Origin of the sequence: Anaerosporobacter faecicola (assembly GCF_012070565.1) — a bacterium.
GTDB classification, from domain to species: domain Bacteria; phylum Bacillota; class Clostridia; order Lachnospirales; family Lachnospiraceae; genus Anaerosporobacter; species Anaerosporobacter faecicola.
On the sequence record NZ_JAAQRO010000008.1, the window covers coordinates 1 to 115343 of the forward strand.

Genomic DNA, 115343 nt, shown 5'->3' on the forward strand with positions numbered 1-115343 from the left:
TTTCGTATTTTGTTTGTTGTGGTGACTACATTATACTTCAAAAAGGGAGGTCATTGCTCTTTTTATTGCAAACTCCCATAAAATCGAGGTTTATACAATAAAAAAGGTAGTAAAATTTGACACTACCTGTACTTATGAGGAGGATTCAAAATGTTAGAACGTCTTTTTAAACTCAAACAGAATCAAACCACTGTTAAGACGGAAGTACTTGCAGGTATTACCACTTTCGTTACGATGGCATACATTCTCGCTGTCAATCCACTATACTTATCACAAGCCGGTATGAATGCAAATGCTGTATTAATGGCTACTGCATTAGCTTCATTTATCGGTACAATGTTAATGGCTTTATTAGCAAATTATCCATTTGCACTAGCCCCAGGTATGGGACTTAATACGTATTTTGCTTTCACTGTATGTGGAGTAATGGGATTCTCTTGGCAAGTAGCTCTTCTTGCTGTCTTAGTAGAAGGTGTGATCTTCATCGTATTATCCTTAACCAATGTTCGTGAAGCTATCTTTAACGCAATTCCTACTACATTAAAGCATGCCGTAAGTGCAGGTATCGGTTTATTTATTGCTTTTATCGGTTTACAAGGTTCCAAATTAGTTGTGTCCAATGGAGGTACTCTTGTAACATATCAAAATTTCAAAGAAAAATTTACTGTAGACGGAATCTGTGCTGTTCTTGCACTAATTGGTGTTATTATTACTGCTATTCTCCTCGTTAAAAAAGTTCGTGGGGCAATCCTAATTGGTATTCTAGCAACCTGGATCTTAGGTATGATCTGTCAAGCAATCGGTCTTTATGAAGGTATGTCTCTATACCCTGACTTTTCAAATGGGTTACATTTAGATGCACTTGGTAAAACATTCGGCCAAGCTTTCCATTTTGATCGTGATTCCATCAAGATTATTGATTTTATCGTCGTTGTATTTGCATTTTTATTCGTAGATCTATTCGATACACTCGGAACTTTAATTGGAGTAGCATCCAAATCGAATATGTTAGACAAAGAAGGAAAATTACCTAGAATCAAAGGCGCATTACTTGCTGACTCCTTAGCAACTTGCGCAGGTGCTATCTTAGGTACATCAACTACAACAACTTACGTAGAAAGTTCTTCAGGGGTATCCGAAGGTGGACGTACTGGATTAACAGCATTTACGACTGCTATTTTATTCTTATTGTCCATGTTCTTATCTCCAATCTTCGTTGCTATTCCATCTTTTGCAACCGCTCCTGCTTTAATCATCGTTGGATTCTATATGATCAGTGCGGTTACTAAGATCAACTTTGATGATATGACAGAAGCTATTCCTGCTTTCCTATGTATTATTGCTATGCCATTTATGTATAGTATCGCAGAAGGAATTGCTTTAGGCGTTATCTCTTATACGTTAATCAATGTAATCTCTGGAAAAGCAAAAGAAAAGAAGATCAGCTTATTAATGTATGTATTGACCGTATTATTCATCGCTAAATATGTCGTTATGGCTGTTCTATAGTCGCAACCTGACAAACGTACTTGACAACAACTTATTGTATCTCTATTGCCTTTCGATAATTAGGTTCAAAAGCGCACAAAATGTATTATGTTTGCTTTTTGATGTGCAATCTTAATTATTTTTGAATGTATCTTGATTTTATCACGGTAAACTATTACAATATTACTGTTGTTAATCTTTAAAACACATCACACACTTATTATTTGCAATTTGCAAAAAGAAAAGAGCTACATACAGAACGTATGTAGCTCTTTTCTTTACAAGACGTGCAATTTGACTTACGTCAAAATTAGGGTGAATAAATTTGGTTAGTAACCAATATCTATAGGGCGTCTGCACAATCTTACTTTCTTAACTTCTTTAATTCTTTTGGTTCTACAGGTTGATAGCAACCAAACCATGACCATTTGCTGCTAGCATTCTTTGCAGATTTTAAACCTGCTTTTGCTACTGTGTTAAGAACTTTCTTCATTACGATTTCCCTCCTCTCCTTTACATAAATGCTGTATCACTATAAGCACTGCTACAACAAACAGTGTAATAGCCACATTAAAGGCAAGGTTAAAATTAACGAAATAGAAGATTGCTATTAATATTGTCCATATTGCAGACAAGAATAAAACTTTCTCCCTAAATTTCATCCTCTCCGCTTTCGTAAGCTGCTTCCTGGAATCTGGTACGGGTGCAAATTTCAGTATAACAGTTAAATAGAATAGAACAAATATTAACATCTCATAGCTAGCATTTGTACACTCTTGTGCCTGATTTAGTACAACCGTCAGTACATAAATCCCTCCCAATACAAGATTGCACTTCAAATAAGACTGTGCATGGTAGCCGCCACTATAAATACGTGTCAAAGCAAATACCACAAAAAACACAACTGAATGCCATCCTTGGTGAAAAATCAATCCTAATGTCATAATGACAATGAAATTCACCACCGAAGCAAATAATGCTTCATAACCATATGTATAGATTGGTATATCCTCCCTAGATACAATCCCTCTATTAACTAAAAAAATGGTTAATCTACTGGCTATTTTGGTAATCATTTGACTTCCTCCCATAGACATATATTAACCATTTTCCCCATTCTTTTCAATAGGATAAGCACGATTGGTAAGTTATTAAACATAGTTGGTAAACATTTCACTTAAATTCGTCTTTTTAGTATTAAATAAAACTCTATCATATCATTTTCCTCGGTTATTTCCATATTTCCCTCATATTTGTTAACAATATCTTTCATACTAATGATACCAAAACCATGATTAGCCCGATCTTGTTTTGTTGTACACAGCTTAGGATTGTTATTTAAAACGGATTCCTTGATTCGATTTTTTAGTGAAATTATGAGATAATTCCTTTTCCCAGATATATGGAATTCAATTCGTTTTCTTTCTTGAACTTTCTTGTTGGCTTCAATCGCATTGTCCCACATATTACCTAATAGAATACAAATATCCAACTCTTCGAATCCTTGAAAATCGGTCAGAATCTTATAATCAATATCGATTTCTTCTTTCTTACAGATGTGTACCTTATTATTCAAAACTGCGTTAATCAAAGAGCTATTGGTAACAATTGTATAATTGATCGGCTTGATTTCCTCTTTATAGATATGATCGATGTAATCCTGTGCTTTTCCATATTCGCCAGACTGCATCAAAGCAAGACAACCTTCAAGATAGTTTCTCATATCATGGCGAATTTTGCGAATCTCCATTGTCTTTTGATTCATCTCCTCATAAGATTGTTTCTGTTGTTCTACCTGCATTCGCAATAACTCATACTTGATATGTGCTTTGTTCTCCTTTTCAATCTTTAGATAGGATACATAAGTTAGAATATTAATTATAATCAATCCCAAAACAGCTAATATAAAAAATATGTCTGTATCCTTATCCAAGTAAGAAATTGAATAGGTCTGTTTTACAAAGATAAATGAAGATACTAACAAGCTAGATAGGAAGATTAATAATATTGCTACAATTTCACTTTTCTTAAATGCAAAATCACTTCGAGGACTTAATTTCGCAATCAACGATATTCCTAGGATAAATCCACCTTTGGTTATGCCTAATATCAGCATACGTATTACATCGTGTTGTTGAACCAAATTATTCATAGAAGTACTCGATAACTTTGAAAAAATATACAATGTGAGTGAATTAATAACTGCAATCAAAATAAATGGAATCAAAGACATAAATATTATATTGAGTAATGACCCTTGCAAGAACAATATTCCATATAAGAAACATACTAGAATTGCCATTGCCAAAAATATAATTTCATAGGTTGGATACCTTACCCCTAAAAAGCTTAAAGCACATAACAGAGCAGTTGTAACACCCCATATCACAATTTGCATATATCGAGGAATATTTTTCTTAAATCTCAAACAAAATGACATAAAAAATAAAATCACAAAATTCTCTAAGACGCTTGGCAATATATCCATTGCAAGCACACTAAGCATTCATATCACTCCTTATGTATTTTTGAAATTCTGTCTTCACTTGTTCCATACGATGTCTACTCATTGGGATGGATCTTTGACCGACTAAAACAACTTCTGTTTTTTCAACAGAATAGATATATTTCATATTAATCAAATATCCAATATGAACACGTATAAAACCGTACTCTCTCAAGTTTTCTTCTAATTCACCGATTTTTGCTTTCGTAATAATTTCTTTCTTCTTCGTATAAACTGTAACTTTGTGTCGATTACTTTCAATATAAAGAATATCTTTGATATTAAGTGCCACCAAATCCCCATTAATGCATGTAAAAACCTGTGTTTTATTCCGACTAAAGTATGCATCTAAAAATGAAACGATTGCTTCGCTTAGTTCTGCTACAAAATACGCCTTCCGAATAAAGCGAAACGGACTATACCTTAATGAGCGGTAAACCAATTGCTCTTCGTTAGTCACAAAAATGATAACCGTGTCTTCCTGGATTTCTTTGATTTTCTCCGCAACTTCGAATCCAGTCATCTCGGGCATATCAATATCCAAAAAAACCAAATCAAATTCTATTTCCTTAGAATCTGCAATGAGTTTGCTTCCTTTTGTATAATCATATAATGTTACTTCTACATGTTTATTCATAAATAATGCTCTGATCCGTTCTCGATACGAATGCAATATTGCTTGTTCATCATCGCATATAGCTACTCTTAACATCTCTATCACCTTCCCACCTTTATGAAGCACCCACCGTAAATAAGATTATACAATAATTTGAATTTGTTGGAAAGCAATTGTTTGTGTCCTTTTTCCTATTGTTAAAAAACTCCTTTGAGCAATGACCAGATAATTCAGTCATTGCTCAAAGGAGTCATTAGACATTCTTTATTCACTTTATAGAGAATTTTCTATCTTTTACAGTTGGATGACATCACTCATATCGTACCATCCTGCTGGTTTTCCTGCTAAGAATTTTGCTGCAGTAACCGCTCCTTTGGCAAAAACAGATTTGGAATATGCACTGTGATGGAATTCAATAACCTCATCCAATCCAGCAAATATAATATCATGATCACCTACGATGCTACCACCACGTACTGCACTAAACCCAATTTCTTTTTTGCTGCGCTTCTTACGTTCCTTCGAACGATCATAAACATATTCATACTCATTATTCAAGACTTCATTAATCTTATCACCAAAAGCTAATGCCGTACCAGAAGGTGCATCAACTTTTTGATTATGATGTCGTTCTACGATCTCAATATCATAATCCTTAGCCAACATCTTTGTTGCCTCTTGTACTAATTTTAACAACAGATTAACACCAACTGACATATTCGCTGATTTTAAGATAGCAACTTCTTTACTTGTCTCTTCTACATCTTTTAATTGTTCTGGGGATAGTCCCGTCGTGCAAAGAACCACTGGTATCTTTCTCTGTCTTGCATATGCTAGCAAAGAATCTACTGCTGGTGCAGCAGCAAAATCGATGACCACGTCTGCAAGAATATCACACTTGTTAATATCATCAAATACGGGATAATCATTTTCTCTCATTGTATATGGGTCAATTCCTGCTACAATCTTTGTTTCATCATCATTTCTAACGATTTCTGAAATGACCTGACCCATTTTACCATTGCAGCCGTGCATTATAATCTTTACCATTTTGTTTGCCTCCACGTTCTATCCTATGTAACTTATTATATCAATAAATCTATTTCTTACAACTTATTTTCTGACTGCTTTTAGAGGATTCCTACTGCTTTCATTTCTTTTTCAAGATGTTGTGCATTCTCAGGTTCCATCTCTGTTAATGGTTTTCTCATTGTACCTGACATAAATCCTGCTAATTCTACTGCTTTCTTCACTGGAATTGGATTAACTTCACAGAAAAGTTCTTTGATCAAAGGTAAATATTTTAATTGTAATTCCAAGCTACCTTTTTGATCTCCTGCCATGTATTTTGCAACAATATCATGTGTATCCTTTGGTGCAATATTGGATAGTACTGAAATTACACCTTTTCCGCCTAATGAAAGGAGCGGTAGGATTTGATCATCGTTACCAGAATATAGGTCAATCTTTCCTTCTGTAAGTAACATAATTTCTGCAATCTGTGACATGTTGCCACTTGCTTCCTTGATTCCCACGATATTTTCAACTTGATTTACTAAAGTTGCTGTTGTTTTTGCTGCGAGATTACAACCCGTTCTGCCTGGAACATTATACAATAAGATCGGTGCATCAACAGAATGTGCCACATCAGAAAAATGTTCTACCAGGCCTTTCTGTGTTGCTTTATTGTAATATGGAGTAACAAGTAACAAACCATCTACTCCAGCTTTACATGCTTCTTTTGATAGATATTTTGCTGTTTCTGTACAGTTTGAACCAGTACCTGCAATAACGGGAATTCGTTTATTTACTCTGTTTACTGCAACTCTAATACACTCAAGATGTTCCTCATGTGTCAGCGTTGAAGCCTCCCCTGTTGTCCCACAGATAATAATACTATCGGTTCCATTCTCTACTTGATAATCAATAAATTGTTCTAACTTGTTGTAATCAACCTCCAAATTATCTTTGAATGGTGTTACGATTGCAACTCCTGCTCCTGTAAATATAGCCATAATAAAGCCCTCCTAATATAAAATATGATTTACACGGCATAGAAAACAGCTTATACATGATGTCATGTTCCATAATCCGAAACTTATTATAGAATTAGTATATGATACCAACTTCAAAAGGTTATGCGTTTCATAAACGGTTATTAGCGTTTTCTAAATGATTAGCCGCATCCAGTTGTTCACACAACTAGAATGATGAATACAACTTGTGTATCCATTAAATCGGAGAGTTTTATTTATTAGGATTGTTCATAGAACGTTCTAATAAATAAAAAAAGCCGACAACGTGGTCGACTCCTAAAGAATACTGCATATGTATATCTTCTTTGATATGCGATTAAATTCTTTAGTAGCACTCCATCAAAAATTGATGACAGTCATATAGTTCTTCACTATATGCCCAGCTCTTAGTTATCAGGTTCTAAGAACTTCGGCATCTTTTCCTTTCAACTGCTCTCTTCTATGCCTGACATATCAAACAGTCTACTAATAAAACATGCACCTCTACCAAATATATTGAACTGCATTTAGCATATCACCCTACTTTAGTATTGTCAAGAGTTAAATATGAAAAGAAAAAGTCCCAACGTAGAAGGATCCATTCCTTGCGATCCATTCTTCGTTGGGACTTTTTCTTATCTCATACTAGAACCCTTTAATCTGTTCTATCTTTGATATCATATCAACATGATCCATTAATACTTCTGGCATATTCTGTCCAGTGAGTACTAACTTACAATAGTCATCTCTTAAATGAATTAACTTAATAATGTCATCAATGGTTATCAACCCAAGATCAACTAAGCCAAGGATCTCATCTAACACTAGGACGTCACATTCTCCAGTCTCAATAACTTTTCTAGCAAAATTTACACCATTTAATATGTTCTTCTTCTCTTCAAGCTGTTCATCCTCTGAGAGGTCAATGTAAGATTCTTTTGCTTTTTCAAATCGGAAAAGTTTGATATCTGGTTCCAATCTACTTAAGAAAGAAAACTCTTCAGCATCTCTTCCTTTTAAAAATTGTATAATTATAACTTCATAGCCTAGACTTGCTGCTCGTATACACTGGCCGACTGCTGCAGTTGTCTTACCTTTGCCGTTGCCATAATATACTTGAACAATCTTCTTATCCATCTTGCCCATGTCCTTTCTGAGTACTTACAAAACACATTGTTTTTTGATATACCATCATACAACATTATTTTTCAAATGTAAAGAGTCAATGGTTTAATTTTCTTCTATACATTCAAGTTTACTAACAGAGACTTCATATGCAACACGCTTTTCAAATTCTTCTTCTCCAACTTTCTTTTGGTATTCCCTGCTTTGGATTCGACCGAATACTTGAATATGTCCACCTACTGTGAATGACTCTGCAAAACGCGCATTTCTTCCCCAACAAATACATGGAATGTAATCTGATTTACCATATGGACGATTTACTGCTAATAAAATATCCGCAATTTCTCTTCCCAATGGTGTTTTTCTGTAGATTGGCTGTTTGCACACATAACCATCTAAAACGATATAATTTGGTTTTGGACTCTCATAACCTTCCTCACAAATCTTCACTTCTCTTACAAATACAGAAAGAACTAAACGATTGCGATTTTCTTCATGTCGATTATACGAACGAAACTGACCTAAGATTTCAATATATTTGCCGACATAACTCTTTTTTACGTCCATGAGACGTTCTGAAATCATTAGTGGGATTACATCATATGAATTGCTTAGTCTGCCAACGGAAACGTCTACGGTATAAAAACCTTCACCAAATACGTCATGGCTATACTCGAATTCACTGATTACCTCTCCTGCAATACTTACTTGATTATTATCAAATACTTTATCTGTCATATGGTACGACTCCTCTCTTAATCCTGCTCTAAAAATAGCAACATTGTATATTAATTGCTTCACTAATATATCTATGCTTGCTTTTTTATTTTTAGAAGTAAAATATTGTAATTCATTGAAGTATTTCCAATTTTAGTACATTTTAATCCAAATGTAAATATTAGTTTTCATTTTTTTAAAAAATTAACAATTTGTACATATATTTTGGTACCATTTGTATGTTTTACCATGTTTTCCCTTGTTTCTTCCTATTATAATACTGTAGCAATTATAACCACATTTTTCTTTCCCTTCTGACTTTGAGTAAAAATAACTTGTCTTTACATAATATTACTTAAGAAAACCTACATTTTTCCCAAAAATACTCTCATTTATTATATCTGCTTGTAAAATGTTAAATTTGTGATAAAATATATTAGTTGTACGTCGACATAATATAGTAGAAATAGGTGTGAAATTAATCTTTCACATAGTTTTTTATAGGTACAGAAGCAGATTTATTTCTAGTACAGATTGGAGAAATGATGAAAACAAAGAGAGAAGACATTAGAAATATAGCAATCATAGCACATGTTGACCACGGAAAAACTACTTTAGTTGATGAATTATTAAAACAAAGCGGTGTATTTCGTTCGAATCAAACCGTGCAGGAAAGAGTTATGGATTCGAATGATATTGAAAGAGAACGTGGTATTACCATCTTATCAAAGAACACTGCTGTGTTTTACAAAGATATAAAGATAAATATTATTGATACACCAGGGCATGCTGATTTCGGTGGTGAAGTTGAACGTGTTCTTAAAATGGTTAATGGTGTTGTCCTAGTTGTTGATGCATATGAAGGAGCAATGCCACAGACGAAATTCGTTTTGAAGAAAGCATTGGAACTTAACTTACCAGTTATTGTATGTATTAATAAAATTGATCGTCCAGAAGCTCGTCCAACAGAAGTAATCGATGAAGTTTTAGACTTATTCATTGAATTAGATGCATCTGAAGAACAATTAGATTGTCCTTTCGTATATGCTTCTGCAAAAGATGGTGTTGCAATTCTTGAATTAGATGATTCACCAGAGAACATGAAACCTTTATTTGAAACGATCATTAACTACATTCCAGCTCCAGAAGGTGATCCAGATGCTGATACACAAGTTTTGATCAGTACCATTGACTACAATGAATATGTAGGCCGTATTGGTGTAGGTAAAGTGGATAATGGTTCCCTTCGTCTTAACCAAGAAGTCATGTTAGTAAATGCTCATGATAAAGATAAATGTAAAAAAGTTAAGATTGGTAAATTATATGAATTTGAAGGTCTTAAGAAAGTAGAAGTTGAAAAAGCTGATATTGGTGCCATTGTTGCTATTTCTGGTATTCCAGACATTCACATTGGTGATACGCTATGTTCTTTAGAAAATCCCGTTCCAATTCCATTCCAGAAGATTTCAGAGCCAACAATTGCAATGCATTTTATCGTTAATGATAGTCCATTTGCTGGACAAGAAGGTAAATTCGTCACTTCTCGTCACTTAAGAGAGCGTTTATTCCGCGAATTAAATACGGATGTTAGTTTACGCGTTGAGGAAACTGAAACAACGGAAAGTTACAAAGTATCTGGTCGTGGTGAACTTCATCTTTCTGTATTGATTGAGAATATGCGTCGTGAAGGTTATGAATTTGCAGTTAGTAAAGCAGAAGTTCTTTATCACAAAGATGAAAATGGAAAATTACTTGAACCAATGGAAACAGCGATCATTGATGTTCCTGAAGAATTCACAGGTACTGTTATTGATAAATTAAGTCAACGTAAAGGTGAATTACAAGGTATGTCAACTGCTAACGGCGGATATACTCGTTTAGAGTTCTCGATCCCAGCACGTGGATTAATTGGCTACCGTGGTGAGTTCATGACAGATACTCGTGGTAATGGTATCATTAATACAGTATTTGATGATTACGGTCCTTACAAAGGCGATATTCAATATAGAAAACAAGGTTCTCTTATCGCATTTGAAACTGGTGAATCAATTACTTACGGCTTATTCAATGCACAGGAACGTGGTACTTTATTCATTGGACCTGGTGAAAAAGTATATGCTGGTATGATCATTGGACAAAATGGAAAATCCGATGATATCGAAGTTAACGTATGCAAGAAGAAACAGTTAACCAATACTCGTTCTTCCGGTGCAGATGATGCCCTTAAGTTAACGCCTCCTCGTATCCTTAGCTTAGAACAAGCCTTGGAATTCATTGATACAGATGAATTACTTGAGGTTACCCCTAAAAATCTTCGTATTCGTAAGAAGATCCTCGATCCTACACAAAGAATGCGTTCAAAGAGAAATAATAACTAATTCTCAACATTGTATTTAAAGATTGATAGTAGAAAATGATCTTATCGATTAACGATAGACAAAAAGACAGGCGATGAATAATATCGCCTGTCTTTTTATTCTACAATTTTATTATTTCTTTTCTTTTACTTTTTGATTTATTTCAGATATGATTGTTTACATAATATACCTATCAAAATAATACAAAAAGATGGTTTTATATTTTCGTTTATGTATTCTTATGACTAACTTTTATGTTTCGTTCTTTTATGTTTCGTTCTTTTATATTTCATTTTATAGTTTATCTTATGCCTATATTATGGTTGTCTTATCCAACGTACATCATATCTCTTCTCAATTCGGATAATGTGATATCTGGATATCTTCCAATCTCCGTAATCTTGCTGATATTGTATTGGATTAATGCTTCTTTATAATAATTTTTCAACACATCTTTGGCTATGTATTTGCTACTATGGTTTTCTAGAGAATCGCTTAATACTTTGCTTTCTCTTTCTAATAAAGCAAATAAAGCTTTTGTTCCATACCAGGTAAATCCATCAATTACTGCATGAATCAGATCTTTTTCTTCCTCTGATAATACAGCATCGTCAATCTCTAAATGTACCATTCCAAACTTCTTCATATTCTCATATACATTTGGATATGGTGACGAATTACCGATTGCATAACATTCTTCTTCAAACATCTCTTTTCCATGAAATGCAAGTGAAAATGCTTGGATGTAGAATAACAATACTTGAATATAGCCTGCACTCACTTCAGAATCTTTTAAATTAATGATATATTGTGCAACTACATCAATCTTTGATTGCATCAAGCGTTCCAAAACGGCTTTTTTGCTTTTACGAAAAGCTACATTTGTAAGATTGTCCTTATTTCTTAACAAAATGCTATAATAATACGTTGGATTCCCCAAAATCGCACGTAACTTATCAGAGTATTCTGTCGTAGGTGCATCACCTTCTAGATACCGTATAATAGTTGTTTCCCCCCAACCAAGCAATCTAGCTAACGGTTTCTTTCCAATCTTATAATTTGTTATAATTTGTTGAATTTCGTCGACTGTTACAGTAGTATTCACTTCTTGTAAAAGTTCATTCTCCATATTTTCTTTCCTTTCCCTTCCCGGCTTAAAGTGGCGTTTTTTGATAATACTTCTTTATCAATTATATAATATATAAATTTTTCCATTTGGTCAAGTTCCAATTAAATGTATATTTATGCATTTGGTTTTTTTACACAAATTAGCAATTTTATTGTTTTATATTTTCCTATAAATGCTAAATATATGCTAGAAAAAAAATAAGATTATCCAGTATGAAATTTTACATATGAAAATCACACAATTAAATATTATTGTTTTTGTTTAAAATTAATTATATTATTTATCAATACTAAAAAAAGACCGCATAGGACTAAAGTCCCATGTGGTCTTTTTTTATGATTTTTCCCCCAAATATGCACAGTTTTGTATTTTATTACATAATAAAACATAATATGTTATACTAATCTTTCTTATTTGGCACATCCTTCTTCTTTCGTATCATTACAATATCGTTAACAATATATCGAACATCCTCAATTATACCGTTAAATGCTCCTGTTTTATACAAGTTCACAATAATCATGCCAATTGGAATTCCGATAATAATACCAAGTAAACCTTTTATCTTGTAACCAATATACATAAAGATCAACGTTTCCATTGGGCTAATACCGATGCTATCACCTACTAGCTTTGGTTGTAAGATTTGGCGTACTATCTGACAAATCAAATAGATAATCATAATGCCAATTGCACGAAGATAATTCCCCGTTACCAATTCTACCGCTGCCCAAGGCCACAAAACGGCACCTGTACCGAAAAACGGTAGGAAATCAAGAAAAGCTATACCGATAGCTAATAATATGGAATATCCCACATGAATGACTTCGAATCCAACAAAGAGGATTAAGGTAATTATCAACATAATCTTAAGTTGTGCCTTAATATAGCCACCAAAAGCTAGTTTAAAATTATCTCCCACAAATTTAATCTTCTCATTCCAAGAAGCAGGAAAGATTTGTTTTAACGTATTTGTCATCTTATCTCTCTCCGCAACAAAGAAATAAGCAGACATAATGGTAATGATCAACATAAATATAAACTCAGCAGCATTTTTAACGAATAAACTTGCATCACTAATGGTTGGTAGTTCAATCTTCTGAATAAAGGTGCTTAGATAGGTTCCAATATTATTACCGAAATTATCAATAAACCGTTGTAAGCTATCAGGAACTGCTTTGTATAAACCTTGTAGATTCGACTGGGCTTCCTTGATCTGTAGATTTAACGTGTCATACAGATTTGGTAAATCCGTTAAGAAAGAAAATATTTCTTTACATAACACACTGATGATTAAATAGATTGCTCCAATCACAAGTGCTAGAACAACAATGATAACGATTGCAGATCCATGTTTACGTACAATCTTTAGCCTCTTCTCCAAAAAGCGTACCATTGGATTTGCGATTAATGCAATTATATACCCTATTACAAATGGTAGAAAAAATGCGATTAATTTTGGTGCAACAAAGATCAATAGGAAAACAACGACTAACGTCAATACTAGATCGATTGCTATCTTTTTATACACATTTGCATTCTTCATTTTCTCACTCCCTAGCCCTATAATTCTTATGCGTCTTCTCCGCCTAAGAAATAGGTTACTACGATACCTACTGCACAAACGATAATTCCAATGATAATATTAGAAGCTTTCGGACTGCCAATATCATTTCCCATTAATACAGCAAAAGGAGATGCAGTAACCAAACCAATAATGCCATAAAACGTTATTGTTTCAAATCGTTCAAACAAAAAGGTGATCAGTTTTGCGATTAATACAATACCAAGTAATACACCAATAATAAATGGTAATAAGATTAATCCATTCTTTAGAATTATACCCAAATTAAAATCTTTTAGTGCAGTTACACATGCACTTACTCGATCGATCACTGGTTGATAAAATCCAAGGAGCATAAGGATCATAGATCCACTAACACCTGGAATAACCATGGTTGCTGATGCCAACATTCCAACAAAGAATAATAGGATTACCATCTTAGGTGATGTACTTAAGGTAACACTCGTTCCCGTTTTTCCTTGTAATAACTGTAATCCAATGATCAAAGAAAAGAAAAACAGAAAAGATAGAATATAACTTACTTTTATCTTTTTGCTCTTCACTTTTTTCACTAGAATAGGTATTCCACCAACAATTAAACCAATGAAGCATAAGGACGTTTCCAATGGATGATTCGTAAACAAATACTTAATCACCACACTCAAAGCGGCAATGCCGATAACAGCGCCTACTATATATGGAAACAACGTAGCTATGCTTTTCTTAAACTGTTTTCTAATATTATTGATGGCATAAATCATCTTATCATAGATTCCCATGGATACTGCCATCGTTCCACCACTTACTCCTGGAATAATATTGGCAATACCAATTAAGATTCCTTTAATGATTTCTATCAAATACTTCATTAAAAACCGCCTTCCTAACAGCTATTCTATTGTTGCAAATACTCTCTAATTGCAGCAAATAAGGTATCCATCTGTTCTCTCGTACCAATGGTGATGCGAAGATAATTGGCGATTCGAGGATTACTTCCAAAATTACGTACAAAGATATGTTTTTCTCGTAACATGGCTAGTAACTCTTTCGCTGGTACATCCTTATGTGTAGCAAATACAAAGTTTGTCTTGGAATCCGTACAAGTAAATCCTAACTTTGTTAACTCATCTATTGTACGTGTTCTTTCTTCCATGATCTTTGCAAGATTCGTTCGAAAATATTCTTCATTCTTTACAGCTTCAACGCCCAAATACAAGGAAGTTTGATTCATCGTATAGGAATTATATGAATATTTTACATCTGTAATTACCTTGATCAATTTTTCATTTCCAATACAGAATCCAATACGCAATCCCGCCATGGATCTTGATTTTGAAAATGTTTGCACAACTAATAAATTCTCGTATTTATCTACAAGGGAAAGTGCAGATCTTGTTCCGAAATCCACATATGCTTCATCTACAATTACTACACTATCCTGATTATGTTTTACAATGTCTTCAATGAAGTCAAGATCCTCTGCGATCCCCGTTGGTGCATTGGGATTGGCAATCACAACTCCACCATTCGGTTTATAATAATCTTCTTTATGAATACGAAATGCCTCATCAAGTGGCTGTGTTTCAAAAGGAATCTTATACAGATTCGCCCATACTTCATAGAAAGAATACGTAATATCTGGGAATAAGATTGGCTTTTCCGAATTAAAGAAACTTAAGAATGCCATACCTAAAACATCGTCAGATCCAACGCCTACAAATACTTGTTCCTTTTTTACATGATAATATTCCGCTAGGGCTTGGACTAAATTATCGGATTTATCATCTGGATAAAGACGTAACTTATCTACGTCAAAATGTTCCATAGCCTCAACCACACCAGGTGCTGGTGGATATGGGTTCTCATTTGTATTTAATTTAATCATGTCCTTCAGTTTTGGTTGCTCCCCTGGAACATAAGGTTCTATCTTCCTAAAGTTCTTTTCCCATTCACGCATTCGTATTTTCCCCCTTATTGATATTCTTTTGCTAATTTTTCAAAGCCAGGTAACGCGTTGATTACTTTCTCGTAATCCACACAATAAGCAATTCGACAATATCCTGGGCAGCCAAAGGATCTACCTGGCACAATCAGAATATTATATTTCTTCGCTGCATTCGCAAATGCAAGATCATCTCCACCCATTGCTTCTATAAATAAATAAAAAGTACCTTGTGGTTTAATACAATGGTAACCATACTCCATGAGTTTTTTGTATAGTACTTCTCTATTTCTATTATAGATTTCCACATCTACTTTCGCATCTACACACTTTGCAATTACACGTTGCATCAAAGAAGGTGCATTGACATAGCCAAGAATACGATTGGCAACATTTACTGCTGCTGCAACATTAGCAAAGTCATCCATTTCGTTTGGTAATACAAGATAACCAATTCTTTCACCTGGTAAAGATAACGATTTACTATAGGAATACCCAACAACAGTATTCTTATAATATTTTGTTAAATATGGCACCTCAATTCCATCATATACCAATTCACGGTACGGTTCATCCGAAATCAAATAAATACTCGTCCCATACTCCTGCTGCTTTTCTTCTAGTATCTCTGCCATCTTACAAATCGTTTCTTCGCTATAGACAACTCCCGTCGGGTTATTAGGCGTATTAACAAGAACCGCTTTTGTCTTTGGTGTAATCTTGTCCCTGAATTCCTCCAGATTTGGTTGAAAATCTTTTACATTGGGCGATATCTCAACCAATTTTCCATCATAATTACTTACATAACTTCTATATTCACCAAAGTAAGGAGCAAATACGATTACTTCCTCTTCTTTGTTCAACAAAGCCTTAAAGATTACATTCAATCCACCAGCTGCCCCTACTGTCATTACAATATTCTGTTCTGTAAAATGTGTTCCATGTAGACCATTGATATGGTTTGCGATAATCGCTCTAACATCTTCATAACCAGAATTGTTCATATAACCATGTACCAAATTAGGGCTTTCATTCGTAATAATATCAATAATTGCCTCTTTTACTTCCTTTGGTGGCTCAACACTTGGATTTCCTATGCTAAAATCGAAGACATTCTCTTCTCCATACTTTTCAGCCAATTGCTTTCCTTCTTCGAACATCGCACGGATTATAGAACTATTCTGTACTAGGTTTACCATCTTCTCTGAAATCATTGTTCTCCTCTTTTCTATGTTCTTACGAATGCAACATAATTATTTAAGCTTTAGTATAGCACAGTAACCATGCAATAATCAATATAACGATTGCTATTCCTATTCTTCTTCAAAAAGTCTTAATAATTAAATCCATTCTATTCGTGCCATTTTTAATCTCCCTATTACACAGCCTAAGTGAAGCACATTGCATATATAGGGAATTGTGGCGCAGATTTCTGGATACGAAAAGAAAGGAGCTCTTACAACGAACCTCCATAACATAATCAAACGGTTCGTGTAACAGCTCAATAATCTACTGCTCTCCCATGTCATGAATCTCTCCACCACATTTGTCACAGAAATCCAATCCTTCTAATGTGTACCCACCACAATCAGGACAAATAATCTTCTCTGGATAAATAACGCGTTCCACCACTTCATACTCTTGCGGCTCCGTCTCATCACCATATAACTTGTCCTCTTTCACCTCGATCGTTGTTACAATGTTTGGTTCAAGGGTACTTCCTGCCAATGATAATCTCTTGTTCTCTCTTTTTTTCCAAAGATATCTCATACTTGCCCCCATTTGTTCACTAAAAGATTCTCTCTTCTTCACGATAACGTGTCATCATGGACTTAAAGATTTCTCCACTACTTGGAGGTGTAAATGTAATCGCATTCGCTCCTGCATCTATCGTCCTAAGAATACTTTCTTCTGTCGGTCCACCTGTTGCAATAATAGGTACATTTGGAAAATTCCTACGAATATCCGATACAATCTTTGCTGTATTCGCAGCTCCGGATACATTCAGGATTGATGCACCACTTTCTAGTCTTTTCTCAATATCAGTTTTTTCAGAAACTACGGTAATAACAATTGGAATATCGATTTTTTGATGCAAATACTGTAGTGTTTCGTTGGGCGTTGGTGCATTCACTACCACACCCATTGCTCCTTGAAATTCTGCATCTTCTGCTAAATTTGTAACTCGCTTTCCAGTTGTTGTCCCCCCGCCAACTCCACAAAACACAGGGACATCGGAACAATTAATGATAGAATGCGTAATTATTGGCTGTGGAGTGAACGGATATACTGCAATAACAGCATTCGCATTGCAATTTCGTATGATTGCTACATCCGTTGTAAATACCAGCGATTTAATCAATTTACCAAAAATTCGTATTCCACTTACCTGTTCAATGACCTGAGGCACTCGAACCATATGTTTCCGAAGGTTCCCATCGATTTCAGGAATAAAATATTTCTCCATGTTCACTTTCCTTCCTTCGCCCAAGCCTGTACCTTTATTATATTCTATTTTTCCGTTACTTTCAATTCTATTCATTCGAAATTAACACAGTTTTCTGCATAATAATTTCTGACAATTTCTCTCCCAAAATGCTTAGCAAAATAACTATACGCTGCTATACCAGCACAATGTGCTTGAAACTGTGAATTCGTGTACTGACACGATTCATTTCTGACGAATACGCAGAACATCATGTGCCAGTACACAAGTATAGTAAATAGATCAGACCGTCGTTCGAAGAGACTCGAATACGTTATAGATATCAAGCTCACCATACCCCCACTCGGGATTTGGATAGGTCATGTTTCCTCTTCTTGCTCCACGAATCAGGAAACCATCTACTTTAAATCCAGACATGGTGATATCATTATTCTGTGTAATCCCCCAATCAAACAGTAATGCTGCACAGCCAACGGTCATCGCTGCCGAAACACTAGTTCCTGAAAAATTTCCGTATCCTTGCCCCAGTGTCGGTCCATAAACTTCTACTCCTGGTGCCACAATATCTGGCTTTATTACACCAGTTACTGAAAATCCTCTTCCAGAATTAATATATAAACTTCCTGTCACGTGGTTAAAAGCACCAACTGTTGTTGCACGCCTTACATATCCGGGAGAAGTAATGGTTTGAAACGGATTCGATCGTAGGAAGAAAGTGCTTTCTTGAATAAATTGCTGAATTGGGAGCCACATATGGTATTTTACATCAAGATCGGTTCCTCTATACACACGTATTTTCCAAATTCCAGGAGTTGGTGCCTGAAACCGAAAGAAAATTAACTCATTGCCACTTTGTCGTTCGGATAGTTCATAATATACATAAATCAATGTAGGTTCTAGTAAAAAGGAAATCCGTTGTCTCTGATTGAGTCGTGCTGGAATTCGTTCACTAAATTCTCCTCCTGGTGAGATCAACCCAACCGAAAAAGTATTTAGTACTTCCCCCCATAATTCAACAATAAATCCAGATTCACCTTCCTCTACATTGATTTCCACATCTTCATACGCATCTGCCGTATCCAGATTTCCAAGAAAATGGTGTGCACGGTTACCTTCATTTCCACCTGCAATTGCAAAGCTTACTCCAATGGTTGCAGCATAAGCGTTAATAAAATCCTCCAGATAAGAATCTCCATTATGATTTCCCATGTTCGTACCAATGCCAATACAGATTACAATTGGTTTGAGTAATCGCCTTGCTAATCGAAGCAAATAGATAATTCCTAACATTATGTCATTCTCCTGATAGGCTGGAATCTCTTCTGGTATAAGATAGAATTCTTTTAAATATTGTTTTGCATCTTTTAATTTCACCATTGCAATCAATGAATCTGGTGCAACACCTGAGAAATCATTTGCAATATCTTCATTCCCTGCTGCAATTCCAGCCATATACGTCCCATGACCAATGGTATCTACTGTTGGTACCACAGAAAGAGGATCCTCACTTGCTAATGCACGATTCAAATCCTCCTGGCTGTAGATCGTTCCATAGCCTAACTGATTGGTAGGATCTGTTCCTGGTATACTTTGATCCCAGATTTCGATAATTCGTGAGGTATTATCCGCATTACGAAAAACTGGATGCTGATAGTCAATTCCCGTATCCACAAAGCCAACAATCACATCTTTTCCTCTTAAGTTCAAAAACGGTTGTCTTCGTAACCGATTAACTCCTATAGATTCCAATGCAGATTGGTCCATTAATCCATAGATTTTCGGAAATGAACGATAGCCATTTTTTTCAAAATTAAAGAATAGGTCTCCCATCCTTTCTACATAAATCACCTGGTAATTATAGTTGATCCGTACAATACAATCATACTCATATCGGAAGATTTCTCCTATTTCTCTAGCAGGTTCATCATTCGGGTTCACCGCCTGAATAATGTAATCGGCATAATCATTACTATAGATGATATCCTGACAATTCTGAAATTCTTGTTCATCTGTTTCCATCCTTCCCTCCACATCTACTTTCTCTTATTACCATTTTATTCTTCACAACCGTACCGGTTACTTATATACAGAACAAAGTGTACTTCATTCGCGCATTAATAATTGCTTCAAAGTACACTTTGTTCTCCGTGCCGAGCACAGTCAGCTTCAGCTGACATCTACCTTATGTGCGAGTGCGCATCCCCCGGAGGGTTATATAATAGGAAAGTCGGAAGACTTTTCTATTATATAAAAAAGCAATCTTCATGAAATCCAGTTAACGTCTGATGTTATACAGCCGATTCTTTCTTTCATGAAGATTGCTTATTATAGTGTCTCTTCTACTATCAATTATTCTTGCTTTTGTAACATTGGCGTTGCAATTCCTCGCATTTCAATAACAGGTCCGCCTTTTTTTTCAATGTAATCTCTTGTTATGGTTACTCGTCCAATGTTATCATCCTTCGGAATTTCATACATGATATCTAACATGAATTCTTCGATAATTGCACGAAGAGCTCTAGCTCCTGTCTTCTTCTCCAGTGCTTTCTCTGCAATCGCTTCCAGAGCGCCATCATCAAATTGAAGATCTACTTCGTCCAAAGCAAGTAACTTTTTGTACTGCTTTAAAATTGCATTCTTTGGCTCTTTCAAAACATCAACTAACATCTGTTTTGTCAATCCCTCAAGGGAATAGATAACAGGAAGACGTCCGATGAATTCCGGTATCATACCAAACTCTCTTAAATCTTCCACGGTAACCTTTTGTAAAATATTCGAATCAGAATCGTATTTATCCTTCAGTTCAGCACCAAAACCAATGGAAGACTTCTTGTTCAATCTCGCCTTAATAATCTTCTCTAAATCTGGGAAAGCACCACCACAGATAAACAGGATATTCTTCGTATTAACCGTTGTCATAGGTACCATGGCATTCTTATTCGTTGCACCAACTGGAACCTCTACTTCAGCACCTTCTAGAAGTTTCAACATACCTTGCTGTACACTTTCCCCACTAACATCACGGTTTGTTGTACTCTTCTTCTTTGCGATCTTATCAATCTCATCGATGAATACGATTCCTCGTTCTGCTTTTTCTACGTCATTATCTGCTGCCGCTAATAATTTGGAGATTACACTTTCCACGTCATCCCCAATATATCCCGCTTCTGTTAATGCAGTGGCATCTGTAATCGCTAATGGAACATTGAGTAAACGTGCCAATGTCTTAACCAGATAGGTCTTACCACAACCAGTTGGCCCAATCATCAACATGTTTGACTTCTCAATTTCGATCTCGTCCATTGCATTGGCAGCCACACGTTTATAATGATTGTAAACAGCAACAGAAATTACCTTTTTCGCATGTTCCTGACCAATGACATATTCATCTAATTGTTTCTTAATTATATGTGGTGCAGGAATATTTTTCAGATCAATTTCTTTCTTTTCTTTTTTCGTATCTTCTTGCTTTTTCTTAAGCTTCTGCGATTTTGGAATCTCATTCTGTGGCATATTGAAGTTCATCATTGGTCCAAAATTCATCATATCCATATAAGGAACATTGCCTGTATTAATGGTATCGAATGTCTTTTGCATACAATCCGAACAGATACAGATGTTATTAGGGATATGAATCATCTTCCCAACTTTGCTTTCCGGTCTACGACAAATATAGCAGATATCTTCATAATCGTCCCGATATTCTTTCTCTTTATCTGATTTCTCTTGTTTCTTATCTTCTGTCGATGGTGAATCCTTATGTTCCTTAGAATCCGACTCGACTAGATTATTTTCTTTGTCCATTTCATCTGACATAATACTATCTCCTCTATAACGGTTACGAAAGCTCCAAACCCGCGCTTTTGTAACAAAATCACTTGCATCTTCTATGTACATGTTATTATAACGTACCGATTCTCATAGCACAAGAATATATTTCTTAAATTTTGTTAAAATAATACCTTAAATCTGAACTTTTCGACAATTCAAACAAACGACATCCTATGTGACAAAATGTGAGAATTATGCTACACTATATCCATAAGTTGTCTTAAGTATATACCTGGAGGATAGTATGATAACAGGAAGCAAAGAATTAATCCGCGATATTAATAGTAATCTTGTGTTAACACAGATTGTCAATCACAGCCCAATTTCTCGTTCTGCAATTGCAAAGAAATTAGGTTTGACCAAAGCAACCATATCTGCAATTGTATCGGATCTACTTGCAAAAAAACTAGTTGTTGAGATTGGTAGTGATGATACCAGCCTTGGCAGAAAGCCGATTTTATTAAGCTTTAATCGAAAAGCAGGTTATGCCGTATCCGTTGATATTGGTGAACAGATGATTTCTGCCCTAATCACGGATCTACAAGGAGATGAACGCCAACTAAAACAGATTGCCACGCCATCGGATGCCCGTACCCTTTGCTCCATTCTGATTGATCTGCTCCATTCCATGATCGATGTAATACCAGAACGACCATATGGTGTTGTTGGTATCACACTTGGTATACATGGAGTAACTTCTGATCATATCATTCAATTCACTCCTTATTATGATTTTTCACACTGTGATTTAGCGAAAGAATTGGAAGATGCATTCCATACCACAATTTTATTAGAAAATGAAGCCAATCTTTCCGTCATTGGCGAAAAGACTTTTGAGTACAATTATCCGAATATAGCAAATATCAGTGTTCATTCTGGTGTTGGTTTGGGTATCCTCGTGAATAATACCCTCTACTCTGGTAGCAAAGGCTATGCTGGTGAAATAGGTCATACCATTGTGGATATAGATGGTAAACCTTGTCCTTGCGGCAACCATGGTTGCTTAGAACAATATGTATCAGAACGTGCGCTTCTTCAGGATTTAGCACTAAAAAAAGCTTGCAAGACCATGGATTTTTCAACATTCGCTGCACTCTATCATAAGAAAGATACCGACGCATTGGAAATCATGGAGCAGTTTGTCCGCTATATGTCCATATGTGTAAACAACGTTCTAAATATGTTTAACCCAGATTTGATCATTATCAATAGCCATTTTACTACCCTTAATCCAGAACTAATTGATCGTATTAATAAGAAATTAACAAGCAGAATTAATAATTACCAGAAGATTGCTCCTTCTGTGCTACAAGATTCCTCTGTACTACTTGGTGGAATCAGTGTTACCGTTCGTAGTTTCTTAGGGGTTGATATCTCCATGATCCACTAAAATTCTACATAGCATAGGAAATTCTGAGTACTTTCCTATTAGAAAAAGAGACTGTCCACTCTACAAATCCTGTAGAGGACAGTCTCTTTCGATAAAACAAACCGTTCGTTCGTTACAATAACTTTTCTACCTTCGTTGCTGCATCTTCTAACCAATCAGCTTCTACTTCTTCTATCTTACCTGTGTCAACTTTACTTGCGATTTTTGGATCGATTGGTATCTTTGCTAATACTTCTAAACCATATTTCTCTGCAGTTTCTTCTACATGACTTTCTCCAAAGATTGATAGCTTCGTTCCACAATGATCACATGCAAAATAGCTGTAATTTTCTACAATACCAAGGATCGGTACATTCATGGTCTTCGCCATATTCACTGCTTTTCCTACAATCATGGAAACCAATTCCTGTGGTGAGGTTACTATAATAATTCCATCAAGAGGAATGGATTGGAATACGGTTAATGGAACATCTCCTGTTCCTGGTGGCATATCTACGAACATAAAGTCTACTTCACCCCAATTTACCTGGTTCCAGAATTGCTTTACAGTACCTGAAATTACAGGTCCTCTCCAGACAACTGGTGTTTCTTCACTATCTAATAATAGATTGACAGACATTAATTTTGTTCCCATATTCGTTACAGCAGGAATGATTCCATGCTCATCTGCTTTTGCCTGCTCATGAATTCCAAATGCTTTTGGTATGGACGGTCCTGTTACATCTGCGTCAAGTATTGCTGTATCGTATCCACGGCGTCTCATTAAAACGGAAAGACTGGATGTAATAAACGACTTACCAACTCCACCTTTTCCACTTACGACACCGATTACTTTCTTTACATTGCTATATTCATTGGTTGCTTCAAACATGTCTTCCCTGGATGTTTTTCTGGAAGCACAATCACTGGAAGAACATGTGGAACAATTGCTTGTACAATTTTCACTCATCTTCTTGTCTCCTATCTAATTTTGATATACTTATATATAATGATGCAAGTCAAAAATAAATTCATTTGCATCATCATGATTCGAGCAACAAATGCTATGCACTAGGTGCTCCACAATACTATAGCATTTTAGCTAAAGATTGAATCCAAAATCAATTATACTACAGCATTTAGTAAATTGCCATAGTTGTGATCGGAGTTCTTCGCTATATTGACCACATTTTTGCACAAAGATGTAGTTTTTGTGAATTTCTTGTAGCTTTCTCGTATTATCTGTGCTACAATGCTATTTGGTGATAATTTCGCCCATTTGTGGGATTATGTATATAAATGTTCGCTTACAAACAAGAAAGGACAGATACTAATAATGAGTGATTTAGTTAACAGTTTCGAAGAGAAACTAAAAGAATTGGTTTCCCTTGGCAAAAAAAATAAAGGTATTCTTGAAGTTGAAAAAGTAAATGATTTCTTCAAAGAATTAAATCTTGATGTAAACCAAATAGATAAAATCTATGAGTATCTTGAAAATCATAATATTGCTGTTATTACCCTAGCAGACGATAGCGATGATGAGCCAGACGATGATGTGCTCCTTGAATTAGAGAATGACGAAGAACTTGCAATGGTGGAAGACCTTTCCAATGCTGCAAGTGTCATGAGCGATGACCCAGTTAAGTTATATCTAAAAGAGATTGGTAGCTACCCTCTTCTATCCATAGCGGAAGAAATCGAATTAGCTAAGAAGATTGAACAAGGGGATGAGATGGCAAAGAAAACACTTGCTGAATCCAATCTAAGACTTGTTGTAAGTATTGCAAAACGTTATGTTGGTAGAGGTCTCTCTTTCCTTGATCTTATTCAAGAAGGAAACCTTGGTTTGATAAAAGCAGTTGATAAATTCGATTACACAAAAGGATATAAGTTCAGTACTTATGCAACTTGGTGGATTCGTCAAGCAATTACACGTTCTATTGCTGATCAATCCCGTACCATTCGTATTCCAGTACACATGTCAGAGGTCATTAACAAAACATATCGTGTTTCTCGTAGTTTATTACAAGAACTTGGACGTGAACCAACGGAACAAGAACTTGCTGATGCAATGAATATGCCACTTGAAAAAGTTCGTGAGATATTGAAAGTTTCTGCTGATCCAATTTCTCTTGATACACCAATCGGTGAGGAAGATGACAGTCATCTTGGAGACTTTATCCGTGATGAAACAATCGTAGGACCAGAAGATGCCGCTGCATACTCTGTTTTACAAGATCAAATCTCCAAATTACTTGATACATTAACAGAAAGAGAACAACGGGTATTGATTTTACGTTTTGGTTTAAAAGATGGTCGTACTAGAACATTGGAGGAAGTAGGTAAAGAATTCAACGTAACAAGAGAACGTATTCGTCAGATTGAAGCCAAAGCACTTCGTAAATTAAGACATCCTAGCCGTGCTAGAATGTTGAAAGGATATGAAATTATCTAGTTGTTATACGCTAATCGATAACATGATCTATATAAAAGAAAAGCTCAGTACTTAAAAAGTATTGAGCTTTTCTTTTGTAGATCCTATATAAAACACCTTAATGTTTTTATATACTCTCAACCGCTTGCTCGCACCTGTGTAACAACAATGACATGTGCACCAGTATACTATCCACGTACAAGTTTCCCTTGATACATCTTTTTGGCTACGATATTAATACCAAATCTCTTTTGATATTTCTTGATCAGTGGTAACTCCTCTTTTGTAACAATCAATACACTTCTACCTGGTTGTCCATTACGCCCAGTACGTCCTGAACGGTGAAGATATTCCATTTCGTCTTCAGGTATGGATATATGGAAAACCGTATCAATCCCATCAAAATGTAATCCTCTAGCAGCAATGTCTGTTGCAATCAGATATTGAATCTTCCCATTTCGGAATTGCTCCACGACTCGCTTTCGATCCGTCTTCACATTCGAACCGTGAAGGCATTCTGCCTTTAACCCTTCATAGACTAATTTATAGGTTGCTTCTTCAATTTCACTGACTTTATTAATAAAGATCATGGCTCTCTTCGCCTTCATAATACGGGTTAATTTCCGTAATGTCTCCAACTTGTCTCTTCTCTCCACAACTAAACAGATATGTTCAATGGTATCTGGTATGGTTTGGGCTTTCTGGGTTTTGATTACACTTGGATCTTTCATCAGTTCTTTCGCAACTTGTAAAGTTTTATTGGTGATACTAGCAGAGAAAACAAGTAACTGGCGATCTCGCATGGTGCATTTGATTACTTCCTGAACCCCTTGTACATTATCTGCATTCAATAATTTATCGCCTTCGTCAATAACGATGGTTTTCACCGTATGTGCTGCTATCTTTTTCTTCTTAATTAATTCATGAATTCTGCCTGCCGTTCCAATAATGATCTGTGGCTTTTCTTTTAGTTTTTCAATTTGTCTGGTAATATTAACATTTCCAATAATAACTGCTGATTGAAGCCCCAAACCAGAATTCTTAGACAAACGTTCCACCTGGTTGTGAACCTGCATGGCTAGTTCATGGGTAGGAACCAAGATGATTACCTGATTTGTCCTTTGAATCTCTTTATATTTCTCAAAAATTGGTACAAGATATGCAAGTGTTTTACCTGAGCCTGTCTCTGACTCCGCAATAACATCTTTTCCTTCCGTAATAATAGGATATACTAATTCCTGGACTTTTGTTGGTTCTACGATTTTTTCGATTTCAAGAGCCTTAACCAGTTTATTCTCTTTCACTAATTCTTTAAAATTCATTCTCATACTCCAATCTATCGTAATAGGTTACATTCTGTCTACAAGATTCTATTTTATCATTATTCTACACACTTGTCTAAAGTTTTATGAACTGGTACCATCTCCTCTTCGTAATTTCCCTTTAAGATTTTATGAAGCTCTCTTCTTTCCTTTTCTACAAAACATACTTGTGATATAATTAGATATATCCTATGACATATTGACCTGTGAAACCTTCGCAATGCGCGAATTGTGAAGGGCAGGCATTTGTCGGGTACCCCATTATAAAAATTATGAAACCAGTTCATAGAAAGAAAGAGAGAGCGTAACATGAGAAGAATCGTTTTAATGGCGTTAAGAAATTTTTTCATATTTCCTTTTTGGTTCTATCGTATTTGCAAATATGGTAATCACCCAGAAAAATACGATGCTAATACAAGATATTCCTATCTGAGTAAAATCACCAAACGAATTAACAAAACTGGTCGTGTCAAAATTGAATGCACGGGTCTTGAGAATTTACCAAAAGAAACAGGATATATCCTATTTCCCAATCATCAAGGTTTATTCGATGCTTTAGCATTTCTTGAAACACACGAACGACCATTTGCTACTATTTCAAAAAAAGAAGTGCAGAATGTCTTTTTAGTAAAGCAGGTTTTTCGATTGTTGCATTGTATTATGATTGACCGAGAAGATGTCAAACAAGCAATGATGGTCATTCGCGAAGTTGCCAAAGAAGCAGAAAATGGACGTAATTTTATCTTATTTGCAGAAGGAACAAGAAGTAAGAACGGGAATCACATTGGTGAATTCAAAGCAGGAAGCTTCAAAAGTGCTTACTATGCCAAATGTCCAATCGTTCCTGTTGCCTTATTAGATTCTTATAAAGTATTCGATACCCATTCTCTTAAGAAGGTAACGGTACAGATCCACTACTTAGAACCACTTTACTACGAAGATTATAAAGATCTGAAAACACATGACATCGCTAAGATTGTAGAAAAACGTATTACCGAAGCCATTAGCAAAGCTGAAGCTGCCCGTGGGAATGAATACACCTCTTAGATTGATGGATCATTCGGCTCTTAATTCCATATTGACCAGTTGCACTGCAACTGGTCAATACGGATTCAGGGGCTATTTTTTAGCCGTCAAAAAGAACGGGTGACGATCCTTCCTAATCGTCACCCGTTCTTTTTCTTCAGGGCCAACTACCCTTCTGTTCTATTTTGTTTCGATTTGTTTTGTTTCTTTTAGTTCATTTCAATGATGAATTTAACGCTACTCTTGAATTCGCTGTTTGTATCTGTGAATGTCGTATATTTGTTTGCGGCATCCTGTAGGTCATCAAACTTATCAACTATATTACCTAATTTTCCATCAACTGTATCGATTAACTTAGAAACTCCTTCACGGTCGAATTTCTCCATATTTTCTGCTAATGTTTTACCGCCATCTGCAACTTTTCCAACACCCGCAACTAATTTGGAACTAGCATTGTTTAATTTCGGTGTTGCTTGTGAAAGTTTACTACTTGCTGAATCAACTTTCTTACTTGCATCATTTAACTTACTGATACCAGAACTTAATGTAGTGGTAGCACTGTTTAATTTGCTAGTACCATCTGCTAATGTCTTACTTCCTGCTTTTAATTGTTTCATTGCAGACTGTAATGACTTTGCTCCATCTTTCATCTTTGTTGTTCCACCTGACAATGTCTTAGCACCATCTGCTAAAGATGTTGCTCCTGCTGCAGCTTGTGATAAACCAGCTTCAATCTGTGCTCCACTCGCTGTAAGTCCTTGGGCAATTTGTTTTTGACCAGCTGTATTCTTTTCTAACATTGCTACGATGGTTTCATCTACTCCTGCTGCTTTCAATGCAGCTACAATCTTTTCATTATTTTCAACTGTTGCAGATAAGGTTGCATAAGCTTCATTTTCTGCTTTTTTACCAGCTTCCAATTGTTTTAATGCAGCATTTAATGATGTTGCACCACTATTGATCGTATTAGCACCTTTCACTAAGGAATCAAAGTTCGTTACTAATGAATCTACACCACTCTTCGCTTGTTTTAAACCAGAATTTAATTTTTGTGCACCATCATTTAATGTAGATACTCCTGAAACAAGACTTCCCGCTTTTCCATAAAGGGTTTGAATACCATCTGTAACTTTACTAACACCTGCGATGTATTGGTCGATACTGCTTGTTAATGTACCAACCGCATCTGTATAATCTCCAGTACTTCCTTCTAATTTATTAAGCCCATCTGATAATGTATTAGAACCATCAACTAATTTTTTTGAAGCTTCTGCTAAATCGTCCATAGAATCTGCAAGCTCACTTAGTTGATCCTCATCATCTAATTCGATTTCATTTAATAGATCTGCTGTTACAACATTTAATACCGTAATTGGTTCATAATTATTGATATCTGCTGTTATGGTAATAGAGCCTGGTACTTTTGTATCTTCTCCAAGATCTAAGCTATCCTTTAATCCAGGCATTGCAACACCAACAACAACATATTTGTCACCATCTGAGATAACTTTTGCATTCTCTGCTTTTACATTTGCGAATTGATCAGTCTTCAACATGGCTGCTGCAACAACCGTAAATGGTGTGTACAATCCAGTTGATGAATCTTTGCTATTATTCACATAATTGTATTCAATTGTTAATTGTCCACTCTTTCCTTCTAATTCAGATGGTTGAATCTCAACGCCATCTAATTTGTAAGTTGCTTCAATACTTACTGGTAACTCTGCATCTGTTGTACCTTGGTAGTAGATATCATTTCCATCTGCCTGCCAAACGATTTCTCCATTTTCACCTTGTGTAAATGTTTCATTTCCTTTTACATTGACGATATCATTTAATGTTGTCTTATCTGTGATCGTTGCATCTCCACTATAGTTCTTTAACCAGTCACTAACGATGACTTGGTTAACGGTACCTGTAGCATCCGCTTTTACATATACCGTTTCTTCTTTTTCAATTCCTTCATTCGTTGTAGTAACCGTTGTATCTGTTGTAGCTACTTCATTTACGATTTCATTGTATGCTTCATTTGTTAATACATTTTTATAATTACTAGCGTTAGCTGGTAGTGCAGTTGCACCAAAGATTGTTGTTACACCTAAGGCCCCAATGATAACACTAGCTGCGATTTTCTTATTCATATTCATAACGCTACCTCCTTAATTTTCTTTCACACCGAACTTCATTGACGTTTTACAGATTACTTTATCAAAGATCATGAACATGGATGGTAAGATAAATATTACGATTACCATACTGATCAATGCACCTCTTGACATAAGCGAACACAAGGAGCTGATCATATCAATATCCGAACATAAACCTACACCAATTGTTGCTGCGAAGAAACACAATGCACTTACGATTACTGATTTAATTGAAACTTGATGTGCAATTGTAATTGATTCCTTCTTACTCTTACCTTTATTACGTTCTTTCTTATATCTTGTTGTCATTAATATTGCATAATCCACGGTTGCACCTAACTGAATGGTTCCAATAACAACGGATGCAATGAATGGGATCGTCGTATTCGTATAATAAGGAATACCCATATTAACAAAGATCGCAAACTCAATTACTGCAACCAAGATGATTGGTAATGAGATGGAACGGAATAAAATCATTATGATAATAAAAATTACACCAATGGAAACAATACTAACATTTTTAAAGTCAACTGCTGTAATATCAATCAAGTCTTTTGTTAATGGTGCTTCACCAACTACTAAGGAATCTTCGCTATAGGATTTCACAATATCCGTGATCTTTGTGATTTGGTCATTGACTTCATCACTAGCCACTTTATATTCCGAGCTAATTAGTTCAAGCTGATACAGATCGGACTTAACTGCATTTGTGAGGCTTTCTGGTAACATACTTACCGGTACGGCTGGACCTACGAACGTATCAAGTCCGATTACTGCGGATACACCATCAAGATCTCGAATCTTATTCATCATCTCATAATAATCTTTGCTACTTACATCATTTTTGATCAGAAGCATATGCGTTGTATTCATATTAAATTCTTCTTGTAGCTTCTTGTTTGCTTTAATACTATCGATGGTTCCTGGTAAGGAATCGGTTAAGTCATAATATACTTTCGTATGATTATTACCGTAGATTGCAGGTACTAATAAGATTAAGAAGATCACTGCAAAGATAATATAATGTTTTGTAACAAATCTTGATACGCCATCTAAATTTGGTACAAGTTCTCTGTGTTTTGTCTTCTCGATTGCTTTATCAAAAAGTAATACCAAGGATGGTAATAAGGTAACACATACCACAACACCAAGTACAACACCTTTTGCCATAACAAGACCAAGGTCTTTACCAAGTGTGAAACTCATAAAGCAAAGTGCTAAGAAACCAGCTACTGTTGTGATGGAACTACCAACAACAGAGGAGATCGTATTGGAGATTGCATGCGACATGGCACGATTGTTATCACCAGGGAATCTCTCTTTATTCTCTTCGTAACTATGCAACAAGAAAATGGAATAATCCATTGTAACACCTAATTGTAAAACAGCACTCAATGCTTTTGTTATATATGAAATCTCCCCAAACATGATGTTACTTCCTAGATTATATACAACAGCAAATCCGATACTTGCCATAAAGATAAATGGTACTATAAATGAATTCATTGTAAGTGCAAGTACGATCATTGACAAAATAACGGCAATGACTACATAAAGAGGTGTTTCTTTCTCTGTCAGTAATTTTGTATCTTCATTGATCGCTGACATACCACTAATAAATACTTGTTTATCTGCTACCTTTCTCATCTGAGCGATTGCATCTAATGTATCATCAGAAGCTGTTGAGCCTTCAAACATAACAGCCATTAATGTACAATCCCCAGAAGTAAATGCATCAAGAACCTTTTCTGGAAGCATTGTTTTTGGAACGGATAAATCCAAGATGGAATCATACCAGATTACTTTGCTTACTCCATCGATCTCTTCGAATTTTGCCTTTAGTGCTGATACATCTTTATCCTTCATCCCCTCTATAACAACCATCGAGAATGCACCAGATTTAAAGTCATCTACAAGGATCTGCTGTCCTTCTACTGTTTCTATATCTTCTGGTAAGTAAGATAAGATATCGTAATTAACTCTTGTATGTATATATCCAAAAAATGCAGGAATTAATAACAAAACTGAGATTAATACGATTAAATTCTTATGCTTTGTAATAAATTTTCCAAACCCTATCATATTGTTCACTCCTTTTCTATATTTCCTTTTCTACCAAATGATTTTACAATCACCTCAAAAAATGACCACCAGTCATAATTGTCATATATGTTATAACATAAAAATGACCATCGGTCAATATCCTTTATAATTTTTTTATATTTTAAATTTTCACGAAAAATTAGCAGTTAAGAAGTTGGTTTTTATTTTTGTTTTATTTTTTATATATTGGAAGATCACAAATACGTAGCAATATGAGTTATCACATATTTGCTGAATTTTGGCTTGTTTACAATTCGAAACGATTGTGCTACTATGAATTTAATCTTCAAAATATTTTTTAGGAAGTGATTTAAATGGGGAAACTAGACGAAAAAAAGAAACAAAAAAAAGACACCTTATTCACTACTGCCTTTGATTTGTTTACTTCACAAGGCTTTAATAAGACGTCCATATCTGATATTGTTCAGAAAGCAGGTGTTGCCAAAGGAACTTTTTATCTATACTTTAAAGATAAGTATGATGTTAAAAACAAATTGATTGCGTACAAAGCAAGTACACTATTTAGCAAAGCCGTTCGCGATCTTGATGAAACAACACTAACGGATTTCAGTGATATCATCATTTTCTTAGTTGATCACATTATCAACCAGTTAATAACCAACCCAAGTCTTTTACGTTTTATTGCAAAAGACTTAAGCTGGGGTATTTTTAAATCCGCTTTGCTTAGCAATGACGAGCATATCGAAACCGATTTCTATGATCGATATCTTACACTCGCCAAAGAATGCAATATTACGATTAGCAATCCAGAAATTTTACTCTTTATGATTATCGAGCTAGTTGGTTCTAGTTGCTATAATTGTATTCTCTACAATACTCCGCTTACGATCAAAGAGTATAAACCATACCTGTTCCAAAGTATACGGAGCATGATCGCAGCACAAGTAAAACCTACTTTACCAGTTTAACCAAATTCTTATCTGACATGACGGTACTGTCGTTGTACAGTAAAAGAAGATCCGTAATCTCGTATTGCTCTACCAAATCTTCCAACTTCATGTTTAGATAACGTAAATCTACCAAAACCACCTCTTCAAAATGATGAGCCAACAACGGAACTAGCGTATGGGCATACGAGTCTTTTACCACAAGAAGCCTTTTTCCATTCGTCTGGCTAGATGTAATTTCTACAAAAGCATTATTGCCACCTAGAAAAACCGAATATGGATCATCACCAGTCAATTGTCCATAATCAAACAGAGAATCCATAACTTTTTCACCCATATTGATCGTAACCTGATACGTTTCCTTATCATCAAATAGTGTAATCTTGTCTTTTATTTCTGCGACACCTACTTTGTTATAAAATGTCCCATAAAAATCACTGGTCCCCACTATTTGTTCATATTCTGATTGTTCTTTTGGCTGAAGTCCCACTGATTTGGCCCATTGCACATAAGCATAATAGGCTCCTAGGCTTGTCCAATGATGATCTGTTCGGTAATAGATATATTCGCCGCTTTTGTCTCGTAACGTTTGGTTTACATCTACTAAAAGTGACTTCGCCGTTTCTTCTGATACTTTCTCTGACAAATCCTTTTCAATTGTTTGATTGATCATCTCTTGGTTATAAGCAGAAGCAAATGGTGGTAACTTGTCCTGCAAAACATAATTGGATGTAGGCGCTAACAACGCTCTTACATGATCTTCTCCTAAAATCGATTCATATTTTCCTAAGAATTGTACAATCCATTGTTTGTTCTTTTCCCATTGCTCCGGATCAATATCCTTTTCCTCGATCTTCTCAATCAGGTACCCATCTTTTCCAAAATAAATTCCATTGTTGTCTTGTCTTCCTACCATTCTCTCTAAAGAAGTTTTCAACATGATAAAGGTATCTCTCCCTACAAATTGATCTGTTAGGTATTCTTCATATTTCACTGCAAACTCGCCACTATACAAGGATTCTTTTGTTAATTCTGGTCTCATCTGCAGGTATCTTCTCTCCCGTTCAGAATATTGTCTGGGCTTGCTTAATAACGTAAGCATCGTTCCGCCAAAGATTACAAGAAGAAATACAACACAGGTTATCACTTGTCCTCTTCCGATCATTTTCTTGTCTTTCATCTTGCCACCTCCTAAAATCGAAAATACAGGAATGGATTATAACTAGCATCAACCAAATAGGCGATGGATAAGAATAGAAGCAACACATAGAATCCATTCTTCACCAATACAAATCCAAGTTTTTCTTCATTCCATCGCTTATTAATCCACGTAGAGATACACCCTGTAGAAGCAAGTATTGCAATTATTAGAAGGAAACCATGATTATAAAGCAGATATATCGTTTCCTTATTCCACAAGCGTGTTCCCATTCTTCCGAATAAAACCTGAAGGTACGTTTTGCCTTCCACGAACTGTTCAAACGCAAAGATTACCCAACCAATTAATATGAAGAACATGGCATAGACATGATTAAACCAGCCCGGTAGTTTCTTTAAAGCATTAAGTAACCATACCTTCTCTACCGTAAGTAAAAGGGCGAAATACAAACCCCAGAATAAGAAATTAAGACTTGCACCATGCCAGATTCCCGTTAACAACCACACAATTAGGATATTACGAATCTGTTTTCCTAGACCTTGTCTGCTTCCTCCAAGAGGAATATATACATAATCACGAAACCAACTACTTAATGAGATATGCCATCTTCGCCAGAATTCGGTTATACTCTTGGAGCGATAGGGGTAATTAAAGTTCTCTAAGAAATGGAATCCAAACATATGACCAAGCCCGATAGCCATATCCGAATAGCCTGAAAAATCAAAATAAATCTGAAATGCAAACATAAGTATGCCAAGCCAGCCCGTTAAAATCGGCATTTGTTCCATATTCATTCCTTTAATCTGTTCCCAAACTGCACCTGTCGTATTTGCTAACAAGACTTTCTTCCCAAGACCAATCACAAAACGATGGATTCCATAGGAAAACTGTTGAAATGTTTCTTTACGACTTGTTAACTGGTCACTGATCTGCTTGTACTGGACAATTGGACCCGCAATCAATTGTGGAAATAAGCTAACGTACGTTCCAAATGCGATAATATTTTTCTGCGCCTTTGCCTCTCCTCGATAGATATCAATGGTATACGACATTGTTTGGAATGTATAAAAGGATATTCCAATGGGTAGTGCAAGGGATAATGGGGTAACATTGCCTTGCATTGTCTTATTCCAGATATCAATTACTAAATTGGTATATTTAAAGAAACCAAGTAAACCTAAGTTGATCACAACGGATAGGATTACGAAGATTTTAGCAATCTGTTTTTTCCCTTTTGTAAGATAATAATCCACAAATCCTCCATTGACATAATCTACAATGGTGGAAAATAGCATAAGCAGAATATATACCGGCTCGCCCCATGCATAAAATGCAAGGCTCATAATAAATAACAAAAAATTCCGGTATGCTCTTGGTACAATATAATAGGCAAGCAACACCAAGGGCAGAAAGCGGAATAAAAATAATATACTACTAAAAACCATATGTTCTTTTCTCCTACATCTAATATAATGCTTTGTTATCTTTCATCTATTTTCTCCAGAGGATAAATTGCAATGGATTCTCTTTTTGTATCAAAATCTAAAATTTCAGTAAACTGTTGTTTTAACCAGGTATTCTGTTCTTCATCCAGCGTCATTAGCTGATTCACATAGGTATACAATACCTTTGTTTGTGTGGAATATTTATCAGATTCTTTTTCTTGATTTCCATACCAATATAAAATCTTATATTCATCCTTTAGGTCTGTATGTTCCTGTTTTACAAGATAGTAGGTTTCTGTTTCAGATTGCACAGTTCCACATAAGACACCTGCTTCCTCCACATAATCCACTTGGATACTTCTCTGATTTATAGTGTCTAAGGACGTTTGTTGTGGGATATGCTGTTGTTGTAACTCCATCTGTTCCATTGAATGCTTTGCTTCTGTTCCTGGTAACAGAACTAAAATCACAATGACAGCAACCATTGCTATGAATTCCATTGGATGTCTTTTTATCAATCGAATTTTTCCAAAAATATTTTGTTTGCAATTTTTTCTTTTAATCTCTGTTGTTGTATTCTTTTCCTCTCGCACTTCACTAGGCATCTGCTGCAATAATCGTGCTTTTATATATATTCCTTCTAAAAATTCCTGATCACTCTTCATAGACAAATCCCTCCTTTTCTAATATTTTTCTTAAGGATTTTCTTGCCCGATGAACCAAAACTTTAATCTGCCCCAACGATTTATGCATGATCTGTGCGGCTTCTATATACGTAAATTGTTCAAAATCAATAAGAAGAAGGACGGTTACATATTCTTCCTTCATTTGTTCAAAAGCAGCTTGTACCTGTTCTTTTCTCTCTTTTTGCATCAGATGGTTCCATAGTTTATCTTCTTCTGATGCTTGTTCCACTCGGTCCTCCAATGATACATAGCCCTGCAATGGATGCTTTTTCCTAAGGAGGTCAATCGCCTTGTTCCGTCCTATGGTGAATAGATACGTCTTAAATCCTAGCTTTTGATCATATCGCTCTTTATATACATAGATATCCACGAACACATCTTGTGCCAAATCTTCTGCAAGGTGAAGATCCTTTACATATCGATGGATAAATAGGATCAAGGGATTTTTATACTCTAAAACCAGCTCTTCAAATCCACTAATATCACCCTTCATAAAGCGATGATATCGTTCTTGATCATTTTTCTTATTATTTTCATCTTTGTTCATCATAAGGAATACCCTCCAAGGTTACAATTGTTACTATTATACCATGTTAGATATAAAAGAAACAGCAGGTACTATTTTCTTGTTCCTGCTGTTTCTAATACTTACTTATTTGAACAATTCATCTATCGTGTTCACAGCGATTGCAACTTGCTCTTTTGCTGTAGCTAAGATTGCATCTTCACCTTGTTCCTCAACCTCCATAGGAATCTCACCTAACAGAATGAAAAATACGTAATTTCCCACTTTTTTTACTTCAGAAGCTTGTACTTTTACTTTATTGGTTGGATATTGCATAGAATCATTGATCAAATAATCTCTGTAGGATTGCAATGCGTCAACAACATTTTGTACATTACCCTCATTTGCTTTAATTGCAAGGAAAGTATCTACGCTTGCACTCATCATTGGTCCCTGCGCAATGAATTCTTCACACCATTCAGCTTTTACACCAAAGATATTCTCTAATGTTTCAGCGTCATAATCCATATTCGGATAATAACTATCACCATATGCTTCTGAAACAGCAGAATGGATCGTACTTAACTCCACATCTTTAACTGCTTCTTCTTTATTCTCATTCTTTTTTCCACATGCAACCAAAGATAATGCCATCACGCCTACAAGGATCATACTGATCATTTTCTTTGTGTTTTTCATAAAATTACCTTTTGTTTTGTTACTCATTTCTCTTTCCTCCAATGCTTGTTTACGGTTTCTATATTATTATTCGCAAATGAGGAAAAAAAGTTACACATATTTTTAAGAAGTTACAATATTATTTAACCATATTCCTTTTCGTAACAATATATAGCCAATAATACATTTAATACTGTCCAAGCTTTGACAGATTAAAAAGATCCATAAGATTGGTAAGCCTGTCAAATGTGTTAGACTATTTGCAGCTGGAATACTAACAACCCACACAAAACAACTATCAAATAAGAAGGTAATGATTGTCTTCCCACCAGATCGTAAGGTAAAGTATGACGCATTTAAAAATGCCTGAAGTGGCATCATGAATGCCGTTATTCGTATAAACCAGAGTGCCAAGTGTTTTACTTCCCTATCCGTATTATAGATGTTAACAAACAGATGGGCAATCGTTCCCATAAGGATACCAACAACCAAACTTACTATAACTGAGAAGAAGATCATCTTTCCTGCAGTATCCTTTGCTTCTTCCATCTTTCCTGCTCCCAACAATTGTCCAATTACAATAGAGATTGCACTTCCCATTGCAATGAAAACAATATTAAACATGTTTGATATGGTGGAAGATATATTGTAACCAGCAACCACAGCAATTCCACGATTTGAATAGCATTGCATAAGAGTTGCCATACCAGCTGACCATAATGTTTCATTTACAAGCAAAGGCATTCCCTTTATCGTGATCATTAGGAATAACTCCTTTGGTATACGCATGGTCCGATATGCCCCAACAATAAACTCGTTCTTTTGATGATGAATATGTGTCCATAAAATTACAACTGCAGCTTCAATAAAACGTGCGATAACGGTGGCAATAGCAGCACCTTCCACACCTAACTTTGGCGCACCAAACTTACCAAAGATTAGTATATAATTCAAGGTACAATTAATGATTACAGAAAGAATCCCTGCAAGCATTGGAAGTAAGGTTTGTCCTGTTTCTCTCAATGTTCCTGCATAGACTTGAATCAAGGAGAATGGAATTAATCCAATCAGCATGATCTTCATATAGTCTTCTCCATACTGCAATGCCAGTGTAATATCCCCAACTTCACTTCCTTCATGAAGATACATGGAGATCAAATTCTCACCAAAGAACAAAAAGATCATAATACTTACTGCTAGAATGATTCCACAGATGATTAACTTATAGCGGAAGGCATTACGTACTCCCTCCTGATTTCCTTGTCCATAAAATTGCGCTCCAAAGATTCCTGCACCAGAAACACCACCAAACACGCATAGATTGAATACGAATAATAACTGATTTACGATTGCAACACCTGACATCTGTTCCGTACCAACCTTACCCACCATGATATTGTCTAATAACCCCACAAAATTTGTAATACCATTCTGAATCATAATAGGAACAGCAATGGCAAGTACCATTGCATAAAATTTCTTATTACCAATAAACTTTTTCATAACATGATCCCTTCAACTTCTATTCTAAATAATAATCATTGCTCTCTCTAGCAACATAATAGATTTATTATATCCTATTTTGTCGAAAAAATAAATCTACGAATAAAAAAAGAGGTATTCGTTCACAAAATGTTCCGAGAATCTTAATAAACATAAGGTTGTATCGTTATTCCCCCTATGGTATAATATTGCTGTATCACAAATTTAGGAAATTATTATGTAATGAAACACATAAGGAGGATATATGGCTAACATAACGACAGATATAAGATGTCCATACTGCAAGATCGGATTTGAAGTTAATGTAGATTTAGAAGAAGCTGATGAAGCAGAATTAGAAGGCGAGACTAGCTTTGATGTAGATTTCGATGAAATGGAATGCCCAAACTGTGAAAATTATTTCGCTATGCATGGAAAAGTTGAAAAAGTTGGTGACGAATACAAATTAACGATTGAAGAGATCGATTAATTCAATTCCATAAAAATGATTGGAATACCTTTATTGGTTTTCTCTCATAAAAAGACTCCACAAGATCATGTGATATGATTTTGTGGAGTCTTTTTATGATTCTTTTTATGATTCTTTTTATGAGTCTTTTTTTGAATCTTTTTATGAATCTAATATAATTCTTTTGTAGATTCCTTATTTACCCAGTTTAAGTTTTTCTTATTCTTTCCTTATATAATACTTAGTTTCCATATCCCGGAATTTGAAAACTACCGTCATCTCCAAAGAATTCACTGAAAGGATCTGTAATTGTGCTATCCTCGCTGTTTGGATCCTGTGTATTTCCATCTTCCTGTTGGTCTGATTCACCTGCTTGACCATTCGTATCCTTGCTATCTGTATTGCTTTGATCCTTACTAGTTGTATCTTCTTTCATGACATCTGTTTTCTTTTTTAATGTTACCATGAATTCTTTTTCAACAAATTCACCATTCTCCAAACGCTTTAACGTGATCTTAACTTCTGTTCCTGCACGATAACTAAATATTCTTTCCTGCATCGCTTCAATACTTGCTACGCCCATGTCATTGATCTTCGTTATGATATCTCTTGCTAAAACGCCGCCTTCTGCTGCTGGTCCACCTTCCATAACAGAATCAATATAGACACCTTCCGGCCAGCCATACCCTTGTACCATATCAGATGATACCGTTCCTCCTGAGATTCCAAGGAAGCCCTCTTCCCCTTCTTCAATCTTTTCACGATTCATCAATTCATTAATGATTGGTGTTGCACGAGTGATTGGTATTGCGAATCCCATACCTTCTACCGAACTATCTGCATATTTCACAGAATTGATTCCAATTACTTCTCCCGCGATATTCAACAATGCGCCACCGCTATTACCTGGGTTAATTGCTGCATCTGTTTGCAGTAAAGTCATTGTATTATTATCAACTGTAACTTCTCTTTCTTTGGCACTAATATAACCAACGGTTGTTGATTGTCCATATCCTAGCGCATTACCAATAGCTATTGCCATCTGGCCAACCTTGATATCATCAGAATTTCCTAACTTCGCGATTTTGATTTTACCCATAGTATCATCGCTGATATCTGATAATTTCACTGCAATAACTGCTAGATCCGCTGTACTGTCAGTTCCTTTAATTTCTGCTTGGTATATCTCTTCATCTATAAATTGAACTGCAATAGCCTTCGCTCCTGCTACTACGTGATTGTTGGTTACGATTAGTAATTCTGTATCATTCTTACCAACGATAAAACCTGAACCACTTCCTTCTACGTCTTTTTCATAATTTTGTCCGAACCAATCATTATAGGATTGCGTCATCGTACTAGTGATTGCGACGATTGATGGCATTGTTTCATCAACTACATCTGACACATCAGAATTGTATACCACACCTGCATTTGAGATATTTGTAGTCGCAATGGAATCTCCACCATTACTGCTGTCTTGGGTTGTTACAGATGGTGTATTCTTTGAACTGTCAACTTGCGTTTTTTTGGCATCTGGATTAAAGGAATAGTATACCGTATTCGTACCTAAGAATGTAACGCTTGCAATAAGCCCAAATGCTGCTGCCTTAGCAATAAATCCTGCAACCTTCTTCCCTTTCCCTGGTCTTTTCTCCTCATTGGTAATCTGAAATACATGTTCTTCTGCATATCCTTGCTCACCTTGTTGTGGCTGGAAATCCTGAGGGATTTCTTCTTTGGTATAACTATACGTTGTATTCTGATACTGGTAAGGTTCTGCATTTTGCGCACTATATGCGGTAAATGCATCATTTTGCTGCGTATAATTTATCTGATTTTCAAAACCTTGGTTTTCCATATTCTGATTCATATAGGAATACTCTTGATTTTGTCCATTCTGGTTTCCACTAAATTGCCCTTGTCCGTTTTGGTTTTCATAACCCTGATTTTCGTTATCCATATCTGTTCTCCCTTTCTGCCAAATCCCCTAGAGGCTCTTTGCATGTTCTATTATATAATGTAATAAATGATTTTGCATCCTATATTATGATAATTAAAAAGTATGTTTATCATAGTATCTGTCTGTTATAATAGCATGAAAATGTGTAAAGAATGTGAATAATAAGAAATTATTAAGAATTTTTTTGTTGTAGAATAAAATCCGTTAATGTATTATAATAAGGACGTTATGGTAATAACAAATTTCCAATGTATGGTTATTGTAAACCCTGTTCAACAATGCATTGAACAGTCCACTAACACATTATGAAAATATAGAGGTGAAATCAAATCCATGATTAAAGATAATCAAAAAACATTTAATAGGTTTCATGGGATCTTGGACTTAATTGCATTATTCATTGCTTATTCTTTAAGCTATGTACTTCGTTTCATTATCTTCAAACCAGACAAGGGCTTCTTACCATGGTCCACCATGCTTCATTATTTTATCTACCTTGTCCCAGCATATTCATTGATCTACTACTGTTGTAATCTATATGCACCAAAACGAAGTAAGGGGCATAAAACTGAATTTTTTAATATCGTCAAATCGAATATTGTAGGAACGATTTATTTTATCATGCTTTTATATTTCTTTAAAAGAGAAATTAATGTTTCCCGTTCCTTTATCAGTATTTTCTTTGGAATGAATGTTTTCACAATGTATCTATATAGAAGAATTCTTATGAGAATCTTACATTCCATTCGAAAACATGGTTTTAACTTAAAACATATACTAATCGTAGGTTACAGCCGTACTGCTGAAGGATATATTGATCGTATCCGTGCCAATCCACAATGGGGTTATCATGTACTTGGTATCCTAGACGATAATAAAAAAGAAGGAGATATGTATAAAAAGATAAAGATCTTAGGCGGTACAGATAAATTAGCTGAACTACTTGATAAGAATGATATCGATGAGATTGCTATTACATTAAGCATTAGTGAGTACTCCAAATTAGAACATCTGGTTGCTGCTTGCGAGAAATCTGGTGTTCATACCTTATTCATCCCTGATTATAATAATATTATTCCTACAAGACCATATATTGAAGACCTCAATGGACTACCAATCATCAATATTCGACGTGTTCCTTTGAGTAATACCTTTAATAAAACAATAAAACGATGCATAGACATATTTGGTGCTTTGGTTGCTTTGCTTATCTTCTCTATACCAATGCTACTTGTTTCCATCGCCATCAAAGCCACCTCTAAAGGTCCTTTGATTTACTCGCAAGTCCGTATTGGACTTCATAATAAAGAGTTTAAGATGTACAAGTTCCGTTCCATGGAGATACAGAATGAAACAACGGAAAAGAAAGCTTGGACAACTTTAAATGACCCTCGAGTTACCCCGATTGGGAAGCTGATACGTAAAACAAGCATCGATGAATTACCACAATTATTCAATGTTTTAAGAGGTGAAATGAGTTTGATCGGTCCTCGTCCAGAACGACCATACTTTGTTGACAAATTCAAAGAAGAGATTCCTAGATATATGATCAAACATCAAGTCCGTCCCGGTCTTACCGGTTGGGCACAGGTAAATGGATTCCGTGGAGACACCTCCATTCGTAAGAGAATTGACCATGATCTATATTATATCGAGAATTGGACACTTGGTCTTGATATAAAGATTCTTTTCTTAACGTTCTTTAAAGGCTTTGTAAACAAAAATGCATATTAATCTATAATGTGGTCGGGATGCACATGGAATTCCATGAAATGCATCTCGACCTTATAACTAGGAGGCATCTTATGCAGTATAATAATCAAAATAATTACGAAAATGAAAGACCAATGGTTCATAAAATAAAAAAGAAAAAGAAGAAAAAATTACGCCGATTAATAATCATTGAATTACTTGTCATCATAATACTAATCCCTGTTGCTTATATCTATTTCCAATTAGGTCGAATTCCAAGACAATCCTTAGACCTCGATAATATACAGGTAAATGATATCGACTTAGATGCACTGAAAGGATACCGCAATATTGCCGTATTCGGTGTTGATTCCCGTGCAAATGATCTAAAAAAGAATACAAGAAGTGATTCCATTATGATCGTAAGTATTAATAAGAAAACAAAGGACATTAAAGTATGTTCCATCTACCGTGATACCTATGTACACATTAAGGATCATGGTTACACAAAGATCAATCATGCTTATGCATATGGTGGTCCAGAATTAGCCATTAACACCATTAATGAGAACTTTGATCTAGATATCACCGATTTTGTTACCGTGAATTTTAGTGCTGTTACAAATGTTGTTGATCTATTAGGTGGAATCACACTAGATATTCAAAAAGACGAACTAAAGCATGTTAATAACTATACAAGAGACGTTGCAAGGATCAATGGTACCGATTATACATATCTAAAGAAAGCGGGGAAACAAACCGTTGACGGTACACAAGCAACTGCTTACTGTCGAGTTCGATATACAGCCGGTGGTGATTTTACAAGAGCCGAGAGACAACGTACTGTAATGACGCAGATCTTTAATAAAGCTAAGAAATCCAGTATACCAACTATGATTAAACTTGCAAATAAGATGATTCCACAAATCTATACCAGTTTATCCAATACAGAGATGTTAAGCCTTGGAAAAGATATCTTCTTCTATGATATGAAAGACCAAAATGGTTTCCCATTTGATAAAAAAACAAAGAAGATCAATGGTGTATCTTATGTTCTAGCCGATAGCTTATCATCAAATGTTAGTAAATTACATGAATTCTTATTCAAACAGGAAAACTATGAACCATCTAAAACAGTTCAAAATTATAGTGCAGAGATTGCCAATCGATAATATTCGCATATCATAGATTACATCAACAGCACGTATCTGCACATCAAAATACTATGGTAAGCTTTCTGTTTACTTAAAAGTAAAGAGCTACGAAAATCATAATATATAGGATTCTCGTAGCTCTTATACTATTCGTATATTCAATTATTTATCTTACTTTTATTTTTATTCTTTTATTAATATTTCTTTTATTGATATTCTTTTATCGATATTTGCTTTATCTCCATTTGAATACTTGGTTACTTTTTCTACTCTTTCTCCGTTACAAGACGAATTACCCTTTCTGTGGACCTTCCATCAAAATAATGATAGTAACGTTCTCTAAACCATTCAATGCGCTCACGGTCGTATTTGTCCTCATAGACATTCCATTGGATTGCTTCAATCACTTCTTCCATGTTCTTAACAACCATTCCTGGCACAAAGGATTCATATGGTTCATAGAATCCTCTTCCTTGTTGTTCAAAATGTTCCAAATCATAGGCAAAGAAGATCATCGGCTTATCTTGTAAGCAGTATTCATAAATAATAGAGGAATAATCCGTAATTAATGCATCTGCAACAAATAGCAATGTATTGATATCTGGAAATTCTGAAAGATTAAATACACGCCCTTTATATCGTTCTTGTTGCTCTTTTGTCCAACTATATTGTTTTGCTACAAATGGGTGTAATTTGATAATACAAACGCAATCTACTGGTAATCTGTTAATAAAAACATCTAGATCCAAAGCAACTTTGGGATTGCTTACTTCATCATCTCGAAACGTAGGCGCATATAATATAATCCGCTTCTCTTTAAGTTCAGGATACTGTTCATAAAAACCAGCCATATCCTGTTTTTTCTTTTCTTCATCAAACAAGCAGTCTGTCCGTGGTAATCCCGTTGCATAGACATGCTCTGGCTCGATTCCAAAGGCACCAGCATATTGGCTGCGTATTCCATCTGCATTCACAATCAGATGGGTTACCGTCTGATTTGCATGCTTTTCCAATCGTTTCAAATTTCCTTCATTGGCGTCTTGTCCGAATTTTTTTATGGTTCCTGTTCCATGCCAAAGTTGTACAACTTTTGTATACTTAGAAAAATGAAGATAAGCCATAGGTAGAAAGATATTATCTAAAAAAAGATATCCTGCTGTCGCCATATGATATGGTTTAATAAGGAAAAAGGTAAGACAACTTCTTATCCTTCCTCCACTCTTTACTTCGGCTGTTTCTTCTTTTTTGATATAATGGAATTCATATGCAGAACTCTGTTTCTTCATTTCTTGTACGATCATACCAACATTACTATCCATACTACTATCATGTGTCATAATGCAAAAAACTTTATCTTTGTTCACTCTTGTAAAGATCCGATATACGTAGAAGAAAAATGCAAATACCATATATCCCATCTTCTTCACTGTCTGTTTCATACTCTGTGTCTCCATTTCCTATGATTCATTTCCACAATGGTTACTATAGTGATTTCAACCAAGTTTCTCTTTAATGATGGCTACTACTTCTTCGGAAGCATGTCCATGATCTAAATGATTATATGTTTCACAGAACTTTTTGTATTTCTCTTCATACTGTTTCTTGTCATAATGTAGAATATCATCGATCAAATCTTCCGTTTTAAGGGAGATCGGTCCTGGTACCTCTGCAACAAAATCAAAATAAAAACCACGTAAGGTATCTTTGTATTTATCTAGGTCATACGCATAGAAAAACATTGGACGTTTTAGTATGCTGTAATCAAACATAACCGATGAATAGTCGGTTATAAGCAAATCCGATACCAAGTATAGATTGGTAATATCATAGGATTTATCATAATTATAGATAAATCCCTTGTATGCGGACCAATCAATCGCGTCTTCAATCAAATAATGATATTTTACGATACATACATAGTCCTCTTTTAATCGCTCCATAAACATATGGAAGGCAAGGCTTGGATTAAACTTATAACTTCCTTGACAATAGAATTCATCATCCCTCCAGGTTGGTGCATATAGAATCACTTTCTTGTCCAATGGAAGCCCCATTTCCTGCTTTAATCGTTCAATCGTTTCCTTTGTATTCCCTTTGATCAGATAGTCATTTCTTGGATAGCCGACTTCCACCATTGTTTTATAAAATGCAAAAGCACGGCGAAAGATTGCTGTGGAATAGGAGTTCTGGGAAAGAAGATAATCCCAGGTCTGGGCGTTGTCGTAAAAGTCTTTTTTGTACTCCTCTGTATCCTTTCCTTCTGCCATTGTAACTTCCTTCATATCCAATGCTAGTTTTTTCAACGGAGTACCATGCCAGGTTTGAATATAGGTAACGCCTTTTCGCTTCACTAAGAATTTGGGTTGTCTACAGTCAAATACCCATACTTTTGCAACAGCCATATAGTATAGATATTGCAGACGTCCATATTTTATGACCTTTGCCTGTCCAGGAATCTTTGTATTCTCTTTTTCAAAGAACCAGACGATCCGATACATTTGATCGTACCCTTGTTCCACCATATTCTCATAGATTGCTTTGGGATTCCCCGAATAATTTCGCCCAAGATTACTACCAAATACGATTACATCTTTCCGCAATGGCAGAACCACTGTTAGAATCCGATATAGTAAGATTACGCACTGCTTGACCAGGCTTCGTATTCTTCCTAATACATTCTTCATTGTATCTATCCTACCCTTTCTTTTACACGGGTTACCCCTTACGAATGATATTCTCTACAACACGCTGTGCAGCATGTCCATCCTCTATACTACAAAACCGCTCATAAAATCTATTATAACGCTCTTTATACTGTTCTTCAATCTCATCGATCTCTGCTATTGCTTTGATTAATTCCTCGTTCGTTTGTAACAAAGGTCCTGGTACCTCTGTTTCCATATCAATATAAAAGCCATGCAACTCTTCTCTGTATTTTTCCAGATCATACGTGAAGAACAAAATTGGCCTTCTTAAGTTTGCATAATCAAAGAAAACAGAGGAATAATCTGTTATGCATAGATCGGAAGCAAGATAAAGTTCACTCACATCCTGATACCGACTCCCATTATAGACAAATCCGTCCCCGCAGATAGAATCCACTTGATCAACAACAAAATAATGGGTTCGAAGTAAAAGTACATATTCATCGGAAAATGCTTCTTTCAATTTCTCGATATCCAACGCAAGGGAAAACTTATACTTTCCATTGGAGTAAAACTCGTCATCTCTCCAGGTAGGCGCGTACAAAATCACTTTCTTATCCAATGGAATTCCTAACTTTTGCTTTACTTTCTTCCCAATTTCAGTTCCATTTTTTGCATATAATACATCATTTCTTGGATAACCATATTCCAAGATTTTCTCTTGATCGAATAAAAATGCATGTTCAAATACCTCTGTAGAGAACCGATTATCCGATAACAGATAGTCCCATTTTCTTGAGACTTTATAAAAATCTTCCTTATGGGTACTACTAGCAGAATGTACATCTTCCATGTCAAAAACAAGTTTTTTCAGAGGCGTTCCATGCCAGGTTTCAATAAACACACTTCCTTTGCGTTTCGTATACCAGATTGGCTGTCTGCTATTAAAAACCAGAAATTTCGCTCGGGACAAATAATACAAATAGCGGTAAGTATTCGGCTGGATAACCGTTGGATTCCCTGGAATCACTACTTGTTTATCTCTCATTACCCATACATACTTATATGCATCTCCATATGTTTCAAGCAAATACTCATAGATGTACTTACAGTTATCTGAATAACTCTTCCCCCCGAAACTTTCAAATAAAATCAGATTTTTCTTAATTGAAAGTCTTCGGAATAAAAGTCGATCCAAGGCTCTCGCTCGCTGAATGGTATTCCCAAAGAGGCCTTTCTTTTTCTTTTTCATTATAAAACGGTTTGCTTTTTTTACTGCTTTCTTCCACTCTCTGTTCTGAATAGCCTCTAAAATTCCTCGCTCGGTTACCGTGAAATTAAGAAGTATGTGTTTATCCATGTCTTGTAAGAACATTGCTACCGCTTCTACCGTAGTCTCTGATAATACCGAATCCTTTTTTCCATGATAGTTTCCCATATACAATTGTAGATAAAAACGACAGGCATACTTATACAGCACTTCTAATACTTGCTTTTTACATTGCGCTACTTTCGTATCTCCCTCTGTCTCAGGTATTTGCAGGACAATCTGTTTTGCTCTTACTACTGCTGCTAGAAATTGTCCTCCCCGATCGTCTACCTTAATTTGCGAAAGGGAAGGCTGTAAAACAGGATCATTATGCTCGCGTTTCCCATAGGCAGGAACCGAACTCCATACCCATCTATCTTCTTTCGTACTAGCTGCTAGTAACTGCATCACAAAAGGAAGATCACTATACCACAGATTCTCCCCATCAAATTGAATCTTATGTTCCTTAATCCATTCTCGCTTAATCAGTAGATTTAATACACTGACTTCTTTTTCAAAGAGCATAGCTGCTGCATCATGAATCTCATATACGATATGTTGTCGCTTATTCGCCCGTTCTTTTTCTTGTTTCTTTGCATTTCTACTATCCGATTCTAGCAAATCTAATTCTTCCTGTTGGTATATCTTTTCCTGTTGTTCTGCATTTACCTGTTGATGCGTATTTTCTTGTTGCTCTGTATTTTCTAGTTGTTTTCCTTCTTTTAAATACGTAAATCGTTTGTATCTCGTCTGGATTTTCTCGCTATATACAACGGTTGCCTCTTCTTCTTCTGCAAGCCTGCTCATCTGCTCCAACCCTTCCGGTAAGAGATAATCATCGCTATCCAAGAAATACACATACTCCTTCGTTGCCTTTTCTAATCCAGCATTGCGAATTGCCCCAATACCTGCCTCTTCTGACCAAACAAAATCCATAATAGGTAACTGTTTTTGATAAGTCTGAAGTATACGGTCAAACCCATCCTCTTGCAATCCTTCTATTACTTTCTTAGGTAACGATGGATTATTCCAAATGAGATCTTCATACATTTTTCTTTGATCATGAATTAAAATTACTTCATAATCCTGTAGTTTTAAATCACAGATACTATCTAGACAATCCCGTAGATATTGCTCTCCTCTATGATAGGATATAATGATACTAACACCCACCGTAAAATCCTCCTATACATAAAATGAGGTGCCACACAAATCTCTTCCATTCTTGAAATATTTTGTGCGGCAACCCCATCTAGTCTTTTAATACATTGTATATGTCTTTAATGGTCTCGCAATAATATGTTGGTGGATACGCGGTTGTTTCCAGATCTTCATATTTTGCTTCTCCGGTAAACACCACAACTGTGTCCACCTCTGCATTGATTCCACAAGCGATATCTGTGTACAGACGATCTCCTATGACTACTGTTTCTTCCGGTCCATAACCGTTGGCATTACAAGCCATATCGACCATAAGACGATTAGGTTTCCCCAGATAAATTGGCTCTCTTTTCACTGCTTCTTTTAGCAGATTACAGATTGCACCACAATCTGGTACATATCCATAGGATACAGGACAAGCCAAATCCGGATTCGTTGCCAGATAATCAATTTGGGTTGTTTCTAATAACTCACATATGGTTTCAATTTTTCCATAGGTCAATTCATTATCAAATCCCACAATAGCTGCAACAATCTGTTGCTTATTGGATTCCACTACTTCTTCTGTAATATTTAATCCAAATTTTCGTAGTTCTTGAATAAATGATTTGGTTCCTAACACATACAATAGTTTCGTTCCATAGTGTTCTTTTAGATAATGGGCAGTGGCAAACGATGATGTTAAAAAACTTGTCTCATCCACCAGGATCCCCATTTTCTCAAATTTGATCATGTAATCTTCTATACTTTTGGTAGAATTATTCGTAATAAATACATACTTTCCACCTTGTGTTCGAACTTCTTCAAGAAAATCCATAGTCCCATCGATTGGTGTTGCATCAAATGAAATTGTCCCATCGATATCAAGAAGAAATAATTTTTTCTTTTTTATATCACTTGTGATTGCTTTCATTGGAATTCCTTATTTATTGTCTGGATGATTGGTTACGCCAAGATTCAGATCATGTTTGATTTTTGTTGTTGAGATTCCTTCTGTACGAGGAAGATATACAACTTCACAGTAATCTTTTAAGAAGTCAAATTGTCCTTCCCAGTCATGTCCCATTACAAAGAGGTCTACATTATTATCTTGAACATCTTTGATTTTTTGTTCCCAAGTATATTCAGGAAGTACTTCATCAACATATTTGATTGCTTCTAGGATTGTTTTTCTATCTTCATAAGAGTGATATGCAGTCTTATGCTTTAACTCATTGAATTCATCTGTAGACAATACAACGATCAGATAATCTCCCATAGCCTTCGCTCTTCTAAGCAAATTAATGTGTCCAACATGTAATAAATCATAAGTCCCGTAAGTAATAACTTTCTTCATTTCGAAAATCTCCTTTTCTTAATACACAACCTTCCCATACAAAACCGCATTTGACGCGTTACAAACGAAGATCGTATTATTTTTCTAATTTTTCTTCATATATCGCACTAACTTCATCAACTGCACCATTGGCTATGATGTGACCATGCTCAAGGATGATTGCACGATCGCAAAGTCGTTTTACCTGTTCAAGAGAATGGGATACAAACAATACCGTTACCCCTTTATCAAACATACTTTTGATTCTCTTTTCGCTTTTCTTACGGAACTTTGCATCACCAACGGATAATACTTCATCTAGGATCAGAATCTCTGGTTCAACGATGGTGGCAATGGAGAAACCTAATCTGGCACGCATACCAGAGGAATAATTTTTCACTGGAACATTAATAAAGTCGCCTAGTTCAGAGAATTCCAGAATCTCCTCATACTTTTGGTTAATGAACTCTTTGGAGTATCCCAACATCGCTCCATACAGGAAGATGTTTTCCTTTCCTGTATATTGTTTATCAAAACCCGCTCCTAGTTCAAGAAGGGGAACAATCTTACCTTTTGTCGTTACAGACCCTTCTGTTGCTTTTAATACCCCTGCGATTACTTTCAGCAAGGTACTTTTTCCAGCACCATTAAATCCTAAGATGCCCAGACGCTCTCCTCTTTTTAGTTCAAAGCTAACATCTCTTAATGCCCAGAATTCTTTATAGGTAATCTGTTTCTTTAATTTTTTTATTATATACTCTTTTAAGTCATCCACTTTTTCTGCGCTTAGATTGAATTGCATTCCAACGTGATCAACTTTTAATATGACATCATTCATGATTACACCCCTAACTATATATTCAAGATAAATTTATCCTGTTTCTTATAGAAGAACCAAACACCTATAATTAAGGATCCAAAGCTAAAGATCGTTGAATATATCAATGCTTGCATATCCATTCCACAACCATAGATAATTGCATTTCTAAAGTTTGTAATTACTGCATATAAAGGATTAATTTTAAATACCCATTCATATCCATTTTTTATTACACTGTCAGGTCCATAGAAGATTGCACTACAATACATAATCAGCATTAATGCAACAGACCACAAGTATTCAATATCACGGAAGAATACTGCCATCGCAGACAAGATCATACCAACACCAAGCGACATGATAAAAAGTAGCGTAATTGGAATTATTGCTTCCACAACATGCCATGTTAGTGGTACTCTTAATACGATTGCTACCAAAACTAATACAACAAGTGATAGAAGGAAAATTACAAAATTGGAAATTACATTTGATAATGGGTATATATACTTTGGTATATATACTTTTTTTATCATTCCACTATTGGTTCGAATTGCCTTCATTGCAGATTTTGTAGCATTCGCAAAGAAAGAATATAGTAATCTACCTGTCAGAATATAAACAGGGAAAAACTCATCTCCTTTATTCCGTAACTTCGAGAATACAACCGTCAATACGATCATCGTTAGTAATGGTTCAAGTAATGTCCAAAACAATCCCAAAATAGAACGGCGATATTTTAATTTAATATCCTTCTTAACTAACTCTGACAGTAAGAAGTTATACTTAAAAAAATTCTGAATACGTTTTTTCATAGTTGGCAAACATCCTTTAACTATTATTGTGGTTTTTAATCTCAAGTCTTTGCTACATTTCAAGTGATCTGTGAAAATTGGATATTCTTGTTATGAAGCCTCCGTTTTCCACAGTCTCACCTGTTATGATCTTAGGCTATCCACTAAGCTTGACTAAGCCAAATTCTTTGGATTAAAAACAGTTTCCGCAACATTTTCTGAAGCATGTCCATCGTCCAGGCTACAGAATTTCTCATAGAATACGTTGTAACGTTCGCTATATTCTTCTTTGATATGATCAATATCTTTGATTGCATTCAACACCTCATCAGAAGTGTACAGAAGAGGACCTGGAATTTCTTCAAGCATATCAATATAGAATCCGCGAAGTACATCACGATATTTTTCTAAATCATACGTAAAGAATAACATTGGTCTCTGTAGGTTTGCATAATCAAAGAATACAGAAGAATAATCCGTAATCAGTAAATCCGAAATCAGATAGATTTCAGCGATATCGTCATATTTACTTAAGTTAAATGCAAAATCTTCCACACCTGTTGTATCTAAGGAATCCGCGATATAGTAATGTGTTCTTAGCAATACCACATACTCCTCTCCTAATTCCTGTTTCATCTTACGTAAATCTAATTTTAACTCAAACTTATATTGACCACTTCCATAGAACTCATCATCTCTCCATGTTGGTGCATATAAGATTGTCTTCTTATCCAATGGAATTCCTAATTTTTTCTTTAATGCAATAGATTTTTCTTCTTTATCTGGCGCATAAAGAATATCGTTACGAGGATATCCAAATTCCAACATTTCCTTATCATACATAAAAGCACTACGGAATACTTTTGAAGAAAAATAGTTGGCTGATACAAGATAATCCCACTTTCTTGAATCCTTGTAGAATTGAATCTTATGTTGTGGAGATGCTCCACATACTTCATCTTGGTCAAAAACCAATCTCTTAAGTGGTGTACCATGCCATGTTTCTAAGAACACATTTCCTTCTCTTTTTCTAACCCAGCGAGGTTGGCGAACATTGAATACACAGTATTTACATCTTGCCAAATAATAGGCATAACGGATACTGAATCGCTTAACCTTTGTGTGTGGGTATGGAATCTCTGACTTCTTATTGTTAATAACCCAGATAAACTTATACTTTCCTGGATATGTCTTTGCCAGATATTCATAAATGTATTTCGGGCTATCGGAGTAACTCTTTCCAAAGAAACTCTCACAGATTACCCAATTGTCCATCATTGGTTTCTTTAAGAAACTATGAATATATAAGAACTTCGCTAATGCTCTACGATTCGTAAGAATTTTCCTTAACTTCTTCTTACCTAAGTTCACATTGACAAGACGTTGGGATTTTTTTAAGTTTCCTTTCATCAAGGCTTTTACCAAACGTTTTCGATACCCTTTTTGCATCTTAATGACTTCTGGATTCATGTTATTCACAATCGTTCCAAGTAATTCAAATCGCTCATTTCTCCATGCATCATTCACACTACGACGTAGTTTTGGTGCAAATGTTTTCACATAGTAATTGATAATCTTTCGATCCACACGATTTCTTAATGTACTGTCTTTTGGAATCAAAGAAATCGTATAGTAGTATGCTTCAATATATTCTTCAAATTTTCCTGGTTCACGAATCTGTGATAAGGCAGGAAGGTTAATGGAATCATTGTGCTTTCTCTTAATATATACGGCACGCATCTTCTTTTCATATAGCGTTGCATATTCTAATACCTGTACTAAAAAGGACAAATCCGAGTAAAACTTAAACTTTTCATTGAATCGTATGTTATGCTCTTCGATCACACTACGTTTCATAAGGATATTCAAAACTGATACATTTCGAATTCCTTTTCTTGTTGTAATCATTGTGCGATGTGCTCGTTCTCTTTTTCTACGGATCCGTCTTTCTTCTGCAGCAAGAAGTTCTTCTTCTGATAATTCCTCATCATTTTCATCTTCGGAAGATTCGTCTCCTTCTTCTCCATTCTCCTCTTCGATGGAGCTTTTGGATTCGCTCTCGTTTCCATTCTCCGCATTTAACTGTGCTTCTTCTAACGCAGTGTTTTCTTCATCACCTTCTGCGTTTTCTTCATCTTCATTCTGTATGCAGGTACTCATATATACACTGCGTTTGAACCAAGAAGTTTTTTTCTTTCCATAAACAATGTCAGCATCCGTATCGATCGTTGATTCTATTAAATATGCTAACGTATCTATATATAAATAATCATCACTATCTAAGAAATATACATATTCTCCCTGTGCCTTATCAAGTCCTAGATTTCTTGCAGCTGCAACACCGGTCTTCTCATCTAAATGATATACTGATAGATTTAAATCTTGTTGATATTCTGCAACCAATGGATTGATATCTTCCTCAATATGATCACATACTAGAATTGTCTCCAGATCATGATAATTTTGTTCTCTTAAACTAGTAAGGCAATCCTCTAAAAATGCTATTCCACGATGAAATGGAATAATTATACTTACCTTCATTTTTCTTTTTTTCCCTCCAAATTCATATCCCTATTTTTCGCCGGGGATATGGTTTCGTACTTTTGGCATATGCCATTTTTCAAACCATCCAAAAAATTATAGCATTTTTGTAGATTCAAGTCAATGCACGGGTATTTTACACCAATAACATTAACAAAAAAATAATCTATACACTATACACAACCCATTTCCTATTATTTTACATTTATAGAATCGAATTGTATATAATGTATAGACTCTACTATTCTAGTATTATCCTTTTTTACCTATTTTAATAAATATTTCTTCTAATCAGGTAACGAGAAAACAGATTCAGCCATTTTCTTAAGATTTCTTTAACTACTTAGTTTCAAGCAATATTTACGAATACAATAAAAAGAATGTCTGTACTCGTGAATATGTTTTACATTAGAATGTCACTTTGGATATATTGGATGCTTTAATCACTAATATTTCAAACGGTTAATCGCACTAAAGATTGCACGTATAGACGCTCTCGTTATGTTAGAACTTACACCAACACCAAATGTTGCTTGGTTTGTTTCCTGATCAAGCATGTGGATATAGGCAGCTGCCTGTGCATTGGAGCCTTCTCGTAATGCATGTTCCGAATAATCCAATACTTTAACCTTGATACCTAAAGAATCCTGCATAGCTCTCTGAACAGCATCGATTGGTCCATTTCCGAAGTCTTCAATGGATTTTTCTTCCCCATTATACGTATACTCTAATACAACTTTCGTATCAAAATCGTTTTCTCCATCTGAGATATCTTCCACTTTACAACGTTTAAAATGAAGTGGTTCTTTTTTATCCAAATAGTGCTGTTTGAATTCATCCATGATCTGATCTGGGGCAACTTCACCTTGCTTCTCCGAAATTTTCTGAATCACATCTGCAAATTCTTTGTGCATTCCTTTTGGCAATTTGAATCCAAAATACGTATCCATAACAAATGCTACGCCACCTTTTCCAGATTGGCTATTAATACGTACAATTGGTTCATATTCTCTTCCAATATCACTTGGATCAATTGGTAGATATGGCACTTGCCAGATTGTACTATTCCTCTCCTTCATTGCCTTTACGCCCTTATTAATAGCATCTTGATGCGAACCTGAGAAAGCAGTAAATACCAACTTGCCTGCATAAGGGTGTCTTGCATGGATTGGTAACTTACAACATCTTTCATATACTTCGATTATATCATTGATATGTTCTAATTCTAATTCAGGATTAATACCTTGGGAGAACATATTATATGCAATATTAACGATATCAACATTACCCGTTCTCTCTCCATTACCAAATAAGGTTCCCTCAACTCGATCTGCTCCGGCTAACAATGCAAGTTCTGCACATGCTACTCCGGTACCACGATCATTATGTGGGTGAACACTAAGGATTATATTCTCTCTATCTTTAAAATGGCGGCTCATCCATTCAATTTGATCTGCATACACATTTGGTGTATTCATCTCTACGGTAGAAGGCAAATTGAATATGATCTTATTATCTTTTGTTGGCTGCCATACATCTTGTACTGCTGTACAGATATCTAACGCGAAATCTAATTCTGTACCCGTGAAACTCTCTGGTGAATACTCTAAAATGATCTTTCCCGGAAAATCCTTTACATACTCTTTTACAAGTTTTGTTCCATCAATAGCAATTTGTTTGATCTCTTCTTTTGATTTTCCAAAAACAACATCTCGTTGTAAGGTAGACGTTGAATTGTAGATATGTACGATTGCTGTTTTAATCCCTTCCAACGCTTCAAATGTACGTTTAATCAAATGTTCTCTACACTGAACAAGTACTTGTACGGACACGTCATCTGGAATCAATTTTCGTTCCACCAATTGTCTTAAGAAGTCAAATTCAATCTGTGAAGCAGATGGAAAACCCACTTCAATCTCTTTAAAGCCCAAATTAACAAGCATTGTAAAAAACTCAATCTTCTCTTCTACGACCATAGGCTCAATTAATGCCTGATTTCCATCACGAAGATCGACACTACACCAGATTGGTGCTTTTTGAATTTCCTTATTTGGCCATTCTCTTTCTGGGTAATTCACTACAGGTACTCTTTGATATTTCTTATAATTCAACATAATAAAATCCTCCTAATTTAGAATCTATGATTTACCTTCACTAATTTGTTTCCAATAAACGTTCATAATTTTCTAAACCTTGGAGTCGATAAATCACGCTATAGCGTTTTACAATAAACAACTTTGCACTATCTACTCTAGCCCCATCCTTATCATTCCTTTTCTATGTATGTAATATGATTGATCTGAATGCTCCATACCACTTGACCATTCAGAAGTAACGAGCTATGACAAGGATCGATGTAATATGACCTCTTTGTCATAACGTTGTCTTACATTATAGCATTAGCACTTTACTTTATCAATATATATTTTCTATTCTACGTATTCATCACTGGTTTCATGCGTTTTCTTCGTGTGTTTATTCCCCCAAATGCAATACAACAAAAAGACAATCATACTACTTTATTATTTGAATTTCGATCTTATATCAAGAAATCTGATTGATCCTATCTCCTATAATAAATTTATGATTGTCTTTCTGTGAATCAACTTTCTTTCTGTTTAGTAACTGTTTTTCTAACAGTTTTTCAACTGTATTTTCAACAGTTTTCTCAGCTGTTTTTCCTATTTCTTTCCCATTTTTTATATGATTGCAATTCTACTATCTATGTGAATTGCTATGTTCATATGTTTCTTTTATTAACGAACTTATACTAACCTTCTACCCATTAATACACCCATTACAGATGCCATCATAAGTCCTCTTGTCCAGCCACTGGAATCTCCTAAGCAATGAAGTCCTTGAATATTGGTTGTGAATTCATCATCCATTTTAATTCGATTGCTATAGAATTTGATTTCTGGTGAATACAGCAATGTTTCATTACTTGCAAAGCCAGGTACTACAGTATCAACTGCTTTAATGAAATTAATTATGTTGACCATAGTACGATATGGCATTGCTGATGTAATATCACCTGCGATCGCATCTGGCATCGTTGGTTTAACATTAGATTGATTTAATTCATCCTGCCATGTTCTCTTACCTTCTAATATGTCACCAAATCGTTGTACTAAGATTTGGCCATTCCCTAACATGTTCACAAGTTCTCCAACCTTTTTTGCATATTCAATTGGTTGGTTAAATGGTTCACTAAAATTATGGGAACATAGAATCGCAAGATTCGTATTCTCTGATTTTAATTTTTTATAGGAATGTCCGTTAACAATTGCTAAATTGTTATCATAATTTTCCTGACTTACGAATCCTCCAGGATTTTGGCAGAACGTACGTACTTTATTCTTAAATGGAAGTGGATATCCGATTAATTTCGACTCATAGAGCACGTTATTCACATCTTCCATGATCTCATTACGAACTTCTACACGTACACCAATATCAACCGTTCCTGGTTGATGCGCTACATCATGACGTTCGCATACTTTTTCCAACCAATCAGCACCTTTTCTTCCTGTAGCAATAACAACATCATCTGCTTCTAATGTTTCTTCTTCCTCTTGCTTCTTGGCATTAGCAAGAATAACCCCTTTACATGTGCCATCTTCCACAATAATATCTTTGCACACCGTATCAAATCGAATCTCTACACCTTGTTCCAACAAATAATTTTCAATCTTAAGATAGATTTCTTGTGCTGCTTCTGTACCAAGATGTCTGATTGGACAATCTACTAATTTAAGTCCTGATTTTATTGCATTTTTTCTAATTTCTTTTACTTTATCGCCAACATTTAGTCCTTCAACCTTCGGATCTGCACCGAATTCCAGATAAATGCTATCTGCATATTTAATTGTTTCTTCTGCCTTATCAACTCCAATAAGAGATGGAAGATCTCCTCCTACTTCTGAGCTAAGTGAAAGTTTTCCATCAGAAAAAGCACCTGCACCTGAAAAGCCTGTAGTGATATGACAATATGGTTTACAATTTACACATTTCTTAGTTGTTGCTTTCGGACAACGTCTTTTACTAATGGAGCAACCCTTTTCAACAATAACAATCTTTTTTGAAGACTGCTTCTTAATCATCTCTAATGCAGTAAAGATTCCCGCTGGTCCTGCACCAATTATAATAACATCGTATTTCATCCTACGCACCTACCTTTTTTACTAATGAATATCGCTCGCCCTTTCGGACGAGCGATAAGTATATCTGATTTCTTTCAACTTGTCAAGTTTTCATATTCTTTTGTTAATTCGTTTTCGTTGTTTTATGATAAGTTCTTATGTTCCATCTCACATTCTTCATCAAAAACTTTATCTAACAAGGAAAGAATCGATTGAAGGGCTTCTTCTTCCTGCTCTCCATCACACTGGATTTCAATTATCATATTATACTTCACACAGGCACCAAGTACTCCCAATACACTTTTCGCATTCACTTGTTTTGTATCCGTCAACAGCATAATATGACAAGAATACTTTAATGCCTCCTGACATAGTAAGCTTGCTGGTCGAAGATGCAATCCATAAGAACTTCGAACTCGTATCTTTCCACTTACCATAGTGCCTCCTTATTGTTACTCCATTGTAACGTTATTCATTATTCTGTACCATCTGAGCCAGTATCTGGTTCTTCGGTCGGTTCTTCAGACGGTTCTTCCTCTTCTTGATCTTCCTGATCTTCCGGCAGATCCGGCAAGACTTCTCCACTATTTTCCTGATCTTCCTCGCCTGTATTCTCTTCTGCTTCTGCTACTGTTAATTCTATCGAAACCGTAGGTTTACTTACAATTTCAATTCCTTCTACTGATGAAAATTGAATCTCAATCGTATAACTTCCTTCTTTGTTTTTTCCTTTAAGATCAATATATGGTGCTAGGTCAGAAATTGTCAGATTCTTAAGATCATCTTCTGTTCCCATTATCTTCACAACCAAATTATCCATATTCATGGAATTTGAAAAATTAAACTTGAATTTGTTATTCAGATTCTTAAATTGAATCTCAGCCATGTCCAAGGTAAAATCTTTGATCTGTAGTTTCTCAATCATTACATTTACCATTACAGTTAAACTTTCTTCTGCCAAGATTACTCCGTCTGGAATATATTTTTCAAGATTAATCTCTGTCTCTATATCAGCATATTGCTCGCTTATATCCACAGGGATTACAATCTTAACTACTTTAGATAGAGAATCCATATCTCCTGCAATCGTTACTGTCTTCGGCTCATATTCTACACCCATATATCGATAACCATGAAGAGGCTCCCCTTCAATTTCTATTTCTACTGGAATCGACTTCGTATTCAGTAATGTACCTACAACTTTTACTTCTGTTGAGCTGAAGATCATCTTAGAAGAATTAATCTCTTTTCCTTCTGCATCATAAACTTTTGGTACACCACTCGTGGTAAAATTCTCCGTAGCATTGGAAACATCAATTTCTACTCGTACTTCGTCAATCTTACTGACTTGTGATTTCGCACCTGTTACCTGAATGATATTTGGTTTTGCCTTCAGGTCTCCAATACAATAGCCTTCTTCCACAGTCCCCTTCTTTACGACATTTACCTTAAACTGTTTCGTCTCTGTATCTTCCAATGAAACAATCAATGTATCCACGGATCCAAGCGTAATACTCGGGGTATCGGATTCTGTCAGATATTTTGTTAACTCTACCTTAATAGGTACAGCATTCCATCTTGATAATTTCGAGAGGTCCGCATAGGCACAGAAATCCGATGTCGATAGATTTTCAACTACGCTCCTCTTACCTTTTACTGTAATCGTTACCGCATCGCCCTCTAATACTTCATAACACATTCCCTGATCTGCAATGACATCTTCATTTCTCTTCTCTACAGATAAACGGAATGTTCGCGTTATAGCTGGATCATCGACGTTGACAATAAAAAACCAGATAAGTGCGGCAAGACCCAAAGATAAGATTTTCAGTCCTAAATTTTTAGTCCACTTTCTTTTCATTCTTCAGTCTTCCCCTCCATAGTTTTATTTTCTTTGTTTCAGGAGATTTTTTCTGGAATGATTGTAGTTTATTCTTTAGATAATCTCCATCTACATTACGGATCAATACACCACCAATAGCTATTGAAACCTTACCTGTTTCTTCTGAAACCGTTATTGTCAAACTATCTGATACTTCACTAATTCCTACACCAGCACGATGTCTTGTACCAAGATCTTTACTCAACTCCATGTTATCTGACAATGGGAGATAACAGGTTGCAGCAACAATTCGATTGCCTCGAATTAATACAGCACCATCATGCAAAGGTGTATTGTGTTCAAATATATTAATTAACAACTGACTACTTATTGCCGAGTCAATAATAATTCCTGTTCTTTCATATTCACTTAATAAAATATTCTGTTCGATTACCATCAATGCACCAGTCTTTGTTTTTGCTAACTCGAAAGTAGCACGAACAATTTCAGTTATGGTCTTATCAGAGAATCGTTCATTCTTTTCCTTTTGGTCATCGAAAGGGATAAAGGATGATACGATGTTCTTTCTACCTAACTGTTCCAAAGCCTTACGTAATTCCGGTTGAAATACAATAATGACAGCGATTATTCCGACATTAATTGTTTTCGATATGATCCAAAGGATAACATTAAAATTCATAATGGAGGCAATAAGACTGAATATACATAGTACGATTATACCTTTTACTAACATCCAGGCTCTTGTGTTCTTTATCCAGTTTACAATATGGTAGATTAAGAAAGCCAATATTAGTATTTCTAAAATATCGGTTAGCGTCAAATCTGGGAATGATAACCACACTAAATAATCATTTACAAAACTCTTAATTTTCTCCATTTGCATTCGCACCCTTACTTATAGTTTACATTACTTTATCTTTTCTTATCCTCATCAGGATAATCATCGAACTCATCAAACTTGTCTTCAAACTCATCATCATACAACTCATTCTTTACAGCTTCCTTGACATTCATTCGATTTGATGACACTTTTTTCTCATTAATCTTCGTCACATTTTTCTGTGGTACGGTAATCTTCATCTTTGGTACAGCTTTTACATAGTAATAATAGTCATCATCTTGAAATTGTACATATTCGACCGCTGTATAATCTAACGTCAATCGGAAGAATTGAACAACATAAACAATTATACCAGAGACTATGGAACCTACTACTAAAGCAAGAATCTTATCTTGAATATCTAAGCGCAAATCACCAATTAAAAATACAAAGATATTCACAACTACTCCTGTAACAATGGCAATATCAAAGGCATGATCCATTTTTCTTGTACGAATAAAGTATGTCAGTAAAAGAACGATAGCAAAAACAGCAATCGTTAGAATCATCTCTTTATTAGCTTTTAAACTGTCAATAACAAAGGTATAGAGCTGTAAAGTATCTTCAACAGTCATACTCACTGTAATCTGTGCAGCTTGTTTTATTATTACGATGAAAAAATATAGGAACACACCACAACTTACTGGTATGATTGCCATTGGTGTACCGATAATTCCTAATAGAATTGGTATCACATATGGAATCTTAAGTAGAAAACAAATTGGCATTAATATTAAAACGTATCCTTGTTTTGGGGTAAAACGGATAAACAAAAGATAGATAACTAAAAAAACGGCTATTACTAGAATAGACAAAATCTTTGATACAAAATAAAAATGTATAAATGATAACAATGCTGCAATAATGATCATAATTGGCGTTGGTAGAAATGCACAAAAAGCTGCTAACAAAAGTACAATTGGCAAACTATTAAACCGTAGATCATATCCATACGAATTATTTAAAACCATAAATACAAGCATTGAAATAAAGAATCGAACCACTGGTTTTGCATACACTTCTATCTTTTGGTATATGGTTATTAGTCTTTCTTTCAAAACGAGTAAACTCATCATATATTATACTCTCCCTATTTCAGTTCATTCTCTTCGTCTATATAATATTGGCGAAGCTGTTTTAAGTTCTTTCGATATTGAAACAACCTTTTTCTAGATGAATCAAATTTTAATGAATATCCTACAATTGAACTAAAGACATATATCGTCAATAGAATAATGTATATACCAAGCACTTTTGCACCAATTGCTTTATAATCAAGCTTTACCGCTTCCTGTATAAGATATTCTGATTTATAAAATGCTATTATAATCAACAGAATCAAATAAGACACTGTCACACTGACAACAGATTTTATTATCTGATACCGTAAATAATCCATCTTAAAATACTTGCTAAGTTTGATGTCTTCCCCTTCATCTTTTTCATAAATGGCCAATTTGGTCATTAAGGAAATTTTATTATTGTCAAGCATTGATTCACCTCCCAATAAATATACAAAAACATTATACCACAAAGGGTGTCTGATTTCGAGAACTATTTTCCCAAATATACGGGTCCCCTCCTATCATTCTTCCCATTCTGTACTTCCTTAATCCAATTCCTCTTTTCCCTTTATTTTAAAAGTAGTTCTCACTATTTCATACGCAAAAAACAGGTATTACAAAAGTATGTATATTTTCCAATCATACTTTTGCAATACCTGTATGCGAACGAATTAACTATTATACGTTTTCTTTGCTTACTTCTGTAATACTTTTCACTAAACCTGCAATTCCTTGAATCTCCGAAGGAATGATAATCTTGGTTGCCTTTCCATCTGCTGCTTTTGCAAATGCTTCTAAGCTCTTTAACTGTAATACTGCGTTGCCTGGTTGCGCCTCATTTAAGAAACGAATACCATCTGCATTTGCCTGTTGTACAGCAAGGATTGCTTGTGCTTGACCTTCTGCTTCACGGATTGTTGCTTCTTTCTTTGCTTCTGCACGTAAGATTGCTGCTTCTTTTTCTGCTTCTGCTTCAAGAATCGCTGATTCTTTCTTACCTTCTGCAACTAAGACTGTGGATTTCTTTTCACCCTCTGCACGAAGGATTGCTTCTCTTCGTTCACGTTCCGCTTTCATCTGTTTCTCCATTGCATCTTGAATTGCTGCTGGAGGAATAATATTCTTAAGTTCTACACGATTTACTTTAATACCCCAAGGGTCAGTTGCTGTATCCAAAGAAACTCTCATCTTTGTATTAATGATTTCTCTTGATGTAAGTGTTTGGTCAAGTTCCAAGTCACCGATGATATTTCTTAATGTAGTGGCTGTAAGATTTTCAATTGCCATGATTGGGTTCTCAACACCATATGCAAATAATTTAGGATCTGTAATCTGAAAGAATACAACTGTATCAATTCGCATGGTAACGTTATCTTTTGTAATAACGGGCTGTGGAGCGAAATCAACTACTTGTTCCTTCAGCACTACTCTTTTTGCTACACGATCAATAAATGGTACTTTAACATGTACACCAACATTCCATGTTCCTTGATAACCGCCCAAACGTTCTAATACATAAGCTTGTGCCTGTGGAACGATTTTAATACAAGATGCAAGAATAATTAAAATAATGATTACAAAACTAATACCAATAATTTGCCAAGTATCCATACTTTCTTTCCTCCATTTTCTTCTCTCTCATTTACTTCTCTCATTTTGTTACTTTGCTACAATCAACTTAACTCCCTTAATTGCAACAACCTTAACCATTGTACCTTCTTGAATAATCTCATCTTCCCGTTCAGCTCTTGCTGTCCATTCCTGGCCATTCACATTTGCAGAACCAGTCTGATTAAAATTATCAATTGTTGATGTAACCTTTGCCTTTTGCCCGATAATACTTTCATAGTTGGTTCTTGCACGATGATTATTGAAATATCGTATTGCGATTGGTCTTGTGAAACATAACAAAATAACAGAAACTACAACAAAGAGTAAAAACTGTATCAAATAGCTAGCTCCAAGAATGGATGCAAGGAATGCAATTAAAGCACCACCTGCGAACCAAATTGTTGTTAATCCCAAGGTCGTAATTTCAATGATCAACAATACCGCTACTGCAATCAGCCAGTAAAATGATTCCATACCTTCAATCCCCTTTCTACATTCTCTATGTGGATTATATTCCAACCTCCACCACATGTATTCAAGTTTGAAAAGATGATTTACACTTTTTCATTTATTCTTTCCGTACCTTGAATTGTTATACTTATTTTACTTCATAGTATTTGTAATTACAATACAAAAGGGCAAAGAAAAATGCGTCAAACAAGCCGTTTTCCGCATTTTTAATATTGCTTTCTATTTTTTCTAATCAGATTTTAATATTTGTCTTCTTCTTTTAAGAAGATCTCTTATTTCGCTTTTGGCGATATACTTCATACATCAGGATGGAAGCTGCTACTCCTGCATTAAGAGATTCCACTTTACCTTCCATCGGAATCTTGATCAAACGGTCCGCTTCCTTACTAACTTCTTCGGATATTCCATTCGCTTCATTACCAATAATAATACCCGTCTTCGATTCATATACTTCTTCATCGTAATAATTTGTAGCTGACAAATGAGAAGCATAGATCGTAATCCCTTGCTGCTTCATCTCTCGAAGTGCATCAACAAAGTGATCCACATAGACAAATGGCATCCGATATAAGGCACCCATCGTAGAACGTACAACCTTGGGATTAAAGATATCCACAGATTCTTTACTAATAACGATCCCCGTTATGCCTGCTCCTTCTGCAGTACGAATGATCGTTCCCATATTCCCAGGATCTCTTACATCTTCTAACAACAAAAGATTCGCATGTTCTGCAGTTATTAGTGATTCATAATCATAAGCAGGCTGTTTTACTATTGCCAAAACCCCTTGTGGTGTCGTGGTGTCAGCTACCTCACAAAAGATCTTGTCTGCTACTATTTCATAAGAAAAACCATCAAAATACGCAGTATTCTCCTGTATTCGTTCCTGATAGAAGGTTTCCGTAACATACGCCTTCACTAATTGCTCCTGGCTCGTTTCTTCAAACATTTTGATTCCTTCGATTACAAATTCTTTCTGGCTATTTCTAACCTTTGCTTTTTTCTGAAGGGCTATCAAATTTTTAATCTGGTTATTACTTGCACTTGTTATCATATGTTCTCCTTACTATTTTCCCTGCATACTCGCTAACTTATTCAAGGTTTCATTCTTTCCAATCATAACAAGAACATCATTTTTTGATACTGCGATATCTGCATCTGGATTGATATCAAGTACACCATTTTTCTTAATTCCAATAACATTCACTTTGTATTTGGCACGGAGGTTTAGTTCCCTTAGACTATGTCCATCCCATTCTTTTAATGCTTCTACTTCCATCATACTAAAGGTTGAAGATAACTCTACTGCATCAAAGAAGTTCCCCAAAAGTAGATTATTTGCAATTCGTATTCCCGTTTCTTTTTCTGGGAAAACAACCATATCTGCACCAACTTTTTTAAGGATCTTTGCATGTAAGTCATTCTGCGCTTTAGCCAAAACATATGGGATTCCCAGTTCTTTTGCCAAGATTGTAACCATGACACTTGCTTCCAAGTCTTCACCGATTGCTACAATTGCTCCATCAAAATTACTGATTCCCAATGTTTCCATTGTATCTACATCGGTAACATTTGCTTTTACTGCATATGTAACGATGTCCGCCATTTCTTGAATCTTATCTTCATTATCATCTACAACTAAAACTTCACAACCACTATCTGCTAATGTTGTTGCAACACTTTTCCCAAATCTCCCTAATCCAAATACAACAAATTCTTTATTTGCCATTCTATACCATACCTTTCTGTACGCCAATTCCAATACAGTTACTGATTGTTATCTGCATCAAATTCTTATTGACTAACCAACTGAAATATTTTCTTCTGGTAAATGTTTTCCATTTCCTTTTACTGATTTCAAATTAAATGCCAATGCCATAGACATAGGACCAATTCTTCCTAAGTACATGGTTATAACTATAATAACCTTCCCTACTGTTGTAAGTGTTGGTGTTATTCCTCTGGTTAATCCTACGGTTGCTAATGCAGATGTTGTCTCAAACATAACATCAAGGAAATTACCACCTTCAACGACGGATAACAAAATTGTCGATATAAATAACACACTTGCACTTACTAAAATAACTGCTAATGCCTTCTTAATGTAGAAATCTGCAATCTTTCTTCTATGCAACTCCACATCCTGTTTCCCTTTTACAATGGATATTGCTGCCAAAAAGATCATTGCAATGGTTACCGTCTTAACGCCACCTGCGGTTCCTGAAGGAGAACCACCAATAAACATTAATACAATTGAAATAAAAGCAGAATCACTCGTAAGATTCTCCTGTGGTATTGTAAAGAAACCTGCTGTTCGAGTCGTTACTGACTGAAACATAGAAGCCATAACCTTGCTTCCAAAACCTAGATTTCCTATAGTTCCTTTGTTATTATACTCCATAATAAATATTACAACTGTACCCGTTAGGATAAGGATTATGGTAGTTCCAACTGCAATCTTTGTATGTAATCGAAGACTACGCAAAAAAGTTTTCAGATGGAATTTTTCTTTAAAGGATTTCTTGAGTTTTTCTAGTACATCCCACCACACAGGGAAACCAATACCTCCTAAAATAATCAGTGCCATTGTCGTAAAGTTAACCAATGGATCCGATACATAATCTGCCAAACTAACCTCTCCAAGAATATCCATACCTGCATTACAAAAAGCGGATACCGCATTAAAGATTGCTCTTCCTAAGCCTGAAAAGAAACCATACTTTGGTATAAAGGAAAAACTATAGAGCAGTGCTCCAATTCCTTCCACTAAGAATGTTCCTTTCATAATCTTAATCGTCAAGCGTACTAATCCACGTAACGTATCTAGATTATATGCTTCTTGTATCAGTAAACGTTCCCTTAATGTAATTCTTTTTCTCATGATTAGTAAAATTGTTGTTGTAAAAGTTATGACTCCCAAACCACCAAATTGTATTAAGATCAAAATGACAATATGACCGAATGTTGTCCAGTGGGACAAGGTATTCACTGTTGTCAACCCCGTTACACAGATTGAGGTTGTTGCTGTAAACAGAGCATCTACTAGTTTTGTCGTCTCTCCTTCTCTTGTTGCAAATGGTAGCATAAGCAATGCCGTTCCAAGAATTATTGCTGCCAAGAAACCGAATACAATCATCTGGGTCGTCGAAAACTTTATTTTCTTTAACTTATCTTTCATAATTTCCTCCACATCAAAGTCAGAATCCTCAATGATTCCGTCCTTTGAATCATGTGTTACCGTTATCCTTCATCCTGTAACACTTAATAAATGATTTTACCACTCTTGTGTTGTTTTCTCAACCTTTACTTTACCATAGAAAATGCAAACTACTACTATAATATCTATAATAATAGTTTGCATTTTCTTCGATAATTATAACTCTCTCTATTTTATTTTGCAACAAGTCTACTAGTTTATCTTTTGTTAAGAATCCACTCTAGTAAGTTTGTTTGATAATCGTGTCGATCAAACCATATTCCTTCGCTTCCAAAGCAGTCATATAATAATCCCGTTCACAATCTCGTTCCAGCTGTTCCATGTCTTTTCCTGTATTCTCTGACAAGATGCGATTCATCTTATTCTTCGTATTCTGCATATGTCGAGAAACAATCTCAATATCCGTTGCTTTCGCAGGTGCATTCATTCCACCAGCTGGTTGATGAATCATGATTTCCGCATTAGGGAGAGCAAACCGTTTTCCTTTTGCTCCACCTGCCAGTAGAAACGCACCCATACTTGCTGCCATTCCTATGCAGATTGTTGACACATCACATTTAATATAATTCATTGTATCATATATCGCTAACCCGGATGGAATACTTCCTCCAGGACTATTGATATACAAGCTGATATCCTTCTTATAATCCACGGATTCCAAATACAATAATTGAGCAACAATGGAAGTTGCTAAGGTATCTGTCACTTCTTCTCCTAGAAATATAATGCGATCATTTAATAATCTTGAATAAATATCAAAACTACGTTCACTGTTTCCCGTTTGTTGTATTACATAAGGTACAAAACTCATGCTGCAATTCGCTCCAATCTCATCTGTAATGTATTCGGACGTTGTACGTGAATGGATCTCATTCGAGTTCTTTCCTTATTTGCTCTTACGTAACAATTACTTCTCACATATGCTGGCGTATAGAGAAATCGATTGCGAAATGCTTTGGTAAAGGACTGTTGTGACGTATACCCAACCAATTGAGCAATGTCCACGATTGGTGTTTTTGTCTGCATCAGAAGTTGTTGTGCTTCCTGTAAACGACGTTCCACAATATAAGTATGTATTGTCATTCCCGTGGTTTCTGCAAACATCCGGCTCAGATGGTACTTGGAATACCCAAATTTTTTTGCAAGATGATCCAAACTGATTTCTTCTGAAAAATGCATCTCGATGTACTTTTTTATCTTTTCTATACAATAATGATCCATCAGACGACCTCCTTTTGTACCAAGTATACACTGCTATTGCTGTCGCTGTCTTATCCTAAATTGCGGTTTTCTCATTTTAGATAGAATTGATGTTTGGTTTTCATTTGCTCTTTCCACTTGAAGCAATCATTCAAATGTAGGATTACATGTCTTGTTGGTGGCATCAGCAATAACCCCGCCATGTCCTTCTTTCCCCAAAAATCAAGAAGCCAGATCGATTCCTCCTGATTGGTAACACCACCTTCCAATCGTATCCGCTCCAACCCTTCTTTCGACACCTTACGCTTGCAATCTTCTTGGGATAGTTGCATAACATTTTCCCTTGTTTGTCTTCCAACTTCATTGCGGTATTCCCACAATTCTTTCTTATCCACTTGTTTGCTAAATGCAATGATTTCTTGATCACTCCAGGCATTTCCTGTATCACACACCGATACCCCCAACCTCTCGTTCCATTCCTTATCAAATACCTGTGACTTGTCCATCATAAGTATGTTCATCGTCAAATCTTCAATTCTGGCAATATGCCAGATCACCCAAGCAATTGTCTCATCCTTCTTTGTGGGCATGATTGCATACTGTTCGTCTGTTAACCCCTCTTTCAATGCGTCGATCTGATTGTCTGTTTTTCCTGACACAACGCCACTATGCAGTTCTCCATGAATGTTCAAGAACAGCTGTCTAGCTTCCTGAAATTGATCTGGTTTCCGTATGATTCCACTTAAATCTTTATGTATAGGACTCAATTCATTCCCAAAATATTTCATGATTTTCCCCCTTCGTGTCTTTCCTATTTAGAGCCATTGAATAAACGCCGTTTTATCCTTTCGATTATAGCCAGCTTGCTCATAAAACTTTAGGGTACTTTCTTGTTTCGAACCAGTTAAAAGCATCATCTTATAGCAATTTTCCTTCTGTGCAATCGTTTTTGCATAATTCAGACATTGCGTTGCATATCCTTTTTTTCTGTAATCTTGATCCGTTATTACATTTTCTACAAATGCATATGGACGCTGTTCATGTGTTAGATTTGGTATGATCACACAAACACAAGAAGAGATAATCTTTCCATCTTGTTCTGCCACAATTATATGATGGTTTGGATCCAATAGAATCTGTTTCCATAATTGGTCTTGTCTTTCTGACTTTTCCGGCATTGGATTGTCATGCAATTGCATATACAACTTCATTAGATTTTCCCAATCCTTCTCGCTAGCTTCACGTACACAAAAGTCATACCGCATCAGATATTCTTCCTCACGTTCTTCTATTACATGAAAACCAACCTTGCGATACATTCGGTACGCATAATTTTCTTTCTGTACTGATAAAGAAACACGTGGACAACCAACCTCCCTTAGTTGTTCTAACATCCGCTCCATCAATCTGGTTCCAATTCCATAGCCGCGATATTGCTTATAGATGGATATCGCAATCTCTGGTGTATGATCATCAACACTTCCATACCCATGTATATTACGTACCCAAACCGCTCCAACAACCTCTCCTTCTACTTCAGCACAGAGGCAATAATCTTGTTCGCCAGTTCCAAAATCTTTAATGTATACCTGTAGTTCTGGACGCTCAATGATTTCCTTTGGTGCCAAATTGTTTTCATCTGGTTGAAATATTGCTTCATACAAGAACTCACGCAGCAATGGATATTCCTGTTCTTCCATTTCCCTTATTCTATATTCCATACTTATTTTCTACTCTTTCCTTTATCTATTTTATGTATTCCTCTTTTCACTTACCCTATTGACCTACACATTGTATGTCGTATACAGTGATCCAAAACCTGTGTTTTACAAAAGTTTGCTATATCATATACCACTTGTCGCTCTTTTACAAGTACGAATTGATCTTATCCTGCAAAGGACAATAACTTAGGGTAGGGATTCCATCATATATTCTTGATCTGTTTATCACAATTGCAATTGATACTGATGAACTTTCTGTACCACTCCATTCTTCTCAAACTGAACTTCGTCTGGCATCAAAGTAAATCCAACTTTTTTCAGAATTCGTTCACTTGCTATATTGGCTATACATACATCTGCAATAAGGAGACAAGTACCATGTTTTTCATGCATTGTCCGTAATAACCACTCTACTGCTTTGCTTGCATATCCTTTTCCCCATACTGCTTGGTCAAATTGATAAAACACTCCATACTCTCCCTTTGTTTCATTCATGCAAGGGCAACCAACCACACCAACGATCTGGTTCTTCTCTTCATCCCACACAACAAATGTATCATACTCCTTCAATCGATGAATTCTTCTTCTTGTTTCATCCTCCGTACAGGGTTCTTTTATATTGGTATATCGAGTAACTTCTGTATTCGACCATATTCTTGCCAATGCATTGGTATGTATTTCATTTAGTGGTTCAAAAAACAAATGTATATTCTCTTTCACACGTACCTTATTATCCACTGTATCTGTATCTAATATGAGTTCTTGATTCGGATAACCAAATTCTTCGACAAATCTTCCTTCTACAAATCCAAATTTCTTATAGAAAGCCCGTGCAGCTATTCCTTTTTCGTCTCCCTCACGAAAAGTCGTAACCATAATTCTTTTATCACGATCCAGATTTTTTATTGCCTCTTCCATCAGCATAGTAGCAATTCCTTTTTTACGGTATTCCTGAGATACAGCCATACAACATATTCTATTATGCTTTTTTGAAAAAAGTAATACCCCCACTACCTTTCCTTTCTCTTTTATACAAATTGCTTCTCTTCTGCTTATAAAGCGAAGAACGGTTTTCTTATGTTCCTCCCTTTCTTCTTTCGTCTCTAACCCAGGAAAATTACCGCTTATCTGATCTACCAATTCCATCCATGATACGATATCATTGGTTTGTCCATACTCCAGTTTCATTCATTACCCCTCCTACAAAAAAAACCTTCCCTATACTTTGAACAGTCATGGGAAGGTTTTTTTCTCTTATCTAGTAACTCTTAGTTATCTTGCATATTAGCTAACTTCTTCGCTTGGTCTGCAGCGATACATGCATCAATGATTTCCTGGATATCTCCATTCATCACTTTATCTAACTTGTAAAGAGTTAGATTGATTCTGTGATCCGTTACACGGCCTTGAGGGAAGTTATAGGTTCTGATCTTTTCTGAACGATCCCCTGTACCAATCTGGCTTCTTCTTGCTTCTGCTTCTGCATCATGGGCCTTTTGGCACTCGATATCATATAATTTTGCACGTAATAATGCGAATGCTTTATCTTTATTCTGTAACTGTGATTTTTCGGTCTGGCTATATACTACAATTCCAGAAGGGTAGTGAGTTAAACGCACAGCGGAATCGGTTGTATTGACACACTGTCCACCATTACCAGAAGCACGCATAACATCAATACGAATATCTTTTTCATCAATCTGTACATCAACTTCTTCTGCTTCAGGCATAACCGCAACTGTTATCGTAGAAGTATGGATACGTCCACCTGACTCTGTTTCAGGAACACGTTGTACACGATGAACACCAGATTCGTATTTCATAACGGAGTAAGCGCCTTGTCCATTGATCATAAAACTTACGCTCTTCATTCCACCAATTCCAATTTCTTCACATTCCATCGTTTCTACTTTCCAGCGTTGTCCTTCTGCATAATGCACATACATACGATAAATCTCCGCCGCAAATAAGGCAGCTTCATCACCACCTGCACCTGCACGAATTTCTACGATAACGTTTTTATCATCGTTTGGATCCTTTGGAAGTAATAAAATCTTTAATTCTGTTTCGATTTTTTCCATACGTTCTTTGCATTCTGCTAATTCCTCTTTTGCAAGTTCACGCATTTCTTCATCACTTTCTTCATCAAGAATATGAAGACTATCTTCGATTCCTTGTTTTGTTTCCTTATACTCTTTGTATTTGTCTACAATTGGTGAAAGTTCCGCTTGATCTTTCATTAATTTACGAAATCTCGTCTGATCATTGGCAACAGTTGGTTCATTAAGTTCGTCCATGATCTCTTGTAAACGACTTACTAACTCTTCTAACTTATCAAACATCTGGTATTCCTCCATAACTAATAACAATTTGGTTCTAAACTTGCTAAATCCTCTATATACAATTCTTTTTGCCTATTACTACACGGTCAAGACCTGGTAAATCTTTAATAATCTGCACTTCAGAAAATCCTGCATCTTCAAGTAAGGCTTTTACCTCTTGCCCTTGGTCATGCCCTATTTCCAATAGTATATGTCCATCTTTATTAAGATAATTCCCTGCCTCTTTTGCTAATATACGATAAAAATGCAACCCATCTTCTGTTCCATCTAAAGCAAGCATCGGCTCATGCTCTTTTACCTCAGGCATAAGTCCTTCAATCACTTTCGTAGGAATATACGGAGGATTCGATACAATCATATCATATGTCCCTGTAACTTTTGCAAATAAATCGCTTTCTATAAATGTAACAGGTACCTCTACTGTTGATGCATTCTTTTTTGCTACTTCCAATGCTTTTTTTGATATATCCACTGCTGTCAAACTTTTCGTTTCACATAATTTGCCTAAACTCACTATGATACAACCTGATCCAGTACACATATCTAATATGTCAGCATTGTTTGCATATTTCATTGCTCGTTCAACTAGGACCTCTGTATCCTGTCTCGGGATCAATACATTCTCATCCACGTAGAAGGATATCCCCATAAATTCTTGTTGATGGGTTAGATATTGATAGGGAATATGTTCTGCACGAGCTTGAATCATAGCCTGGTACGTTTGGTATTGCTCTGATGGAATCTCCATATTGGGATTCATATAATAATCTGTTTTTGTAATTGAAAAACATTCCATTGCCAAATACCAAGCATCAATTTTTGCTTCCTCAATTCCCGCAGATTGTAGTTTTTTTTCTGCCTGTTTCAATATGGTAGCTAAAGAACTCATCTAATACCCTCTTTAATTCTTCTTATTCTGTTCGGAAGCAACCTGTGCTGGCGTTTCAAAGTAACGGTCTAAAGCACGAAGGATTTCATCGTCTTCCTCATCCTCTTCATTGTATGTTGTACTTGCCGTCTGTACAGAATTATGATTTTCATCAACATTTTCTTTTTCCAATGTAGCAGCTGTCTCTAAGTCAGAATTCACTTCTTCTTTCGTTCTCTTCTGATTTTTCCACTGATCTGCATTTTCTTCAAGATATTTTTTCCAATCAAAAACCGCTTCTACTGATTTAATTGCTACTTCAATCATATCATCATCTGGTTCTCTCGTCGTTAACCCTTGTAACCATAATCCTGGTTTACTTAGTATAGCAACAACCTTTGATTCACTTCTTCCTGCCAAACGAATAAACTCATAAGATACACCTGCGATTACTGGTACTAGAAGTACACGATATAACATTCGAAGCCAAATGGTATCTACACGAATGAAGATAAAAAAGATTACGCTAATCACCATAACAATGAGCATGAAGCTTGTTCCACAACGCTTGTGTTCTTTGGATTGCCAACGAACATTTTCCACCGTCAGGTCTAACCCATGTTCAATACAATTAATTGTCTTATGTTCTGCTCCATGGTACATAAATACGCGTCTTATATCTTTCATCTGCGAAATGATTACAATATAGGCAATGAAGATAACGATTCGGATAACACCTTCCACTAACGCAAGAAGCGCAGAAGATTCAATCACTTCAGATAATAAATTACCGATAAGAAATGGTAACAGCATAAAAATACCAACTGCTAATAAGATCGAGGCACAAATTGTCAATGCCATAAGTAAACCGTCTCCTGCTTTTTCCTCTTTCTCATTTGCTTTTTCTGCATGAACGGTTTTTTCTTTTTTATTATTTGTATTCTTTGTCTGTTTTCCATTCTTTCCATTCTTTGCATCCGTTTTTTCCTCTTCTTCTTCAAAAAAACTAGATGAGAATGTTAAAGTTTTCGTTCCGATCACCATGGACTCAATAAAATTAGCGACTCCACGAACAATCGGTAATCCTAATATTGGAAACCGTTTTGTAACGCTGACGTATTTATTTTTCTGAACAATTATCTCATTGTTTGGTATTCGAACAGCAACTGCATATTCGTCTTGATTCTTCATCATTACGCCTTCTAAAACAGCCTGTCCTCCTATTCCTGATGACTTCATTATCGTACCTTCCCTTCTTTTTTCATGATCCCTCTAATCAGCTCATGTAGCGTTGTAACCTCGATTACCCTATTCGATATATGGGTACCCTATATATGAATGTTGATCCAAATCAATATGTGACGTATGACCTTTTCTTCTCAGCAATTAATAAGATGATACTAGCGTCTTAAGGTCATATTTTCACGTTTTTATATCTTTACGTTTATATTCCTTTTACGTATATATTCCTTTTAACGCTGTAATCTTCGTATCTGGATAAATAATAGAAAAGACATAAACGCCCTAAACGATTTAGAACATACTTACAATACTATTTTTTTATTTAAAAATAGGTTGAGATTACATAACCTCAACCTGCTTTTAAAATAGAAAGATGATACATCTCTATCTAGTTTTCTTCTTTTATACCGTATCTACGGTTGAACTTATCAATTGCACCATGAGCTGCAATAGCTTTTTGTTGGCCAGTGTAGAATGAATGGCATTTTGAACAAATTTCAACGTGGATATCTTCTTTTGTAGATCCTACTGTAAATTCATTACCGCAGTTACATACAACCTTTGCTTGGTAATAGTTTGGATGGATTCCTTCTCTCATCTTTTTCACCTCTTCTTATCGTTAATTATATTGGATTGGATTTTGCCAATCGTATTAACATAAGACATAACCTAATGAACGGATATGCCGTAGTTTTATAAACAGCTTTTTCATTATATCATAGATTTTTGACAGATGCAATCACTTTTTGTTATTCCTTTTAGACCAGTTTTGTCTTCTTTATTGTTTCAATAAATTCAAAATTCGTCTTGGTCCGAAGAAATAAATCGATGATTTTTTCCAATGCTTCATCTGATTTCATTCCGTTCAATGCACGATGCATCAAATAGTTTGCTTCTGTTTCCTGCGTAGTCAATAACAAATCATCTCTTCTTGTACTGGATTTAGCTAGATCAATAGCAGGGAAGATTCTCTTCTCTGATAAACTTCGATCCAATACCAATTCCATATTACCAGTACCTTTAAACTCTTCAAATACAACATCATCCATACGAGAACCCGTTTCTACTAAAGCAGTAGCAAGAATTGTCAAGCTGCCTCCTTCTCTCATATTTCTCGCAGCTCCAAAGAATTTCTTTGGCATATGCAATGCTGCTGGATCAAGACCACCCGAAAGTGTTCGGCCACTTGCTTGTACGGTCAAATTATATGCTCTTGCCAATCTTGTAATGCTGTCCAATAAAACAACAACATCTTTCTTGTGCTCTACCAATCGTTTTGCACGTTCAATTACCATTTCCGATACACGCTTATGATTCTCTGGCAGCTCATCGAATGTTGAATAGATTACTTCGACATTCTTTCCCTCAATGGATTCTTTGATATCCGTAACTTCTTCTGGACGTTCATCAATTAGCAAGATAATTAATTGCATATCTGGATGGTTAATGGTTATGGATTTTGCAATCTGTTTTAATAATGTAGTTTTACCTGCTTTTGGAGGAGATACAATCATACCTCTTTGACCTTTACCAATTGGTGAAACAAGATCCACCATACGCATTGCGATTCCTGCTGCTGGTGTCTCTAGATGAATTCTCTCATTTGGGAAAATCGGTGTAAGTTCTTCAAATTTCTTTCTTTTTTGAGCTTCTGATGGGTGAAATCCATTTACTGATTTCACAAACAATAATGCACTAAACTTCTCATTCTGGTTACGGATTCTTGTATTTCCTACTACGATGTCTCCTGTTTTTAAGTTAAATCTTCGAATCTGTGCAGGAGAGACATACACATCATTCTCTCCTGGTAAAAAATTATCGCAGCGAATGAAGCCATATCCATCTGGTAATACTTCCAGTATTCCTTCTTTTGTTTCTCCACTATCTAATTGTTCCATATCTCCTGTGCTATTGTTCATTCGTTTTGAAATTTGTGGTTCGCTCTCTCTCACAAGCTCCCTGCTCTCTGGGTAGTCATTCAATTGGTTATTTCTTTGTTGCTCATTCATTTGTTCATTCTCATATTGCATATTTCTTCCTTGCTCGCCTTTTGAACGTTCATTTCCCAATTTCACATATTTGCTTTGATAACTTCTTACATGTTCATTTCCAGGCTTTCCAACTCTAACCTGTTCGCTCTTTCCTTGTTCCACCCTAACTTGATCATTATCTAGCGGTCCATTTTTTACCTGCTCACTCTTATGATCCTTGCGATCCATGTCTGTACTATGACTAATTGTTGACCGCTCTTGTTTTTTAGTGTTCTCTTGATCCATATGTGAGTTGTCCATCTCCCCTAGCATATCGATCAATTCTTTTTTTCGTAATGTTGATATATTCTTAAGACCTTTTTGTTTGGCTATCTCTTTTAATTCCGTTAATGACATAGCTGCATAATTATTCTCCATATGTATACTCCTTTACTTATATTTGTTCTCTGTACCATATCTTTGACTGTTTCCTTAATTCCTATACATTCGACACATATCTTCGAGTTGTTAATGGTTCATTTCGAAGAACAACCTTCCTTCCAAAAACAACACATATCTTTTTTCATTCGATTCATTATTTAATTAAAATATACACTTTTGCATCTGTTCAGTGTAAGTAGTTTTCAATACATATAAATATTGATCTTTGCTATGCACTACCATTATCCACGTATATGAACGTGTATCAATTCGATCTGAACATATACCATCATTCTATATAAAAATGTAACAGTAATTCTTCCTTATAATCAACAGATAAAAGTCTAGCAACGAATTGCCTTCTTTCACTTGTCAATTACGTGAATTCCTAATATTGTTTTATGCAAAGGGCAAAATAATCAAATGGAAAACTTTAAGAAAAGCTTCTTAGGCATATCAACATTATTCACATGTTACATTAAGATTTCTTTTGGGAAACACAAGATTGTCAGAACAATAGAATTTATTCTATTATACATCCATTTTTGTACAAAATAAAGCTATTTTTCTGTTAGGATACTTGTTCTAGCCTTTTTGCTCCCCCTTCGTCCTTGATTTCCCTTTTTGTAAGTGTTATTATTATGATAACAGAATTGAAAGGTCATGCTTAATAATGTATAAAATATCATGACCGCATAACCCAAAAGCATTGAAGTTAAGCCTTATCTGGGTTGATTTTGAGTGTTTTCCGCATTGTAATATTATTTACATATTGCATTCACAAGCAGTCGAATGATTGTTTATGGAATATAGAACAAGGAATGAAAGGACGATTTACTGCTATGACAACCAACGAAAAAGCACTTTTGTTACACGAAGAATGGAAGGGTAAGATTGAAACCGTTTCAAAATGTACGGTTAAGTCAAGAGAAGACCTTGCAGTTGCCTATACACCAGGCGTTGCAGAACCTTGTAAAGTAATCGCAAAAGACAAGGAAGAAGCGTATAAATATACAGTTAAATCCAATATGGTCGCTGTTGTATCAGACGGTAGTGCTGTTCTTGGATTGGGTAATATTGGTCCATATGCTGCTATGCCAGTTATGGAAGGAAAAGCTGTACTTTTCAAAGAATTCGGAAATGTCAATGCCTTTCCAATCTGTCTTGATACCCAAGATACGGAAGAAATCATCAAAACAGTAGTAAACATCGCTCCTGCTTTTGGTGGAATCAACTTGGAGGACATCAGTGCTCCTCGCTGTTTTGAAATCGAAGAGCGTTTGAAAAAATTACTCGATATTCCAGTCTTTCATGATGATCAACATGGTACCGCTATTGTTGTATTAGCTGGTATCATCAATGCTCTAAAAGTAACTGGAAAACAAAAAGAAACTTGTCAAGTAGTTGTAAATGGTGCTGGTTCTGCTGGTATTGCAATAACAAAACTTCTACTTACGTATGGATTCAAGAACATCATAATGTGCGATAAAGTTGGCATACTATGTAAAGGTGCGCAAGGCTTAAACTGGATGCAAGAACAGATGATGGATGTAACAAATCTTTCCCACCGAACAGGTTCTTTAGCGGATGCTTTAAAAGGTGCTGACATATTTGTTGGTGTATCTGCACCTAATATCGTTACTAAGGAAATGGTAGCTAGCATGAATACCGATTCAATCTTATTCGCTATGGCAAATCCTGTTCCTGAGATCATGCCTGACCTTGCAAAAGAAGCCGGCGCAAAAGTTGTTGGAACAGGTCGTTCCGATTTTCCAAACCAAGTAAATAACGTTGTTGCATTCCCTGGCATCTTCAAAGGTGCTTTAGAAGGACGTGCTACTCAAATTACAGAAGAAATGAAATTAGCTGCTGCTGAAGCGATTGCAGGCTTAGTTGATGAAAAAGATCTTAATGAAAATAACATTATGCCTGAAGCCTTCGATCCTAGAGTTGCTGAAGTCGTTAGTAATGCAGTAAAATCACATATAAAACGCTAATTTTTTCTTCTTAGTCTATATCGTTTTACTCCTATTTTTGACTTGTTATGTATTCACATTTCACGTCTGATTCTGTGATCTATATCTCAAACTTCATTTACTTTATGCAACATTGTTACTCCATTTCAATTTTGTATATAGCAACTGAGGTCTGAGGTAAGGAGGGAGCGATTTTACTTTATCCCCCAATTATAATCCATACCAATTTTAGTTAGATAGGAGCATTCTTTGAAAATGAAACAAATGTGGAATGATAAACGATACCATTCCTTTGATTATTACCTAAAGAACCAATTTGGTCGTAAACTGTATAAACTTTCTTTAGACGGTAATATGACGTGTCCAAACCGTGATGGCACTTTGGATACAAGGGGTTGTATCTTCTGCAGTGCAGGTGGCTCTGGAGATTTTGCTGCAGACGTTACCTTATCCATAACCAAACAGATTGAAGAGGCCAAAGAAAAGATTGCCCATAAAGTAATTCCTCAAATTGGCGTTTCACAATATATTGCTTATTTTCAAGCGTTCACAAACACATATGCTCCTGTTGATTATCTTAGACAAATCTTTATGGAAGCCATTCACCACCCAGATATCGCGGTTGTGTCCATTGCAACACGACCGGATTGTCTCGGTCCTGATGTTCTAGCATTATTGGCAGAACTTAACCAAATCAAACCCATCTGGATTGAACTTGGTCTTCAGACAATTCACGAAACATCTGCCAAACGAATTCGAAGAGGCTATCCGTTGTCTACCTATGATACAGCTGTAAAGAATCTTCGTGCTCTTCATATTGAGGTAATCGTACATTTGATTATCGGTCTTCCATATGAAACCAAAGAAGATATCCTAAAATCCGTTGATTATGTATCCGCAAGCGGTATTCAAGGAGTTAAACTACAACTGCTCCACGTTCTAAAAGATACCGATTTAGTGCATTATCTTGATACAATGCATGTATTAACGCTTGAAGAATATATATCGATTTTACTTTCCTGTATCGAACATCTTGATCCTGCTATTGTCATTCATCGCATAACTGGTGATGGCCCAAAAGATCTTCTTCTTGCTCCTCTATGGAGTGGTAACAAAAAACTTGTGCTTAATACAATTCAACACTCTATGAAATTACAGGATTCCTGGCAAGGAAAGAATTGTATGCACGCAACCGTAACAAAGGAGGTAGTTACATGCAATCAGAAGCTTTAACTTTATATAAATTAATCATTTTATATATTCTTGAAAAAGTTGATTTTCCTCTTTCCAATGCACAGGTTTCGAATTTTATCCTCGAGAAAGAGTATACGAATTACTTTACCATTCAACAGGCTATATCCGAATTAATTGATTCCGAGTTAATTCTATGTGAAACAATTCGTAATACAACGCTATACAAGTTGACAGAAGCCGGACAGGAGACATTAGAATATTTTAATTCCCAGATTTCTGATGCCATAAAGAAAGACATCGTTGATTATCTCAAGGAGAACAAATATACATTACGCGAAGAAGTATCGACTCTTTCTGATTATTATCAAAGTAAACCAGGTGAATATCTGGTACGCTGTCAAGTGAAAGAGAAGGATAGTTCGGTTATTGAACTTACTTTAACCGTTCCTTCCGAAGAAGAAGCTTCAACAATCTGCAATAATTGGCGCGGTAAAAGCCAAGAAATCTATTCTTTCATAATAAAATCATTAATAACACGGAAAACTACTGATGATTCAGAACACATAGATGATAAACTATGATAAACACACTTTGCGAGTTTATCAAGTTATCGCGGCAGTCGCCAAGGTCTCAAGTAAATTTGGACTTTGGCTCTTTGCTCGCGTAAATAAAAAAGTTGCAATCCAATATTTCTTACGTTTATTGGATTGCAACTTTTTCTCATTTGATATCAACTTACTTCCGCTTATACTAACATATCAACTTATTTCCGCTTGCATACATTTTAATTTATAAAACAAAATGTATTCCTATTATGATTCTCCTTCTCAATCAACCACCATTACATCAATTATTCTTCTTCCCTATATGCTTCATGGGATACACTTTCTTCCTTGATGGATTCTGTTTGTGGCTCATTCATTTCCCGTTCCTGCTCAACTTGTGATTGGGCGTATTCTTCATCAAAACCACCCCTCATTGTAAACTCAATCAACTCCATGATTTCATCTCTTCCTTGTTTTGTTACAGATGAAAATGGAATAATCGGGGTCCCATCTACTGTATTGAGTGCCTTACGAATGATCTTAATCTGCTTGTCTTTCTGGCTTCGATTGATCTTATCTAACTTGGTTGCGATAATAACCGGATTATATCCATTATGAACAATCCAGTCGTACATGTTCTTATCGTTAGCAGAAGGCTCATGTCGAATATCTAAGAGCAGGAAGATAATACGTAATTGTTCCGATGTACGAAGATATTTTTCAATGAGTTTTCCCCATTTTTCTTTCAATGCCATTGATACTTTCGCATAACCATAACCAGGTAAATCCACATAATATAATTCATTATTGATGTTATAAAAATTAATCGTTTGTGTTTTTCCTGGCTGAGAAGATGTTCTCGCATATGCCTTACGATTCATGAGTGCATTAATAAGTGATGATTTTCCCACATTCGACTTTCCTGCAAAGGCAATTTCAATCTTATCATTCTTTGGTAATACACTTGTTACACCACAAACGGTCTCTAAGTTCACACTTTTTACATGCATAATTACTCCTATCCGCACCGGTCTCCCTGCATGCTGAAACACTTTCTATCAACGGTAATATGAAAATTAGGACGACGGCTCCAATTTGAATCCGTCTCAAGTAGCGAATTAGTTAAATAAAATATAATCCGTTATCGCCTTACTTAACAAATGCGTATGATAACACATCATCCATGGTATCGACAAACTGAATTTCAATTCCCGTGGTGATTTCTTTTTCCAACTCTTCTATATCACTCTTATTTTTCTTAGGAACAAGAACTAATTTCACCTTTGCAGCCTTCGCAGCTAATATTTTTTCTTTCAATCCACCAATTGGAAGCACTCTTCCTCGTAACGTGATTTCTCCTGTCATAGCAAGATCTGCACGGACTTTCTTTTTTGTAATAGCAGATAACATTGCTGTTGCCATTGTAATCCCTGCTGATGGTCCATCTTTTGGAACCGCACCTTCTGGTATATGAATATGAATGTCGTTCTTCTCGTAAAATTCCTTCTTTATACCGTACTGCTCGCTAATAGAACGAATATAGCTGATTCCTGCTTTTGCAGATTCTTTCATAACATCACCAAGTTTACCTGTTAATTCAAAGTTACCTTTTCCAGGCATAACATTAACTTCAATCTGTAAGGTATCGCCGCCAACACTTGTCCAAGCAAGACCGCGTACAATTCCAATCTCGTCCTCTTTATTAATCTCATCAAATGAATATCTTACTTTTCCAAGATAATGTTCAAGATTTTTATCTGTTATCTTTACTGATTTTTTCTTGTCCTCTAATATCTCTCTTGCAACTTTTCTACAGATTTCACCAATCTTTCTTTCCAAGTTACGGACACCAGCTTCTTTCGTATATCCACTAATAATATGGCTGATTGCCTTATCGGATATGCTTAACTGCTTCACATTCAAACCATTTTTCTCAATTTGTTTCTTAATAAGATGTTCTTTCGCTATATGTTCCTTTTCATTTTGCGAATAGCTGTTTACTTCAATCAATTCCATACGATCCAGCAATGGTCTTGGAATTGTCTGAACAGAATTTGCTGTTGCTATGAAAAGTACTTCCGAAAGATCAATTGGTATCTCTACGTAATGATCCACAAAGCGTTTGTTCTGCTCGGAATCTAGTACTTCTAATAATGCAGAGAACGTATCCCCTTTATAGTCATTGCTTACTTTATCAATTTCATCAAGTAACATCAGAGGATTCTTAACACCAGCATTTTTTAGTCCCATCGCAATTCTACCTGGCATAGCACCTACATATGTTCTTCGATGTCCTCTGATTTCCGCTTCATCTCTTACACCGCCAAGACAGATTCGTACATATTCTTTGTCTAAAGCTCTTGCAACAGATTTCGCAATGGAAGTCTTTCCTGTACCTGGTGGACCAACAAGACAGATTATTGGACTGTCTCCTTTTTTTGTAAGGCTTCGAACAGCAAGGAATTCAATGATACGATCTTTCACCTTCTTCAAGCCATAATGATCCTCATCCAAAACCATCTTCGCATTCTTAATGTCTTTTTTATCCTTACTTACTTTATCCCAAGGTAACGCTAATAAACTTTCAATGTAACCACGTACTACTGAACTTTCAGATGAATTGTTTCCGATATTTTTATATCGTTCAATCTCTTTTTCAATTTGTTCTTTTACTTTTTTTGATGCTTTTAATTTTTTTGCGCGAGCCAGAAATTCTTCTGCTTCTGTGGAAGAATCCTTATCCCCAAGTTCTTCACGAATGATCTTGAGTTGTTCTCGCATAATATATTCTTTCTGATTTTTATCAACTTTTTCTTTTACTCTTGCTTGAAAATCTTTTCGAATTCTTAGAATCTCAATTTCATTCGTTAACGCTACACAGGTTTGTTCATAGCGTTCTGTTACATCACATACTTCTAACAAATCTTGCTTCACATCATAACTGAATGAGATATTAGTTGCAACCAAATTCAACAAATGAGGAAGATCTTCATCTAAGAGCATTGTTTTTACCAAATCCTTACTTAGACGCGGATTCTCCATTGCATATACTTCAAGCACACTCTTAATTCCTCGAAGATACGCAGTAAGTTCAATCTCCGATAGCTGTTCCATACCTGTATCTTCTTTTTCTTCCACATCACCGTAAAGATAAGATTGATCGGTATAGAATTCACAAACTTCGCCACGTTGTAACCCTTGTACCATAACCCTTATTACATCTCCAGGTAATTTGATCAATTGTTTGATTTCTGCGATAGTACCGATATGGTAGAGATCTTCAAATGTTGGCTCTTCCACATCTGGATCTTTTTGCATCAACAGAATAACCTGTTGATCTTTTTCCATCGCCGTTTCGACTGCCTTGATGGTAATCTTACGATTAATATCAAAATGTATTAATGTATCTGGTAAGATTGTCATTCCACGCAAAGCTACGATCGGCATTGTTCTACGTATATTCGTCATACTTTCTCCCATCTTTTAATATGAAAAGTCCACTAAAGTATTACCTTCAGCAGACTTTTATGAATGATCTATTATTTTGATTCCATTACCATCTAGGCAATTTCATTGCTATTTTTCTTTGGAAGTCGCTTTGTCGTCGTTTTTTTCGTAGCTCCTTCTTCCGAATAGATTAAAGTTGGTTCCTCTAATCCTTGTGCTGCAGCTTTTGTTATAATGCATTTTGCAATTTTACTATCAGAAGGAATCTTATACATAGAATCCATCATAATTGATTCCATAATTGCACGTAAGCCTCTGGCACCTGTTTTTCTTTCGAAAGAACGCTTTGCAATCTCACGTACTGCATCTTCTTCAAATTCCAATTCAACACCATCTAATTCAAACAATTTTCTATATTGTTTTACGATTGCATTCTTTGGTTCTGTTAAGATATGATAAAGCGCATCTTCATCTAGTAAATCAAGACCTACACTAACTGGTACACGACCAACAAATTCAGGGATTAAACCAAATTTAACAAAATCTTGTGGTAAGACTTGTTTGAATAGTTTACCAATGTTCTCTTTGTCAATCGCTGCAATCTCAGCATTAAATCCAATGGATTTATTACCAATTCTTGATTCAATGATCTTCTCCAAACCATCAAAAGCTCCACCACAGATAAATAAAATATTGGATGTATCAATCTGTATGAATTCTTGATGTGGATGTTTTCTACCACCTTGAGGAGGCACATTAGCAACCGTACCTTCTACGATTTTCAATAATGCCTGTTGTACACCTTCTCCAGATACATCTCTGGTAATAGAAGTATTCTCTGATTTTCTAGTTATTTTGTCTATTTCATCGATATATATAATACCGTATTCTGCTCGTTCAATATCATAATCTGCTGCTTGTATTATTTTTAAAAGTATATTCTCAACATCTTCACCAACATAACCTGCTTCTGTTAATGTTGTTGCGTCTGCAATTGCAAATGGTACATTAATCAGTTTTGCAAGTGTCTGTGCAAGATATGTCTTTCCTGAACCGGTTGGACCTACCATAATGATGTTACTCTTTTGAAGTTCCACATCAAGATCCTTTTCCGCTAGTACTCTTTTATAATGATTGTACACGGATACTGCTAATACCTTCTTTGCTTCATCCTGTCCAACTACATATTGATCTAGAAAGTCTTTGATCTCTTCTGGTTTTAATAGATTGATTCCATTCTCTTGAATCGTATCGTCAAATTCTTCTTCAATAATTTCTGAACAAATCTCAATACATTCATCACAAATATATACATTTGGTCCTGCAATTAGTTTTCGAACTTGATCTTGCGTCTTATTGCAAAAAGAACATCTCAATTGTTTTCTGTCATCTGCTCGATTAGCCATGCAATACACCTCCATTAAAGCAAGTATAGTTGCTGCCATACCCCCTTCAAAAGGTTGTTATGGCATACGATTGCATCTGCATGCATTCTACAACTATTTTGCTATATCATTCCTACTGTCTACTTGTAATTATACTATCAATTAGGCCGTATTCTTTAGCTTCTTCTGCAGTCATATAATTATCACGTTCTGTATCAACTTCAATCACTTCTACAGGTTTTCCTGTATTCTGAGCAAGAATTTCATTTAATTTCTTTTTCGTACGTAAGATATTCTCTGCAACAATTTTAATATCAGTTGCCTGACCTTTTGCACCGCCACTAGGTTGGTGGATCATTACTTCCGCATTTGGAAGTGCATATCTCTTACCTTTTGCTCCACCAGCCAGAAGAAAAGCTCCCATACTAGCTGCCATACCCATACAAATTGTAGATACATCGGACTTAATAAACTGCATCGTATCATATATAGCCATACCAGCAGTTACAGAACCACCTGGACTATTGATATATAAGCTTATATCTTTTCCTGGATCTTCGGCTTCTAAGAATAATAACTGTGAAACAATCAGACTAGCAGATACGTCTGTAACTTCTTCGCCTAAAAATATAATTCGCTCTTTCAAAAGACGAGAATAGATATCATAAGATCTTTCTCCTCTACTTGTCTGCTCAATGACATAAGGCACTAAACTCATAAGTAATCCTCCTTATCTTTATTACTCCTATATCGTGGAAATGCTGATTTCATATCAAAATCAGCATTTATTAGAATAGAATTTATTATTATTATGCTTCTACAGAAGCTTCTACTACGAAGTCAACAGCTTTTTGAACAGCCATATCCATCTTCATTTGTTCTTTTTCTGCATCACCAAGAAGTTCTTTTAATTTAGCAACTTCCATCTTGTACATTTCAGCCATCTTTTCGATTTCTTTATCTAAATCTTCTTCAGAAACTGTGATGTTTTCTGCTTTTACAATCGCTTCAAGTACTAATCTGCTTTGGATACGTTTTTCTGCTTGTGGTCTCATTTGTTCGAATAATTTTTCTTTTGTAAGACCTGTGAAGCTGAAATATTGTTCAACAGATAATCCTTGTTGTTGTAATCTTTGTGCAAAATCCTCTGCCATTTGTCTAACTTGTGTATCGATCATTGCATCAGGAATTTCCATTGTTGCATTCTCAATGATTGTTTCAATGATCTTATCTTCTTTTTCATTCTTTGCAGAAGCAACTTTCTTCTCTAATAAAGAAGCTTTGATATCTGCTTTGTATTCATCAAGAGAATCAAATTCAGAAACATCTTTTGCAAAATCATCATTTAACTCTGGTAATTCTTTAGCTTTGATCTCTTTGATTGCTACTTTGAACATTGCTGGTTTTCCAGCTAATTCAGTTGCATGGTATTCTGCTGGGAATGTTACATTAACTTCAACTTCATCTCCAACTTTCTTACCAACTAATTGGTCTTCGAATGTATCGATGAAAGAATGTGAACCAAGAGTTAATGGATAAGCTTCTCCTTTTCCACCTTCAAAAGGTTGACCATCTACAAAACCTTCGAAATCGATCGTAACAACATCTTTTAATTCAGCTGCACGGTCTTCTACAGTAATTGTTCTTGCATTTTGTTCTCTTACTTTATCTAATTCAGCAGTTAACTCTTCTTCTGTTACTTCTGTATTTGCTTTTTCAACTTTTATTGCTTTGTAATCGCCTAAAGTTACTTCTGGTTTAACAGCAACTTCAGCTGTGAAGATGAAAGACTTTCCTTTTTCGATTTGTACTACATCGATTTGTGGTTGAGATACGATATCTAAACCGCTTTCTTTAGCTGCTTCTTCATATGCAGTTGGAATGATTGCATTAGCTGCATCTTCATAGAATACTCCAACGCCATACATCTTTTCGATGATTGCTCTAGGAGCTTTACCTTTTCTGAATCCCTGAATAGTCATTTTTCCTCTATTCTTAAGGTATGCTTTTTGGATTGCAGCTTCGAATTCTTCTGCTGTAGCTTCAATAGTAAGCTTTACCATGTTTTTTTCCAACTTTTCAACTTGTAAACTCATTCTAAGATTTCCTCCTGTATTTAACACTTTCCTTATTAACTGTATTCACAGTTTCGTACATTGCAAGCAATTGATTTTGTGCATTGCTATGATAGACTTCGTCTATTTTTCTATATACAAAATCACTCTTGCAAATGAAGTGATTTTGTGCATTGCTATATTATATCATATATAATTGGTAATTACAAATTAATTTTCTTGACAAATCCTCAATCTATTAGCTTTTGGGTTCTTCTTTTCCTTATTCAGCTTTTACATATCCTTTGTCTTTTAGAATGTCAATTACTTCATAAACACATTTTCTACACTTTTCTTCTGTCTGTGCTTCTACCATAACACGTAGTACCTGTTCTGTTCCACTTTCTCTTACCAGAATTCTTCCTTCATTTCCCAGTTCCTGTGTAATCTTTTCAACTGCATTTTTCACATCTTCATCGTTCTTTGCTGTTGGTTTATCAAAAACTTTTACATTAACAAGCAATTGTGGATAGATCTTGACTTCGCTCGCTAGCTCTGATATCTTTTGTTTCTTCTCTAACATAACTTCCATTAATTTCAAAGAAGTTAACACACCATCTCCTGTGGTTGCATGTTTACTAAAAATGATATGTCCAGATTGCTCGCCACCAAGGGAATGTCCATTGGTAATCATATTTTCATTCACATATTTATCACCAACTGTTGTTTTTTCGTACGCAATCCCCTCTCGATCAAAGGCTTTATACAAACCAATGTTTGACATGATGGTTGTTACAACGGTATCGTTATTCAATTCCCCGCGTTCTTTCATATATGTTCCACATAGATATAAGATTAAATCGCCATCTATAATATTACCTTTATCATCTACTGCCAAGCAGCGATCTGCATCTCCATCATAAGCAAAACCAACGTCTAAGCCTTGCTCAACAACATATTTTTGTAAAACCTCTATATGTGTAGAACCACAATTTGTATTAATGTTGGTTCCGTCTGGTTCATTATTAATCACATATGTTTTGGCTCCTAATGCATCAAAGACACCCTTTGCTACGGTAGTAGCAGAACCATTCGCAAGGTCTAACCCTACTTTCGTTCCTTTGAACGAACGAGTTGGTAAAGACATTAGATAGCCTATATAACGATGTCGACCAACAGAATAGTCAATCGTACGGCCAATCTCTGCGCCTGTCGCTAAAGGTAATTCATCTGTTTCTTTGTCAATATACTCTTCGATCAATTGCTCTACTTCTGCTTCTAATTTATACCCATCTGCGTTAATTACTTTAATTCCATTATCATAATATGGGTTATGACTGGCAGATATCATGATACCACAGTCAAAATCTTCACTTCTAACTACATAAGCAACACTTGGTGTTGGCGTTACATGTAATAGATAAACATCAGCACCACTTGCTGTTAAACCTGACACCAATGCATATTCAAACATATAACTGGATCTTCTGGTATCCTTACCAATTACAATCTTCGCTTTGTGATCCTTACCAAAGTAGTAACCCAAATAACGTCCTACTTTATATGCATGTACAACTGTAAGATCAACATTCGCCTCGCCACGAAATCCATCCGTACCAAAATATTTCCCCATTTCAATCTCCAATCCCGCATGTCAAAAATGCGCATAACGAACCTGTATACCGAAACAGTTTCGCTATCTTTCTCTATTTATTATCTATTTTATTCTATGATGAGAGCATCAAAAATATATGATACTCTTACGATATCTTGTTTTATTGTATTCTAACATATCTGATTTCTATGTCAAGATTTTGTGTTGTATAAAAAAATGGTATACAACCTAACTTATTCTTTCTTAATGTCTTATGTATTCTATCTGTTATGTTTGAGGTTACCCCTGGTGGCAATCATTGAAAGTGTAAATTTCCACAAAAAAACATCACCAAATACGTACGATTGAGGCAATTGATCATTTCTTCTCTCATAGCACTAAGTAAAGCCGATACATTGCTGTAGGTGCTTTCTCAACACAATCATAAATACATGGCGATGTTTCTTTTTTTTATGAAGCTACACGAATAATACGATCAAGCTCCACTAATTGTTACTTGAGACTGGTTGTCTCGATCAATTATTGACCTGAAGAACCACCTGACATTGATTCTTCTTGTTTCTTGATCATCTGACGTACCATTTCTCCACCAACAGAACCATTTTGAGCACTTGTTAAGTCTCCATTATAACCTGCTTTTAAAGGTACTCCAAGTTCTGATGCTACTTCCATTTTGAATCTGTTCATAGCTTCTCTTGCTTGTGGAACTTCCATTCTGTTAGAACCGCTGTTATTGTTTGCCATAATAATGCACCTCCGTGGTTAAGATAGGACTGACTTCTTGTGAAATCGTCCGTTGGTAAGTTACAGACGTTTGATGTCTGTACTAATATTGTGACCCAGATTGCACAAATTATTATGGTAAGTTATGGACTTATTAATAATACAAAGAGGAAAAAAATCTAGTTTCATACGCAATGAAAAAGCATGATTTCCTGCCTCAAAACAGACTTTTGGGTTGGTACTATCATCTTAATATGATACGAACCAACCCTTGTCTTAGTGATTTTTCTGAGGATATTCTGCACTTGAATACACCTATTTTTCATACACTATGCGATAAGCGGCTACTAACAAACGCTTATCCAGGCCCGTTCTCAAAAACATCCTTTTCAAAACGTTGCATTTCACTGCTCATCTTACTACTAGTATTACGCGAAAATCCTCATTCTATTCTAGTCAAGCTTATTTTTCAAGATATTTATCTAAGCCTTTTGCTGTTTCAATCAATTGCTCTAATAACTCTCTTGCATTGGATGAATCTTCTTTACTAACTTCGCTTACTTCTTCTCCTTGTTGTGCACTGGCAAATACTTCTTCACTTGCCGCTGATAATTGGCTAATATTATCTACAATAACTTGATTTGATGTAGATAATTCTTCTAATTTTGTATCAACATTGGAGATGTCCTTCGATAACATCTTCATGTTTTCATTTACTTTTTCAAAACTCGTTGACGTATCTGTAATAAGAGTGCCTTGTTCATTGGATACTTCAATATTCTCTTTTACCGTTATCAATGCATTGGTTGCTTCGTTATTTAATTCTTCAATAATCTTTGATATGTTCTCTGTTGCTTCTCTTGTCTGCTCAGCTAATTGTCTAATCTGATCAGCTACTACTGCAAAACCTCTACCAGCTTCTCCAGCTCTTGCACTCTCAATTGATGCATTCAAAGCCAACAGATTGGTTTGACTAGAAATAGAGAAGATCATACTTGTAATATCTTTTACTTGTTGCGTCTTCGTATGAAGTTCATCCATGGATTTTGCTACTACTTCATTGGTCTTTGCTACTTTATTTGCATGTTCCTGTAATTGTGTCATTTTATAAAGGTTTTCAGAAACCACTTCCCCAGATTCATTGGCTACTTGCACCATCTTTTTTGATAATTCAACAGTCTCCGTAATAGATTCCTGAATGGTATTCGTCATTACTGTCTGTTCCTGAATGCTATCCGCTGTTACTTGTGTACTTGAACTGATTTCTTTTACCGCACTTCCAACTACACCGATTGAATCGGATAATTTTACAACTAATTGATCGGATTCGATGGCACCAACCTTTACCGCTTCCGCAATATGCAAAACTTCATCTAACATCACTTTTTGCGCTTGTTGTTCATCTTGAATTGCATGAAGTGCATCATGATTAAACAAATGTCCAATTGCAGTACATCTTACAAGCATAACAACCGTTACGATGTACAGATAGCTCTGTGCAATCAACGCTATATCCTCTGCTGGAATTGCAAACCGAACCACGTTAATGACTACAGGAATTATAGAAATGATTGCATAGACTGCCATGATTCGTTCACGAAAATACAAGATCAACACAAGGAAAATTATAATTGTGGCATATAACAAATAATAACTATTTTCAGATATTAATAAAATTGAGTATATTGCCAAAAAGCATATCGTAGATATATGCTTGATTTTCTCATACATTGGCATCTTAATCAACATAAAAATATCAATTCCTATATTGATTACAATCAATGCATACACAGCAACAATAATAGGGTTATCCGCAATCTTTCCTTTGTACTGTATGATTGTCATAACGATGATTGTTATATACAGTATTATCGTCGAAATAACTATGCATTGGTTTAAGACCTTCTCTCGTTCTTCTTTGTCCTTAAATTTCCTTTCTCTTTTCGTAAAAATCTGTTGTGTACGATTAATTTCGTTCATATCCTTCTCCCATCTACACATAAAACATAAAGAAAAGCAACCCCTTAAAAATCTTTTCCTGTTTACGTGATAATCTATCTTTTTGCATGTATCAATCTATCATATTCCCCTTAAACATTTCATACATTATGTTAATCCACTTTCATTCGAATAAAGAGGGTATCTCATGGATGTATTCTTTCAATTCATCAAGCACTGTAATCAATTCATTTGGGGACTTCCAATGATTCTACTATTACTTGGAACACATCTGTTTTTTACGATTCGTTTACGATTTGTTCAAAAATACACGTTTCGAGGGATCCGCTTTTCCTTACAATCGGATTCCAGTAAAGACGGTGATGTCAGCAGTTTTGCCTCTTTAGCGACAATTCTCGCCGCCACCTTAGGTACAGGTAACATAATCGGTGTATCAACAGCTGTAGCTTTAGGGGGGCCTGGTGCCATATTTTGGTGTTGGATTACCGGAATATTTGGTATGGCAACATCTTATGCAGAATGCTACCTTAGTATAAAATATAGAAAAAAAACACCAACTGGCAAATATGTTGGTGGTCCAATGTATGTTCTAGAGCAAGGGCTTCATTCGAAAACACTTGCTGTTATCTTCAGTTTGTGTACGTTAGCCGCTTCTTTTGGTGTCGGTTGTACCACACAAGCCAATTCTATAACCACCACAACATCTGCAACCTGGAATCTATCCCCCATCACGATAGGTTTCCTTTCTGCTTTACTATGCGGCTTTGTCATCATCGGTGGCGTCAAAAAGATCGCCACCGTATGCACACGACTTGTCCCTGCTATGGGTGCATTTTATGTATTGAGTTGTTTTCTCATCCTATTTCTCAATCGGCACTATCTAATACAAGCAATTCAACTCATTCTCTCCTCTGCTTTTTCAAGCAAAGCAGCGACTGGTGGATTCATTGGAAGTACAATTCTTCTTGCTGCACGACATGGTGTCGCCAAAGGTTTATTCACAAATGAAGCTGGTTTAGGATCTGCTGCAATTGCTGCTGCAAGTGCTCGCACCAATGATCCAAGACGACAGGCTCTCATTTCTATGACTGCAACATTTTGGGATACTGTTGTTATGTGTGCCATTACCGGGCTGGTGATCATCAGTAATATTCTTCATCACCCAGAGTCAATTACACAAGTAAATAATGCTGAGTTAACAACAGCTGCCTTTGCTATTATCCCCTATGGTAAGATTTTACTTAGCTTCTCCCTAATTGCATTTGCAATGGCTACCTTAATCGGTTGGTCTTTCTTTGGTGAAAGTGCAGCATATTATCTCTTTGGCGAAAAAGGAATCAAATTCTACAAAATATGCTATATCGTAATGGTATTTATAGGTGCAGTCATGTCCTTGGATCTTGTTTGGGAACTATCTGATCTTGTTAATGCTTTTATGGCATTCCCGAACCTTATCACATTGTTACTGCTCTATAAAATAGTACCTAGATACCCAAATGAATAATATCCTTATATAAGAATCTTATTGCTTAGACTGATATACAACTGATTTTGCAATACTATCAGCTAATTCTTTTCCTTCTAATTGTTCTACTAAAGCCAATGAAAATGCAACAGAGGATGACATTGATCTACCTGTTACGATGGTACCATCAACAACTGCTTCCTCATCTACAATCGTAGCACCTTTTAACTTATCTTCATATCCCGGATAACAAGTTGCTTTCTTACCATTTAGTAATCCCATATTGCCTAATATACTAGGAGCGGCACATATTGCAGACACATATTTACCATTGTCATAAAATTTTTGTATTAATTTTTGTAATGGTTTGCTTTCTGCAAGACGTGTTGTTCCTGGCATTCCACCTGGTAAAACTAACATATCGATTGCTTCATAATTTACATCATCAAAAAAACGTTCTGTTACAACAGCAATTTTATGTGCTCCATATACTTCCTTAATTCCCTTCATAGAGACCAAAGTAACATCAATCTTAGCACGACGTAGAATATCTACCGTGGTTAATGCTTCAATTTCTTCAAATCCATCTGCAAAAAAAACAGCTACTTTTTTCATAATTAATCCTCCATAATATTCCTGATAAATATTGTCAAGCGTATTATTTATTACCCTTCTATAATAACACAATTTTTTTTATAAGGGAATAAATTCTCAATAAGAAATATTGTTTATTTGCACTATTTTTATAATTACTTTCTTCCTTTTTCCAAGATTAAAATTTTCATTAATAATTTTGTTTGTTTCTTACTTTTATTTCTTTCAAAACCTTCTTCATTTTTTCCCAAATCCCCACAAATGACTTAACAAATCAAAGTTAAAATCTGCAATACTTAACAATAGAAGTTTTTACTCGAAAGTCAGGAAAATAGCTCCATTTTACGTTTTTTTTTCTAGATTTCTATAATTCATTAATGTATAATGTTTTGGTTAATGTTTTGATTTGAGTATTTTTATTTTTCTATTTAGATGCTCAAATGAATTTAGAAAGTCGTAGTTTATGTTTGTGATAATTACATCATTTACTATATTGCACAATACAACATTTCGTTGTATTGATACGTAAAAGGAGGAACAATTATGGCTGTCAAGTATGTATTTGTAACTGGTGGTGTTGTATCAGGTCTTGGAAAAGGTATCACAGCGGCTTCTTTAGGTCGATTACTAAAAGCTCGCGGATATAAAGTTACCATGCAAAAGTTTGACCCCTACATCAATATCGATCCAGGTACCATGAATCCCATCCAACATGGGGAAGTTTTTGTTACAGATGATGGTGCTGAAACGGATCTCGACCTTGGTCATTATGAGCGGTTTATTGATGAGAGTTTGACAAAGCAATCCAATGTAACAACAGGTAAAATCTATTGGTCTGTTCTTTCTAAGGAAAGAAGAGGTGATTTTGGTGGAGGTACCGTACAAGTTATTCCCCATATCACGAATGAAATTAAAAGTAGATTTTATCGTAACGATGGTTGCGATGAAACACAGATAGCGATCATTGAAGTAGGTGGCACAGTAGGTGACATTGAAAGTCAGCCATTCTTAGAATCAATTCGTCAATTCCAACATGATATTGGTCGTGAAAATGCTATTCTTATTCATGTTACTCTCATTCCATACCTAAGAGCTTCTGGCGAAATGAAAACAAAACCAACCCAAGCAAGCGTTAAAGAATTACAAGGTATGGGAATTCAACCTGATATTATTGTCTGTCGTACGGAAGTTGCTCTAGAACCTGGTATCAAAGATAAGATTGCATTGTTTTGTAATGTCCCAAGCAAACATGTTATGCAGAATCTGGACGTGGATACACTTTACGAAGCTCCTCTTGCAATGGAAGAAGAACATCTTGCGAATATCGCCTGTGAATGTCTGAATCTTCCTTGTCCAGAACCAGATTTAGCAGAATGGGAATCCATGGTGCACGCATTAAAGAATCCAACAAAAGATGTTACCATTGCTTTAGTTGGTAAATATACCGCTTTACATGACGCATATATCAGTGTTGTTGAAGCATTAAAACATGGTGCTGTTCCCCATCACGCTTCCGTCACAATCAAATGGATCAATTCAGAAGATATCACACCTACTAATGTAGTGGAACATCTACATGACGTATCTGGTATAATTGTACCTGGAGGTTTCGGTAACCGTGGTATTGATGGTATGATCTACGCGATTCAATATGCTAGAGAGAATAAAATTCCTTATCTCGGATTATGTCTTGGTATGCAATTAGCAATTGTGGAATTCTCCCGCCATGTGATCGGATTCGCTGATGCACACAGTGCTGAATTAGATCCAAGTACCAACCACCCAGTAATTCACCTTATGCCAGAACAAGATGGCATTGAGGATCTAGGAGGAACTTTACGTTTAGGGTCTTATCCATGTGTATTAAAAGCGAATACCAAAGCACATGAACTCTACGGAACAACAGAAATTTGTGAGAGACATCGTCATCGTTATGAAGTAAATAACTACTACCGTAATGATTTTATGAAACATGGTCTCGTATTATCTGGTCTTTCTCCAGATGGCCGTATTGTAGAAATGATTGAATTAGACAACCATCCATGGTTTGTTGCAACACAAGCGCATCCAGAATTCAAGTCAAGACCAAATCGTCCACATCCATTATTCAAAGGATTTATTGGTGCGGCGCTAGCCAAACAGGATCAATCATTATAAAGATTAGGGTGTCACAAGCCCTTATTAAAACTTTCTTTCGTTAATTTGCACAAACACTAGCTAATCTCATGTAATACAGGACATAGTTTGATGAGCAACTGTATGAAGTCGTTGGTACTTTGGCTCTGTAGTTTAGAGCCTTATGTACCACTACGAACTTCAGCGGGGCGAGAGCGTGTTGCGATTGAACTATGTCCTGTATTACATGTTAAACAAACTCAAATTGTGCAAATTGACTGACCTCAAAATAAATAAGGGCTTTTGACACCCAAACCCTATAAAAAAACAATTTTCAAAAAAATGTCAAGATCTTCTTACTTCTTTCTTGACATTTTTCCATTGAAAATTGTTTTTTCTTACTATAATATGTATTAACCCATAAAACTTACTAAATACTTATTCCCCTCTACCACAATTCATTCCACAAATGCTTGTCTATATTCAGCAATCACATGTTCTTTCGGATTTAAACTTGCATAGATAGCGATCATTTCTTCTTCATTATAATAATCCCTTACATAGAAGTTAAGATTAATATACGAATATTGTTGATAAATCGGATGGGTCGAAAATTGTTTCATAACCTCTATCCCTACATCAAATATCATTTTTTGAAATTCATGAAATTCTTTGCGAACGGTTATTCCATCGTTTTCAAAGAACTCATAACTTCTCAATTCCATTTCTCGTTGTAGCATCTTACTTAACTCTTCAAATTCTTGATTTGCACCACTAAAGATTTCCCATTCATCTTCATTGTATTTAAAATAGCAGTAATCCTCTTCTCCTTCATCAGAAAACAAGTTGAGATATTTCGTCGTATTAGCAGCTATTCCTATACTAGTGAGATCTGAAGCACACTCTAATGTAAATGCATAAACCCCTTTGTTCTTCTGTATTACTTCTACAAATGCTTTTTCAACTGCATTAACTAGTTTTATCTGAAATAGATCTATCTCCATTCTTCTCTCCCCCAAGATTATATCCTTATGAACGTAAATCGATCACATGAAGATCAAAGGGCTGTAATTCAAACGGCTCTTGGTCAACAATATTTATCTTTTGTATATGTGATGTATTGTTGAATAGAAGCATGTATCGGTGATTCAAATCCTCTCGTATGCTTCGTTCAACGCCATCTGGTAAATCTTCCATTCTCTCCACAGTTGTATCCCGGAATACTTCCATCATAAAATCATAATAAAAATCTCGTTCCAATATAGTACCTATGTAATATATTGTCCCTTTTCCGTATGTGTTTTGTGTTATTGCAGCCTTTCCCTTGTAAAAGTCTTCCCCGTAAACCCCAAGGACTTGCGCCGTATCTTCTTGTAAAATATCGGCCCATTGACTGCACGTATAACAGTTTCCATTCCTCATCTGTACAATATTCTTACTATCTCCCAAGGCATCATATTCCTCCACATATGCACCTACTAATGGCGCAAATGGACCTGGTAGATTTTCCATAACACATGCATTGGTTTCATCTTTTACTCCTGTTCGATTCGTTAAGATGAGTTTTCCACCATTTTCCACAAAAAGAGTTAAGTTATCCACTACTTTTTGTGAAGCAATGTAGATCGTTGGTGCAATTATAACTTCATAACCAGATAAATCTTCCGTCATATTAATTATATCAATTCCTGCACCCGTCCGCATCACACCATTATGGAATAACTTTAATTGACTATAATAGTGAAATCCTTGTGCCTGTTGCTGGAATTTGAATGCATTATCCTGTTCATGAGAAAATAATAATGCAACTTTATTCTTAATAACAGTTCCCTCTAAAAATCCTAATTGATCATGAACAGTTTCACAAAGAGAACGAAATTCTTGGTATCGCCTTCCTTGTACATTATTATGATCTAGGATTCCATGCCAAAACATCTCCGCACCTTTCATTGCACTACGCCACCGAAAATGTAGTATAAGGTCAGCACCTCTAGCAATTGCTTGTAATGCATACCCCTTTACCATATTCGGTTTCGGTGTTCTACAAATAGGCATCCAGCATCCAGGTGCCCCACTGAGCTCCTCCATAATACAAAAGTTCTTACGCTTAATTCCTCTCGTTAGATCCAGATGAAATGCATGACTATAGATTTCTTCTTTTCCATCAGGAATTACTGTAACTGGATAATTATCATACGAAGCATAGGAAAGATCTTGAAACGTGTTATAGAAATCCGGTGTCATATTCCCTAGATACATATTCGTTGTAATAGAGGAGGTTTTGTCAAATTCACGAATACATGCTGTCTGTAAACGAACAAATTGTTCCATGGACTCAGATGCAAATCGATAATGGTCCATTAAAAATCCTGGATTTAACCAATGTTGTTGTTTTCCCATTGGGGGCTTTACTTGCGACCAGTCACTATATTCACCGCTCCACATTGCTGTCCCATAGGTTTTATTCATTTGTTCCAATGAACCATATTTCAATTTAAGCCATGTTCGAAATTTTTCTGTACATGCTTCACAGGTACAATGATAGGCTTCCAATTCATTATCTATCTGCCAGCTTACAACTGCTTTCGATTTTCCATAATGCTCTGCCATCTTACTTACAATCTGTTTCGTTTTCTTGATCATTGATGGACTATTATAACAACGATGTCCCCGTATACCGATTGTTACTTTATTGCCATATTCATCACACATCACAGCATCTGGATACTTCTCATAAAGCCATAACGGTGGACAATTGGTTGGAGTTCCTAGGATCACCTCGATCCCCTTCTCTTCCAAAAGTGCAATTACCTCATCAAGCCATCCAAAATCATACACTCCTTCGGTTGGTTCAAGTCTACTCCAAGCAAACTCTGCAAGTCGGACAACTTTAACGCCAACTTCAGCCATTTGGGTAATGTCGTTCTTCCATAACACTTTGTCCCACTGTTCTGGATAGTAATTCACCCCAATTTTCATATAGAATGGTCTCCTTTATATTATTCCTTTTGTCTTTTTCCAATTCTCAGACTTATGTATTTTGTTCTCCAACATACTTTAATTCCATATTCGTACACATTCCTGTCATATCCATACGCATATGAGGATATTCCATTGTATCTTCTGGTGAAAAAGACACCCAATATTGCGGAACCTGATGATGAAATCCGCATACAGGGCACTCATATAAGTAGTTTTCCATACCATATCCTCCTATTATATTATCCCCTTCTAATCTTCTTCAAATCTAGACTAATTTTAGCATATCTATTCACAAAATCCCATAATTATTCGCCTTCAAAGTATAGGAAAATTGTTCTATTTACAAGTAGTATATTGGGTAATCGTACCAATTCATATCTTTCATACAAAATAGATGAAATCCATCTAAAGATTATTCTCTCTGATATTCCAATATATCTCCAGGTTGGCAATCCATTACATCACAGATTGCCTCTAAAGTCATAAATCGTATCGCACGAATCTTTATAATAACGCAAAAATCCTGGTCGTTACCGACCAGGATTCCGTCTATTGATGTATGTAATAATTTACTTAAAGCAAATAAGTTATCAACTGTTGGAAGACTCTCTCCCCGTTGCCACTTATAGATTGCTTGTGGTTGCTCAAATCCAAAGTATTCTTGCATCTGCCTTACTGTTATTCCTTGCTTCTTTCTTAACGTTGCAATATTCGCTCCAGTTGCTTTCAAATTCACAGTTGGAAATCTCATTCTATCACCTTGCTCCTTAAAAAGTACTTTGGTTACTTGTTTCGTAGACCATAGTATAATGCAATAATTCCTTTTAGTCAACCAGTATTTAGCAAAAGTTATAACCTTACTTCCCCTTTGCTCCTAACAAGTTTTTGTAGCGTTTTCGATCAAATTATTAACCATGTTCCCCTGCAATGAACAGTAACATTGAGAAATAAGAAAATAAGCATTAACGAAAACCGCACTGCGCTCCTATAACAGCTGCACCAAGACAAACCCCTAATATAGCGCTACTGGTAAATGAAAAGGAACTTCTATTCAAGCTCAATAGAAAATGTTGTTGTCTGGTTACATTTATCCAATGCAAGCTGAATGTTCATAATCTCTTTGCTAAATTCCTTGTAATCCTCTAGAACCTTCTTGTTATCGTAATTGGTGTATTCGTATTCAACAAATGACTTTCCTCTTGATAACATAGGATTCACTCTTTCCTTCGGTAATCTTCGTCTCATACTATCTAGTTTGTTCTTTCGTATGTTCAACTGCGCCATCTTTACAAGCGCTTCATCAATGGTAATCTGAATCTCTTCAAGCACTGTTGTTGCATTAAATACATTCACTGCATGACGAATTTTACGAATTTTCTCATCAATCTTGGCAATTGCTTCACTCACTTGTTCATAATCATAATCTGGTTTTTCTACTTCTTCACCGTCTGCAAGAACATACACACTTGCCGTATCCTCTAATGACAGATAATAGCTTTTTTCATCTTCCAAAGACCGTATCCATTTGTTCGCTGCTGCTGAAGTCAATTCTTTCATCTGTTCTTCCTCCATTCACAATCCAATCGACTATACGAATATAATCATTCCTATATATCTTCCGGTTTCACTCAGTTAGACAACCACGCTACTTTTCTCTCATCTCTTACTGAACTAAACTATACCATATTTGCTGAATGGAATCATTGAACTTGTAGTTTACATTTTCCTTTTGCTATTTCAATAGCAGAAGCATCGGATTATCCTTCTATAATATCATTTTCCACTAGTAAACTCGTTTTCTGTATCACGCTGTTCTTTTCCTCTTTTCCATTGTTTGAGCCCCCAATCTTTGGTATGAATTGGATTCCTAACCCGATCACTAAGATAATACTTAAAACCACTAGACCAACCTTAATAAATTGCGCAATTTTTTCTTTTTCCTTCTCAATATCCACAGGTAACTCCTAAAACGTTCTTCGTAATAATATATTGTAATTCTCTTGTTTCATACCTTCTTCTTCAGAATCTTGCTACAATTTAAAACAATCGTTGCCCATATTCCTATGGGCAAGATTATAGCTTCAAGTCATGCACGAACAACCAATGCATGCATCAGCAATCATACTAAAGGATATCAATATGCTCTCCAGCCAACGCTTTGTTCATACTCCGTACTGCACAGAATTTACCACACATGGAACAGGTATCATCATATTCCGGTTTTCTTTCTTCCCGAATCCTCTTGGCCGTTTCTGAATCAATGGCACATTCCCATTGTGCTTCCCAGTCTAATGCTCTACGTGCATCTGCCATACGATCATCTATCACTCGTGCTCCTCGTACTCCTTTTGCTAGATCAGCAGCATGTGCTGCTATTTTCGAAGCAATTATTCCCTGTTTTACATCTTCTAGATTTGGAAGTGCTAGATGTTCTGCTGGTGTTACATAACATAAGAATGCTGCACCTGCTGCCGCTGCTATGGAACCACCAATCGCCGCTGTAATATGATCATAACCAGGAGCTATGTCCGTAACCAATGGTCCTAGTACATAAAATGGTGCGCCACAACAGATTGTTTGTTGAATTTTCATATTGGCGGCAATTTGATCCATTGGCATATGTCCTGGTCCTTCCACCATGACTTGGACATCTTTCTCCCAAGCTCGTTTGGTAAGCTCACCCAATCGAACCAGTTCTTCGATCTGGCATACATCGGATGCATCTGCTAAGCAACCAGGACGACACGCATCGCCAAGGGAAATCGTAACATCATATTCTCGACAGATTTCCAGAATTTCATCAAAATATTCATAGAACGGATTCTCATTCCCTGTCATACACATCCAAGCAAATACCAATGACCCACCTCGCGAAACGATATTCATCTTACGATTGTTCTTACGAATCTGTTCGATGGTCTTTCTTGTAATCCCACAATGCAAGGTTACAAAATCCACACCATCCTGGGCATGCAATCGCACCACATCAATAAAATCTTGGGCAGTTAAGGCATCCAAGTCTCTTTGATAATGAATGACACTATCATAGATTGGAACCGTTCCAATCATCGCAGGACATTCCGCAATTAGCTTACGTCGAAATGGAATGGTATCCCCATGAGAGGACAAGTCCATAATAGCTTCTGCTCCCATATGAACTGCCTGCATTACTTTTTCCATCTCCACATTATAATCCTTACAATCTCTTGAAACACCAAGATTTACATTAATCTTTGTCCTTAGCATGGAGCCTACACCTTGTGGTTCGATACAAGTATGATTCTTATTGGCACAGATTACAACTTTCCCTTCTGCTACAAGAGGAAGTAGTTCTTCTACAGACATTTGCTCTTTCTCTGCTACTTTTCTCAATTCCTTTGTTATAATCTTCTTCCTTGCCGCCTCCATTTGTGTTGCATATTCTCTTGTTTTCTTCTCCATATTCCTTGTACTCCTTTCTATATAATAAATAGGTAACACAAGATATTTCCTCCTATCTTGTGGGTCTCTTGTTTGTTATAAAGTCATGGCTCTTCGTTATTCCGATATTTTCCACATATGATTAAGAGGTCCTCTACCCTTCCCAAGATCAAGATTTGCTTCGATTGCACCAGCTATGTATCCTTTCCCAAGTTCTACTGCTTGTAACACCGACATACCCATAGCAAGATTTGAAGCAATTGCACTGGATAAGGTACATCCTGTTCCGTGAGTATTAGGATTAGCAATACGTTTTCCTCGAAGCCAATGAGCCCCATCAGTCATGTATAGTAAATCATCTGCCTCTTCCTCAAAGTGACCTCCTTTGCACAATACCGCAACTCCATATTGTTCATGAAGTTGCTTTGCAGCATTTTCCATATCCACTGTGGTATGGATTCCTATACCCGTAAGTTTCTCTATTTCTGGAATATTCGGTGTAATTAAATCCGCAATGTGAAAGAATCTCTCTTTCATAACACAGATTGCTTCCTCCTGTACCAGAGCAGAGCCGCTTGTTGCTACCATTACTGGATCAATGACAACATTCTTTGCATGATAGTATGTCAATCGATCTGCTATCGTACGGATGATTGCAGAAGAAGAGACCATTCCTACTTTCACTGCATCCGGAACAATATCTGCAAATACTGCATCCAATTGCTTTTCTAAGAATGGAATTGGTACTTCCATGATTCCTGTAACTCCCATTGTATTCTGTGCCGTTAATGCAGTGATCACACTCATACCATAGACCCCATGAACCGTCATTGTCTTCAGATCTGCCTGGATTCCAGCCCCACCACTACAATCACTTCCTGCAATCGTTAATGCTTTTACCATGTCCTACCTCCATGTTATGTTTTTCCTATTCTCGTCCGCAAACATCTATTTCTCCCAGATTTTCATACTCACTTTCTTGTTCTACTAATTTTTTCGTTGCTTTCACCAGCCTTTTCGTTGCTTCTTCAATATCGGCTGCAGCAAAAATTGCACTAACCACTGCTATTCCTGCGATACCACTCTTCTTTAATCGTCCAAGATTCTCCAACTTAATACCGCCAATTGCTACTACTGGGATATCTACTGTATTACAAATCTGTTGTAAGGTTGCATATGGAACATCAACGGCATCTTCTTTCGTTCCTGTAGGGAATACTGCTCCCACGCCAAGATAATCTGCTCCTTCGCTCTGTGCTTGTAGTGCCTGTTCTACTGTCTGAACAGAGACGCCAAGGATCTTATCTGGTCCAATGATTGTTCTTGCCTGCTTCACACACATATCGTCTTGTCCAACATGAACCCCATCAGCATCCACTTGTTTTGCAAGCTCCACATTATCATTAATGACAAATGGTACTTTATATTGCTTACATAAGTCTTTTATCTCAATTGCTTCTTCTAGAAAATCCTTCTCTGCCAGATCCTTTTCCCGTAATTGCAAGATTGTCGTTCCACCCTTCAGTGTCTTTTTAACTTGATCATATAAGCGTTCCTTTCCAAGCCAACTACGGTCTGTTACTGCATACACCAACATTGCTTCTTTCATTCCCCTCAGCTGTTTTCGTCTCTCATCGAACATCGTATTTGGCTCCTTCCTCCAGTTCTTTCCCTGTCATGTCTTGAATTGCGTCTATAATCCGATTCCGATAAGTGGCATTACCTTCTCCTTCCTGAAGGCGTCTATATGCAATTTCTCCTGCCAATCCCATTGAACATACAGCGGCTGCTGTTGCCTTCAACGGCTCTTCCGGATTTGCTACCACATACGCAGTAATTAACCCCGATAACTGGCATCCTGTTCCTGTTATCCTTCCCATTTCTTTTCTTCCATTCCGAATTACATAACAAGTTGTTACATCTGCTACCAAGTCAATTGCTCCTGATATTGCCACAATACTTCCTGTCTTTTTGGCAAATTGCTTTGCGAATGCAACTGCTTCTGCTAGATTTTCCTCTGTTACTGCATCAGCCAAATCTGCATCAACGCCCTTGGTATTACCAGCTCCATGTACTAAGGTCTTAATCTCTGAGATATTACCACGAATGACATCAAATTGAATCTCCTCTAGCAACTGTAATGCCGTCTCTGTTCGAAGTTTACTTGCTCCTGCACCTACCGGATCCAATACGACTTTGTGTCCCATTGCGTTTGCTTTCTTTCCTGCCAAGAACATAGATGGTATGGTTTGCTGATTAAGTGTTCCAATATTAATGTTCAGTCCTCCACAGATGGACGTGATCTCTTCTACTTCATTGCGATCGTCCGACATAATTGGACTTCCTCCACACGCTAATTCCACATTTGCAACGTCATTAACGGTTACATAATTGGTTATGTTATGTACTAAAGGTGCCTTTTTCCTTACATTTTCTAATAATTGTTGCATGTTCAATATCTCTCCTTTCTTATGCAACCTGATTAAGAAAACCCATTATTTCACGGCACAATACCTTCGCATCATATACTCTCGAGATAATAATAGCTTCAAAGTACACTTTGTTCTCCGTTTCGTTTACGGTCAGCTTCCGCTGACATCTACCTTATGTGCAAGTGCACATCCCTCGAAGAATTTATATAATAGGATCGTTGGGAGATCTTCCTATTAAATAAAAAAGCGACACCAAAAAAAGGCATCGCAAATAAATCATACTTCTGCATATGTCCCTACGTTGGCATTATCCAAATCAGGTCTGTGGGTCAAAGCGATACAGCTTAATCTCAGCCCACTTTACGTGAGCCCCCCATTGTATTTTATTAGTCTGTTTAAGAAACAGCACTAAAGTTATTATAGCACTGTTTCCTAATATTACAATCTCAATCTTTGCTCATGAATTATCATGTTATTGTTTTCCTTTAAAAGCTCTCTTGGCCAAGTATACTGCATCTTCACCAAGTTGTTCTTCAATACGAAGTAAGCGATTATATTTGGCTACACGGTCACTTCTTGATGGTGCACCTGTCTTAATCTGCCCTGCATTGGTTGCTACAGCAATATCAGCAAGCGTAACATCTTCTGTCTCTCCAGAACGGTGTGAAACCACGGCAGTCCAACGATTGCATTTTGCGGCTTCTATGGCTTCTAAAGTTTCTGTAAGTGTTCCAATTTGGTTAAATTTGATCAATACAGAGTTCGATACATCCTTTTCCATACCCGTTTGAATTCTCTTCGTATTGGTAACAAATAAATCGTCTCCAACTAGTTGGATCTTGTCTCCCAATGCTTTGGTCAGTTTCTCCCAACCTTCCCAGTCTTCCTCCGCAAGTCCATCTTCTAATGAACGTACAGGATAACGATGGCAGATATCTTCCCAATATGCAACCATTTCATCTACGGTCTTATATTCTCCTGACTTCCAGAAGAGGTATTCTCCTTTTCTTCCAGTTTTCGCTGCTTCCTCATACATCTCTGTTGCCGCTGCATCCATGGCAATATAGAAATCGTCTCCTGGTTTGTACCCTGCTTGTTCGATTGCTTTCACAATATAGTCAAGTGCCTGATCATCCGATGAGAATTTGGGTGCAAATCCACCTTCATCTCCAACTGCTGTTACATAGCCATCTGCTTTTAATAATTTCTTAAGTGTATGGAATACAACCGTACTCCATTCCAATGCTTCATGAAAAGAAGTTGCACCAACTGGCATAATCATGAATTCCTGGATGTTCAAACTGGAATCTGCATGTTTTCCTCCATTGATAATGTTCATCATGGGAACAGGTAACACCTTGGCATTCACCCCTCCAATGTATTGGTATAATGGAAGGTTTACAGACTCTGCAGCCGCTTTTGCAACAGCCAGCGAAACACCTAATATGGCATTTGCACCAAATTTTGCTTTGTTTGGCGTCCCATCCGCATTCACCATAATTCGATCAATTTCACATTGATTCAGTGCATTCTTACCGATTATCAATTTAGCAATGGGACCATTTACATTTTCCACTGCTTTTAGCACACCATTTCCCATGTAGTGTTTTGCATCACCGTCTCGTAATTCAACCGCTTCAAATGCGCCAGTTGAAGCTCCTGATGGTACACTTGCTCTACCAATGCTTCCATCTTCCAAAACAACTTCAACCTCTACGGTAGGGTTACCTCTAGAATCCAGAATCTCTCTTGCCTTAACAATCTCAATTTTTCTTTTCATATAAACTCCTTTCTACGCCTTCTTCTACTGTTTTTAAGCGGATTTTCCTTAACAGTCTTCAAAATTGCTTTATGGATACTATTCTCAATTATATTATATTTTATTCACTACAGTTTTATATTGCATTTCTAAACAAAACAAGGTAATATAATGGTAGACAAAATGAATTTATTTATCATTTTAATAGTATAATTATTCATCTATATTTATTTTTTATTGCAAAAACATATATGCTTATTGGTCTTATGGAGATTATGTTTTTCTCCTTAACAGAATATTTATTACACTTATCCTATTCTACAGAAAAGAGGTAATTCTATGAAACTTTGGGGCGGACGTTTTACAAAAGAAACCAACCAACTCGTACATAACTTTAACGCTTCCATTTCCTTTGATCAAAAATTCTACAAACAGGATATCGCAGGAAGTATTGCTCATGTTACTATGTTAGCCAAACAAGGAATTCTAACCAATGACGAGAAAAAAAGCATTGTTAATGGACTAGAAGGGATTCTAACTGATTTAGACAATGGCACCTTACAGATTGATGGTACTCACGAAGATATTCATAGCTTTGTAGAAGCCAATCTAATTGAGCGTGTGGGGGATGCCGGTAAGAAACTTCACACAGGAAGAAGCCGAAATGATCAGGTAGCGTTAGACATGAAACTGTATACAAGAGATGAGATTTTAGAAATCAAGACACTTGTTAAATCACTTCTTTCGGAACTTAATACGATTATGAAAGATCATACGGAAACCTTTATGCCAGGTTTTACTCATCTTCAAAAGGCACAGCCAATCACCCTTGCTCATCACATGGGTGCATATTTTGAAATGTTCAAGAGAGACTATTCCCGATTAACCGATATCTATACCCGTATGAATTATTCACCAATTGGCTCTGGTGCTTTAGCAGGTACTACCTATCCACTGGATCGTGCTTACACAGCAGAATTATTAAACTTTGCTGGGCCTACTATGAACAGTATGGATTCCGTTGCTGACCGTGATTATCTTATTGAATTACTTAGTGCTCTTTCCACGATCATGATGCATCTCAGCCGTTTCTGCGAAGAAATCATCATCTGGAATTCGAACGAATATCAGTTTGTAGAGATTGATGATGCATACAGTACAGGCAGCAGTATCATGCCTCAAAAGAAAAATCCAGATATCGCAGAACTGGTTCGTGGTAAGACAGGACGTGTCTATGGTGCACTCGTTTCCTTATTAACCACCATGAAAGGACTTCCTCTTGCATACAACAAAGATATGCAGGAAGATAAAGAATTGACATTTGATGCAATCGACACCGTAAAAGGTTGTATTTCTCTTTTCACAGGAATGATTTCTACCATGAAGTTTAATAAATCTGTTATGGAAGCCAGTGCAAAGAATGGCTTCACCAATGCAACTGACGCAGCTGATTATCTTGTAAACCATGGTGTTCCATTTCGTGATGCACATGGAATTGTTGGCCAGCTGGTTCTCTATTGTATTAATAAGAATATCTCCCTTGACGATATGTCTATTGAAGAATTCAAAGCAATCAGCCCTGTTTTCGAAGAGGATGTGTATGAAGCCATCAGCTTAGAAACTTGTGTAAATAAGCGTAATACCATTGGTGCTCCTGGTAAAGAAATGATGAAACAGGTTATAGCACAGAATGATGCTTATCTCGCAACACTGAATTAATTAGGCTTCATTCTCTTATTGGATTTCAAGTGCGCATCTCCTCGGAGGATGTTCCTATTATGATTCGGGTGTCAAAAGCCCTTCGTAAAACTTTCTTTCTTTATTTGCACAAACATTTGCTAATCTCATGTAATACAGGACTTCGTTTGATGAGCAACTGTATGAAGTCGTTGACACCCGAACCCTATTATAGAAAATACGCCTAGTCTCTTGTATAAATTGATTCTCAATCAATCATACAGGAAACTAGGCGTATTTCCTTTACTTAAATCTCAAACTTCGTACAGGAACGTTTTGAATGAATAGGTTGCTCTTGTTATTCTATTCATTCTTATTCAATCACTCGATAGTAATATAAAGTCATTGTTTCTTTTTGTTTTGTATATTTATCTGTATACGTTATACGAATATAGGTTGGTGCAACCATAGAGGTATCCATATAGTTAGAATAGTAATTGTTATATTCACTATCGTACTCATATCCATAATAATATGGTCTTGTACCATAAGTGATTTTGGCACCATTCTTAAATGTTTTATATGTAAGCTCATTCTTTGTTGTACCACTGCTGTCTTTCGTCGGTTTCGAATATACACCATACTCTAACTTTGTAATTTTATTTCCCGACTCTAATGTAACCTTAACTTTCCCACTCTTCGTCGTTAAAACATTGGAGTTCTTCTCTTTTCCTCCAACGGAAATGCTTTTTAGTACACTTCCATAAGCATAAACTTTTACTTTTTTGGTGGAAACCTTCTTCTTATCGGCATCTACTATATCAAATGAAACGGTGTATGTTCCTTTCTTTTTAACATAAATACCGATCCCAATTTCATTCTTAACCTCTGCATCTTCCCCTTCTTGATAACGCACATTCGTTGAAGTAATCTTTGCAACAGCATTCTTACTATTTGTCTTAATATTAGTAATGGTTTGTGTCGTATCTGCAAGACTGATTTTGATTACATCATCATCATAGTTACCACTATACATTCTTACTTTTGTCGGAATGTTGTCTTTTGTTGTTTCAGTTGCTTTTATTGTTGTTGGGAAGAATGCAAGTATTAATGCGCATACAAGCAAATAACAAATGGTTCGATTGAACTTTTTCATAAATATCACCATGCCCTTTCAAAAATTCGGCGTACTGCTATTGGATAAACACTTAGTTACAAAATCAAGTATCATCTTATGTTAAGTATATGTGTTGCATAGCAAATGCTATACTTCATTAGATTTTAAAATATCCAACTTCATTGTTTAAGGATTGTGCAACGTCCTGCATCTTCTTCGCAGATTCTGCAACTACATTAATGGTTGCGGTGAGTTCTTCCATTGATGCAGTTGTCTCTTCTGTAGAAGCTGCATTTTCCTGGGATAACGCCGATAAGTTTTGAATAATATCAATAACTTGTTCTCTTGAAGAATTACATTCTTCAGCCTGTCCATTAATTTTTTCAATGTTTGCTGCCGTTTCCTTCACCCCGTCATTTGCTTTTTCAATCTTCTTTAATGTATCTGCAAGACGTACTTCTTGTTCATGAATGTTACCACTTACTTCTTCCATAATCGTAATAGATGCTGCTGAATCCTGGGATAAGGTTGCAATAACTTCTTCGATACGTTTAGCTGAACTGTTGGATTCTTCTGCTAACTTCTGAATCTGCATCGCAACAACGCTAAAGCCTTTTCCTGCTTCTCCTGCTCTTGCTGCTTCGATGGATGCATTGATCGATAACAGATTTGTCTCGTCTGCAATATTCGTAATCAGATTAACCGCTTCACCAATCATTTGTACGGAAGCATCGGTCTTTCGTATATTGGTAGCAATCTTGCTGATTGCTTTCGTTGTCTTATCGTTTACTTCCGTAAGTTGTTGCATATTCTGTGTTGCTTCTGTTTGCGCTCCTTGCATCTCTGAAGAAATACGTTGTAATGCGTTCAAATCATTCGCTATATCCGAGATGAGTTCTCCCATGTTGGCTGTACTCTGGGTTGCTGTCTCAACATCCGTTGCCTGTGTTATTGCTCCTTTTGAGATTTCTTCAATTGCCAAACTGATATCTTCAGCGGTCTTTCCAGAATGGCTTGTTAATTGTTCTAGGTTATTTCCATCCGCAATCAACATTTTAACCGTAGAATTCAATGATTTGATTACCCGATTGAAACGAGTTGTCAAACTTTCCACAGCAAGCAGGATGCTTCCAATTTCGTCTCCTCTATTTTTAATTCTATCATTAAATGTCAAATTCAAATTGCCCTGTTCTAATTCTGATAATGCATTTTCTGTCTCTGTTAAATCTTTTGCAACTCGTTTTACAAAATAGAAGATAATCAGCATACAGATTATAAACATTACAATCGAACAACCAGCCATACTATATATTTGTGCATTTACTTCTTTATGTACTTCCGTTACTACTTTACCAACAAATAACATACCAACTACTTGACCATCTGCATTTTTCAAAGGAAGGTAGTATGCAAAGTAATCTTCTCCATTGATCACAAGTTCATAATCACTATACGCTTCTCCCTTGTCTAAAACCTGACTTGCTACCTTTGCTGATGATTTCGTTCCGATTATTCGTTCTCCGGTATCCTTATTCACTAACGTGGTAATCATTCTTGTATCTCCATAGAAAAAAGTCACGTCTTTTCCCGCAGCTTTACCAAACTGATCAAGCAAAGCAATTTTATCTAACATATTTACTTCGCCTTTCATCAATTGTCCAGCATCATTCAACGAGTAATCACCAGGAGCAATCTCTTCATAAGCTGTTTCAATACTTTTCGCAACACTTTGTAAATCTTCCATTGCTTGTTTCTTTATTCCTTTAACGATTAGATTCCCACCATATACTGTTAATACTGTCCCCAAAAGGAATGCTTGAATAAAACATACGATAAAGACTTTTCTAGCAAAACTCTTTTTGTGTATCTTCTTTTTTTTATTCTCCGCCATATTCATCCACCTTTCTTAAACCAAGGGTATTTCCTCCTTCGTTTATTAAGATATTTTATAACTATAATTTTAATCTACATACTATAATAGTGCAAGTTATAAATTAACTTTTTTGGAATAATTCGTATTTACTGATACTATTTCATCTTTATTCATTAAAATTTTTAACATTTTTTATAACAATTGTATATACATTAATACCATTTTTGTTTTTATTTTCGTTAAATTGATATTTTACGCTATCATTATGTAAATATAAAAAAGCCACTCCTATAGCAAAAAAACAACCAACCTTATTATCTACTAAAATCATTGTAGTAATAAAGATTGGTTGTTCTTAATCAAGAAAATAGGGATCTAATTTTTATTTCGTTTTATACTTCAAACAATAAATCACCATATGTTGGTACTGGCCATGCTTCTTTGTCAATGATTAATTCCAATGCATCGATTGGTGTACGTAAGTCTGACATAGCAGGGAACACAACATCTTTGAAATACGTTGCTTGTTCTTTTCCTTCTTCTTTCGTAGCTGCCTGTGCATCCACTTCCTGTAGATGTAATACAGCTGCTTTTGCCTCAGCAAGTAATTTGGAACTCTCCGTAAGTAATGCAGTCTGAACACTTACATCAGCAGAAGGAACCGCTGCTTTTACACTATTAATCGAATCAGCTAAAGTTGCAACTGCTTTAATTACAGCTGGAATATATTTCTTATTCGCCATCTCGATCATTGTCTTTGCTTCAATGTTAATTGCTTTTGAATACGCTTCATAGTTGATTTCTGCACGAGAGGCTAATTCAACTTTAGAAAATACCTTGAATTTCTCAAACATCTTAACCGATTTTTCTGATGTAAGAGCAGGAATTGCATCAACCATTGTCTTCACATTTGGAAGGCCTCTGCGTTCTGCTTCTGCAATCCATTCATCAGCATAACCATTGCCATTAAAGATGACTCTTTGATGATCTGTTAATGTCTTCTTAATCAAATCATGTACTGCAAGCTCAAAATTATCTGCTTTTTCAAGTGTATCTGCCATATCGGATAACACATCTGCAACAATCGTATTCAATACCGTATTGGCACCAGCTATTGACATAGAGGAAGCAACCATACGAAATTCAAATTTGTTACCCGTGAAAGCAAATGGTGAAGTACGGTTACGATCGGTAGCATCCTTCTTAAGCTCTGGAAGTGTGTGTACACCGATATTTAATTTTCCACCTTGCTTTGAAGATTTTGCTTCGCCAGTTTCAATTAATTGGCTGATTACATCTTCTAACTGTTCACCAAGGAAGATTGAGATGATTGCTGGTGGTGCCTCATTTGCTCCTAATCTGTGATCATTTCCTGGGTTTGATGCCGATAAACGAAGTAATGCTGCATTCTCATCTACCGCTTTAATGATTGCTGATAAGAATAATAAAAATTGAATGTTTTCATGAGGTGTTTTTCCTGGCTCTAGAAGGTTCTTTCCTGTATTCGTTACGATTGACCAGTTATTGTGTTTACCAGAACCATTTACACCTGCGAAAGGTTTTTCATGGAGTAAACATTCTAATCCACGACGTTTCGCAACTTTCTTCATTGTTTCCATTACTAATTGGTTATGGTCCGTAGCGATATTCGCTGTTCCATAGATTGGAGCCATCTCATGCTGTGCAGGTGCAACTTCATTATGTTGTGTCTTTGAAAGAATGCCAAGTTTCCATAACTCAACATTTAATTCCTTCATATATCCTGCAATTCTCTCTTTAATGCTACCGAAATAATGATCGTCAAGTTCCTGTCCTTTTGGTGGCATTGCTCCGAATAATGTACGTCCAGTGAAAATTAAATCTTCTCTTTGTAAGTATTTTTCACGATCTACAATAAAGTATTCTTGTTCTGGTCCAACAGAACAATCAACTCTTGTTACTTCCTCATGTCCGAAAAGTTTAAGAACACGAACAGCCTGTGTACTAATTGCTTCCATAGAACGTAGAAGTGGAGTTTTCTTATCAAGTGCTTCTCCTGTGTATGAACAAAATGCAGTTGGAATACATAAGGTAACGCCTGCTGCATCTTCTCTTAAGAATGCTGGTGATGTACAATCCCATGCTGTATATCCTCTTGCTTCAAATGTTGCACGCAAACCACCAGATGGGAAAGAAGATGCATCTGGTTCTCCCTTGATCAGTTCTTTTCCAGAAAACTCAAGAATTGCCTGCCCACTATTCGATGCTGGGCTAATGAAGGAATCATGTTTCTCCGCTGTAATACCTGTCATTGGTTGGAACCAATGGGTATAATGAGTTGCTCCTCTTTCCAGTGCCCACTCCTTCATCGCATGCGCTACAACATTCGCTATTTCAAGATCAAGTTCTGCACCCTCTTCAATTGTTTTCTTAAGTGTTTCGTAAACCTTCTTTGGTAAACGTTCTGCCATAACAGCATCATTAAAAACATCAACTGCAAATACTTCTGAAATCACATTTTTAGCCATAACTTTTATCCACCCTTTCATTAATAATTATGATTATTCTACTTTTATATACATAAAGGAACGCAAAAAAGGTGTTCTCAAATACACTTGAGAACACCTTTGTTCTACGAATCTAATAATCCGCCTAAAAATAAAATACCACATTATCTACCAAAATGGAACCCCTAAAATAATTTTTTTTGATGCAAGGGTCAAAAGTCATAAGCAAGTAGCGCTTTTGCGCGTATTGCGAATGTTTCAGAACAATACTACAGATACTATCCATATCCGATAGAAAGGTGGTTAAATTAAATGATACAAGATCAAAATAATAATACGATCCCACAAACTTCTTCTTTGGCTATGAATGCGCTCGACGATATCCCACAACCTAATGCTAATGCCCAAGAGATTGTCGCTCTTGTTAAACACAGCGGGAAAGTTACCGGATATCAATTATCCAATGGCACAACCCTCAGCAAGGAAGATGGAGTTGCACTTGCCAAAACAGGTGGTATCAAAGGTGTAGGTATATCCCATCGTAATGGTCAGGAATATCTTAAATCACTCCCTGACCAAACAGATAACAACAACTTAAGTCGCTTACCAACTGTATCGGATTCAAGTTTTCAAGGGTAACTTCTATACTT

Annotated in this window: 97 protein-coding genes, 3 pseudogenes and 2 riboswitches (1 of these 102 running past the window's edge); of the genes and pseudogenes, 16 read left to right on the forward strand and 84 right to left on the reverse strand. The window is 35.9% G+C overall.

The genetic code is table 11. From position 1 onward, the window contains the following. The first annotated feature begins 150 nt into the window (after positions 1–150). Positions 151–1509, forward strand: coding sequence for an NCS2 family permease (locus tag HBB17_RS03265; RefSeq protein WP_167955722.1), 1359 nt, complete (start codon positions 151–153; stop codon positions 1507–1509). Between the two features lie 343 nt (positions 1510–1852). On the opposite strand, the gene HBB17_RS03270 is transcribed toward HBB17_RS03265, so the two are convergent. The 8 genes from HBB17_RS03270 to HBB17_RS03305 form a co-directional block, all read right to left on the reverse strand. Continuing rightward, on the reverse strand, positions 1853–1981 hold the full coding sequence (locus HBB17_RS03270; RefSeq protein WP_167955723.1) for a cyclic lactone autoinducer peptide: 129 nt from the start codon (positions 1979–1981) through the stop codon (positions 1853–1855). After that, the gene (locus tag HBB17_RS03275) at positions 1965–2564 is read right to left on the reverse strand and encodes an accessory gene regulator ArgB-like protein (RefSeq protein ID WP_167955724.1); all 600 of its coding nucleotides are present in this window, start codon (positions 2562–2564) and stop codon (positions 1965–1967) included. Before HBB17_RS03275 ends, HBB17_RS03270 begins: the two co-directional genes overlap by 17 nt. 101 nt (positions 2565–2665) lie before the next feature. Then, positions 2666–3640, reverse strand: a complete 975-nt coding sequence (locus HBB17_RS03280; RefSeq protein WP_167955725.1) for a sensor histidine kinase — start codon at positions 3638–3640, stop codon at positions 2666–2668. Between the two features lie 346 nt (positions 3641–3986). Then, positions 3987–4706, reverse strand: coding sequence for a LytR/AlgR family response regulator transcription factor (locus tag HBB17_RS03285; RefSeq protein WP_238483667.1), 720 nt, complete (start codon positions 4704–4706; stop codon positions 3987–3989). A 198-nt stretch (positions 4707–4904) separates the two neighbouring features. After that, the gene (dapB, locus tag HBB17_RS03290; protein WP_167955729.1) at positions 4905–5660 is read right to left on the reverse strand and encodes a 4-hydroxy-tetrahydrodipicolinate reductase; all 756 of its coding nucleotides are present in this window, start codon (positions 5658–5660) and stop codon (positions 4905–4907) included. Positions 5661–5740: 80 nt separating this feature from the next. Further along, positions 5741–6625, reverse strand: coding sequence for a 4-hydroxy-tetrahydrodipicolinate synthase (dapA, locus tag HBB17_RS03295; RefSeq protein ID WP_167955731.1), 885 nt, complete (start codon positions 6623–6625; stop codon positions 5741–5743). A gap of 342 nt (positions 6626–6967) precedes the next feature. Next, positions 6968–7140: riboswitch (Lysine riboswitch) on the reverse strand. 130 nt (positions 7141–7270) lie between these two features. Further along, positions 7271–7762, reverse strand: coding sequence for a cob(I)yrinic acid a,c-diamide adenosyltransferase (locus HBB17_RS03300; RefSeq protein ID WP_167955733.1), 492 nt, complete (start codon positions 7760–7762; stop codon positions 7271–7273). 93 nt (positions 7763–7855) lie between these two features. Beyond that, complete coding sequence (locus HBB17_RS03305; RefSeq protein ID WP_167955734.1) at positions 7856–8488, reverse strand: single-stranded DNA-binding protein; 633 nt, start codon at positions 8486–8488, stop codon at positions 7856–7858. A gap of 524 nt (positions 8489–9012) precedes the next feature. On the opposite strand from HBB17_RS03305, the gene typA reads away from it, so the two are divergent. Then, positions 9013–10845 (forward strand): translational GTPase TypA, encoded by a 1833-nt coding sequence (typA, locus tag HBB17_RS03310; protein ID WP_167956212.1) that lies wholly within the window; start codon positions 9013–9015, stop codon positions 10843–10845. Positions 10846–11152: 307 nt separating this feature from the next. On the opposite strand, the gene HBB17_RS03315 is transcribed toward typA, so the two are convergent. The 9 genes from HBB17_RS03315 to clpX (HBB17_RS03355) all read right to left on the reverse strand — a co-directional run bounded on the left by HBB17_RS03315 (position 11153) and on the right by clpX (HBB17_RS03355) (position 21721). After that, positions 11153–11953, reverse strand: a complete 801-nt coding sequence (locus tag HBB17_RS03315; protein WP_167955736.1) for a type II toxin-antitoxin system antitoxin SocA domain-containing protein — start codon at positions 11951–11953, stop codon at positions 11153–11155. A 400-nt stretch (positions 11954–12353) separates the two neighbouring features. After that, entirely contained in the window at positions 12354–13499 is a 1146-nt protein-coding gene (gene ytvI, locus HBB17_RS03320; RefSeq protein WP_167955738.1) for a sporulation integral membrane protein YtvI, read from the reverse strand. A gap of 26 nt (positions 13500–13525) precedes the next feature. Next, complete coding sequence (locus HBB17_RS03325; protein ID WP_167955740.1) at positions 13526–14386, reverse strand: DUF368 domain-containing protein; 861 nt, start codon at positions 14384–14386, stop codon at positions 13526–13528. 26 nt (positions 14387–14412) lie between these two features. Further along, entirely contained in the window at positions 14413–15474 is a 1062-nt protein-coding gene (gene hisC / locus HBB17_RS03330; protein ID WP_167955742.1) for a histidinol-phosphate transaminase, read from the reverse strand. 14 nt (positions 15475–15488) lie between these two features. Next, positions 15489–16673, reverse strand: coding sequence for a pyridoxal phosphate-dependent aminotransferase (locus HBB17_RS03335; protein WP_167955744.1), 1185 nt, complete (start codon positions 16671–16673; stop codon positions 15489–15491). A 295-nt stretch (positions 16674–16968) separates the two neighbouring features. Continuing rightward, positions 16969–17229 (reverse strand): hypothetical protein, encoded by a 261-nt coding sequence (locus tag HBB17_RS03340; protein ID WP_167955746.1) that lies wholly within the window; start codon positions 17227–17229, stop codon positions 16969–16971. 19 nt (positions 17230–17248) lie between these two features. After that, positions 17249–18001 carry a beta/alpha barrel domain-containing protein gene (locus HBB17_RS03345; protein WP_330588141.1) on the reverse strand — a complete coding sequence of 251 codons (753 nt, stop codon included), beginning with the start codon at positions 17999–18001 and terminating at the stop codon, positions 17249–17251. 186 nt (positions 18002–18187) lie between these two features. Then, complete coding sequence (locus HBB17_RS03350; RefSeq protein ID WP_167955748.1) at positions 18188–19924, reverse strand: S8 family peptidase; 1737 nt, start codon at positions 19922–19924, stop codon at positions 18188–18190. A 330-nt stretch (positions 19925–20254) separates the two neighbouring features. Continuing rightward, a complete protein-coding gene (gene clpX / locus HBB17_RS03355) occupies positions 20255–21721 on the reverse strand; it encodes an ATP-dependent Clp protease ATP-binding subunit ClpX (protein WP_167955750.1) in 1467 nt (488 codons plus the stop codon). Positions 21722–21980: 259 nt separating this feature from the next. Between clpX (HBB17_RS03355) and HBB17_RS03360 the strand changes: the two genes are divergently transcribed. Next, positions 21981–23126 carry an ROK family transcriptional regulator gene (locus tag HBB17_RS03360; protein WP_167955752.1) on the forward strand — a complete coding sequence of 382 codons (1146 nt, stop codon included), beginning with the start codon at positions 21981–21983 and terminating at the stop codon, positions 23124–23126. Between the two features lie 112 nt (positions 23127–23238). On the opposite strand, the gene HBB17_RS03365 is transcribed toward HBB17_RS03360, so the two are convergent. After that, complete coding sequence (locus HBB17_RS03365; protein ID WP_167955754.1) at positions 23239–24075, reverse strand: Mrp/NBP35 family ATP-binding protein; 837 nt, start codon at positions 24073–24075, stop codon at positions 23239–23241. A gap of 366 nt (positions 24076–24441) precedes the next feature. Between HBB17_RS03365 and rpoD the strand changes: the two genes are divergently transcribed. Beyond that, the gene (rpoD, locus tag HBB17_RS03370) at positions 24442–25560 is read left to right on the forward strand and encodes an RNA polymerase sigma factor RpoD (RefSeq protein WP_207717316.1); all 1119 of its coding nucleotides are present in this window, start codon (positions 24442–24444) and stop codon (positions 25558–25560) included. A gap of 167 nt (positions 25561–25727) precedes the next feature. Here the strand turns inward: rpoD and HBB17_RS03375 are convergent, their stop codons facing one another. Then, on the reverse strand, positions 25728–26861 hold the full coding sequence (locus HBB17_RS03375) for a DEAD/DEAH box helicase (RefSeq protein WP_238483660.1): 1134 nt from the start codon (positions 26859–26861) through the stop codon (positions 25728–25730). A gap of 309 nt (positions 26862–27170) precedes the next feature. Between HBB17_RS03375 and HBB17_RS03380 the strand changes: the two genes are divergently transcribed. Beyond that, positions 27171–27908: a lysophospholipid acyltransferase family protein gene (locus HBB17_RS03380; protein ID WP_167955760.1), complete on the forward strand. Its 738-nt coding sequence runs from the start codon at positions 27171–27173 to the stop codon at positions 27906–27908. Between the two features lie 188 nt (positions 27909–28096). Here HBB17_RS03380 and HBB17_RS03385 read toward each other — a convergent pair whose 3' ends face one another. After that, entirely contained in the window at positions 28097–30034 is a 1938-nt protein-coding gene (locus HBB17_RS03385; RefSeq protein ID WP_167955762.1) for a YhgE/Pip domain-containing protein, read from the reverse strand. A 12-nt stretch (positions 30035–30046) separates the two neighbouring features. Further along, entirely contained in the window at positions 30047–32119 is a 2073-nt protein-coding gene (locus tag HBB17_RS03390) for an efflux RND transporter permease subunit (protein WP_167955764.1), read from the reverse strand. A gap of 335 nt (positions 32120–32454) precedes the next feature. Between HBB17_RS03390 and HBB17_RS03395 the strand changes: the two genes are divergently transcribed. After that, entirely contained in the window at positions 32455–33069 is a 615-nt protein-coding gene (locus HBB17_RS03395; protein WP_167955765.1) for a TetR/AcrR family transcriptional regulator, read from the forward strand. On the opposite strand, the gene HBB17_RS03400 is transcribed toward HBB17_RS03395, so the two are convergent. The 6 genes from HBB17_RS03400 to HBB17_RS03425 all read right to left on the reverse strand — a co-directional run bounded on the left by HBB17_RS03400 (position 33053) and on the right by HBB17_RS03425 (position 39024). Continuing rightward, positions 33053–34228, reverse strand: a complete 1176-nt coding sequence (locus tag HBB17_RS03400; RefSeq protein WP_167955767.1) for a DHHW family protein — start codon at positions 34226–34228, stop codon at positions 33053–33055. The two genes, HBB17_RS03395 and HBB17_RS03400, sit on opposite strands and share 17 nt — an antisense overlap. 11 nt (positions 34229–34239) lie before the next feature. Further along, complete coding sequence (locus HBB17_RS03405) at positions 34240–35652, reverse strand: MBOAT family O-acyltransferase (RefSeq protein WP_167955769.1); 1413 nt, start codon at positions 35650–35652, stop codon at positions 34240–34242. Positions 35653–35687: 35 nt separating this feature from the next. Beyond that, positions 35688–36317: a hypothetical protein gene (locus tag HBB17_RS03410; protein ID WP_167955770.1), complete on the reverse strand. Its 630-nt coding sequence runs from the start codon at positions 36315–36317 to the stop codon at positions 35688–35690. Continuing rightward, positions 36307–36888 carry an RNA polymerase sigma factor gene (locus HBB17_RS03415; RefSeq protein ID WP_167955772.1) on the reverse strand — a complete coding sequence of 194 codons (582 nt, stop codon included), beginning with the start codon at positions 36886–36888 and terminating at the stop codon, positions 36307–36309. The genes HBB17_RS03410 and HBB17_RS03415 overlap by 11 nt, the downstream gene beginning before the upstream one ends. Positions 36889–36990: 102 nt before the next feature. Next, positions 36991–37569 carry a DUF4358 domain-containing protein gene (locus tag HBB17_RS03420; RefSeq protein ID WP_167955774.1) on the reverse strand — a complete coding sequence of 193 codons (579 nt, stop codon included), beginning with the start codon at positions 37567–37569 and terminating at the stop codon, positions 36991–36993. A gap of 75 nt (positions 37570–37644) precedes the next feature. Continuing rightward, positions 37645–39024 carry an MATE family efflux transporter gene (locus HBB17_RS03425; RefSeq protein ID WP_167955775.1) on the reverse strand — a complete coding sequence of 460 codons (1380 nt, stop codon included), beginning with the start codon at positions 39022–39024 and terminating at the stop codon, positions 37645–37647. Between the two features lie 244 nt (positions 39025–39268). Between HBB17_RS03425 and HBB17_RS03430 the strand changes: the two genes are divergently transcribed. Then, complete coding sequence (locus HBB17_RS03430) at positions 39269–39493, forward strand: hypothetical protein (protein WP_167955776.1); 225 nt, start codon at positions 39269–39271, stop codon at positions 39491–39493. 220 nt (positions 39494–39713) lie between these two features. On the opposite strand, the gene HBB17_RS03435 is transcribed toward HBB17_RS03430, so the two are convergent. Further along, on the reverse strand, positions 39714–41435 hold the full coding sequence (locus HBB17_RS03435; protein WP_167955777.1) for a S1C family serine protease: 1722 nt from the start codon (positions 41433–41435) through the stop codon (positions 39714–39716). Between the two features lie 333 nt (positions 41436–41768). Between HBB17_RS03435 and HBB17_RS03440 the strand changes: the two genes are divergently transcribed. Both HBB17_RS03440 and HBB17_RS03445 read left to right on the forward strand, forming a co-directional pair. Continuing rightward, complete coding sequence (locus HBB17_RS03440) at positions 41769–43169, forward strand: undecaprenyl-phosphate glucose phosphotransferase (RefSeq protein ID WP_167955778.1); 1401 nt, start codon at positions 41769–41771, stop codon at positions 43167–43169. A 71-nt stretch (positions 43170–43240) separates the two neighbouring features. Then, positions 43241–44299, forward strand: coding sequence for an LCP family protein (locus tag HBB17_RS03445; RefSeq protein ID WP_167955779.1), 1059 nt, complete (start codon positions 43241–43243; stop codon positions 44297–44299). A gap of 248 nt (positions 44300–44547) precedes the next feature. Here HBB17_RS03445 and HBB17_RS03450 read toward each other — a convergent pair whose 3' ends face one another. From HBB17_RS03450 to rho, 30 genes are all read right to left on the reverse strand, one after another. Then, positions 44548–45720, reverse strand: coding sequence for a CDP-glycerol glycerophosphotransferase family protein (locus HBB17_RS03450; RefSeq protein ID WP_167955780.1), 1173 nt, complete (start codon positions 45718–45720; stop codon positions 44548–44550). A 54-nt stretch (positions 45721–45774) separates the two neighbouring features. Beyond that, positions 45775–46965 carry a CDP-glycerol glycerophosphotransferase family protein gene (locus HBB17_RS03455; RefSeq protein WP_238483661.1) on the reverse strand — a complete coding sequence of 397 codons (1191 nt, stop codon included), beginning with the start codon at positions 46963–46965 and terminating at the stop codon, positions 45775–45777. A gap of 31 nt (positions 46966–46996) precedes the next feature. After that, positions 46997–49408 carry a bifunctional glycosyltransferase/CDP-glycerol:glycerophosphate glycerophosphotransferase gene (locus tag HBB17_RS03460; RefSeq protein WP_167955781.1) on the reverse strand — a complete coding sequence of 804 codons (2412 nt, stop codon included), beginning with the start codon at positions 49406–49408 and terminating at the stop codon, positions 46997–46999. Positions 49409–49487: 79 nt separating this feature from the next. Next, complete coding sequence (locus HBB17_RS03465) at positions 49488–50309, reverse strand: HAD-IIA family hydrolase (protein ID WP_167955782.1); 822 nt, start codon at positions 50307–50309, stop codon at positions 49488–49490. A gap of 9 nt (positions 50310–50318) precedes the next feature. Then, positions 50319–50732: a glycerol-3-phosphate cytidylyltransferase gene (gene tagD, locus HBB17_RS03470; RefSeq protein ID WP_167955783.1), complete on the reverse strand. Its 414-nt coding sequence runs from the start codon at positions 50730–50732 to the stop codon at positions 50319–50321. A gap of 76 nt (positions 50733–50808) precedes the next feature. Continuing rightward, entirely contained in the window at positions 50809–51549 is a 741-nt protein-coding gene (locus tag HBB17_RS03475) for an ABC transporter ATP-binding protein (protein WP_167955785.1), read from the reverse strand. Positions 51550–51563: 14 nt separating this feature from the next. Next, positions 51564–52343: an ABC transporter permease gene (locus tag HBB17_RS03480; RefSeq protein ID WP_167955786.1), complete on the reverse strand. Its 780-nt coding sequence runs from the start codon at positions 52341–52343 to the stop codon at positions 51564–51566. Positions 52344–52496: 153 nt separating this feature from the next. After that, complete coding sequence (locus HBB17_RS03485) at positions 52497–54863, reverse strand: bifunctional glycosyltransferase family 2 protein/CDP-glycerol:glycerophosphate glycerophosphotransferase (RefSeq protein ID WP_167955787.1); 2367 nt, start codon at positions 54861–54863, stop codon at positions 52497–52499. 446 nt (positions 54864–55309) lie between these two features. Further along, complete coding sequence (gene leuA, locus HBB17_RS03490; RefSeq protein WP_167955788.1) at positions 55310–56977, reverse strand: 2-isopropylmalate synthase; 1668 nt, start codon at positions 56975–56977, stop codon at positions 55310–55312. A gap of 651 nt (positions 56978–57628) precedes the next feature. Next, positions 57629–59026 (reverse strand): NAD(P)/FAD-dependent oxidoreductase, encoded by a 1398-nt coding sequence (locus HBB17_RS03495; RefSeq protein ID WP_167955789.1) that lies wholly within the window; start codon positions 59024–59026, stop codon positions 57629–57631. A 122-nt stretch (positions 59027–59148) separates the two neighbouring features. Further along, positions 59149–59442 (reverse strand): HPr family phosphocarrier protein, encoded by a 294-nt coding sequence (locus HBB17_RS03500; RefSeq protein ID WP_167955790.1) that lies wholly within the window; start codon positions 59440–59442, stop codon positions 59149–59151. 38 nt (positions 59443–59480) lie between these two features. Beyond that, on the reverse strand, positions 59481–60866 hold the full coding sequence (locus HBB17_RS03505; RefSeq protein ID WP_167955791.1) for a CdaR family protein: 1386 nt from the start codon (positions 60864–60866) through the stop codon (positions 59481–59483). Beyond that, positions 60847–61725, reverse strand: coding sequence for a diadenylate cyclase CdaA (gene cdaA / locus HBB17_RS03510; RefSeq protein WP_167955792.1), 879 nt, complete (start codon positions 61723–61725; stop codon positions 60847–60849). Before cdaA ends, HBB17_RS03505 begins: the two co-directional genes overlap by 20 nt. Positions 61726–61760: 35 nt before the next feature. Next, a complete protein-coding gene (locus HBB17_RS03515; protein WP_167955793.1) occupies positions 61761–62804 on the reverse strand; it encodes a hypothetical protein in 1044 nt (347 codons plus the stop codon). Between the two features lie 14 nt (positions 62805–62818). After that, positions 62819–63220 carry a hypothetical protein gene (locus tag HBB17_RS03520; protein ID WP_167955794.1) on the reverse strand — a complete coding sequence of 134 codons (402 nt, stop codon included), beginning with the start codon at positions 63218–63220 and terminating at the stop codon, positions 62819–62821. 250 nt (positions 63221–63470) lie between these two features. After that, positions 63471–64403 carry an SPFH domain-containing protein gene (locus HBB17_RS03525; protein WP_167955796.1) on the reverse strand — a complete coding sequence of 311 codons (933 nt, stop codon included), beginning with the start codon at positions 64401–64403 and terminating at the stop codon, positions 63471–63473. A gap of 48 nt (positions 64404–64451) precedes the next feature. Next, positions 64452–64877: an NfeD family protein gene (locus tag HBB17_RS03530; RefSeq protein ID WP_167955798.1), complete on the reverse strand. Its 426-nt coding sequence runs from the start codon at positions 64875–64877 to the stop codon at positions 64452–64454. Positions 64878–65133: 256 nt separating this feature from the next. Continuing rightward, positions 65134–65928 (reverse strand): 23S rRNA (guanosine(2251)-2'-O)-methyltransferase RlmB, encoded by a 795-nt coding sequence (gene rlmB / locus HBB17_RS03535; RefSeq protein ID WP_167955800.1) that lies wholly within the window; start codon positions 65926–65928, stop codon positions 65134–65136. Positions 65929–65940: 12 nt separating this feature from the next. Further along, positions 65941–66603 carry a potassium channel family protein gene (locus HBB17_RS03540; protein WP_167955802.1) on the reverse strand — a complete coding sequence of 221 codons (663 nt, stop codon included), beginning with the start codon at positions 66601–66603 and terminating at the stop codon, positions 65941–65943. A gap of 72 nt (positions 66604–66675) precedes the next feature. Then, complete coding sequence (locus tag HBB17_RS03545) at positions 66676–68052, reverse strand: TrkH family potassium uptake protein (RefSeq protein ID WP_330588145.1); 1377 nt, start codon at positions 68050–68052, stop codon at positions 66676–66678. A 259-nt stretch (positions 68053–68311) separates the two neighbouring features. Continuing rightward, positions 68312–68902: an ATP-dependent Clp protease proteolytic subunit gene (locus HBB17_RS03550; RefSeq protein ID WP_167955804.1), complete on the reverse strand. Its 591-nt coding sequence runs from the start codon at positions 68900–68902 to the stop codon at positions 68312–68314. After that, positions 68899–69312, reverse strand: a complete 414-nt coding sequence (locus HBB17_RS03555; RefSeq protein ID WP_167955806.1) for a helix-turn-helix transcriptional regulator — start codon at positions 69310–69312, stop codon at positions 68899–68901. Before HBB17_RS03555 ends, HBB17_RS03550 begins: the two co-directional genes overlap by 4 nt. Positions 69313–69383: 71 nt before the next feature. Next, entirely contained in the window at positions 69384–70079 is a 696-nt protein-coding gene (locus tag HBB17_RS03560) for a DinB family protein (protein WP_167955808.1), read from the reverse strand. 27 nt (positions 70080–70106) lie between these two features. Further along, on the reverse strand, positions 70107–71012 hold the full coding sequence (locus HBB17_RS20680) for a GNAT family N-acetyltransferase (protein WP_330588146.1): 906 nt from the start codon (positions 71010–71012) through the stop codon (positions 70107–70109). 225 nt (positions 71013–71237) lie between these two features. After that, on the reverse strand, positions 71238–72200 hold the full coding sequence (locus HBB17_RS03570) for a GNAT family N-acetyltransferase (RefSeq protein WP_167955810.1): 963 nt from the start codon (positions 72198–72200) through the stop codon (positions 71238–71240). 80 nt (positions 72201–72280) lie between these two features. Then, positions 72281–73354 (reverse strand): peptide chain release factor 1, encoded by a 1074-nt coding sequence (gene prfA / locus HBB17_RS03575; protein WP_167955812.1) that lies wholly within the window; start codon positions 73352–73354, stop codon positions 72281–72283. Between the two features lie 52 nt (positions 73355–73406). Then, positions 73407–74243: a peptide chain release factor N(5)-glutamine methyltransferase gene (prmC, locus tag HBB17_RS03580; protein WP_167955814.1), complete on the reverse strand. Its 837-nt coding sequence runs from the start codon at positions 74241–74243 to the stop codon at positions 73407–73409. 12 nt (positions 74244–74255) lie between these two features. Continuing rightward, the gene (locus HBB17_RS03585; RefSeq protein ID WP_167955815.1) at positions 74256–75461 is read right to left on the reverse strand and encodes a DUF1385 domain-containing protein; all 1206 of its coding nucleotides are present in this window, start codon (positions 75459–75461) and stop codon (positions 74256–74258) included. A 391-nt stretch (positions 75462–75852) separates the two neighbouring features. Continuing rightward, complete coding sequence (rpmE, locus tag HBB17_RS03590) at positions 75853–76062, reverse strand: 50S ribosomal protein L31 (protein WP_167955816.1); 210 nt, start codon at positions 76060–76062, stop codon at positions 75853–75855. Positions 76063–76222: 160 nt separating this feature from the next. Further along, a complete protein-coding gene (gene rho, locus HBB17_RS03595) occupies positions 76223–77872 on the reverse strand; it encodes a transcription termination factor Rho (protein ID WP_167955817.1) in 1650 nt (549 codons plus the stop codon). A gap of 845 nt (positions 77873–78717) precedes the next feature. Between rho and HBB17_RS03600 the strand changes: the two genes are divergently transcribed. The 3 genes from HBB17_RS03600 to HBB17_RS03610 all read left to right on the forward strand — a co-directional run bounded on the left by HBB17_RS03600 (position 78718) and on the right by HBB17_RS03610 (position 81626). Continuing rightward, entirely contained in the window at positions 78718–79872 is a 1155-nt protein-coding gene (locus HBB17_RS03600; RefSeq protein WP_167956216.1) for an NAD(P)-dependent malic enzyme, read from the forward strand. Between the two features lie 234 nt (positions 79873–80106). Next, a complete protein-coding gene (locus tag HBB17_RS03605; protein WP_167955818.1) occupies positions 80107–81084 on the forward strand; it encodes a TIGR01212 family radical SAM protein in 978 nt (325 codons plus the stop codon). Further along, a complete protein-coding gene (locus tag HBB17_RS03610; RefSeq protein WP_167955819.1) occupies positions 81066–81626 on the forward strand; it encodes a DUF4364 family protein in 561 nt (186 codons plus the stop codon). Before HBB17_RS03605 ends, HBB17_RS03610 begins: the two co-directional genes overlap by 19 nt. 404 nt (positions 81627–82030) lie before the next feature. On the opposite strand, the pseudogene yihA reads toward HBB17_RS03610, so the two are convergent. From yihA to HBB17_RS03650, 8 genes and pseudogenes are all read right to left on the reverse strand, one after another. Beyond that, positions 82031–82600 (reverse strand): annotated as a pseudogene (gene yihA / locus HBB17_RS03615) (ribosome biogenesis GTP-binding protein YihA/YsxC); the annotation flags it as partial. A 139-nt stretch (positions 82601–82739) separates the two neighbouring features. Next, entirely contained in the window at positions 82740–85058 is a 2319-nt protein-coding gene (gene lon, locus HBB17_RS03620) for an endopeptidase La (RefSeq protein WP_167956217.1), read from the reverse strand. Between the two features lie 92 nt (positions 85059–85150). Then, positions 85151–86443, reverse strand: coding sequence for an ATP-dependent Clp protease ATP-binding subunit ClpX (clpX, locus tag HBB17_RS03625; protein ID WP_167955821.1), 1293 nt, complete (start codon positions 86441–86443; stop codon positions 85151–85153). A gap of 112 nt (positions 86444–86555) precedes the next feature. Further along, positions 86556–87140, reverse strand: coding sequence for an ATP-dependent Clp endopeptidase proteolytic subunit ClpP (gene clpP / locus HBB17_RS03630; protein WP_167955823.1), 585 nt, complete (start codon positions 87138–87140; stop codon positions 86556–86558). Positions 87141–87231: 91 nt separating this feature from the next. Continuing rightward, positions 87232–88518 carry a trigger factor gene (gene tig, locus HBB17_RS03635; protein ID WP_167955825.1) on the reverse strand — a complete coding sequence of 429 codons (1287 nt, stop codon included), beginning with the start codon at positions 88516–88518 and terminating at the stop codon, positions 87232–87234. Between the two features lie 241 nt (positions 88519–88759). After that, positions 88760–90109 (reverse strand): phosphoglucosamine mutase, encoded by a 1350-nt coding sequence (gene glmM, locus HBB17_RS03640; RefSeq protein WP_167955827.1) that lies wholly within the window; start codon positions 90107–90109, stop codon positions 88760–88762. A gap of 501 nt (positions 90110–90610) precedes the next feature. Next, a complete protein-coding gene (locus tag HBB17_RS03645; protein ID WP_167955829.1) occupies positions 90611–90835 on the reverse strand; it encodes an alpha/beta-type small acid-soluble spore protein in 225 nt (74 codons plus the stop codon). Between the two features lie 441 nt (positions 90836–91276). Further along, positions 91277–92794, reverse strand: coding sequence for a methyl-accepting chemotaxis protein (locus tag HBB17_RS03650; protein WP_167955831.1), 1518 nt, complete (start codon positions 92792–92794; stop codon positions 91277–91279). A 223-nt stretch (positions 92795–93017) separates the two neighbouring features. On the opposite strand from HBB17_RS03650, the gene HBB17_RS03655 reads away from it, so the two are divergent. Then, positions 93018–94277 (forward strand): alanine/glycine:cation symporter family protein, encoded by a 1260-nt coding sequence (locus HBB17_RS03655; RefSeq protein WP_238483663.1) that lies wholly within the window; start codon positions 93018–93020, stop codon positions 94275–94277. A gap of 18 nt (positions 94278–94295) precedes the next feature. Here the strand turns inward: HBB17_RS03655 and HBB17_RS03660 are convergent, their stop codons facing one another. Further along, on the reverse strand, positions 94296–94853 hold the full coding sequence (locus tag HBB17_RS03660) for a DJ-1 family glyoxalase III (RefSeq protein ID WP_167955833.1): 558 nt from the start codon (positions 94851–94853) through the stop codon (positions 94296–94298). A gap of 522 nt (positions 94854–95375) precedes the next feature. On the opposite strand from HBB17_RS03660, the gene HBB17_RS03665 reads away from it, so the two are divergent. After that, positions 95376–96989, forward strand: a complete 1614-nt coding sequence (locus HBB17_RS03665) for a CTP synthase (protein WP_167955834.1) — start codon at positions 95376–95378, stop codon at positions 96987–96989. 416 nt (positions 96990–97405) lie between these two features. Here HBB17_RS03665 and HBB17_RS03670 read toward each other — a convergent pair whose 3' ends face one another. From HBB17_RS03670 to eno, 12 genes and pseudogenes are all read right to left on the reverse strand, one after another. Continuing rightward, entirely contained in the window at positions 97406–97951 is a 546-nt protein-coding gene (locus HBB17_RS03670; protein ID WP_167955835.1) for a DUF4303 domain-containing protein, read from the reverse strand. A gap of 25 nt (positions 97952–97976) precedes the next feature. Further along, positions 97977–99926 carry a beta-galactosidase gene (locus tag HBB17_RS03675; protein ID WP_167955836.1) on the reverse strand — a complete coding sequence of 650 codons (1950 nt, stop codon included), beginning with the start codon at positions 99924–99926 and terminating at the stop codon, positions 97977–97979. Positions 99927–99978: 52 nt separating this feature from the next. Next, positions 99979–100149, reverse strand: coding sequence for a hypothetical protein (locus HBB17_RS03680; RefSeq protein WP_167955837.1), 171 nt, complete (start codon positions 100147–100149; stop codon positions 99979–99981). Between the two features lie 192 nt (positions 100150–100341). Then, a pseudogene (locus HBB17_RS20735) lies at positions 100342–100434 on the reverse strand (helix-turn-helix domain-containing protein); the annotation flags it as partial. A gap of 51 nt (positions 100435–100485) precedes the next feature. Next, a pseudogene (locus tag HBB17_RS20740) lies at positions 100486–100680 on the reverse strand (helix-turn-helix domain-containing protein); the annotation flags it as partial. 296 nt (positions 100681–100976) lie between these two features. After that, positions 100977–101486 (reverse strand): hypothetical protein, encoded by a 510-nt coding sequence (locus HBB17_RS03690; RefSeq protein WP_167955838.1) that lies wholly within the window; start codon positions 101484–101486, stop codon positions 100977–100979. A gap of 200 nt (positions 101487–101686) precedes the next feature. Continuing rightward, on the reverse strand, positions 101687–101884 hold the full coding sequence (locus HBB17_RS03695; protein ID WP_167955840.1) for a hypothetical protein: 198 nt from the start codon (positions 101882–101884) through the stop codon (positions 101687–101689). 169 nt (positions 101885–102053) lie between these two features. Beyond that, positions 102054–103370: a phosphomethylpyrimidine synthase ThiC gene (gene thiC, locus HBB17_RS03700; RefSeq protein WP_167955842.1), complete on the reverse strand. Its 1317-nt coding sequence runs from the start codon at positions 103368–103370 to the stop codon at positions 102054–102056. A 96-nt stretch (positions 103371–103466) separates the two neighbouring features. Next, entirely contained in the window at positions 103467–104252 is a 786-nt protein-coding gene (gene thiD / locus HBB17_RS03705; RefSeq protein WP_167955844.1) for a bifunctional hydroxymethylpyrimidine kinase/phosphomethylpyrimidine kinase, read from the reverse strand. 25 nt (positions 104253–104277) lie between these two features. Then, complete coding sequence (thiE, locus tag HBB17_RS03710) at positions 104278–104991, reverse strand: thiamine phosphate synthase (protein WP_238483664.1); 714 nt, start codon at positions 104989–104991, stop codon at positions 104278–104280. After that, positions 104981–105799, reverse strand: a complete 819-nt coding sequence (gene thiM / locus HBB17_RS03715; protein ID WP_167955846.1) for a hydroxyethylthiazole kinase — start codon at positions 105797–105799, stop codon at positions 104981–104983. Before thiM ends, thiE begins: the two co-directional genes overlap by 11 nt. A 257-nt stretch (positions 105800–106056) precedes the next feature. Continuing rightward, a riboswitch (TPP riboswitch) is annotated at positions 106057–106167 on the reverse strand. A gap of 86 nt (positions 106168–106253) precedes the next feature. Then, positions 106254–107561, reverse strand: coding sequence for a phosphopyruvate hydratase (eno, locus tag HBB17_RS03720; RefSeq protein WP_167955848.1), 1308 nt, complete (start codon positions 107559–107561; stop codon positions 106254–106256). A gap of 318 nt (positions 107562–107879) precedes the next feature. On the opposite strand from eno, the gene argH reads away from it, so the two are divergent. Next, the gene (gene argH / locus HBB17_RS03725; protein WP_167955850.1) at positions 107880–109259 is read left to right on the forward strand and encodes an argininosuccinate lyase; all 1380 of its coding nucleotides are present in this window, start codon (positions 107880–107882) and stop codon (positions 109257–109259) included. A 331-nt stretch (positions 109260–109590) separates the two neighbouring features. Here the strand turns inward: argH and HBB17_RS03730 are convergent, their stop codons facing one another. From HBB17_RS03730 to HBB17_RS03745, 4 genes are all read right to left on the reverse strand, one after another. Then, a complete protein-coding gene (locus HBB17_RS03730; RefSeq protein ID WP_167955852.1) occupies positions 109591–110373 on the reverse strand; it encodes a hypothetical protein in 783 nt (260 codons plus the stop codon). Between the two features lie 118 nt (positions 110374–110491). Further along, a complete protein-coding gene (locus HBB17_RS03735; RefSeq protein ID WP_167955854.1) occupies positions 110492–112225 on the reverse strand; it encodes a methyl-accepting chemotaxis protein in 1734 nt (577 codons plus the stop codon). A 148-nt stretch (positions 112226–112373) separates the two neighbouring features. Further along, positions 112374–112538, reverse strand: coding sequence for a hypothetical protein (locus HBB17_RS03740; RefSeq protein ID WP_167955856.1), 165 nt, complete (start codon positions 112536–112538; stop codon positions 112374–112376). A gap of 61 nt (positions 112539–112599) precedes the next feature. After that, on the reverse strand, positions 112600–114714 hold the full coding sequence (locus HBB17_RS03745) for a glutamine synthetase III family protein (RefSeq protein WP_167955858.1): 2115 nt from the start codon (positions 114712–114714) through the stop codon (positions 112600–112602). 291 nt (positions 114715–115005) lie between these two features. On the opposite strand from HBB17_RS03745, the gene HBB17_RS03750 reads away from it, so the two are divergent. Further along, positions 115006–115332 (forward strand): DUF3892 domain-containing protein, encoded by a 327-nt coding sequence (locus tag HBB17_RS03750; protein WP_167955860.1) that lies wholly within the window; start codon positions 115006–115008, stop codon positions 115330–115332. Positions 115333–115335: 3 nt separating this feature from the next. Here HBB17_RS03750 and HBB17_RS03755 read toward each other — a convergent pair whose 3' ends face one another. Next, on the reverse strand, positions 115336–115343 hold the 3' portion of the coding sequence (locus tag HBB17_RS03755; protein WP_167955861.1) for a glutamine synthetase III family protein. It continues 2110 nt past the right edge of the window; only the last 8 of its 2118 coding nucleotides appear in the window; the start codon falls outside the window, past its right edge — the gene reads right to left on this strand; it ends in the stop codon at positions 115336–115338.

What these genes read in the sequence shown, in the direction of transcription:
- HBB17_RS03480 (WP_167955786.1), bottom strand. Translation starts at nt 52,343, where the DNA reads ATGAAAAAACGTATTCAGAATTTTTTTAAGTATAACTTCTTACTGTCA.
- HBB17_RS03665 (WP_167955834.1), top strand. Translation starts at nt 95,376, where the DNA reads ATGGCTGTCAAGTATGTATTTGTAACTGGTGGTGTTGTATCAGGTCTT.
- HBB17_RS03375 (WP_238483660.1), bottom strand. Translation starts at nt 26,861, where the DNA reads ATGAATTTTAAAGAATTAGTGAAAGAGAATAAACTGGTTAAGGCTCTT.
- HBB17_RS03455 (WP_238483661.1), bottom strand. Translation starts at nt 46,965, where the DNA reads ATGAAGAATGTATTAGGAAGAATACGAAGCCTGGTCAAGCAGTGCGTA.
- HBB17_RS03335 (WP_167955744.1), bottom strand. Translation starts at nt 16,673, where the DNA reads ATGATTTCAGAGAAGATGGTAAACCTAGTACAGAATAGTTCTATAATC.
- tagD (WP_167955783.1), bottom strand. Translation starts at nt 50,732, where the DNA reads ATGAAGAAAGTTATTACTTACGGGACTTATGATTTATTACATGTTGGA.
- HBB17_RS03525 (WP_167955796.1), bottom strand. Translation starts at nt 64,403, where the DNA reads ATGGATACTTGGCAAATTATTGGTATTAGTTTTGTAATCATTATTTTA.
- HBB17_RS03410 (WP_167955770.1), bottom strand. Translation starts at nt 36,317, where the DNA reads ATGAAGAGTGATCAGGAATTTTTAGAAGGAATATATATAAAAGCACGA.
- dapA (WP_167955731.1), bottom strand. Translation starts at nt 6,625, where the DNA reads ATGGCTATATTTACAGGAGCAGGAGTTGCAATCGTAACACCATTCAAA.
- HBB17_RS03645 (WP_167955829.1), bottom strand. Translation starts at nt 90,835, where the DNA reads ATGGCAAACAATAACAGCGGTTCTAACAGAATGGAAGTTCCACAAGCA.
- thiC (WP_167955842.1), bottom strand. Translation starts at nt 103,370, where the DNA reads ATGGAGAAGAAAACAAGAGAATATGCAACACAAATGGAGGCGGCAAGG.
- clpX (WP_167955750.1), bottom strand. Translation starts at nt 21,721, where the DNA reads ATGTCAGATGAAATGGACAAAGAAAATAATCTAGTCGAGTCGGATTCT.
- HBB17_RS03585 (WP_167955815.1), bottom strand. Translation starts at nt 75,461, where the DNA reads ATGAAGTCATCAGGAATAGGAGGACAGGCTGTTTTAGAAGGCGTAATG.
- eno (WP_167955848.1), bottom strand. Translation starts at nt 107,561, where the DNA reads ATGAAAAGAAAAATTGAGATTGTTAAGGCAAGAGAGATTCTGGATTCT.
- HBB17_RS03275 (WP_167955724.1), bottom strand. Translation starts at nt 2,564, where the DNA reads ATGATTACCAAAATAGCCAGTAGATTAACCATTTTTTTAGTTAATAGA.
- HBB17_RS03305 (WP_167955734.1), bottom strand. Translation starts at nt 8,488, where the DNA reads ATGACAGATAAAGTATTTGATAATAATCAAGTAAGTATTGCAGGAGAG.
- dapB (WP_167955729.1), bottom strand. Translation starts at nt 5,660, where the DNA reads ATGGTAAAGATTATAATGCACGGCTGCAATGGTAAAATGGGTCAGGTC.
- rpmE (WP_167955816.1), bottom strand. Translation starts at nt 76,062, where the DNA reads ATGAGAGAAGGAATCCATCCAAACTATTACCAAGCAAAGGTTGTATGT.
- HBB17_RS03400 (WP_167955767.1), bottom strand. Translation starts at nt 34,228, where the DNA reads ATGAAAGACAAGAAAATGATCGGAAGAGGACAAGTGATAACCTGTGTT.
- HBB17_RS03550 (WP_167955804.1), bottom strand. Translation starts at nt 68,902, where the DNA reads ATGAGTTTTGTACCTTATGTAATACAACAAACGGGAAACAGTGAACGT.
- lon (WP_167956217.1), bottom strand. Translation starts at nt 85,058, where the DNA reads ATGACGAATATACGTAGAACAATGCCGATCGTAGCTTTGCGTGGAATG.
- rlmB (WP_167955800.1), bottom strand. Translation starts at nt 65,928, where the DNA reads ATGATAACAAGTGCAAGTAATAACCAGATTAAAAATTTGATAGCCCTT.
- hisC (WP_167955742.1), bottom strand. Translation starts at nt 15,474, where the DNA reads ATGCGTGAATGGGAAAAGAACTTTAGGAAGATAGAACCTTATGTTCCA.
- HBB17_RS03360 (WP_167955752.1), top strand. Translation starts at nt 21,981, where the DNA reads ATGATAACAGGAAGCAAAGAATTAATCCGCGATATTAATAGTAATCTT.
- prfA (WP_167955812.1), bottom strand. Translation starts at nt 73,354, where the DNA reads ATGTTTGATAAGTTAGAAGAGTTAGTAAGTCGTTTACAAGAGATCATG.
- prmC (WP_167955814.1), bottom strand. Translation starts at nt 74,243, where the DNA reads ATGAGTTCTTTAGCTACCATATTGAAACAGGCAGAAAAAAAACTACAA.
- HBB17_RS03505 (WP_167955791.1), bottom strand. Translation starts at nt 60,866, where the DNA reads ATGAAAAGAAAGTGGACTAAAAATTTAGGACTGAAAATCTTATCTTTG.
- HBB17_RS03465 (WP_167955782.1), bottom strand. Translation starts at nt 50,309, where the DNA reads ATGAAAGCAATCACAAGTGATATAAAAAAGAAAAAATTATTTCTTCTT.
- tig (WP_167955825.1), bottom strand. Translation starts at nt 88,518, where the DNA reads ATGAGTTTACAAGTTGAAAAGTTGGAAAAAAACATGGTAAAGCTTACT.
- clpX (WP_167955821.1), bottom strand. Translation starts at nt 86,443, where the DNA reads ATGGCTAATCGAGCAGATGACAGAAAACAATTGAGATGTTCTTTTTGC.
- HBB17_RS03485 (WP_167955787.1), bottom strand. Translation starts at nt 54,863, where the DNA reads ATGAAGGTAAGTATAATTATTCCATTTCATCGTGGAATAGCATTTTTA.
- HBB17_RS03730 (WP_167955852.1), bottom strand. Translation starts at nt 110,373, where the DNA reads ATGAAAAAGTTCAATCGAACCATTTGTTATTTGCTTGTATGCGCATTA.
- HBB17_RS03475 (WP_167955785.1), bottom strand. Translation starts at nt 51,549, where the DNA reads ATGAATGATGTCATATTAAAAGTTGATCACGTTGGAATGCAATTCAAT.
- HBB17_RS03265 (WP_167955722.1), top strand. Translation starts at nt 151, where the DNA reads ATGTTAGAACGTCTTTTTAAACTCAAACAGAATCAAACCACTGTTAAG.
- HBB17_RS03385 (WP_167955762.1), bottom strand. Translation starts at nt 30,034, where the DNA reads ATGAATATGAATAAGAAAATCGCAGCTAGTGTTATCATTGGGGCCTTA.
- HBB17_RS03350 (WP_167955748.1), bottom strand. Translation starts at nt 19,924, where the DNA reads ATGGAAACAGATGAACAAGAATTTCAGAATTGTCAGGATATCATCTAT.
- HBB17_RS03285 (WP_238483667.1), bottom strand. Translation starts at nt 4,706, where the DNA reads ATGTTAAGAGTAGCTATATGCGATGATGAACAAGCAATATTGCATTCG.
- HBB17_RS03520 (WP_167955794.1), bottom strand. Translation starts at nt 63,220, where the DNA reads ATGCTTGACAATAATAAAATTTCCTTAATGACCAAATTGGCCATTTAT.
- HBB17_RS03440 (WP_167955778.1), top strand. Translation starts at nt 41,769, where the DNA reads ATGATTAAAGATAATCAAAAAACATTTAATAGGTTTCATGGGATCTTG.
- HBB17_RS03390 (WP_167955764.1), bottom strand. Translation starts at nt 32,119, where the DNA reads ATGATAGGGTTTGGAAAATTTATTACAAAGCATAAGAATTTAATCGTA.
- HBB17_RS03570 (WP_167955810.1), bottom strand. Translation starts at nt 72,200, where the DNA reads ATGAAACTGGAGTATGGACAAACCAATGATATCGTATCATGGATGGAA.
- HBB17_RS03325 (WP_167955740.1), bottom strand. Translation starts at nt 14,386, where the DNA reads ATGAAGTATTTGATAGAAATCATTAAAGGAATCTTAATTGGTATTGCC.
- clpP (WP_167955823.1), bottom strand. Translation starts at nt 87,140, where the DNA reads ATGAGTTTAGTGCCTTATGTCATTGAGCAGACAAGTAGAGGAGAAAGA.
- HBB17_RS03530 (WP_167955798.1), bottom strand. Translation starts at nt 64,877, where the DNA reads ATGGAATCATTTTACTGGCTGATTGCAGTAGCGGTATTGTTGATCATT.
- HBB17_RS03560 (WP_167955808.1), bottom strand. Translation starts at nt 70,079, where the DNA reads ATGAAATATTTTGGGAATGAATTGAGTCCTATACATAAAGATTTAAGT.
- thiM (WP_167955846.1), bottom strand. Translation starts at nt 105,799, where the DNA reads ATGCAACAATTATTAGAAAATGTAAGGAAAAAGGCACCTTTAGTACAT.
- rho (WP_167955817.1), bottom strand. Translation starts at nt 77,872, where the DNA reads ATGGAGAATAATTATGCAGCTATGTCATTAACGGAATTAAAAGAGATA.
- HBB17_RS03655 (WP_238483663.1), top strand. Translation starts at nt 93,018, where the DNA reads ATGATTCTACTATTACTTGGAACACATCTGTTTTTTACGATTCGTTTA.
- argH (WP_167955850.1), top strand. Translation starts at nt 107,880, where the DNA reads ATGAAACTTTGGGGCGGACGTTTTACAAAAGAAACCAACCAACTCGTA.
- HBB17_RS20680 (WP_330588146.1), bottom strand. Translation starts at nt 71,012, where the DNA reads ATGGAATATAGAATAAGGGAAATGGAAGAACAGGAATATCCATTGCTG.
- HBB17_RS03690 (WP_167955838.1), bottom strand. Translation starts at nt 101,486, where the DNA reads ATGAAAGAATTGACTTCAGCAGCAGCGAACAAATGGATACGGTCTTTG.
- ytvI (WP_167955738.1), bottom strand. Translation starts at nt 13,499, where the DNA reads ATGAAGAATGCAAATGTGTATAAAAAGATAGCAATCGATCTAGTATTG.
- HBB17_RS03280 (WP_167955725.1), bottom strand. Translation starts at nt 3,640, where the DNA reads ATGAATAATTTGGTTCAACAACACGATGTAATACGTATGCTGATATTA.
- HBB17_RS03515 (WP_167955793.1), bottom strand. Translation starts at nt 62,804, where the DNA reads ATGATGAGTTTACTCGTTTTGAAAGAAAGACTAATAACCATATACCAA.
- HBB17_RS03750 (WP_167955860.1), top strand. Translation starts at nt 115,006, where the DNA reads ATGATACAAGATCAAAATAATAATACGATCCCACAAACTTCTTCTTTG.
- HBB17_RS03340 (WP_167955746.1), bottom strand. Translation starts at nt 17,229, where the DNA reads ATGAGATATCTTTGGAAAAAAAGAGAGAACAAGAGATTATCATTGGCA.
- HBB17_RS03300 (WP_167955733.1), bottom strand. Translation starts at nt 7,762, where the DNA reads ATGGATAAGAAGATTGTTCAAGTATATTATGGCAACGGCAAAGGTAAG.
- HBB17_RS03450 (WP_167955780.1), bottom strand. Translation starts at nt 45,720, where the DNA reads ATGAAACAGACAGTGAAGAAGATGGGATATATGGTATTTGCATTTTTC.
- HBB17_RS03735 (WP_167955854.1), bottom strand. Translation starts at nt 112,225, where the DNA reads ATGGCGGAGAATAAAAAAAAGAAGATACACAAAAAGAGTTTTGCTAGA.
- HBB17_RS03495 (WP_167955789.1), bottom strand. Translation starts at nt 59,026, where the DNA reads ATGAAATACGATGTTATTATAATTGGTGCAGGACCAGCGGGAATCTTT.
- HBB17_RS03675 (WP_167955836.1), bottom strand. Translation starts at nt 99,926, where the DNA reads ATGAAAATTGGGGTGAATTACTATCCAGAACAGTGGGACAAAGTGTTA.
- HBB17_RS03345 (WP_330588141.1), bottom strand. Translation starts at nt 18,001, where the DNA reads ATGAATAGAATTGAAAGTAACGGAAAAATAGAATATAATAAAGGTACA.
- HBB17_RS03670 (WP_167955835.1), bottom strand. Translation starts at nt 97,951, where the DNA reads ATGGAGATAGATCTATTTCAGATAAAACTAGTTAATGCAGTTGAAAAA.
- HBB17_RS03270 (WP_167955723.1), bottom strand. Translation starts at nt 1,981, where the DNA reads ATGAAGAAAGTTCTTAACACAGTAGCAAAAGCAGGTTTAAAATCTGCA.
- HBB17_RS03740 (WP_167955856.1), bottom strand. Translation starts at nt 112,538, where the DNA reads ATGATTTTAGTAGATAATAAGGTTGGTTGTTTTTTTGCTATAGGAGTG.
- HBB17_RS03500 (WP_167955790.1), bottom strand. Translation starts at nt 59,442, where the DNA reads ATGGTAAGTGGAAAGATACGAGTTCGAAGTTCTTATGGATTGCATCTT.
- thiE (WP_238483664.1), bottom strand. Translation starts at nt 104,991, where the DNA reads ATGTTCGATGAGAGACGAAAACAGCTGAGGGGAATGAAAGAAGCAATG.
- HBB17_RS03555 (WP_167955806.1), bottom strand. Translation starts at nt 69,312, where the DNA reads ATGGATCATTATTGTATAGAAAAGATAAAAAAGTACATCGAGATGCAT.
- HBB17_RS03415 (WP_167955772.1), bottom strand. Translation starts at nt 36,888, where the DNA reads ATGATGAACAAAGATGAAAATAATAAGAAAAATGATCAAGAACGATAT.
- HBB17_RS03395 (WP_167955765.1), top strand. Translation starts at nt 32,455, where the DNA reads ATGGGGAAACTAGACGAAAAAAAGAAACAAAAAAAAGACACCTTATTC.
- HBB17_RS03405 (WP_167955769.1), bottom strand. Translation starts at nt 35,652, where the DNA reads ATGGTTTTTAGTAGTATATTATTTTTATTCCGCTTTCTGCCCTTGGTG.
- HBB17_RS03430 (WP_167955776.1), top strand. Translation starts at nt 39,269, where the DNA reads ATGGCTAACATAACGACAGATATAAGATGTCCATACTGCAAGATCGGA.
- glmM (WP_167955827.1), bottom strand. Translation starts at nt 90,109, where the DNA reads ATGGGGAAATATTTTGGTACGGATGGATTTCGTGGCGAGGCGAATGTT.
- HBB17_RS03610 (WP_167955819.1), top strand. Translation starts at nt 81,066, where the DNA reads ATGCAATCAGAAGCTTTAACTTTATATAAATTAATCATTTTATATATT.
- cdaA (WP_167955792.1), bottom strand. Translation starts at nt 61,725, where the DNA reads ATGGAGAAAATTAAGAGTTTTGTAAATGATTATTTAGTGTGGTTATCA.
- HBB17_RS03380 (WP_167955760.1), top strand. Translation starts at nt 27,171, where the DNA reads ATGAGAAGAATCGTTTTAATGGCGTTAAGAAATTTTTTCATATTTCCT.
- HBB17_RS03445 (WP_167955779.1), top strand. Translation starts at nt 43,241, where the DNA reads ATGCAGTATAATAATCAAAATAATTACGAAAATGAAAGACCAATGGTT.
- HBB17_RS03540 (WP_167955802.1), bottom strand. Translation starts at nt 66,603, where the DNA reads ATGGCAAATAAAGAATTTGTTGTATTTGGATTAGGGAGATTTGGGAAA.
- thiD (WP_167955844.1), bottom strand. Translation starts at nt 104,252, where the DNA reads ATGGTAAAAGCATTAACGATTGCAGGAAGTGATTGTAGTGGTGGGGCT.
- rpoD (WP_207717316.1), top strand. Translation starts at nt 24,442, where the DNA reads ATGAGTGATTTAGTTAACAGTTTCGAAGAGAAACTAAAAGAATTGGTT.
- HBB17_RS03545 (WP_330588145.1), bottom strand. Translation starts at nt 68,052, where the DNA reads ATGAAAGATAAGTTAAAGAAAATAAAGTTTTCGACGACCCAGATGATT.
- HBB17_RS03680 (WP_167955837.1), bottom strand. Translation starts at nt 100,149, where the DNA reads ATGGAAAACTACTTATATGAGTGCCCTGTATGCGGATTTCATCATCAG.
- HBB17_RS03650 (WP_167955831.1), bottom strand. Translation starts at nt 92,794, where the DNA reads ATGAACGAAATTAATCGTACACAACAGATTTTTACGAAAAGAGAAAGG.
- HBB17_RS03605 (WP_167955818.1), top strand. Translation starts at nt 80,107, where the DNA reads ATGAAACAAATGTGGAATGATAAACGATACCATTCCTTTGATTATTAC.
- HBB17_RS03660 (WP_167955833.1), bottom strand. Translation starts at nt 94,853, where the DNA reads ATGAAAAAAGTAGCTGTTTTTTTTGCAGATGGATTTGAAGAAATTGAA.
- HBB17_RS03365 (WP_167955754.1), bottom strand. Translation starts at nt 24,075, where the DNA reads ATGAGTGAAAATTGTACAAGCAATTGTTCCACATGTTCTTCCAGTGAT.
- HBB17_RS03600 (WP_167956216.1), top strand. Translation starts at nt 78,718, where the DNA reads ATGACAACCAACGAAAAAGCACTTTTGTTACACGAAGAATGGAAGGGT.
- typA (WP_167956212.1), top strand. Translation starts at nt 9,013, where the DNA reads ATGAAAACAAAGAGAGAAGACATTAGAAATATAGCAATCATAGCACAT.
- leuA (WP_167955788.1), bottom strand. Translation starts at nt 56,977, where the DNA reads ATGTTGAATTATAAGAAATATCAAAGAGTACCTGTAGTGAATTACCCA.
- HBB17_RS03315 (WP_167955736.1), bottom strand. Translation starts at nt 11,953, where the DNA reads ATGGAGAATGAACTTTTACAAGAAGTGAATACTACTGTAACAGTCGAC.
- HBB17_RS03420 (WP_167955774.1), bottom strand. Translation starts at nt 37,569, where the DNA reads ATGAGTAACAAAACAAAAGGTAATTTTATGAAAAACACAAAGAAAATG.
- HBB17_RS03745 (WP_167955858.1), bottom strand. Translation starts at nt 114,714, where the DNA reads ATGGCTAAAAATGTGATTTCAGAAGTATTTGCAGTTGATGTTTTTAAT.
- HBB17_RS03435 (WP_167955777.1), bottom strand. Translation starts at nt 41,435, where the DNA reads ATGGATAACGAAAATCAGGGTTATGAAAACCAAAACGGACAAGGGCAA.
- HBB17_RS03425 (WP_167955775.1), bottom strand. Translation starts at nt 39,024, where the DNA reads ATGAAAAAGTTTATTGGTAATAAGAAATTTTATGCAATGGTACTTGCC.